Here is an 86,392-nt window from a genome sequence, read left to right as displayed (position 1 = left end):
GCGGCTTGCCGCGCTGGGGTTAGGTAGTCGAAGCGGGGCAAGCCCCGCTCTACGATGGGAACAGGCGCAAGGAGGAGGCCGGGCTGTTGTAGAGCGCGGCTTGCCGCGCTGGGGTTAGGTAGTCGAAGCGGGGCAAGCCCCGCTCTACGAGGGCAGATTGGGATTGCCCCTGCTAGCGATTACTCTGCGGCGGCCGTTTTTTTGGCGGCGCTTTTGCGGGCTTTCTTGGCCGGTGCCTTTGCAGCAGCTTTCGGCTTCGGTGCGGCCTTGGGTGCCGCCTTGGTTGCGGACTTGCGCGGCGCCTTGCTGGCCTTGGCCCGTTTCGAGGCGGACGTCGCGGCGGGCTTGCCATTGGCCTTGCGCAGTTCTGCGGTCAGCCGCTCGACGCGCTCGGTCAGGGTGTTGAGATCCGCGCGGCTGGGAACGCCCAGCTTCACAAGGGCGCGCTGCACGCGATCCTCAAACACGCTTTCCAGCTTGTCCCAGGTGTCGGCAGCGCGTTCCTTGGCTTGGCCAACCCGGTCTTCGACTAGGTCGCGAACAACGTCGGCGCGGTTGCCGGCGAACTTGCGTGCGGTCTGTTCCAGCGACAGGCCGTCGCGGACCAGGCTTTCGAACAGCTTGCCGCCTTCGGCCTGTGCGCGGTTGAACGCACCCATGCCGGCCAGCCAGATCTGTTGAGCGGATTCGGTGATCGACTTGCCTAGGCGCTCGGCCTGGGCTTGGGATTCCTTTGCGGTGGATCCCTTTGCAGTCCCTGTGGCGCTCTTGCGTGCAGTCTTCTTCAGCTTGGCCATGAGTCCCCTTTGTGGCGTCATCGGTGACGCGCGGTGTGTGGATTGAGTAGCAGCATCGCGCCACTGTCTAGAGCATTCACACCATGCCGCGTGCGAGGCCGAGCCGATGTTCGATCTCGTCCAGCGCGCGTCCGAGCCGTGCGGTGGTTTCGGTGCGACGTTGGCTGGGTGGCAGGTGCGCAAGGATCGAACGCGGCTTGTCGGCGATCACATCCGCGCGCAGCTTGATGCCATGCACGGCGAGGATCGGCTCCAGCACGTCGCGGCGCTTGCGCAGGTCGGCCAGCGTGTTCCGGTAGGCCAGTTGTGAGATCCGCCGGCGTGCCGAGAAGCTGAAGACGTTGGTATAGAACAGCTCGCGGTTGTCGGAATTCGGTTCAAATACCAACTGGTCGATATCCGGATACTGCGTCGCGTAGCGCGCCAATCCGACCTGCATGCGCGACTGCAGCATGGTGCGCAAGGTCTGCGAAAGCACGCCCGGCAGGCCGCCGTCGGCGATGCGACGGTGGCTGAAGCGATGCGCCTGGGCGACCTCCTGTGCATCGTTGCCGGGATTGAACGGCACCAGAGGATTGATGCCGAGCATCAGGTCGACGCCGCGGTCGAGCACGATCGAGGCATGCATGGTTCGGCGCAATGCGCCATCGACGAAGTGGCGGACACGCCCGCTCTTGTCGAGCATTTTGACTGGCGGGTAAAGGCCGGGCAGGGCAGCACTTGCCTGCACTGCCTGCGAAATAGGCACGTCGTCCCAATCCTTGTCGCCGAAACGCACAGCTTCGCCACTGTCGAGGTCCACGCTGATCACATACAGCGCGCTATCGAGCTTGCGAAAATTATTCGTGCGGCCACCGTGGGTGAACACGCCGCGCAGGAAGCGTTCTACTTCGGCGTTGTCGAACAGCCCGGTCGGCACCAATCCGCCGAGGCGGTTGACCAGGTCCGACCAGCGCGAATCGCCGTGCCCAAACCAGAAGTCGCGGGTCAGTCGGGCGGTGAGTTTGGGGATGGAGGCGGCGCGGCGCATGTATTCCAGCAAGGCCGGCCGCAGGAAGGTTTCCGGGCGAAAGGTCACATCCTGGCTATCGCCGCTGATGAAGATCCGGCACAACTCGGCGGTATCCATGCGGTTGGCGAGGCCGGCGGCGAAGAACGCCCCGGAACTCACGCCCACGTAGCAATCCAGGCGGGTCAGGTCCAGGCCGTCGCAGGCTTCGTCCAGCGCGCGTAGCGCGCCCAGTTCGTACATCGCGCCGATGGGTCCGCCTCCGGCAATGGCCAGCCCGATCTTGGGGGGCTGGCCACGCTTGCGGCGCGTTTCGGCGGCGTGCAATGAAAGCATCAGGGGTAAGTCCGCTGGAGTCCGCTGGAGTCGGATTGAATCGAGCCCGAGTGTAACGGAGCGTTATCGAGTATTGCGTCGATGCCGAATGCTGCGGACACTGATGCCATGGTTCGCACCATCGAACAAACCAAAGCTGCTGTCACCGATCCCGCTGCCCGCCTGTCGCGTCGGCTTGCATCCCACCAGGCCGTGCACGATCCACAACGGGAGCCGCGCAACCGGTTGCGCTGGCTGAAACCCGTCCAGGCTTGGCAAACCCAACGGCTGGAACGCAGTTTTGCGCGATTCCTGCAGGATCCGGCGCGCCGACCGGCCGCGAATTTCTTCCTCAGCGATGTCTACGGCGACCGTGATTTCAGCCAGCGCGATGCGGACATCGCCAAGGTCATGCCGATGATGCAGCGCCTGCTGCCGTCCGCGCTGGTGGCCACGGTGGCCGATGGCATCGAGCTGGGCGCGTTGACCCATGCACTCGACCTGCGCATGGCACAAGCGCTGCAGCGGCTTGCGCCACGCCGTCGCAGGATCGATGAGGCCCTGTATGCAAAGGCCTACCGTGAGGTGGGGCTGCGGCGGTTGCGCATGCGGCAGATCGAACTGATCGACCATGTCGGACAGGGGCTGGCGTCTGCCTTGCGCATGCCCGGGGTCAGCATGTTGCTCAAGCTGTCGCGGGTGCCGGCCAAAGCGGCGGGCTTGGGCGAATTGCAGGTCTTCCTGGAGCGCGGTTTCGAGGCGTTTGCGGGACTCGACGATGCGCAAGCGTTCCTGGCCGACATCCGCCACAACGAATCGGTGGCCATGGCGCGATTGTTCGCAGGCGAGAAGGATCCGTTCCAGATCGATTGAATTCAGGCTGGTCGGGAAGGTTGGGTCAACGCGTCAACGCGCGCCGAACAGCAACAAACCGGACAGCGCCGCGGCGAGCAGGATCGCGGCGAGCAGCAGCCAGGGCATGCGCACCAGCCAGCTTCGACGCGGAATGTACGGACGTTCTTCGGCATCATCGGCATACCCGGAATGCGAATGCATCGCGGTATTGCCGGCTATGGCATGAGGCGGTGGGCCTTCGACAACAAAGCGATGTTGCACGTCGAAGGCGATCTGGTCGCCGGCCTGCAACACGGCCTGGCGGGTGCGGTGGCCATTGACCATGACATCGGCCTGCGCATCGCGCAGCACGGCCTGGCCATTGACGGCCTCGATCAGCGCATGGCGTTCGACGATGCCTTGTCCTTCGATGCGGATGTCGGCATCGCTGCCACGGCCGATCCGGCGCGGCTGTTCAAGGTTGATGCTGCGACCATGGTGCTGGCCACCGATGCCACGCAGGACCAGGCGCAGGCTGGTCGCGGCCATGTCGCGCTGGCCATTGGCCGTGGGCAAGACCTTGCCCGGGTCGTTGGCGGCCGTCAGCAGCAACTCACCGCCATCGACATGGATGCTGTCGCCGGCGCGCAGCATGGCCACATGCTGGACCGGGCGGCCATTGACGTGCACGCCGCGCAGGTCATCGGCCACGGTCAGCCAGATGCCGCGCCGGTCGTTGCATAACTGCAGCAGCCAGGGCTGCTCGGCATCCACCGGGCCCAACCCGTTCGGTAGCCGACCAAGCGCATGCAGCCCGGCGCCAAGCACCAGGTCAGGTTGTTCGCCATCGCAGAAACGCAGACGCAATTCATTCATCGGCGGAAATCTAGCATGCGCGCGCCGTTTTGATGACTCGCCCGCAAATGGTTATGGCTGGTCGTGGATGGCGCTGCCCGGCACAATGCGGCAACTCCAGCCGCCTCGGCATCGCCCATGTCCCGCATCGATATCCACCATCCCCATTCCATGCCCAAGGCCAAGGCCCGCAAGACGGTAGAGGAAGTGGCGCACAAACTGGCCGAGCGATTCCACATGACGTGCGAGTGGGAGGGCGACGTGCTGAACTTCTCGCGCTCCGGCGTGGATGGACACATCGAGTTGGGGCCCAAGGACCTGCACGTGCATGCCAAGCTCGGTTTCCTGGCCGCGATGTTCAAGGATCCGATCGAAAGCGAGATCCGGCGGGTGCTTGGCGAAAAGTTCTGAAGATATCGCCAGAGCTTCTGCCGGCTGCGAAAGTTTCGACGGAAACCTCCGAGCGCACGATGCTGCGCTGCGGCATACTGCGGGTTCCCATGATTTTCGGAGCCTGACGATGTCGCGTGCGTTCAATTTCAGTGCCGGTCCCGCCACCCTGCCCGAATCCGTCCTGCGCCAGGCGCAAGCACAGATGCTGGAATTCGGCGATGCCGGCGCATCGATCGTCGAGCTCAGCCATCGCGGCCCGGAGTTCATCGGCGTGGCCCAGCAGACCGAGGCCGACCTGCGCAGCTTGCTGTCGATTCCGGACGATTACGCGGTGCTGTTTACCGCTGGCGGCGCGACCACGACCCAGGCCTTGCTGCCGCTCAACTTCGCCAACCCGGGCCAGACCGTCGACTACGTGGTAACTGGTCACTGGGGCAAGACCGCGCTCAAGCAGGCCAGGGCCGGCGTGGTGGTCAACATCGCGGCCAGTGGCGAAGCCGATGGCTACCGCGCGATTCCCGCACGCGGCGGCTGGTCGTTGTCGAAGGACGCGGCTTATGTCCACATCACCGCGAATGAAACCATCCACGGCGTCGAGTTCCGCGATATTCCGGAGACAGGCGACGTGCCGTTGTTCGCTGACTTCAGTTCCTCGATCGCCTCCGAGCCTTTGGACATCTCGAAGTTCGGCGTGATCTATGCCGGTGCGCAGAAAAATCTCGGCCCAGTTGGTATCGGGGTAGTCATCGTGCGCCGCGACCTGCTGGCGCGTGAAGGCCAGCCGCGCGCGGACATCTTCGACTATCGCAAGCAGCTCGAAGCGGAGTCCATGCTCAACACGCCACCCAGCTGGAACTGGTACATGCTCGGGCTGACCGTGAAGTGGATGCTCGACGAAGGCGGTGTGACCGAATTCGCCATCCGCAATGCGCGCAAGGCGGCGGCGTTGTATGACGTAATCGACAACTCGGGTGGCTATTTCCGCAATGAAGTCACGGCAGAAGTGCGCTCGCGCATGAATGTGCCGTTCTTCCTGCACGACGAGGCTCTGGACAAGGAATTCCTGGCCGGAGCCAAGGCCGCCGGCCTGATCGGCCTCAAGGGCCATCGCGCGCTGGGTGGTATGCGCGCCTCGATCTACAACGCGATGCCGGAAGCGGGTGTGCAGGCATTGGCTGATTTCATGCGAGCGTTCCAGTCCGGTCATGGCTAAGAAAAAAGACGAGAAGGCCAGCGAGGCGAAACCCGACCTGGGCCAGGTGCGCGAGCAGATCGACGGTATCGACCGTCAGATCCAGGAGCTCATCGCACAGCGCGCGCAATGGGCCCACCAGGTCGGCAAGGCCAAGGGCAAACTGGCCGCAGCGGTTGATTACTACCGCCCGGAGCGCGAGGCGCAGGTGCTGCGTCGGGTGGTGGATCGCAACGACGGCCCACTCGCCGATGAAGTGCTGGTGCGGCTGTTTCGCGAAGTGATGTCGGCCTGCCTGGCCCAGCAGGAGCCGCTGAAAATCGGGTATCTCGGGCCTGAGGGCACCTTCAGCCAGCAGGCGGTGCACAAGCACTTCGGCCATTCCGCGCACGGGCTACCGCTGTCGAGCATCGAAGAAGTGTTTGAGGCCGTGGCCGCGGGCGATGCCGATTTCGGCGTGGTGCCGGTGGAAAACTCGGGGCAGGGCACGATCCAGATGACCCTGGACCTGTTCCTGACTTCGCCGCTGCGGATCTGTGGCGAGGTCGAGCTGCGGATCAACCAGTTCCTGTTGTCGCGCACGGGCCGCATCGAGGATGTGGACCGGATTTATTCGCATCCGATGTCGTTGGCGCAGTGTGCGGGCTGGCTGCGCGCGAACTTGCCGCACATCGAACGTATTTCCGTCTCCAGCAATGCCGAGGCAGCGCGGCGTACGCGCAAAGCCGATGATGCCGCCGCGATCGCGGGTGAGTCGGCCGCGCATGTCTACGGTTTGAAGAAGATCGCCGGGCCGATCGAGGATCGCAGCGACAACACCACCCGCTTCATGGTGGTGGGCCGTCAATCGTTCCCATCCTCAGGCCATGACCGCACCTCGCTGCTGGTATTCATCCATGACCGCCCTGGCGCACTGTATGGCGTGCTGGAGCCACTGGCGCGACGCGGCATCAGCATGAACCGGATCGAATCGCGTCCCGCGCATGGCCACTTGTGGCAGTACGCATTCTTCATCGATGTTGCCGGGCATTGCGACGAATCGCCGTTGAAGGATGCACTGGCGGAGATCGGCGAAAAGGGCGATGAGGTGCGGGTGTTGGGTTCCTATCCAGTGGCGATCCTGTGAACCTGTATTCGAAGCTGCTGCGCTCACGCACTCGCGCGCCGGCGGTACTCGGAATCCTCATGTATTCGCACATACACTCCGGTTCCTGCGTTCCGGCGTCGCGCGATTGCGCATCGCTCGCGACGCTTCGAACATCAGGTTCTTTTTTTTAAATGGTTGACTTCGAATGCCTTGCGCGGCCAGGTGTGCGTGAACTGCGCGCTTACGATCCCGGCCACGACCTGGTGTCGCTGCGCCGCCGTTTCGCGCAGACCGCGCAGACGCAGTTGGTCGAACTCGGATCCAACGAAAATCCCTACGGCGCCAGTCCGCGCGCGCGGGATGCCATCGTCGATGCGCTGGCCGGCATCCACCTCTATCCGGATCCGCTGGGTGGCGATCTCAAACGCGCGCTAGCGACATTCCACGGCATCGAGACCTCGCGCCTGCTGCTTGGCAATGGCTCGCACGAATTGCTGATGCAGTTAGCGCAGGTGTTTGCTGGCCCCGGTGATGAAGTGGTGGCATCCAGGTTCGGGTTCGCGGTGTATGCGCTGGCTGCTCAGGCGGCGGGTGCCAGTTTCCGCCCAGCACCAGCCTTGCCGCGTGGACATGCGATGCAGCACGGCCACGATCTTGCTGAATTGGGCGCGGCAATCGGGCCACGCACCAAACTTGTGTACCTGGCCAATCCCAACAATCCGACCGGGACATGGTTTGCTGCGAATGCCTTCGCCGCGTTCATGGCCTCGGTGCCGACGAACGTGATCGTGGTGGTGGACGAAGCCTATGCCGAGTTCGTGACCGCGCCGGATTACGCCAGCGCATTGCTGCTGGTCGAACGCTATCCGAATTTGGTGGTCACCCGCACCTTCAGCAAGGCATATGCGCTTGCAGGCCTGCGGGTGGGGTTTGCGATTGCGGATCCGGGGCTGATCACGTTGATGGAACGAGTGCGCGAAAGCTTCAACGTCAATGCACTTGGCTTGGCCGCAGCGGAAGCCGCGCTCGGTGATGGCGCGCACCTGCAGGCATCAATCGCCGGCAATGCTGCGCAACGCGAAGCCCTGTCGAATGGATTGCGCGAACGTGGATTGCATGTATCGCCATCGCAGACAAATTTTTTGCTGGTGGCATTCGGCGAACGGGCAGCGCAGGTCGAGGCCGGCCTTGTTTCGCGTGGCGTGGTGTTGCGTCCGATGGGCGGTTACGGACTGGGCGAGTACCTGCGGATTACCGTGGGCACCGCACCCGAGAACGAACGCCTGCTGGCGACACTGGACGAGGTGCTGGCATGACGCCGGTTGCTGGCTGGATCGCCGGACCGGGCAGCGCATTGCAGGGTGAAGTGATTGTTCCCGGCGACAAGTCGGTCTCCCATCGCGCGATCATGCTGGGCGCGATTGCTGAAGGCGTGACCCGTATTGTCGGCTTCCTCGAAGGCGAGGATACCCGCGCCACTGCTGCAATCTTCCGCCAGCTCGGCGTGCATATCGAGGCGCCCAGCGATGGCGTGCGGATCGTGCATGGCGTTGGCCTGCATGGCTTGCAGGCATCGCAGGAACCGCTTGATTGCGGCAATGCCGGCACCGCGATGCGTTTGTTGACCGGCTTGCTGGCAGGGCAGGCGTTCGACAGCACGTTGGTCGGCGACGCCTCGCTGTCGCAACGGCCGATGCGGCGCGTGATCGATCCGTTGGCAGCGCTGGGCGCACATATTGATTCGAACGATGGACGTGCACCGTTGCGCATACATGGTGACCAACCCCTGCGTGGATCGCACATTGATCTGGTGGTGGCGAGCGCCCAGTTGAAGTCGGCGGTGCTGCTGGCCGGTCTGTATGCCGATGGCGAAACCCGCGTCAGCGAATCGCATCCGACCCGCGACTACACCGAGCGCATGCTCACTGCGTTCGGTGCTCCCTGCGAATTCGCGCCGGGTGTTGCCACGATCCGCGGTGATGCAACCCTGCATGGCACCGAGGTGCATGTGCCTGCAGATTTTTCATCCGCAGCGTTTTTCCTGGCCGCGGCCACGCTAGTGCCGGGCTCGGATCTTGTGCTGCGGCAAGTCGGCATGAATCCGCGCCGGACCGGGCTGCTGCACGTGTTGCGGATGATGGGCGCCAACATCGTCGAAGAAACGGCAAGCGTGCAGGGTGGCGAGCCGGTCTGCGACCTGCGCGTTCGCCATGCGCCATTACACGGGATCGAGGTGCCGGTCGAGCTCGTGCCGGACATGATCGATGAGTTCCCGGTCCTGTTCGTGGCCGCAGCCTGTGCGCAAGGCACGACCAGCGTGCGCGGTGCCGCTGAATTGCGGGTCAAGGAATCTGACCGCATCGCGGTGATGGCGGCTGGCCTGCGCACGCTCGGCATCCGCGTCGATGAAACCCCGGATGGCGCAACGATTCATGGCGGCAAGCTGCATGGCGGCGCCGTTGAGAGCCATGGTGACCACCGCATCGCAATGGCATTCGCGGTGGCGGCGCAGCTGGCCGATGGTGAGGTGTCGATTGGCGATGTCGCCAACGTTGCGACGTCGTTCCCCGGCTTCGATGACCTGGCGCGCGATACGGGATTCGCGCTGCGCGATGCTTGAAAATGGCAATGCGGCGAATCGCTGAATTGCGTTTTATCCCGGCAGGCTGGTTAGCGTGGCTTGGAAGCCTGCCGCGGAAATCCGGGCTTATCAGTTCGGATTGAATTCGAGTGGAATCACCACCGTCGCCGAGACCGGCTGGCCATTGCGCATGGCTGGTTTGAACCGCCAGCGGCGCACGGCTTCCATCGCTGCCCGATCCAGGTAGCGGTTGCCGCTGGATTCGGCCACTTCCATTCGATCCACGCTGCCGTCGGGCGAGACCGTTGCCTGCACGCGTACGGTTCCGCCAATGCCGCGGCGCTGCGCCTCACGCGGATAACTCGGAGGCGGCTGGCTTATCGCCACTGGCATGGCGCTGTTGCCAGCGATGGTTTGCGCACTTGAGGAGGGTGCTACCGACGGTGGCATCGAAGGCGCAGCTGGCGATGCGGGTTCAATGATGCGCGGTTGATCCCCGGCCGGGATGCCTGGCCGCTGGCCTGGCGGCGGCAAGGTCAGGCCACTTGCATTCTGGTCGTCGCTGGCCACGTCAGCAGGCAATGGCGCGGGCAAGCCGGCATCTTCGCCCGAGCTTGCGCCGGTCCCGCTGGCTTTGAAGAAATCGGTGTCGTTGCGCTGGTCCAGCCACAGGAACAGGAACAGCAGCAGGCCGACGCCGAAAGCGACCGCCAGCAGCTTCAGATTACGGGGCGACAACAAGGATTTAATGAGGGGATGCGGTTCGGCCATGGCCGCATTCTGGCATAGCGATGTCAACGCGCCAGCGAATGCGATGCAGGGATCTGCATCAGATGGCGGCACGGGCGATAATGCGCGTTCATTCGCTTCAAGACCCATCCATGCTTGATCCAGCCCTGTTGCGCAACAACCCCGCCGAACTCGCCGAGCGCCTGCGCGTCAGCCGCGGCTTCGAACTCGACGTCTCGCGGATCGAGTCGCTGGAGGCAGAGCGCAAGCACATCCAGGTGCGAACCCAGGAATTGCAGAGTTTGCGTAATTCGAAATCCAAGGAAATTGGTCAGCTGATGGGACGCGCAACGCGCCACATTGCCGAGGAAGATTACGATCAAGCTGATTTCTACGCGGCACAGGTCGAGGGAATCAAGGCAGAAGTCGCCGCCTTCGGCGACGAGTTGAAAGTATCGGAAACTCGATTGGACGAACTCCGCGCCGAGATCGAGTCGATCGCACTCGGCATTCCGAACGTGCCGGATGCATCGGTGCCAGTCGGCAAGGATGAAGCCGACAACATAGAGCAGCACCGCTGGGGTACCCCTCGCGCGTTCGATTTCGAGGTCAAGGACCATGTCGAGCTGGGCGCGCGCAATGGCTGGCTGGATGGCGATACGGCCGCCAAGATCAGCGGCGCACGTTTCACCGTGCTGCGCGGGAAGCTGGCACGTCTGCATCGCGCGCTGGCTCAGTTCATGCTCGATTTGCACACCGACACCCACGGTTACGAAGAAACCAACGTGCCGCTGCTGGTCAATGCCGATTCGATGCGAGGCACAGGTCAATTGCCGAAGTTTGAGGACGACCTGTTCGCGACGGAGGTTGGCGATGGTGAAGCGGCGCACCGGCGCTATCTCATCCCTACCAGCGAAGTCCCGCTGACTAATATCGTCCGTGACGAAATTCTCGATGCCGAACGCCTGCCACTGCGAATGACCGCGCACTCGATGTGCTTCCGCGCCGAAGCCGGCAGCCATGGCCGCGACACCCGCGGCATGATCCGCCAGCACCAGTTCGAGAAGGTCGAACTGGTCAGTATTGCCACGCCCGAGGAATCCGCCGACGAGCACGAGCGCATGACCCGTTGCGCGGAAGTCGTGCTGGAATCGCTGGGCCTGCCGTATCGCAAGGTGCTGCTGTGCACCGGTGACATGGGCTTCGGCGCGATCAAGACCTATGACCTGGAAGTATGGCTGCCCTCGCAGGACAGCTATCGTGAGATCTCATCGTGCTCGAACTGTGGCGATTTCCAGGCGCGTCGCATGCAGGCACGCTGGCGCAATCCGGCCACCGGCAAACCGGAACTCGTGCACACGCTCAACGGTTCCGGCGTTGCAGTCGGCCGCGCATTGATCGCGGTGATGGAGAACTACCAGAACGCTGATGGCAGCATCGATGTGCCGGAGGCGCTGCGCGGGTACATGGGTGGCGTCGAGCGGATTGCCTGAAGCATGAATGACCTCAACGATCTGTATTACTTCGCTGTCGTGGTCGACCACGGCGGATTTGCCGCGGCCGAGCGCGCGCTGGGCATTCCCAAGTCGCGCTTGAGCCGGCGGATCAGTTCTCTGGAAGCCGAACTGGGTGTGCGTCTGCTGCAGCGCTCGACCCGCCGGTTTTCAGTGACCGATGTCGGCAACAGCGTGTACCGGCATGCGCAATCGATGCTTGCCGAGGCGCAGGCCGCGCGCGAAGCGGTGGATCGCCTGAGCGCAGAGCCGCGCGGCAGCGTGCGCGTGAGCGTGCCGGTGTCGATGGCCCAGCAGCAGTTCCCGAAGCTGCTGCCGGAGTTCATGGCCCTGTATCCGAAGGTGCGCCTGCAACTGATCGTCGGTAACCGCCGCGTGGACGTGATCAACGAAGGCATTGATGTGGCCCTGCGCGTGCGCAGCAAGCTGGACGATGATGGCAGCCTGGTGATGCGCAGTTTCGGCCAGATCCAGGAGCTGCTGGTGGCGAGCCCGAGTTATCTGAAACGGGCTGGGCGCCCAACCACGCCGGAAGAACTTGCCGACCACGTCACCCTGAGCATCAGCGAGGACGAGGCCCGCCAGCGTTGGGATCTGCATGGTCCGGATGGAGACGTGCGCAGGGTCGAACTGCAGCCAAGGATTACCGGCTTTGATTTCCCGATGATGCAGGCAATGGCCCGCGACGGCATCGGCATCACCTTGTTGCCGGAAACCGTCTGCGCGGATGCCGTGCGTCGTGGCGAGCTTGAGGTGGTGCTACCGCAATGGCGGCTGCCGCAGGGCATCGCACATGCTGTATTCGCCTCGCGCCGCGGACTGTTGCCGGCGGTGCGGGTTTTCATCGATTTCCTGGCGGAGAAACTGCCGCGGATGCTGGAAGAAGCGAGCCTTGAATGCGCGGAGTGCCCGGGCGGGGTGTATCCGAAGACTGCGAAGCAAGTCGTGGCCAGCGAGGCCTGATGTTCGAAGCAAGAACTTGGCTGAAGCGGTGAGATAGATTCGGGCCATCCATGGCCCTCGCCCGCTACGCGGGCAGCCTAAGGCTGTCCAGATCGGCAATCCTGCCGATCTGTCGAACTCCTGAAATTCGAAGGAGTCATGCGACAATCCGTGCCACGGAAGTGTGGCCGAGTGGTTTAAGGCAGCAGTCTTGAAAACTGCCGTGGGTGTGAGCCCACCGTGAGTTCGAATCTCACCGCTTCCGCCAAATTTTTCCTCGTACCTACTGCCCGTAGGACTTTTCCTACCCGACAGTGCGGCATTCCCGTCTTGGCGTCAGGCATCCTGCGGCGTAGCTTGTCCCCATCACGAACGGGGGGGAGTAGTCATGGGGATCAAGGTTTTTATCGTTGACGATCACGCACTGGTGCGAACCGGGCTGCGTCTCACCCTGCAGCAGGCGGCCGACATCGAGGTGATCGGCGAAGCCGAGACCGGCGAGGATGCCTTGCCGCAGATCCGCAGGTTGAAACCCGACGTTGTCCTGTGCGACCTGCACCTGCCCGGGATCAGTGGGCTGGAGGTGACCGAGCGTGTGGTGCGCGGCGACTTTGGAACCCGGGTAATCGTGGTATCCGTGCTTGAAGATGGACCGATGCCGCGTCGCCTGCTGGAAGCGGGCGCCTCGGGTTATGTGGGTAAGGCCTGCGACGCCGATGAACTGCTGCGGGCCGTCCGCGATGTGTCGCGCGGCAAGAAATACCTGGCCAATGCGATTGCGCAAGGGATGGCCCTGTCTGGCATCAGCGGCAACCAGGCATCGCCGTTCGATGCATTGACGCCGCGTGAGATGGAAGTGGCCTTGCTGCTCAACCAAGGCATGCGCCAGGAAGCTATCGCCAAGCATCTCAGCTTGAGTGCGAAGACAATCAACACGCATAAATCGCGCTTGTTCGAAAAACTCGCGGTGCGCGACAACATCGCCCTGGCCCGCCTGATCAGTCAGTACGGGCTGGTCGATGCCGCATACGCCGTGCACTGACGGCGTACACGGATCAAGCCACTTCAGGCGTTGCGGGTGGCTTCTTCGGTTTCAGGAGCCTGGCTTTCGGTATTCGCCGCAAGCGGTGCATCGGTGCCGTCGCTGCTGACCCGTGCAGTGTCGAACAGGCCACGCAGCTGTTCGGCGCGGCTGTTGGCGGCATCCAGTGTCTGGGCAGTTTCGAGTTCGGCTGGCTTGGACTCGACCAGCGTGACTTCAGCCGCCTGATCCGCGGCAGGTTTCGACACGACTTCGGTGACTGGTTCTGGCACGACGTTCTCTGCAGCATCGGCAACGGACGTTTCCAGCTGGGTAGATGCGTGTGGAGCTTCTTCGATCTTCGCTTCGACCATGACCTGATTGGTGTTGACGGGTGCTTCGACCGCATTCGCAACAGCTGCTGCAGCGGCCTCCGACTCGGCTTCCGGTGCGTGCGTGCTGGCTTCGATGACCGGCTTGGCATCAACAACAGCGGCAGTGGGAGCCACTGAAGGCGAGGGCGCTTCCGCCTTCACTTCCGCGTCGACAGCCTGGGCCGTTGCCAATTCGGCGCTGGCAACCTTCAGTACCCTGGGTGCGGGCGCTTCGATATCGTCGAAATCGAATTCGGGCTGGGAGCCGTCGGCATTCAGCACTTCATCGGCCGGCGCGTCCTGGTCGTGCGTCGTTTCGCTGGCGTTTTCGGCGGCATCACCACCACGACGGCGACGGCGGCCACCACGACGGCCACGACGACGCTTGCTGCCGCCTTCACCGTCGTTGTTGCCATCATCCTGTTGTTTAGCCTCCGCTTGAACCGGCTGGGTCTGCGCCTGGTTGTCGGTTGCAGGAGTCTCTGCCGGCGTCGCTGAGCTTGCCTCGTTGGCGAGCACGGCACTGGTGGCGACAACGTCCTCCACGACGGCGGGAGTTTCGGCCTTCGACTTGTCCTGCCGTTCCTGACGGTCTTGCTTCGTGCGTTCCTGCTTAGGCTGCTTCTGCGATTGCTGCTTGTCTTGTTGCTTGTCTTGCTGCTTGTCCTGCTTGGCAGGCTTTTCGTTGCGCGGCTGCTTCGGCTGGCGGGCTTCCGGCTGGGCCTGCTTCTGCGCCTCGGCCTGCTTGCCACCACGGCCTTCGTCCTGCGCGCCACCACCACGCCGATTGCTGTCACGATCCCGGCCACCACGGCCGCCACGGCCACCGCGGTCGTCACGACCATCACGGCGACTGTTGCTGCTGCGACCCTCACGGCGTCCACCCTTGGAATCATCGCTAGCTGGCGACTCGGTGGTTGCCGGGCTGGCTCCGAACAAGCCGCGCAGCCAGCCGATCACGCCACCGGCCTGGACCGGGGTTGATGCGGCTTCGACAGCAGGTGCCGGACGCGCCTGTTCTTCCGGCATCGGCTTGGGATCGCGCAACGGCGCAGGCTGCGCGGGACTGACCTTGGTCACTGCCGGTAGTGGCGGAATATTCAGCTGGGCCTTGCTGAGTGCAATCGTCGCGACCTTGCGCGGTGTGCCACGCTGGTAGCTCGGACGCGCGGTCTCCTCGCCCATCTCATTCTCTCGAATGCGGGTCACTTCGTAGTGCGGCGTGTGCAGTTGTTCATCAGCCACGATCACGATCGGGGCGTCATGGCGTTGTTCGATCTCGCGCAGCGCACCGCGTTTTTCGTTGAGCAGGAAGTTGGCGATTTCCACCGGGACCTGCACCAGTACCTGGCCGGTGTTGTCCTTCATCGCGTGCTCTTCGGCCACGCGAATGATCGACAGCGACAGCGATTCGATGCTGCGCATGCGGCCATGGCCTTCGCACTGCGGGCAGACAATCTGGCTGGCTTCGCCCAGGCTGTTGCGCAGGCGCTGGCGGCTCATTTCGAGTAGCCCGAAGCGCGAGATGCGGCCGATCTGCACGCGCGCGCGGTCGTACTTCAGCGCGTTCTGCAGCTTGTTCTCGACATCGCGTTGGTGCTTGTTGGACGCCATGTCGATGAAATCGATCACCACCAGCCCGCCGAGGTCGCGCAGGCGCAGCTGGCGAGCGACTTCCTCAGCCGCCTCCAGATTCGTGTTGAACGCGGTTTCCTCGATGTCGCCGCCCTTGGTGGCGCGCGCGGAGTTGACGTCGATCGCGGTCAGCGCTTCGGTCTGGTCTATCACTAGCGCGCCGCCGGAGGGCAGGCGCACGGTGCGCTCATAGGCGCCTTCGATCTGTGATTCGATCTGGAAGCGGTTGAACAGTGGGGTGTCGTCGGTGTAGTGCTTGAGCTTGCGCAGGTTATGCGGCATCACCTGTTCGACGAACTCGCGCGCTTCTTCATACATCTCCGGGGTGTCGACCAGGATCTCGCCGACATCACTACGCATGTAGTCGCGCAGGGCGCGCACGATCAGCCGCGATTCCTGATAGATCAGGAACGGAGCAGGCTTGGTCAGCGCGGCCTCGGCAATTGCACGCCAGATCGACAGCAGGTAGTCGAGGTCCCACTGCAGTTCTTCGGCATCGCGGCCAACACCAGCGGTACGAATAATCACGCCCATCTCGTCCGGGATCGCCAGCGAATCCATCGCTTTCTTCAACTCGGCACGGTCGTCGCCCTCGATCCGGCGGGATACACCACCGGCGGTCGGTGAATTCGGCATCAGCACCATGTAACGGCCGGCCAGCGAAATGAACGTGGTCAGGGCAGCGCCCTTGTTACCGCGTTCTTCCTTGTCGACCTGGACCACGACTTCCTGGCCTTCGCGCAGTAGTTCCTTCAGCGTGGACTTGTTGGCGTCAACGCCGGCCTGGAAGTAGTCGCGGGAGATTTCCTTCAGCGGCAAAAAGCCGTGACGGTCGCCACCGTATTCGACGAAAGCCGCTTCAAGCGACGGCTCCAGCCGGGTGATGCGGCCCTTGTAGATGTTGGACTTCTTGTTTTCCTTCGACGGCTGTTCGATATCGATGTCGTACAGGTTCTGGCCGTCGACCGTCGCCACGCGCAGTTCTTCCGCCTGCGTGGCATTGATGAGCATTCGCTTCATTGTGCGTTCCTCGCGCGCTCCGCCCGCTTGGGCAGGGACGCGGCAACGCCATGGGGCGTATCGCCTCTGGATACCGCAAGCGCCGCAGCCGCGCAGTGCGCCGCCGTGTCGCTTCTAGTCTTCCAGCGCTACGACACCACGGCAGGCCGCGGGAGCGCTTGTGTTCCTTCCGTGTTGCAGGGCCGGTGACAGCAGCCTGGGGCCGGTCACTCGGGACATTGTTCAGCGTAAGCACGAACACCAAAGCGTCCGGCGAAGGCCGGGCTTGCCGTACAGTCGTTAACATGGCCGCCCCGGGGGCGGTGGCAACGAACTGTTCCGGAACGAAGGAAGACCGGCTTTTGGCCGGGGCAACTTCCTGCGGAATCAAACCCTTATCTCGCTCGGCGAGTGTATCAGATCACGATTACTATGACCCATTCAGAAAACGACGATCGAGCCGCCGGCAGCGCCCGCAACTACCGGGTCTCCGAAGACCGCGAAGGGCAGCGTCTGGACAATTTCCTGTTGAACTACCTCAAGGGTGCTCCCCGGTCCCTCGTCTACAAGCTGGTACGCAGCGGGCAGGTACGCATCAATGGCGGGCGGGTCAAGGCGGATCGCCGCCTGGAAGAGGGAGATCAGATCAGGATCCCGCCCGTTCGCATCGAAATAACCGAAGATGGCGACAAGAAGGCGCCACAGGGTCTTCTGGATGCGCTGACCGAAGCCATTGTCTTCGAGGATTTCCGCTTGCTGGCGCTGAACAAGCCTTCGGGGTTGGCCAGCCATGGTGGCAGCGGCATTTCGTGGGGCGCGATCGAAGCGTTACGCGCTTTGCGGCCCAAGGAGTCTCTGGAACTGGTGCACCGACTGGACCGTGACACCTCGGGTCTGCTGATTATCGCGAAGAAGCGTTCGGCGCTGATCGAGTTGCAGGCATTACTACGTGAGGACCATGGTGCCGGCATCCGCAAGCGCTACCTGGCCCTGCTTTCCGGGCGCATGCCGGACGGATTGATGTCGGTGGATGCGCCCTTGCATGTCGGCCTGCGCCAGGGTGGCGAGCGACATGTCCAGGTCAACGCCAACGGCAAGCCATCGAAGAGCCATTTCAAGGTACTGGAGCGGCGCGGCGGGCAAAGCTATTGCGAAGTGCGCATCGAAACCGGGCGCACCCACCAGATCCGCGTGCACGCCCAACATATCGGTCACCCGGTGGCGGGCGATGACAAATACGGCGACGAGGCAGCCAACAAGCGGCTGCGCGAGCAAGTCGGCCTGCGCCGGTTATTCCTGCATGCCTCGACCCTGGAGTTTTCGCTGGATGCCGGCAAGGCGCCGTATCTGCTCAATGCACCGCTGGCGCCGGACCTGATCGAGGCGCTGGATCGACTGGGTTAGGTGTGGGTTGCACCGAAGGCACGGGGCTCAGCCTGCCAATTGGTCCGCCTTCGCCGCACAGATGAAGTCGTTTTCGCTCAGCCCGCCCACGTCGTGGGTGGAAAAGCGCACCACGCAGCGATCGTAGTGGACCGACAGGTCGGGATGATGATCTTCCGCATTGGCGATGTGCGCCAGTGCGTTCACGAACGACATCGTCCTGTAGTAATCCTTGAAGCTGAACGTGCGGGTCACGGCGTGGCTGTTCTCGGCAAGTTCCCAGTCGGGTAGCTGCGACAGCAGCTCGCGGATGCTGGCGTCGGTCAGGCGGTGTTCGCTGCCGCGGCGTGGCATGCAGCGTGCGTGGGCGAGCGGAACGAGGTCGGACATATGGATCTCCTGCAGTGTGGGCGCTGAACCGGAACCCTGGCGAGAGTGTGGACGAAGCACGATGGCTCCGGGCGATGGCGTGGCTGGACTAGAATAGCCGCATGATCCAGATATCAGAATCCGCGCAGGCTCATTTCCGCAAACTGATCGAACGCGAAGCCCTGCCAGGCTTGGGTGTGCGTCTCGCCGCAAACGATCCGGGTACGCCGCGTGCCGACGTGCGCCTGGAGTTCGCCGAACCAAGCGACCTGCAGGGCGACGAATGGGCGATTGACTGCGCAGGTTTCACTCTATGGCTGGATGCGCCGAGTGTGCCGTTCCTGGATGGCGCCGAGATCGACTATGAAGCCAAGGCCACCGGCGGCCAGTTGCAAATACGTGCCCCGAAGATCAAGGGCCAGGTGCCTGGCGCGGAAGCCTCGCTGGTCGAGCGCGTGCGCTGGACCATCGAACATGAGATCAATCCGCAGTTGGCGCAGCACGGGGGCAATGTGAGCTTGCAGGAAATCACCGCCGATGGCGTTGTCGTGCTGAGTTTTGGCGGCGGCTGCCATGGCTGCGGCATGGCCGATGTCACCTTGAAGCAGGGCATCCAGAAAACCTTGCTGGAGAAAGTCCCCGGGGTGACCGCGGTGCGCGATGCAACCGACCATGCCAGCGGTGATGCACCCTACATGACGCGCGATAGCGCGGCAGGTGAGGCGAATACTTCACCTTATGCAGCGGACTGAGCGGATTCCCCACGCGTGACGACATCCGCCGACGTCATCGCTGCGATCAATCAACGACGCGCGCGGCTGACGATTCGACCCGATACAGCAGGCACGACACCAGGCGCGCTGCCAACCGGATGGCAACAGTGGCTGGACGCGATGCCATTGCTGGATGCGCATGCAGAAGGCGCGCCGGCGCCATCGTTGGTGGCTGCGATGGTGCAACGGCCGTTGCGGCCAATCCCACGCCGCCCCGCGCCACTGGGTCGTTGGCAGGCGATCTCCAGCCTGTTGCGCCAGCAATGGCAACCGGATCCGCGTGATGAGCGTGCCATGCGCATCGGTGCGGGCGCTGTCGATATTTTCCTGCACCTGATCCTTGTCAGCCTGCTGCTGTGGCTGATGTACCTGCATTTCATGATGTCGCCGCCACCTCCAGAGGAGGGCGACGAGGCGGTGCAGGTCGAGTTCATCGGACGCGGCAACATTGCCGAAGGTGGTGGTGCGTTGGCCAATGCTGGTGCTGAATCCGCCTCAGCCGCCGCCGCTCCAGCGACCCGCGCGGCGACCCCGGCACCTGCGACTGGCAGGCCGGATGCACCGATCGCATCCGTTCCCGTGCCGCAGCCGCCGCAGGTGAGCGCAAGTAGTGTGGCGCCGCAACGCGTGCGCGAACTGCCACCACCAGCTGCAGCAGAAGCGGCGCAGCCATTGCAGGTCAGCGAAGTGCGCGTGGCCGAGCCGCAGTCCTTCCAGTTGCCACCCCCGAAGCCGCGTGAACTGAAGTTGCCTCAAGTCCAGTTGCGCGAGGCCCAGCCCGTGCAACAAGTGGAAGCCATTGCCACCTTGAAGCCGCAACCGGTACGCACGCTCAAGCCGCGTGAAGTACAGGCCGATCTGCGTGCGCCGCAACTGCAGCAACAGGTCCAGGACATCGAAGTACCGGAACCGCAGCGCATGGCGACATTGCCGGCGCGTGCATTGCCCACTCAGGCCACCAGCAGCGTGCAGGTCCCACAAATGCGCGGGCAGGTCACTGATATCCCGATGCCGCCGGGTGGCGCGCCCACGCCTTCCACGCAATCCGGGAACGGGCTAGCCCAACAGGCCAGCGCGGCGGCTGGAGCAGGTGGTGAGCATGGCAATGCACCTGCGGCAGGAACATTGCCTTCCGGTAACGGGCAGGGTACACAGCCAGCAGTTCAAGGCGGGCGTGGCGTGGCATCGGTTGGCACAGGTGCGGGGCCGGCCAGCAAGCCTGCAGCGGGTGGATGGCCGGGTGCGACGAAAAGCGATGATTGGGGCGCATCCAACCGCAATATCGCTGGTGCCGGTACCAGCAATGGATCAGGCAAGGGCAAGGGCACGGGCAAGGGGCGCAATGGAAAAGGTAATGGCGAACCCGGCTTGTTCAACAGCGACGGCAGTCCGCGACTTTCCGACAAATGGACCGAGCAAAGCGGCATAGACATCGACCGCGAGGGCACCTGGTTGAAACGCCCGGGGCTTGAGTATCGTGGCACGCGCTTCGACCGCTACTGGATTCCCCAAGGCAACTTGCTTGAGGAATGGGTACGCAAGGGCATCAAGCAGGTATCGATTCCGATTCCCGGCACCAGCAAGCGCCTGGAGTGCGTTGTGTCATTGCTGCAGTTTGGTGGCGGTTGCATGCCGGTCGACGATGATGTCAACGAACAGCCGGCGCGTGCACGACCGCCCCCGGACATTCCGTTCAAGCCGGAATTGCAGGAAGACAATGGCAGCGTGAAACTGGCGAATCCTTGAGGTTGCGATGCGACATCCCGAGGGATGTCGCTAGCAGGTTCCGGATTCCGGCTGATGAAGATTTCGCCAGATTTCGCCAATGAAAAGGGGCCTGGCGGCCCCTTTTCATTGCATCGCCGGACTGGCTCAGTTGGCGTTGTGCAGGTCGCGCAATTCCGTATGCACGCTATTGAAATAGGCGGCCAGGTCGGCGATCTGCTGGTCGGTCAATTCCTTGGCCTGGCTGGCCATCAGGTCGGTGGTTGGGCTGCCGCTGCGATCACCCGAGCGATACGCCTGCAGCGAGTGCCCAAGGTAGTCGTGATACTGGCCACCCAGCTTCGGATAACTGGCATCGATCGGTGCATTGCCTTCGGCGCCGTGGCAATCCACGCAGGCCTGGCCGGATGCACGCTTTGTCGAAGCCAGCACCTTGCCGGCAGCAATATCGCCGTTCGGAAGGCCAGCGGAAGACGAGGTGAGCTTGGCTTCGGCGCCATGGCCTTCAGCGGCTTTTTCCTCGCCACCGCAGGCGGACAGCGCCAGCGAACAGGCGATGGCGAGCAGGATCACCTGGGTCTTGGTCTTGGTCGTCATGCTGCGGCTCACTTGATGCTGGACAGGTAGGTGGTGATATCGGCGATGTCCTGCTCCGAGAAACTCTCTGCCTGGGCCTGCATGGTCGGATGTTTGCGCTTGCCCTGGCGGTACTCGTGCAAGGCATTGTTGAGGTAGACCTGCGACTGGCCGCCGAGCTTGGGCACGTGGTAGCTCGGATACGCATTCTTGTATCCAGTCACGCCGTGGCAGCCGCGGCAGGTGAATGTCAGGCTCTTGCCGCGGGAGGCATCGCCGACCAGCGCGGCGGGCCTTACTGGCGCAGGTGCTGCTTCTGCGGCTGGCGCAGACGCGACTGGCGAAGAGACCGCAGGCGCAGCTTCGGTTGCGGGGGGTTGGGCGTCCTGCGCGATGGCGGCGGATGCGGCAATGACCAGGGCAAGTGAAGCGGCGATCGATGACATTCGCATCATGGTGTCGTGGTTCCGGAGTGCACGGTTCAGTGGTATTGCCGCCTGGGCGGCACGCAATCCGGCAAGTATAGCGACATGTCGGGAATGCTCCAGCCCGGATTGAATCCGGTTGCATCTATCGGTTGCTGCGCTGCGTATGGATGCATGACCATGACCTTCGGCGCATGGATTGCGTGCAGGCCGAGGTGACATACTTGACTACAACACCAATCAGGTTCTTCCCGCATGCAAGATACGACCCCGACCACCGCGACGCGCGCTGGCCGCTCTCTTTCACTGACCCGCATCGGGATGCTCACGCTGGTTCTGGCGCTTTCCGCATGCAAGGGAGGCGGGACTGGCATGGACAAGAACGGCAAGAGCGCCGCCGACAAGGGGCCCGAAGCCGTTCCGGTTGAAGTCGCCAAGGCCAGCCGCCGTTCGATTGCTGCCAGCTATAACGGCACTGCTGCGCTGGAAGCGCGTGGCGAGGCGCAGGTCGTGGCCAAGACCTCGGGTATTGCATTGCAGGTGTTCGCCGAAGTTGGCCAGCAGGTGCGCGCCGGCCAGACCCTGGTGCGGATCGATTCCGACCGCGCCACCTTGCAGGTTGCGCAAAGCGACTCTCAGGTACGCAAGCTGCAGGCGAACTTCGCGCGCGCGCAGCAACTGGCCAGCCAGAAGATGGTCAGCGCGAATGATCTTGACACGTTGCGCTACGACCTGGAAAACGCGCGCGCGTCGAATCGCCTTGCACGCCTTGAACTGTCCTACACGACCGTGAAGGCACCAATTTCCGGCGTGATCGCCGAGCGCTCGATCAAGCCGGGTAATCTGGTCCAGATCAACACGCCGCTCATGCGCATCGTTGATGTCTCGCGGCTTGAAGCCACGCTCAACGCGCCGGAACGCGAAATCGAAACGCTGAAGGCCGGGCAATCCGTGCAACTGGTGGTGGATGCACTACCGGGCAAGAGCTTCGAAGGCCGTATCGACCGCGTATCGCCCGTAGTCGATTCAGGCAGCGGCACGTTCCGCGTGGTGTGCGCGTTCGATGGCGGTGGTGTGCTGCAGCCGGGCATGTTCGCGCGCATCCGGATCAACTACGACCAGCGTGCCAATGCGTTGGTGATTCCGCGCAGCGCATTGCTGGAAGATGGCAGCGAGCCGGCGGTGTATACGGTGCGCGCCGACAAGGCGACGCGCATCACGCTCAAGCTCGGCAACATCGATGGCGAGTGGGTGGAAGTGCTCGCTGGGCTGAAGGAAGGCCAACCAGTGGTGATCGCAGGCAAGTCGGCCTTGCGTGAAGGCAGCGTGGTGCAGGTGATCGCCGCGGGCACTGCGCCTGTTCCAGCTGAAGCGGCCGCTGATGCCGATGCGGCGCCGGCGAAGGCTGCGCAATGAGTTCGTCCGGCAAGCATGTGCCGGCCGGCGCGCACGATCCGCTGGCCGCACCGGTCGGTTTCAACCTGGTCGAATTCTCCACCCGCAGGCGCGTCACCATCGCGATGATGACGGTCACCTTGGTGCTGTTCGGATTGATCGCGTTGGGCAGCTTGAAGGTCAACCTGTTGCCGGACCTGAGTTATCCCACGCTGACCGTGCGCACCGATTACACCGGCGCCGCGCCGGCGGAAGTCGAAACCCTGATCAGCCAGCCTGCGGAAGAAGCGCTCGGTGTAGTCAAGGGCCTGCGCAAATTGAAGTCGGTTTCGCGTACGGGCCAGTCCGACGTGGTGCTGGAGTTCGCTTGGGGCACCGACATGGACCAGGCCAGCCTGGACGTGCGCGACAAGATGGAAGCCCTGCAGTTCCCGCTGGAAGCCAAGCCGCCGGTGCTGTTGCGCTTCAACCCGTCGACGCAGCCCATCATGCGGCTGGCGCTGTCGCCGAAAAAAGCTGGCAGCGATGCCGATGCAATCCGCCAGCTGATGGAACTGCGCCGGTTCGCCGACGACGATCTCAAGCGCAAGCTCGAGACCGTCGATGGCGTGGCCGCGGTGAAGGTCGGTGGTGGCCTTGAAGACGAGGTCCAGGTCGATATCGACCAGCACAAACTCGCGCAACTCGGTCTGACACTGGACAACGTGGTGCAGCGTCTGCAGCAGGAGAACATCAATGTCTCCGGCGGACGCCTGGAGGAAGGCTCGCAGCGCTACCTGGTGCGCACGGTCAACCAGTTCGCGACGGTCGACGAAATAGCCAACATGCTGTTGACCACGCGTGCAGCGGCGGCCAGCAACAGCGGGTCCGACCAGGCGATGCGGGTAGCCGCGGCCAGCGGCGATGCAAGCGTGATGGCAGCCTTGTCGCAGCAGAACAGCGGTGGCAGCAGCGCTGCCGCCGGCGGAATGGCCTTGCGCCTGAAGGACGTGGCCGAGGTGCGCCAAGGCTACAAGGAGCGCGAGGCGATCATCCGCCTGGACGGCCGCGAGGCCGTCGAGATGGCGATCTACAAGGAAGGCGATGCCAATACGGTGTCGACCGCGGATGCGCTGGAAGCCAAGCTCAAGGACATCCGCGACAAGCTGCCAGGCGACATCGAACTGACCACGATTGATGATCAGTCGGTGTTCATCCGCAACGCCATCCACGAGGTCAAACGTGATGGCATCATCGGCGGGTTACTGTCGATCCTGATCATCTTCCTGTTCCTGCGCGATGCCTGGAGCACGTTCGTGATCGGCTTGTCGTTGCCGGTCTCGATCATCGCCACGTTCTTCTTCATGGACCGGTTGGGGCTGAGCCTCAATGTGATGTCGCTGGGCGGGTTGGCGCTGGCTACCGGCTTGGTGGTGGACGACTCGATTGTCGTGCTCGAATCGATCGCCAAGGCGCGTGAGCGAGGCTTGGGAATCCTGGATGCCGCAATTACCGGTACACGTGAGGTCAGCATGGCGGTAGTTGCCTCGACCCTGACCACGATTGCGGTGTTCCTGCCGCTGGTGTTCGTGCAGGGGATCGCCGGCCAGCTGTTCCGTGACCAGGCGTTGACCGTGGCGATCGCGATTGCGGTGTCACTGGTGGTGGCGATGACCCTGATCCCGATGCTGAGTGCACTCAAAGGTCGGCCGCCGCTGGGCTTCCCGGAAGAACCGGCGCATGACCGCTGGGTGCCGGGCAACCGCTGGCAAAAACCCGTCGCCCTCGGTGGTCGTGGCATCGGTGCATTCTTCCGCGGGATCTTCTTCGGCATTGCCTGGGCTGTCGTACGCATCTGGCGCGCGATCACGGCGGTTGTCAGCCCAGTGATGCGCAAGGCCAGTGACTTGGCGATGTCGCCCTACCATCGTGCTGAACGCGGCTACATGCGTGTACTGCCAGCCGCATTGGCGCGGCCGGTACCGGTGCTTGCGATCGCCGCGATTGCATTCGCGCTCACCATACTCGCAGTGCCGCTGCTGGGCACCGACCTGATCCCGCAGTTCGCGCAGGATCGTTTCGAGATGACCGCCAAGCTGCCACCAGGCACACCACTTGCACAGACCGATACCGTGATGCGTGCGGTGCAAGCCGCGCATGCCAAGGACGCGGGCGTGCGCGTGCTGTATGGCGTGTCCGGTACTGGCACGCGGCTGGATGCCAGCCCGACAGAAAGCGGCGAGAACATCGGCAAGCTGTCGGTGGTGATGACGAACAACGATGCGGAAGGCCCGCTTACCGAAGCACTCCGCAAGACCATGCAGGCGTATCCGGCTGCGCAGGTCGACTTCGCCCGCCCAGAGCTGTTCAGCCTGTCGCCACCACTGGAAATCGAAGTGGAAGGCAACGACCTGGAGTCCCTGCGCGCCGCCGGTGGTCGCCTGGCGAAGATGCTGCGCGCCAATGCGCACTACGCCGACGTGAAATCGACGGTGGAGCAGGGCTTCCCCGAGATCCAGATCGTGTTCGACCAGGAACGCGCGGCGGCACTAGGGCTGACCACCCGCCAGATCGCTGACGTGGTGGTCAACAAGGTGCGCGGCAACGTGGCCACCCGCTACAGCTTCCGAGATCGCAAGATCGACGTGCTGGTGCGTGCGCAGGAATCAGATCGCGCATCACTCGATGACATCCGCCGCTTGATCGTCAATCCGGGTCGTGGCGCGCCGGTTGAACTGGCGTCGGTCGCCGAAGTGATCTCCACGACAGGCCCCAGTGAGATCCATCGCGCCGACCAGCACCGCGTAGCGATCGTATCGGCTAACCTGCGTGATATCGATCTGGGCAACGCGATCCGTGAAGTCGAATCAATGGTGGCCAAGAATCCGATTGGCACCGATACCAACATGCATATCGGCGGCCAGGGTCAGGAACTCGACGAATCGATCCGCTCATTGCTGTTCGCGTTTGGCCTCGCCATTTTCCTGGTCTACCTGGTGATGGCCTCGCAGTTCGAATCGCTGCTGCATCCGTTCGTGATCCTGTTCACCATCCCGTTGGCCCTGGTTGGCGCGGTGGCGGCCTTGCTGGTGACCCACTCGCCGGCATCGGTGGTGGTGTTCATAGGCCTGATCCTGCTGGTCGGCTTGGTGGTGAAGAATGCGATCATTCTGGTCGACAAGGTCAATCAATTGCGCGAGGAAGGCGTTGCCAAACGCACCGCATTGGTGGAAGGCGCGCGTTCGCGCCTTAGGCCCATCGTCATGACCACGATGACCGCGCTGTTCGGGTTCATGCCGCTGGCGCTGGCGTTCGGGGCAGGCTCGGAAGTGCGTTCGCCCATGGCCATCACCGTCATCGGTGGCCTGCTGGTATCGACCCTGCTGACCTTGCTGGTGATCCCGGTGGTGTATGACCTGCTGGATCGCAAGCCGGACGAGTTCTATGCGGAACGCGGGCGCAGCGCGCACAAGGATGCCGAAGCAGTGGCTGAAGTCTTGTCGCACGAACATGACTCCTTGAGTGATGCGCACGGGGCACACGGACCATCCGGGGCTTGATGCGCCAATGAACATCACCGAACTGAGCATCCGTCGCCCGGTCACCACGATCATGATCTTCGTGTCGTTGGTGGTGATCGGGTTGATTGCCGGGTTCCGGTTGCCGCTTGAAGCGCAGCCGGAATCATCGCCGCCGTTCTTCTTCGTGCAACTGCCCTACCAGGGATCCACGCCAGAGGAAGTGGAGCGCAACCTGGTGCGGCCGGTGGAGGAGGCTATCGCCACCATGCCTGGCATCAAGTCGATGAATGCCAGTGCCAGCGCCGATGGCGGTAGCGTGTTCGTGCAGTTCAGCGACTGGGGCAAGGACGTGGCGATTGCTGCATCGGAAGCGCGTGAACGCATCGATGCAATCCGCGACCAGTTGCCGGATGATTTCCAACGCTATTTCGTGCGCCGCTGGAGTACTGGCGACCAGGAAGCCATCAGCCTGCGCCTGACCAGCCAGACCGACCTCACGACACGCGGCGATCTGATTGAGCGCAGCCTCAAGCAGCGCCTGGAGCGATTGCCAGGTGTGGCGCGGGTAGAGGTGGAGGGTGTGCCGAGCCAGGAGGTATTGATCGCGATCGAGCCGGATCGGCTGACCGCGAATGGTGTTGGTCTGAACGAGCTGGTGTCGCGTTTGCAGGCGTCGAACTTCTCGGTCTCGGCTGGGGAGATCACCGATGCCGGGCGTCGATTGCGAGTCCAGCCGAAGGGCGAGTTGGCCGACTTGCAGTCGCTGCGTGACCTGCCGGTTGCCGCCAATGGCACGCGCTTGTCCGACATTGCCGAGGTGATCCTGCAGCCGCAACGGATGAACTACGTGCGGCAGGTGGATGGCAAGCCTGCGGTGGGCGTGGACATCTACAAGGAGCGCGCGGCCAACCTGGTCGAGTTGTCCGGCAACGTCAAACGCGAAATCGACCTGCTGCAAAAGGATCCTGCGATGCGCGGGATCAAGATCGAAGTGACCGACGACCAGGGCGAACAGGTCGTCAGTTCATTGACGGCGCTAGCCGAAGCCGGCGGCATCGGCCTGCTGCTCTCGCTCGCGGTGTTGTATTTCTTCCTGCGCCATTGGCCATCGACACTGATGGTCAGCACCGCCATCCCGATCTGCTTCGTGATTACCCTGGGCTTCATGTACTTTTTTGGCATTACCCTCAACATCATGTCGATGATGGGCCTGCTGCTGGCAGTCGGCATGCTGGTGGACAACGCGGTGGTGGTGGTCGAAAGCATCTACCAGGAGCGTGAGAAATATCCCACGCAACCGCGCCTGGCCTCGGTGATTGGCACCCGCCACGTGGCGATCGCGCTCAGCGCGGGAACCCTGTGCCATTGCATCGTGTTCCTGCCGATGATGTTCGGCGAGAAGAACATGATCACCGTGTACCTGACCCAGTTGGCGGTCACAATCTCAGTATCGCTGCTGGCGTCATGGCTGGTCGCGATCAGCCTGATTCCGATGCTGTCGGCGCGCATGAAGACGCCGCCTGCAGTGAAGTCTCCCTTCATTTCGCGGCTGCAAGCGCGCTATGCAAAGGGTCTGCGCTGGTCGCTGGATCATCGCGGTTGGAGCGTGGCCGGCATCGTGCTGATCAGCCTGCTCAGCATCATCCCGATGAAGATGACCAAGGGCGATTCCGGCAACCAGCAGGATCCTGCCGAGATTTCGATCTACTACCAGTGGCAGGGCTCGTACTCGAAGGAGGAGATGGGCAAGGAAGTCGCCAAGGTCGAACAGTTCATCAACAGCAACCGCAAGCGATTCCATGTCGAGCAGGTCTACAGTCGCTTCAGCGAACAAGGCTGGGCGCAGACCCGGGTTACAGTGGATGCCAAGAGCACAGAGGCCTCCATGAAGATCCAGGACGATCTGCGCAAGGACTTGCCCAAGTCGGCGCGTGCCAATATCGGCATCGGTCGTCAGGGTGGCATGGGCGGCAATGACCAAGGCATCCAGTTCAGCCTGACCGGCGACTCCACCGAAACCCTGAAGGAGCTGGCCGCCGACATCATCCCGATCCTGTCGCGCAGCAAGAACCTGCGCGACGTGCGCGTGGACACCGGCGACACCAACAGCGAACTGTCGGTGAGGGTCAACCGCGAGCGAGCGGCCTCATTCGGCTTCAATGCGCAACAGGTGGCTCAGTTCGTCGGCATGGCGCTTCGCGGAACCTCATTGCGCGCATTCCATCGCGGCGAGGTCGAGATCCCGGTCAACGTGCGTTTCGCGGGTGCGGAGCATTTCGGTGCGGCCGACCTGGAATCGTTCACGGTACGCGCCGCCGATGGCCGCTCGGTGCCATTGCTTGCGATGGTCGATGTCAGCGTGAAACCGTCGTCGACCACGATCCAGCGCATGAACCGGCAGACCATGCTCAAGGTCGAGGCTGGCCTGGTCGGCGATGCGACCATGCCGGATGCTCGCAAGGAAATCGAAGCCACGCTCAAGTCGGTGCAGTTCCCGCCCGGTTACAGCTACACCTTCGATGGCGGCGGGTTCGGCTTCAACATGGATGCCCAGGCGCAGATGATCGGCAACATCGGCATCGCCCTGATCCTGATGTTCATCGTGATGGCGGCCGTGTTCGAATCACTGTTGTTCCCGTTTGCGATCATGAGCTGCGTGCTGTTTTCGATCTTCGGCGTCTACTGGCTGTTCTGGCTGACCGGCACTGAATTCAATATCATGGCCATCATCGGCATCCTGGTGCTGATGGGCGTGGTGGTGAACAACGGCATCGTGATGGTCGAGCACATCAACAACCTCAGGCGGCGCGGGATGAGCCGGACCGATGCATTGGTCGAAGGAAGCCGCGAGCGCCTGCGCCCGATCATGATGACGATGGGTACCGCGATCCTGGCGATGGTGCCGATTGCGCTGTCCAACACCCAGATCGCCGGCGATGGTCCACCGTATTACCCGATGGCGAGAGCGATCGCGGGTGGCCTGGCGTTCTCCACCGTGGTCAGCCTGCTGTTCCTGCCGACCATCTACGCGCTGCTGGACGACCTGCGTAGTGGCAGTGGCAACCTGGTCCGACGCGCGCTCCTCAGCAGGCAACAGCGGCGCGAATTGCGGGCGCAACCAGTCGCATGATTCCGTTGCATCTTTCGTGGGTCGAACCCATTGGTTCGGCTCATGATTTGTTTGACCTGGATTGGCGATGTGGTTCAGGGGCCCGCGTGGCTTCTACAGCAATTTTCCAAGAATCCGTGCACCCGCCATCCACACGCCGATCGCACTGCCGATGTTGGTAAGGATGAATACCATCACCACCCGGCACACACGGTTCCGGTACCAGCCGCCAAGGGTCTGGGCGTCATCGCGCAATGCAAGGAAATCCGGATAGGCTGGCTTGCGCAGGTGCACTTCGACCAAGGCGCTGAACATGCCCGGTGGCAGGCCGGGGCGGAATGGTTTCAGCGGCGCTGAAATCGCTGCGGCCAGGACGCTGAGGATGTGGCCGCGGGCGAGCAGGGCGCCCAGTCCGGCCAGTCCGCCGGTCCATGCCACCCATTGGATCAGCAGTTCGCGGCCCAGTTCGCTGCCGCCACGCGCATAACCCCAGGCAATGCCAGCTGCGATCAATAGCATCAGGACAATTGTGATCCAGGGAATCTTGCGTTTCCTGGTGATGTGCACCAGTTCGTTGGTGATGTCGTCGGGGGTTCGGGTTTCTTCGGCCAGGTAACGCGCCATGCCTTTCAGATGGCCGGCGCCGACCACCGCCAGCACTTGGCTGGCGCCGTCGGTGCGCTCGCGCAGGCGTGCGGCCATGAACTGGTCGCGTTCGTCGATCAGGGTGGCAAACAGCGACGGCGTATCGCGCGCGAATTCACCGAAGCTTGATTCCAGCATGTCGCCTTCCTTCAGACGCTCGATGTCACTTTCGTCGATTTCGTCGCTTGCAAACAAACCGCCGCCAAGCCCGGCGATCAGTTTCATCCGGTCCCACCAGCGCAGTTTCTGCAGGATCCGGCGGAAGGTGATGCCGACATCGCGATCGATCAGTTGCAAGGGTAGGCCACGTGCACTGGCTTCCAATGCGGCAGTCTTGAGTTCCGCGCCGGGCTCGACGTCGAGCTGCTCAGCCAGCCGGCGCTGGTAAGCAGCCAAGGCCAGGTTGGCGGCGAAAGGCGCGATCTTGCGTTCGCGGATCACCTTGACCAGGTCGAGTTGGGCCAATGCATCCGGTTCGGTCAGCGCCTTGTGCCGTTGTTCGTCCAGTTCAACTGCAATCGCATCGAACCTGCCGCTGGCGATCGCCGAACGCACAGCCTCAATACTCGCCTTGGAGATGTGCGCAGTACCTAGCAGTGTGTAATGCACCCCATCGCGTTCGATCTCGATATGCGGCTGGTCGGTCCAGTCGGCGGCCTCTGCCACGAGCGCGTCAGTCACGATAGCGCTTCAGCAGATCTTGGTATGCATCGATACGGCGATCACGCAGGAATGGCCAGATCCGGCGCACGTGTTCGCTGCGCTGCATGTCGACCTCGGCCATCAGGATGGTTGGTTCGCTGCCGGCTTCGGCGATGAATTCGCCTTGCGGCCCAAGTACATGGCTATTGCCCCAGAAATCGATGCCGGATGCCCCCACGGCTTTTTCAGATGCAAGTGGCGATGCTTCATGGCCGACGCGATTGCAGCTGAGCACCGGCAGGCCATTGGCGACCGCATGCCCGCGATGGCTGAGGATCCATGCGTCGCGCTGGCGGTTTTTTTCGGCTTGGTCGTCGCTCGGGTCCCAGCCGATCGCGGTCGGATATAGCAGCAATTCCGCGCCAGCCAACGCCATCAGGCGCGCAGCTTCCGGATACCACTGGTCCCAGCATACCAACACACCGAGTCGACCCACCGAGGTATCGATCGGGTTGAAGCCCAGGTCACCCGGGGTGAAATAGAACTTCTCGTAGAAGCCTGGATCGTCCGGGATGTGCATCTTCCGGTACTTGCCAGCCATGCTGCCGTCGGCGTCGAACACTACGGCGGTGTTGTGGTACAGCCCGACGGCGCGCTTTTCGAATAGTGAACTGACCAGCACCACGCCATGTTGTTTCGCAAGCTTGCCCACGCGTACGGTCGATGGGCCGGGTATTGTTTCTGCCAAGTCGAACTCATCCACCGATTCATGCTGGCAGAAGTACGCGCCGTTGTGCAGTTCCTGCAGCAGCACGAGTTTCGCGCCGCTGGCTGCCGCTTCGGCCACGCGCGTTTCGATGACGGCCAGGTTGGCCTCGGCATTGCCGAAGCCTTGGTCAATGATCGCGTGCTCCTGGATCAGGGCGACGGGAAGTTTGTCGTGTTTGGCCATCAGACCAGTCCTTCGGGTAACTGCATGGTGATGCAGTGCAGGCTGCCGTTCTGCCAGATCAGGGGACGACACGGCACCGGCACGATCTCGCGGTCGGGGAATGCGCGTGCCAGCACTGCAGCAGCATCTGCATCGGCCGGATCGCCGTAAGCGGGCATCAACACCGCGCCATTGATGATCAGGAAATTGGCATAACTGGCGGCAAGCCGGCGGCTTTCACCGTGCTTATCGATGTCGATGATGGGTTTCGCCCATGGCAGCGGAAACAATCGATACGGCAGGCCATCGCGAGTGCGCAGCATCGAGATTTCATCGGCCATCGCCTGCAGGTCGGCATGGTGCGAATCGCTCGGGTCGTCGCAGGCTTGGAACACGATGGAGTCAGCCGAGGCGAAGCGGGCGAGTGTGTCGATGTGTGCGTCGGTATCGTCGCCTTCCAGTGCGCCATGCTCGAGCCAAAGCAACCGGTCCTGATGCAACCAGCCAGCCAGTTTTGCGGTCAGCTGCTCACGGCTACAATCCGGATGACGCTCATGCAGGCAGTGCCAGGTGGTCAGCAGAGTGCCTTCGCCATCGGTTTCGATGGCACCACCTTCCAAAGCAAAATCAATTGCTTGCCGAGTATTTGTAATAAATAACTTCTGCTTGTCGAGGCGCTCGATCAGCTGATCGTCATTGCTCGCATCGAACTTGCCGCCCCAGCCGGTGAAGCGGAAGTCGAGCAGCCTGAAGCCTTCGTTATCGCGCAACCCGCTTTCAATCAATGTAATCGGGCCACTGTCGCGCAGCCAGGTGTCGTCATAGGCCACGGTCACGAAGCGCACGTGATCCATGTCGATCCGGTTCGAGCGCAGGCGTGCATCGGCGTAGGCCTCCACGTCATGGTCGGCCACGCAAATCACTACTGGCTGGAAGCGGGTGATCGCCGCGACCAGCGCGATATAGGTGTCTTCGACGCCGGCCAGATGCTCGACCCAGTCGGTGTCGTCGTTCGGCCAGGCGATCAGCACCGCCGATTGGGGTTCCCACTCGGCGGGGAAACGCACGGATGAATCGGTCATCTTTTTCAGGGCTTGGCGCTCAGGGCGTGCGGCTCATGGCGTGTAGTTCAGTTCGGAGATTTCAGGTCACAGGCGGCTTCGGGCCGATCTCGTTCGGGTCGGCCTTGTTCATCACCACATTGAGGACCTTGGTGCGTTCGAAATACACGACGAAGGCCGGATATACCCAACGGTTGATGGTCGGCCAGACGCGTTTCTGGCCACCGCGCGGGTCCATGCGCTCGGTCGGCGCGCCATAGCGGGCTTCGACCTGGGCCATGCTCATGCCGCGACTTGGCAGTTTGGCTGGTTTTTCCTGCACACGTTCGATCAGCAAGGTGTCGCCGACGACTTGCCGGTCCTGGGCAGATGCGGTAACGCTGATGCCCGGTAGGGCGACGGCGAGCAATATGAAGACTAGCGGTTTTACGGCAATAGCGATGCTGCGGGACAGGCGGTTCATGGCAACACTCCCAAGGCAAGAAGGCGGGTCTTGGATTCTAAGCCGATTCCGTGAACGCACTGCGAGCGCAGCGGCGGCGAGGGCGTGGTTCGAGAATCCCAGAAACAACGAAGGCCGCACATGGCGGCCTTCGCATGCACAACCGGCGAAGGACTCAGCGCTGGCGTGCCTTGGTCATACGCTTTTCGTTTCTCAGCGCTGACGCGCTTTGAAACGCGGATTTGACTTGCAGATGACGAAGATCTTGCCACGACGGCGAACCACCTTGCAGTCGCGGTGACGGGTCTTCGCCGACTTCAGGGAGGACAGAACCTTCATGACAGAACCTCGGCAAAAAATTGAGTGATGGGTGCGCATGCGTGAGCACGACAGCTGCAAACGCGAAGCCGCGCATTCTAACGGGTTATGTGTCGCCGAATCAATAGCTTGTGGCCGGAAGTTTCAGTGAGGCGGACATTGAGCCTTCGAAATGGCATCTGATGCCAGCAAGTTCGCCATAATCACCCGATGCAGACTCCAGCGAACCAGTCCTCGGTGCCCGTCCTCACGATCGATGGGCCCTCCGGCTCCGGCAAGGGCACCATCAGTCGCATCGTGGCCCAGCGACTGGGTTGGCACTACCTGGATTCCGGAGCGCTGTATCGGGCCGTGGGTATCGCTGCCAGTTGGGCGGACCTGGACCTCTCCGACCCTTCCGCGCTGGTGCGCTGCACCTTTGATACCAACATTGGATTTCGCGACGACCCAAGCGGTGAGCCACGGGTGATCGTGAACGGGCAGGATGCCACCGACGAATTGCGTACCGAGACTGCCGGCGGTGCAGCCTCCGCGATTGCCGCGATTCCCGAAGTGCGGGCGGCGCTCAAGGATCGCCAGCGTGCGTTTCGCCAATTGCCGGGGCTGGTGGCCGATGGCCGCGACATGGGCACCGTGATCTTCCCGGATGCCGGGCACAAGGTATTCCTTACGGCCAGCGCCGACGAGCGGGCCGAAAGACGCCATAAGCAGTTGAAGGACAAAGGGGTTTCGGTTACATTGGACGGTCTGCTACGCGAGATTCTCGCGCGTGACGCCCGCGACGCCAATCGCGCGGTGGCGCCTTTGCGGCCGGCCGATGGCGCCGTCCGCATCGACACCACCGGTCTTGGCATCGAGGACGTGGTCGCGCAGGTGCTGGACGTGATGTCCCGCCCTGCCGGCTGATCCGCACGAACCAACCGTCGCAGAACCGTTCCGTGGTCGCATCACCTGCCAGCTATTTGCTGCCAGGACGAGGCGCGCCACGGTTTTCCTTCAACCATCACACATGGCCACGCACTGCACGCAGCATCCGGGCGCAGCGCTTATGCCACACCCAAGGTGGGCCGATGTACGCAGCATGGTGCTGCGACGCGACCCGTGTATCCACTGAGATGTCCAATGAATTCCGTAATGACCGAATCTTTCGCTGAACTGTTCGAACAGAGCCAGGCCTACATCGCCAAGCTCAAGCCTGGCTCCATCGTCAAGGGCATCGTTGTCGAAGTCCGCAACGATGTCGTGGTGATCAATGCCGGCCTGAAGTCCGAGGGCATCGTGCCGATCGAACAGTTCCGCAACGATGCTGGCGAGATCGACGTAGGCGTTGGTGACGAAGTCAAAGTCGCGCTCGACTCCCTCGAGAACGGCTTCGGCGAGACCGTGCTGTCGCGCGAGAAGGCCAAGCGCGCCATGGTGTGGGACGAGCTCGAGGAAGCGCTCGAAGCCAACGCGACCATTGTTGGACGCATCAGCGGCAAGGTAAAGGGCGGTTTCACCGTCGACATCAAGGACGTCCGCGCGTTCCTGCCGGGTTCACTGGTCGATGTGCGCCCCGTGCGCGACCCGGTGTACCTGGAAGGCAAGGAGCTGGAATTCAAGCTCATCAAGCTGGACCGCAAGCGTAACAACGTGGTCGTCTCCCGCCGTGCGGTGGTCGAGAGCGAGCATTCGGAAGAGCGCGAGCAGTTGCTCGAGAAGCTGGTCGAGGGCGCAGTGCTGAAGGGCGTGGTCAAGAACCTCACCGATTACGGCGCATTCGTCGACCTTGGCGGCATCGACGGCCTGCTGCACATCACCGACATGGCCTGGAAGCGAGTGCGCCATCCGTCCGAAGTCGTTGAAGTCGGCCAGGAACTCGATGTGCGCGTGCTCAAGTACGACAAGGAGCGCAACCGCGTCAGCCTGGGCCTGAAGCAGATGGGCGAGGATCCGTGGGACAACATCGCCCGCCGTTATCCCTCCAACACCCGCGTGTTCGGCAAGGTCAGTAACGTCACCGATTACGGCGCATTCGTCGAGATCGAGCCCGGCGTCGAAGGCCTGGTCCACGTGTCCGAAATGGACTGGACCAACAAGAACGTCAACCCGGCCAAGATCGTGCAGGTCGGTGACGACATCCAGGTCATGGTGCTGGACGTCGATGAAGAGCGTCGCCGCATCTCGCTGGGCATCAAGCAGGTCACCAGCAATCCGTGGGAAACCTTCGCTGCGATCCACAAGAAGGGCGACAAGGTTGAAGGCCAGATCAAGTCGATCACCGACTTCGGCATCTTCATCGGCCTGGACGGCGGCATCGATGGCCTGATCCACCTGTCGGACATCACTTGGAACTCCACCGGTGAAGACGTGGCCCGCAACTACAAGAAGGGCGACACCCTGGAAGCAGTGGTGCTGGCGGTTGATCCGGAGCGCGAGCGCATCAGCCTTGGCGTCAAGCAGATGGAACAGGATCCGCTTGGCCAGTTCATGGCAACCAACCCGAAGGGCACCAAGGTCACCGGTACCGTCAAGGAAGTGGACGCCAAGGGCGCGATGATCGACCTGGGCGACGGCGTTGAAGGCTACATCTTCGCGCGCGACGTCGCCGAAGAGCGTGTCGAGGACGCCAGCCAGTTCCTCAAGGTTGGCCAGGAAGTCGAAGCCAAGTTCGTGGGCATGGACCGCAAGGGCCGCAGCCTGCAGCTATCGATCAAGGGCAAGGACGATGCCGAGACTGCCGATGCGATGGTCGAGTACCAGAAGGCCTCCGCCGACGCTGCCAGTGGCACCACCAAGCTGGGCGCGCTACTGCGCGAGCAGCTGAACAGCAAGGCCGAGTGATCCAGTTGGCCTAGTGCATCGTGGCGGCCCGGCTCCAGCCGGGTCGTCGTCTTGTCATGGCCGCAAAAAATTTCATGACCAAGTCCGAACTCATCGAATTGCTGGCCCGGCGCCAGCCGCATCTGAAGGCCGACGACGTCGACCTGTCGGTGAAGGCGTTGTTGCAGATGATGGGCACCGCGCTCGCCAGTGGCGACCGCATCGAGGTGCGCGGGTTTGGCAGTTTTTCCCTGCATTACCGGCCACCGCGTACAGGCCGCAACCCGAAGACGGGTGACGCGGTGGCACTGCCGGGCAAGCATGTCCCGCATTTCAAGCCTGGCAAGGAGCTGCGCGAACGGGTCACCAATGTCGTGCCACTGCCGGCCGACGACTGAGTTGCTGCCAGTCCGTTAAGCTTGCAGGCGAACTTCGGAGTTGCCTATGCGCCTGATTCGCCTCATTGCCGCCATTGCCTGCATCCTGTTGGGTGCGATTATTGGTGCGCTCAATACGCAACCCATTGCACTCGACCTCGGAATGGCCACGATTCGTGCCAGCCTGGGGTTGAGCGTGCTGGTCGCCCTGCTGCTGGGTGTTTTGGTAGGCGGCGGCATTCTCGCGATTGCCGTGGTCGCGCCTTTGCGTCGGCGTTTGCGCCGCGCCGAAAGCGCCATGCGTGCGCCGCGTAGCAAGCCCTGAGCATGGAGTTCCTGGACCAGTGGCTGTGGTACCTGATCTTCATCCCGATGGCCGCGTTGGTGGGTTGGATCATTGGCCGGCGTGGCGGCGAACGGCATAGCAACCATCAGGTCAGCAAACTCTCCACCACCTATTTCCGCGGCCTGAATTACCTGCTCAACGAACAGCCGGACAAGGCAATCGAGTTGTTCCTGCATATCGCCGAGCTGGACAAGGACACCTTCGAGACCCAGGTCGCGCTGGGCCATCTGTTCCGTCGCCGCGGCGAAGTCGACCGCGCGATCCGCCTGCACCAGGCACTGGTGCAGCGTTCGGACCTGAGCGATCCGCAGAAGGTGCAAGCGCTGTTGGCGTTGGGTGAGGACTACATGCGTTCTGGACTGCTGGATCGCGCCGAAACCGTGTTTTCTGACTTGGCCCAAATCGACCAGCGCGCGCCGCAGGCGCTGCGCCACCTGATCGGCATCTACCAGGCCGAGCGCGACTGGGAAAAAGCCATCGAGAACGCCAGCCGTTTCGAAGCAGCCACCGGCGAACCAATGGGCAAGCTGATCGCGCAGTTCGAATGCGAATTGTCGGATCGGCAACGCTCGGCGGGTGACCTGGATGCGGCGCGCGCTGCCATTGTTCGGGCGTATGCGGCGGATTCCACTTCGGTTCGCGCGGGCATCAGCGAGGGTCGAATCGAGACCGATTCAGGCAATCCAGTCGCTGCGATCCGCGCATTCGAGCGCGCGGCGCGCCATGATCCGGATTTCCTGCCGGTGATCCTGCCGGCACTGCTGGCCAATTACGAAGCTATCGGCGAGCGCACTGGCGCCCGCGCGTTCCTTGCCGAGATGTGCGAACACTACCGCGGGATTTCGCCAGTATTGGCGCTCGCACGCATGCTCGAAGCAGAGGAGGGCGTTGGCGTTGCGCGGCAATATCTGGCGCAGCAATTGAAGGATCGACCTTCGGTGCGTGGCGAAGCCGCATTGATCGAGCTCAGCCTGGCCGACGATGCCGACGCCACTGCCACCCTGCACGATCTCAAGCACATTACCGACCAACTGCTGGTTCGCAACCCGAGCTACCGCTGCACCCGCTGCGGTTTTGGCGCACGCAGCCATCATTGGCAATGCCCCAGTTGCAAAGAATGGGGCACGGTGAAGCCGCTGCTGAACTATGCCGTGGTCTGAACCGGCGGTTCTGCTTGCGGCCGGATTGGCGGCAGCGGCTGTGTCCGCGGTGGGAGCAGCATGGGCATTGGGCCATGCGCATCGCCATGGGTTGATCGACGTGCCGGGCGAACGCCGCAGTCATCATGTGGAAACCCCGCGTGGCGGCGGCATCGGCATTGTCATCGCCGGCCTGGGGTGCTTGGTCGCGATGGCTTTGCACGGCACTGGCCATGGTTGGTGGTGGCTGGTCGCAACAGGCTTGGCGCTGGTTGCCGGCATCGGCTGGCTGGACGACCACCGCCCTTTGCCGGTCTGGCCCAGACTGGGCGTGCATGTGTTTTCGGCGTTTCTGCTCGCCGCAGCGCTGCATCTGGGTGGAGCTGGCACGGTGGCATCCCTGGCGGGCTTCGTGCTGGCCCTCGGGCTGGTCAATGCCTGGAATTTCATGGATGGCATCAACGGGCTGGCCACTAGCCAAGCGCTGCTGTGCGGCCTGGCTTTCGCGCTACTACCCGGATTCGCGGCACCCATCCTTGGTATTGCGGTTGCCGGGGCATGCCTGGGATTCCTGCCATTCAATTTTCCACGCGCCAAGCTATTTCTGGGTGACGTGGGGAGTGGCGCGCTGGGTTATCTGGTTGCTGCCCTGGTCGCGCTCGGATTCGTTTCCAGTCCCGCCCGCGACTGGCCGCTGTTGCTGTTGGCGCCACTGGCAATGCTGGTGGACAGTGGCTTGACCTTGTTGTGGCGGATGCATCGTGGCGATCGCTGGTGGCAGGCGCATGTCGAGCACGCCTTCCAGCGCTGGAGCCGAAACAAGGGGCATGTCGTCGTGACGTTGGCATATGGCCTCTGGACGATGATGGCGATTGGGGTCATGCTTTCAGTGTGGGGCAGGCTGGGCAACACGGGTTTGTTGGTGTTCCTGGCTTGCGTGACGGCAGCTGCGCTCGGATGGTGGTGGCTGCATCGGCAGTACGCCAGGCAAACCGAAGGACTCGGGTCATGAGCACATGGAAGGAGCGCTTCAAGTACGGCCTGCCGCGGCTGGCGGTAATCCTGCACGACCTGGTCATGGTCTGGGTATGCTGGCAGGGATTGCACTACATCCGTTACGCGCTGCAACCGCAGCCGCTGCCGCTGGAACCATTTTCCAGCACAGTCCTGATCGTGTTGGTGGCGCAGGGCCTGGTGTCCTGGCAGGTTGGCCTGTATCGCGGACTGTGGCGCTTCGCAAGCGTTCCCGACCTGCTCAACATCTTCAAGGCCAGCCTGATCGGTCTTTTGGCCGTTGTCGTGGGGCTCTTCTTCTATAGCCGGCTAGACCTGGTTTCGCGGGCAGCGTTGTTGTTGTATCCGTTCGTCCTGACTTTGTTGTTGGGCGCCCCGCGCCTGATTTTCCGGGCCTGGAAGGACCAGCGCCTGCTGCGCCTGGACGACTCTGCGGAGCGCGTGTTGATCCTTGGCGCTGGCCAAGCCGGTGAAGCCCTGGTGCGCGACCTGCGCCGCACCGGACGTTACCAGCCGGTGGGCTTCCTGGACGACGCAGTCGCGTTACGCGGTACCCGCCTGCAGGGGCTGCCGGTACTGGGCAAGATCGACGACGTCAGTCGGATCGCACGCGAAACGGCCGTGCAATTACTGGTGATCGCGATGCCGTCGCTGGATGCCACCGCGGTGCGGCGCGTGGTCGGCATCTGTGAGGACAGCGGCGTCCCGTTCCGCACGGTGCCACGGCTGGCCGACCTGCTTGAAGGTCGCTCAATGCCGTGGCAACTGAAGGAAGTCGTGATCGAGGACCTGCTGGGCCGACAGCCAGTGAGCCCCGACTGGAAGGCCATCCGTGGCTGGTTGGGCGGGCGTTCGGTGTTGGTCACCGGCGCAGGTGGTTCAATCGGTTCCGAACTGTGCCGGCAGTGTGCACGGCATGGTGCGCGGCGGATCGCCCTGCTGGAAATGGACGAACTTGCGCTACTGACCGTTGAAGCCAATCTGCGGCGCGACTTTCCCGATATCGAATACGTGTCGGTACTGGGCGATTGCGGCGATCCCGCAGTGATGCGGCACGCGCTCGGCCTGGCCGAGCCCGATGCGGTGTTCCATGCCGCTGCCTACAAACAGGTACCGCTGCTGCAGCGGCAACTGCGTGAGGCTGTCCGCAACAATGTGCTGACCACGGATGTGGTGGCACGCACCAGTCGTGATGCCGGGGTCGGGACCTTTGTATTGATTTCAACAGACAAGGCGGTCGACCCGGTGAATGTGCTGGGCGCCACCAAGCGTTTGGCGGAAATGCTGTGCCAGGCGCAGGTCGACCACCGTTCGACCCGGTTCGTGACCGTCCGCTTCGGCAACGTGCTGGATTCGGCCGGTAGCGTGGTGCCGCTGTTCCGCGAACAGATCAGCCGCGGTGGCCCGGTGACCGTTACCGATCCAGAAGTGACGCGCTATTTCATGACCATTCCCGAGGCTTGCCAATTGATCCTGCAGGCATCGGCAATCGGCGCCCAGCAGGCGGTGTACACCCTGGACATGGGCGAGCCGGTCTCGATTCGCATGCTGGCCGAACAGATGATCCGGCTGGCAGGCAAGCAGCCCGGGCGTGATGTCGCGATCGAATATATCGGTCTGCGGGTGGGCGAGAAGCTGCATGAAACCTTGTTCCACGTCGATGAGCGCTACAGCGCGACCAGTCATCCGAAGATCCTGCAGGCGATGCCTCGCGGGGTGAGCTCCGAGCGCATCGAGCTGGCTGTGAAGGCCTTGCGCGAGGCTTCCGATGCCTACGACCTCGAACGACTTGCGGCAGCCCTGCGCGATGCCGTCCCCGAATTCAATCCCGCCAGCGAAGATGAGCCGGCCCGCAATGCGACCGTGGTGGCATTCCCGGCCCGGCGCAGCCGACTGAATTCATAGAAAACCTGATAGAGCCTGCATGACTGCACAAACCACGAAACGTATCCGCAAGGCCGTCTTCCCGGTTGCCGGCCTCGGCACGCGCTTCCTGCCGGCAACCAAGACGGTGCCGAAGGAGATGCTGCCGATCGTCGACAAGCCGCTGATCCAGTATGCGGTGGACGAGGCTGTGGAAGCAGGCTGCGACACCCTGGTGTTCGTCACCAATCGCTACAAGCATTCGGTGGCCGATTATTTCGACAAGGCATACGAGCTGGAACAGAAGCTCGAACGTGCCGGCAAGCATGAGCAGCTGGAGCTGATCCGCAATGTGTTGCCGCCAGGCGTGCGTGCGATATTCGTGACCCAGTCCGAAGCCTTGGGCCTGGGCCATGCGGTGCTGTGCGCGAAGCCTGTCATCGGCGACGAGCCCTTTGCCGTGCTGTTGCCGGACGATCTGATCTGGAGCCGTGGCGATGGCGCGCTGAAGCAGATGGCCGACCACGCGCAGGCCACCGGCGGCAGCGTGATCGCGGTGCAGGACGTGCCACCCGAGCAGACCGGCAGTTATGGCATCGTTGCCACCAATACCTTCGATGGCCAGGCCGGCCGCATCACCCGCATTGTCGAGAAGCCGAAACCAGCGGATGCCCCCAGCAATCTTGCCGTGGTCGGCCGCTACATCCTGGATCCTTCGATCTTCGACCTGCTGGAAACCACTGGGCAGGGCAGCGGTGGCGAAATTCAGTTGACCGATGCCATCTCATCGCTGCTGTTGCACAAACCGGTCGAGGCATTCCGTTTCCACGGCACCCGCTTTGACTGCGGCACCCACCTCGGTTTGATCGAGGCAACCGTGCGCTACGCGCTGGATCACGAGCTGTTCAGCGAAGCGGCACGCACGTTGATGCAAAACGCTTTGGCTGAGATGGGCGTGCTGGAAACCTGAGCGCGTTTGCTCGGGCGCCGCAAGAAAAACGGGGCCAATGGCCCCATTTTTTTTGACGGCTTTGTCGCGGGCTATAGCGCCTCGAAAATTCCCGCTGCGCCCATGCCAGTACCGATGCACATCGTGACCATGCCGTACTTCTGCTGGCGGCGGCGCATGCCATGCAGGATGGTGGCGGTACGCACCGCACCGGTCGCGCCCAGCGGATGTCCGAGCGCAATCGCACCACCGAGTGGGTTGACCTTCGAGGGGTCCAGCCCGCAGGTGCGGATCACTGCCAACGCTTGTGCGGCGAATGCTTCATTGAGCTCGATCCAGTCCAACTGGTCCTGGGTGAGGCCTGCTTGCCTGAGCGCCTTCGGGATCGCTTCGATCGGTCCGATGCCCATCACTTCCGGACGCACGCCGGCGACGGAGAAGCTGACGAAGCGCGCCAACGGTGTCAGCCCGTAATCCTTGATTGCCTGTTCCGATGCCAGCAGCACCGCGCCTGCACCATCGCTCATCTGCGAACTGTTGCCCGCCGTCACACTGCCGCCGAACTGGCCATTGCGGAACACCGGGCGAAGTTTGGCGAGTCCTTCAAGCGAGGTATCAGGACGCGGCCCTTCGTCGGTATCGACCAGCTTCTCCCTCAAGCGCACGACATTGCCCGCCAGGTCCGGTATGTGCGAGATCACATCGTAGGGGCTGATCTCGTCGCGGAATTCACCCCCGGCAATCGCTGCAAGTGCTTTCTGATGCGAGGCAAAGGCGAACGCATCCTGGTCTTCGCGACTGACCTTCCATTCTGCGGCGACTTTTTCCGCGGTGATTCCCATGCCGTAAGCAATCGCGATGTGGTCGTTGTTGAACACCGACGGCGCCAGCGCGACCTTGTTGCCCATCATCGGCACCATGCTCATCGACTCGGTGCCACCGGCCAGCATCAGGTCTGAATTGCCGAGGCGAATCTGGTCGGCGGCCAGCGCGACCGCCTGCAGGCCGGACGAACAGAAGCGGTTGATGGTCTGCGCCGCGATCGTATTCGGCAGGCCGGCCAGCAGCACACCGATGCGCGCCACGTTCATGCCTTGCTCGCCTTCTGGCATGGCGCAGCCGATGATCGCGTCGTCGATGCGGTTGACGTCGATGCCCGGCGCCTGCGCAATCACGCTACGCAGCACATGCGCCAGCATGTCGTCGGGACGGGTGTTGTGGAACACGCCGCGTGGCGCCTTGCCGACCGGAGTACGGGTGGCGGCGACGATGTAGGCGTCCTGGATTTGTTTGGTCATGTCTGTATGTCCTGTGTCGTCGCTCAGTTACGCAAGGGCTTGCCGGTCTTGAGCATGTGCGCGATGCGCTCCTGGGTCTTGGGCATCTGTGCCAGTGCGACGAAGTGCTCGCGCTCCAGCCGCAGTAGCCACTCCTCGTCTACCAGTGCGTTGCGGTCGATCTCGCCGCCGCACATGACGGTCGCGATGCGGGTCGAAACTTCATAGTCGTGCGGCGAAATGAAGCGTCCTTCCAGCATGTTCACCAGCATCATTTTGAAAGTCGCGATGCCGACATCGCCGGCCACGCGAACCCTGCGTGCCGGTAGCGGCGGGCGATAGCCGCTTTCGGCCAAGGCAGAGGCGCATGCCTTGGCGACATGCAGCAACTCAAAGGCATTGAAAACAATCGTGTCCGATTCGCGTGCCAGCTTCAGTTCGCGCGCTTCCATGGCGGAGGTGCTGACTTTGCCCATCGCCGCGCCTTCAAATGCGGTCTTGAGCTCGGCGAACACGTCGCCGCTCGCGCCGGCGGCCTCGGAGGCGCGCACCGCGAATTCCTTCAAGCCACCACCGGCCGGCAGCAGGCCGACGCCGGCTTCGACCAGACCGAGATAACTCTCCAGCCCGAACACGGTATGCGCCGAATGCATCTGGAACTCGCAGCCGCCGCCAAGTGCCAGGCCGCGGACCGCGGAGACCACTGGAACCAGCGAATACTTGATGCGCTGGCTGGTGGCCTGGAAGTTCGCGACCATCGCCTCGAAGCCCGTGACGTCGCCAGCCTGCAGCAGGCCCAGCGCGCCGGACAGGTCGGCACCGGCCGAGAACGGCTCCTTCGGTTGCCAGATCACCATCCCGCGGAAGTCGCGCTCGGCCATCGTGATTGCTTCCTGCACACCGTTGAGCACATGGTCGTTGACCGTGTGCATCTTGGTCTTGAAGCTGAGCACGGCGATGCCGTCGCCGTCATGCCAGAGTCGGACACCATCGTTCTCGAACACGGTCTCGCCAGGTGCAGCACGCTCGCCCAGCAATGGATCCTGGAAGCGCTGGCGCTTGTAGACGGGCAGGGCAGAACGCGGCAACTTTGCATCCTTGCCCGGGTTGTAACTGCCTTCGGCGCCATGCACACCTTCGCGGCCATCGAACACCCAGTCCGGCAGCGGTGCATTGCTCATCGCCTTGCCGGCGACGATGTCCTCGGCCACCCAGTCGGCAACCTGTTTCCAGCCAGCGGCTTGCCAGGTCTCGAACGGACCCAGGCTCCAGCCGTAGCCCCAGCGGATCGCAAGGTCAACGTCGCGCGCGGTTTCGGCAATGTCCTTCAGGTGGAAGGCGCTGTAGTGGAACAGGTCACGGAATACCGCCCACAGGAACTGGGCCTGCGGATGCGCGCTGGCACGCAGCGCGGCGAACTTGGCCGCAGGATCGCGTTCCTTCAGGATTGCGGCGACTTCGGGGGCGACCTCGGCTGCGGTTGGGCGGTAATCCTGCGTTTCCAGGTCCAGGACCAAGATATCCTTGCCGCGCTTGGTATAGATGCCGGCGCCGGTCTTCTGGCCCAGCGCGCCTTTATCGATCAGCGCGAGCAGCCATTTCGGCGCCTTGAAATGGGCATGCCAGGGATCGTCCGGCAGGGTGTCGGCCATGGTCTTGATGACATGTGCCATCGTGTCCAGGCCAACCACGTCGGCGGTGCGGAATGTGGCGGACTTCGGTCGGCCGATGGCTGGGCCGGTCAGTGCATCGGCGACATCAAAGCCCAGCTTGAACGCCCGGGTGTGGTGCATGGTTGCCAGCATCGAGAACACACCGATGCGGTTGCCGATGAAGTTCGGAGTGTCCTTGGCGATCACCACGCCCTTGCCGAGCTGGGTGACCAGGAAGCTTTCCAGACCCGCGATGACAGAAGGGTCGGTGGTCTTGGCCGGAATCAGTTCGGCCAGGTGCATATAGCGCGGCGGGTTGAAGAAGTGCACGCCGCAGAAGCGGTGGCGCAGTTGTTCCGGAAGAACATCGGCCAAGGCATTGATTCCCAAACCAGATGTGTTGCTGGCGAGCACAGCATTCGCGGACACATGCGGCGCGATGCGGCGATACAGGTCCTGCTTCCAGTCCATCCGTTCGGCAATCGCCTCGATGATCAGGTCGCAGCCTTCCAGCAATGACAGGCCAGTCTCGTAGTTGGCAGGCATGATCGCGGCCGCCAGCGACTTGCTGGCCAGCGGGGCAGGCGACAGCTTGCCGAGATTGGCGATGGCCTTGAGCACGACGCCGTTGGGGTCGCCTTCCTTTGCAGCCAGATCGAAAAGCACGGTGTCGACACCGGCATTGGTCAGGTGCGCCGCAATCTGTGCGCCCATCACGCCGGCACCGAGCACGGCGGCACGGCGTACAAGTAATTTCTCAGACATGTTTCATAACTCCTTGAAAATTCATATTGCTTCCGCTTGGAAGCCGGCACTCGCAAACCGGATCAAGGCCTTGGCGGCGCGTTGGCGATGGGTCGCTTCGGAGACCGATGCGGGTCGCTTGATCAGGCCGAAATCGGCCATCGCATAGGTCAGTGCGCCCGACAGGAAGTCCAGCCGCCAATACAGTTCTTCCTTGCCCAGCGCGGGAACGCAAACGCCAATCGCCTTGGCGAATTCGCGCAGCACGTGGCCGTACTGGTCGGACAGGAATTTGCGCAGGGTGTCGTTGTTTTCGGCGTACGCACGGGCGATCACCCTGATGAAGGCACCACCGCCATGGCGATCCTGGGCCATCGCCAAGGCAGGTTCGACGAAGGCAGCCAGGATCGGTTCCAGTTCGCCAGGATGCTTGGCTGTTGCAGCCTGCAGTGCCTGCAGGCGGTCGCGGCTCATGTCGTCCATGCGCCGACGGAACACTTCGTTGACCAGATTGTCCTTGCTGCCGAAGTGGTAATTGACCGCGGCGATATTGACGTCGGCGCGGCTGGTGACCTGGCGCAACGAGGTGGCGCCGAAGCCCTGCTGGGCAAACAGTTCCTCGGCTGCGTGCAGGATCCGATCCTTGGTCGAGAAATGCTGCAGGCTCATCGGCAGTTACCTGAATCAAACGCTTGTTTGATATTAGGACGGGGTCGCCATCACGTCAATAGCGTGGGGCGTGCCAGCCGACAAAAAACGTGCCACGCAGGGGGAATTGGATTAGAATCGTCGGTAGCCATGTCGGCCAAACCCGCGCCAGTACGCGGGTTTTCTGTTATCTTTGGGCGTGCGACGCTGTTCGCCGCCCGCCACACCGGAGTATTCCAATGGCGCTGGAGCGCACCCTTTCGATCATCAAGCCCGATGCCGTCGCCAAGAATGTCATCGGCCAGATCTACACCCGTTTCGAGCAGGCCGGCCTCAAGGTCGTGGCCTCGAAGATGAAGCACCTGTCCAAGCAGGAGGCCGAAGGCTTCTATGCTGTGCATCGCGAGCGCCCATTCTACAGCGCGCTGGTCAACTTCATGAGTTCCGGCCCGGTGATGATCCAGGCACTGGAAGGTGATAATGCCGTACTCAAGCATCGCGACCTGATGGGCGCCACCAATCCGAAGGACGCCGCGCCGGGCACGATCCGTGCCGACTTTGCCGACAGCATCGATGCCAACGCGGTGCACGGCTCGGACTCGCTGGAGAACGCGGCGATCGAAATCGCGTACTTCTTCCCGTCCACCGACGTGTACACGCGTTGAGTTGATGTGATGAGCGACACCAGCACTCCGGCCATCGACATCACTCTGCTAGGCGAGCCCCAGGCTGGCGATGGCATGGCCGTGGGCGCATCCGCGCAGGTGGCCAAGGCCGCCTCGCGGATTCCAGCAGGTGATTCGCGTACCAATATCTTCGACTTGGACCGGGCCTCGCTCGAGCGTTTCTTCGAAGAGGATCTCGGCGAGAAGAGATTCCGCGCGCAGCAGGTGATGAAGTGGATTCATCATCGCTACGCCACGGATTTCGCCGACATGACCGACCTCGGCAAGGCACTTCGCGCCAAGCTTGAGGAACGTGCGGTGGTGCGTGCGCCGCAAATGATCTTCGACAAGGCCTCCGAAGACGGCACCCACAAGTGGCTGCTCGGGATGGATCCCAAGAACGCCATCGAAGCGGTGTTCATTCCCGACAAGGGGCGCGGCACCCTGTGCGTGTCCTCCCAGGTCGGCTGTGCGTTGAACTGCCAGTTCTGTTCCACCGCAACCCAGGGCTTCAACCGCAACCTGACCACCGCCGAGATCATCGGCCAGGTCTGGATCGCTGCCCGCCACTTGGGCAACGTGCCTCACCAGCGGCGCAAGCTCACCAACGTGGTGATGATGGGCATGGGCGAGCCGCTCATGAACTTCGACAACGTGGTGCGCGCGATGAGCATCATGCGCGACGACCTCGGTTACGGGCTGGCCAACAAACGGGTGACCCTGTCCACCGCCGGCGTGGTGCCGATGATTGATCGTTTGGGCGAGGAGAGCGACGTCTCGCTGGCGGTTTCGTTGCATGCGCCCACCGACGAGCTGCGCACCAGCCTGGTACCGCTGAACAAGAAATATCCAATTGCCGTGCTGATGGACGCCTGCGTGCGCTATGCGCAACGCAAACGCGGTAGCTCGGTGACCTTCGAATACACATTGATGAAAGACGTCAACGACCAGCCTGAGCAGGCGCGTGGCCTGGTCAAGCTGATGCAGGAATTCGACCGTCGCGTCCAGATGAAAGACGCAGCCAAGGTCAACCTGATTCCCTTCAATCCATACCCCGGCACGCGCTTTGCGCGTCCGACCGACGAGGCCATTCGCGCCTTCCAGAAGCAGCTCAACAGCGCCGGCATGATCGCGCCGGTTCGGCGCACCCGTGGCGACGACATTGATGCCGCCTGCGGCCAGCTGAAAGGGCAGGTGATGGATCGCACGCGGCGTTCGGCCGAGCATCGCAAGCATCTACAGGCATCTGGTGTATCCGATGCCGCATAAATTGTCATCATTGCGTTTGGCCGCTGCCCTGCTGCTGGCGGGATCAGTGCTTGCAACCACGGCATGCAGCAAGTTCGAGCGCCTCACCATCGTGCGTCCCTCTGCCGAGCGTGGCAACTGGGAGCAGATCGCTCCAACTTATGATGTGAGCGGCAAGGGCAAGGGCAAGAAAGCCGAGCCGTTTACAGCCGCACAATTGGTGGCTTCTGCCAGTGCCTACTATGAGGCGGGTCGTTTCGACCAAGCCAAGCAGCAGGCGCAGCAAGCAATCAAGGCTGACCCCGCCTCCGGTGATGCGCATACCCTGCTGGCAGCGATCGCCAGCAGGTCAGGGGATAGCGCCGCAGCTGGCGATCATTATCGGAAGGCCCTGGAACTCTCGCCGACCAATGGTGCCTATGCGAATAATTACGGCATCTGGCTGTGTGGCACTGGACATGCCCAGGAATCGTTGGCCTGGTTCGACAAGGCACTGGCCGACTCATCCTATCCAACTCCTGCGACTGCGCTGACCAATGCTGGAATCTGTGCCCGGCAAGTGGGCCAACTGGATCGAGCCGAAGCCAGTTGGCGCCAGGCCCTTGTGCTGGACCCGAATCTGACGCCGGCACTATCCGGCTTGGCAAACCTGCAATTTGCGGGTGGCCAGTACTTCGATGCGCGTGCCTTCGTCCAGCGTTGGCTGGCAATCGCCCCCAAGGATACGAGCGCATTGCAACTGGCGATGCAGATCGAGCAGAAACAGGGCGACAACGTGGCCGCACAGCGTTATCTTCTACGTTTGCAGGCGATCCCCCCGGGCGCCTCCACTGTTCCCCCGACGCCATGACCACTTTTCCAGACCCGACTCACCACGCAATGGCTGGCTGCGGCGAGCGCTTGAAGCATGCGCGCGAAGCCTCGGGCCTCAGCATCGACGATGTCGCCGCGCGCTTGCACATGCCGGCGCGAGTGGTGCGCTCGCTTGAGGCCGAGGACTGGTCGCGGCTTGGGGCCCCGGTGTTCGTGCGCGGCCAGGTTCGCAGTTATTCCCGGCTGGTCGGTTTGACCACCGCACCGATGATGGCGGCACTGGACGTGGGTCCGGTCGAGCCATCCCACCTGGTTAGCCGCACGCATACCCCGCGCGCGCAGTGGTGGGCAGAGCAGATCGGTCGTCGGCTGGTCTACATCGTGCTGACCCTGTCCCTGGCCGTGCCGGCGTGGGTCGCTACCCGCCAGCACCTGTCGGGCAATGTGAATGATGCGGCGCCGCTGGATGTGCCCGCCAAGATCGGTGTGATCGTGCAACCGGCCCCCGTTTCCAGCCGTACAGTGTTGGCGTCGATGGGGCCGGTGGCAGTCCCTCCGATTGAGGCACTGGCCGCCGGGATCGTCATCCGCACGCATGCCGAAACCTGGGTGGATGCCGTCGCAGCCGATGGCAGCAGTATCGAGAAAGGATTGCTGCCCTCCGGTAGCGAACGCCGTTTTGCCCCGGCTCAGCTGGCACGCCTGACCATTGGCAACGCATCTGCCGTGGATATGCAGCACAACGGGCAGCAGGTCGACTTGGCGCCGTTCACCCGAACGAACGTGGCCCGCTTTACGGTATCCTCCGATGGTTCGCTGGTCGTGGTCGACTGATCCACGCAAGCGGGTACACCTCTCCTAACAACACCAGCGACCTGCGTGTCGAACGCGGGCAAGAGACAGCATGGCGATTGATGACCTGCTCGATGAGCATGAACAAAGCGAACTAGTCCGATCCTGGGTACGCAACAACGCCCTCGGCTTGGTTGGTGGTATTGCCTTGGGGCTTGCCGCCATCGCGGGCTGGCAGTGGTGGCAGGGCCAGCAACAGCAAAACCGAATGTCGGTCAATGGCCGTTATGCCGAAGCCGTGACCCGTTTCGAGAGCGGCAACTTGCCGGCAGACAAGGGGCGCCCCGCGATCGATAGCATCAGCAAGGGCAATCCGACCCTGGGTGCATTGGCTGCGCTGCAGTTGGCGAAGTCGCAGGTCGATTCGGGCAAGCCAGAGGAAGCCATCGCGACCCTGAGCAATCTCCACGACCTTGACCCGGACATGCGCACGGTCGTGCACCAGCGCCTGGCCAGGCTGCTTGTCGACGCCGGCAAGGGCAAGGATGCGCTCGCCCTGCTGGATGACGAACGCAATCCGGCGATGCTCGATGTGCAGGGTGATGCGCAGATGGCGTTGGGTGATCGCGCCAAGGCGCAACAGGCGTACCTGAAGGCGCTAGGCTTGGTGGACGTGGGCGACCCACAGCATCGCCTGCTGCGGTTGAAGCTGATCGAAGCTGGCGGTACGCCGCCGCATACCGAGGACAACACCTGATGACCCAGGTCATGCCACGAAATTCGTTCCAAAAGATCGCTGTCGCGCTGCTGTCGTTGGCGATCTTGTCTGGTTGCTCGACGGTGAAAAACCTGTTCGACGGCCGCGGCAAGGACAAATCGGAAGACCCCACGCCACTTGTCCAGATTACTCCAAGCCTCAAGGTCAGCCAATTGTGGAGCGCTTCGCTCGGCAAGGGCGGCAAGGATCTCGGCATCGGCATGCGCCCTGCAATCGTCGATGGGCATGTCTATGCCATGGCGGTTGAAGGCGGCGTCTCGGCATTCGACCTGAAAACGGGCCAAGCACTTTGGCACTATGCCTCCGACTTGCCATTGACCGGTGGTCCTGGGGCTGGGGATGGATTGGTGGTAGTCGGCAGCCTGGAGGGCGATGTGGTGGCCCTGGACGCGGCCACGGGTACCGAGAAGTGGACCGTCAAGGTTGCCAATGAAGTCCTGGTTGCACCGGCGGTTGGCGGTGGCATGGTGTTCGTGCATTCCAACGATGGTCGGTTGACGGCGCTGGATAAGGGCACCGGCGAACGTCGCTGGTTCTACAGTCCTGACGTACCTGCACTGACCGTGCGTGGCAGTGGTGCGATCACCCTTGGTCCAGACATCCTGTTCGTCGGCAATGACAATGGTACTTTGACCGCCCTGTCGATGAGCGATGGCAGCGTGCGCTGGAGTGCCCCGGTTGCCGAGCCGGATGGTCGTAGTGAACTGGAGCGCATGGCGGACGTGGACGGCCCGGCCATCCTCGACAACACCACGTTGTACGCCACCAGCTACAAGAATCATACGGTCGCCATCGACGGGCCGAGTGGCCAGCTGATGTGGGATCGCGAAAACGGCGGCCCGCGTGGACTGGGCCTGAGCAATTCGGCGGTGGTCGTGACCGATCCTGCCGGACATGTCTGGGGGCTGGACCGAAACACTGGCGGTAGCCTCTGGCAGCAGAATGGTCTGGCCTATCGCAAGGTCTCAGCACCGGCTGTGCAGGGCGACTATGCGGTGGTCGGCGACTTCGAAGGCAACCTGCACTGGCTGCAACTGAGCAATGGCGCGTTCGCCGCGCGCGCCAAGCTGGGCGGCGCGATCAGCGGGCAACCGGCAGTCGCCGATGGCATCCTGGTTGTGCAAACCGAGGAAGGCCAGCTGGCTGCGTTCGCACTGCAGTAAGCGTTTGGCCGGCTTCTGGCTGGCGTACATCCGCGGCCCCGGCTAGTCTGCCGGGGCCGTTGTGTTTCAAGTATTTGATTCGCGTATCACGCGCCGCGTGCGCAAAGGTTGACCCATGCTTCCCCTCGTCGCCCTGGTTGGGCGCCCCAATGTCGGCAAGTCCACATTGTTCAATGCGCTGACGCGCACGCGCGATGCGTTGGTGCATGACCAGCCGGGCGTGACCCGCGACCGCAACTATGGCGTGTGCCGTTTGCTGGAGGCTGCGCCATTCGTGGTGGTTGATACCGGCGGTATTGCGGGCGAGGACGAGGGCCTGGCTGGAGCCACCGCGCGTCAATCGCGTGCTGCAGCGGAAGAAGCAGACCTGATCCTGTTCATCGTCGATGGTCGCGAAGGCAGTTCCGCATTGGACGATGACATCCTGCGGTGGCTGCGCAAGCTGTCGAAACCAACACTACTGGTGGTCAACAAGAGCGACGGCATCGACCTGCAGTCGGCGATGTCCGAATTCGCTCGTTACGGCTTTGGCGATGCATTGCCGGTGTCATCCGCACATCGCACCGGCATCGATGAATTGCTGGCCCGGGTTGAAACTGATTTGCCTGCATTGGGCAACACGGAAACCCTGGACAATGATCCGACCCGCATCCGCATCGCCTTCGTCGGGCGCCCGAATGTCGGCAAGTCGACTTTGGTCAACCGCATCCTGGGCGAGGAACGCATGATCGCCTCGGAAGTACCGGGCACAACTCGCGATTCGATCGCGGTGGACCTGGAGCGCGATGGTCGCAAGTATCGGTTGATCGATACCGCTGGTCTGCGCCGCCGGGCCAAAGTCGAAGAGGCGGTCGAGAAGTTCTCGGTGTTCAAGACCCTGCAGGCGATCGAGCAGTGCCAGGTCGCGGTGCTGATGCTGGATGCAACCGAAGGCGTGACAGACCAGGACGCAACTGTGCTGGGCGCGATCCTCGATGCCGGCCGCGCGCTGGTGATCGCTGTCAACAAATGGGATGGTCGCACCGACTACGAGCGCCAGCAGACCGAGGCCTTGGTCTCGCGCAAGCTGAGCTTCGTCGAATGGTCGGAGAACGTGCGCATCTCGGCCTTGCATGGCTCGGGCCTGCGTGAACTGTTCCGCGCCATCCATCGTGCGCACGCATCAGCCACCCACGTGTTCAGCACCGCTGATGTCACCCGTGCGGTGGAAGCTGCCTATGCGGCCAACCCACCACCAGTTGTGCGTGGGCATGTGGCCAAGATGCGCTTCGCGCATCCGGGCGCCGAGAGCCCACCGACGTTCATCGTCCACGGCACGCGCCTGAAAACCCTGTCCCAGACCTACCAGCGCTACCTGGAGAATTTCTTCCGCAAGCGCTTCAAGCTGGTCGGCACGCCGATTCGCTTCATTTTCAGGGAAGGCGAGAACCCCTACAAGGACAAGAAAAACGTGCTGACCGAGAAGCAGGTTGCCAAGAAGCGGCGCCTGATCCGACACGTCAAGCGCGGTAAATAATTCTTCGACGTGCAGCGGGAATTGTGGAAGGTGGAACAGATTTTGGATCGCTCGCAGGTGACCCTTGGAATCCTGGCCGGTGGCCGCGCCAGCCGTCTGGGTGGACGCGACAAGGCCTGGCTGCAGCGCGCAGGTGTTCCACAAGTGATCCGGCTGGCGCGGCGTTTCGATGTCGAATGCGGCACGGTGCTTGTCAGCGCCAATGTCGGCCTGGAGCGCTATGCGGAGCAGGGCCTGTCCGTGGTTTCCGACCATGTTTCCGGGGTTGGTCCGATTGCCGGATTGCAAGCCTTGGCCAATGCTTGCGACACGCCATGGCTGTTGACGCTGCCAGTCGATGTCATTGGCACCAACGAATGCCTGTTGCGCACGTTGGCCATGGCGGGCGATGCCGGCGCGGTCGCAGAGGACGACGACGGTCTGCAACCGCTGGTTGCCTTATATCGGGTGGAACTCATTCGCGCAGCGATCAATGCTGCACTGGCCGCAGGCGAGCACGCGGTACAGGCCATGCAGGAGCGACTCGATTTGCCACGGGTCCGTTTCAGCGGCCTGCGCTTCGGCAATCTCAATACGCCCGAAGACCTGATTGCAGCCGGCATTGATGATGCTTGATGGCGGCTCGGCCTGATCCTCTCGTGGGCTTTATGCAGCTGGACTGCGTGATAATCAACGCATGCCGATTCGACACCTGACTCCCGACGAAGCTCTTGCGTGTCTGCGTGCAGGTGCGGTGCTGATCGATGTGCGCGGCGACCACGAACGTGCGCTGGGCATGGCCGATGGTGCGCGCGGCATCGACCGCGATGTGCTGGAAGGCGATCCGGGCGTGGCCCTGCCCGATCTGGATGCCGAGATCCTGTTGTTGTGCCAGCGTGGCCAGCGTTCGCAACAGTGTGCGCTGGTGCTGCAAGAACGCGGCTATCGCAACCTCGCCTCGGTCGTCGGTGGCACCGAGGCCTGGGACGCGGCGGGATTGCCGATGCAGCGAGCAGACATCGACGCCGATTTCAGCGAACGCTACTCGCGCCACCTACGCCTGCCGGAAGTGGGCCTGGATGGCCAAAAGCGCCTGCAGGCAGCACGAATCCTGCTGGTCGGTGCGGGTGGGTTGGGCTCACCTGCGGCGTTCTACCTGGCGGCAGCCGGCATCGGCAGCTTGCGCATTGCCGATGACGACGTGGTGGACCGCAGCAACCTGCAACGCCAGATCCTGCATACCGATGCACGCATCGGAATGCCGAAGGTTGATTCCGCGGCGATGGCCTTGTCCGCACTCAATCCGCGCACCGTGATCGAGGCCGTCAACGAACGGATCACCTCGTCCAACGTCGAACGCATCCTCGAAGGCGTGGACGTGGTGATCGATGGCGCCGACAATTTCCCCGCGCGTTACCTGCTGAACGATGCTTGCGTGAAACTTGGCAAGCCGCTGGTGTACGGCGCGGTACATCGGTTCGAAGGGCAGGTGAGCGTATTCGATGCCGGCCGACAGCGTGGCGTGGCGCCGTGCTATCGCTGCCTGTTCCCACAGCCGCCGCCGCCCGAAGCCGCACCGAATTGCTCGGAAGCTGGGGTTTTGGGCGTGTTACCGGGTGTGATTGGCATGCTGCAGGCTACCGAGGCGATCAAACTGGTGCTGGGCATCGGCGAACCCTTGCGCGGGCGCTTGCTGCAGTTTGATGCGCTGACCATGCGATTTCGCGAAACCCGTCTTGCTGCCGATCCGGCGTGTCCGGTTTGCGCGCCGGATTGCGCATTTCCCGGGTATATGGATTACGCCGCGTTCTGCTCGGGCGCCTGATCCATGCCAATCCGAAACATGGGGGCCGGATGCATCTGAAATTTGTTGTTGGTTTGTTACTGCTGGCGCTGGCAGGTAGTGCGAGCGCTTCGGATCAATGTCCGCTGCTGCGCAGCCGCCAGGCCGATTCGGAGATCGCGACCCGGATCGCTGCGGTGGCTTGCGATGAGCACATGGACTGGTACCGTCCGTTCATCGACAGCGATGGGCGCCTGGCCAGCAGCACCGTGGTCGAAGCGGAAAGCACCGACCTGCAGAGCGGTGCAGGCCCGGCCTGGTTGCGAGTGGCGGCATATTGGCGCGATGCTGGCCTTTTGCAGCAGATGGGTGGCCATCAAGGCGCGAACGAGTGCACCTATGCCAGTCCGACTGGCGGGATGCCGGCACAGGCTTGCCGTGGATTCGTGGTCGACCAGCCATGGTCGGCGGCATTCATCTCCTGGACGATGCAACGCGCCGGTGTTCCCGGATTCCTGTCATCGCCCAGCCACTTCGACTATGTGCGTGCGGCGCGCAGCAATCCGCAGGGCAGTCCTTACTTGTTCCTGGATCCGCAAACCACGGTGCCCGTGGCGGGCGACATGCTGTGTTACGTGCGCACCGGGCGCGTGTATGGCCATGCCGGACTGGCCGAGGCAATCGACGCCGGCGCGAAAGGCCTGAAGATGCATTGCGACATCGTGGTCGCCGCCAATCCTGGCGGTGACAGCAAGGCCTATCTGGTCGGCGGCAATGTGCAGCAGGCCGTGACCATGCGCGTGCTCAACCTCAATGCGACGGGGCGCTTCTGGAACCTGCCGATGCGTTCGCAGGGCGACGTTGCTTGTTCGCCGGACGCACCTGCCGCCTGCAATTTCAACCGCCAGGATTGGGCGGTATTGCTGAAGCTGAAAACGCAGGCTCAACTCGCCTTGATGCCACCAGCCCGGATGCTGCCGCCACCACGCGCACCTTCATCACAGTCGACATGTTGCGTGCGTTGCGTGCTGGGTGCCGTGCCCGAAATCCCGCGTTGCCCGGTGGACGGCACGCAAGTTGCGCCCATCACACAGGACCCGGTGCAGGGCTCCGACTGACCCGAGTCATTCGGTGGGGGCCGGCTTGTTCTTCGAGCGTGGCTTGGCCCGATGGTCGATCTGAACGCCCAGCACCACGTGGCAATGAATACAGCTATGGCTGATGCAGCGCGACTTGCTCACGCCATCCACCATGCCAACGACGGTTGCTACATTCACATGCAATACCCGCTTGCCGCATTTCGGGCAGATGCCCTGGATCGTCATCATGATGGAGCCCCTGGTGGTTTCGATGCCGGCCGACTAACGTTTGGCCGCTTCAAAGGCGGCCAGCTGTTCGGGCGTGGCTTCGGCCTGATGCCGCGCCTTGAACTGGCTGAAGGGCATACCGTACACCGCTTCGGGTGCCTCGTCGCGGCTCATGTTCGGTCATGACGAGCCTGCTGGGCGATAATGCAGCTTCCGAATGTAACGCATCGCCCAGAATGACTGCAGACGTCCCGCAACCCGCACGCATTCTCGATGGCAAGCGCATCGCCGACGACCTCCTGGGTGGTCTCAAGGCCCAGGTCGACGTGCGCCTGGCCGCCGGCAAGCCACGTCCGGGACTCGCCGTGGTGCTGGTGGGACACGACCCGGCATCGCAGTCGTATGTGCGCAACAAACGCCGTGCAGCCGAGAAAGTCGGCATCGAGGCCTTCGACTTCGACATGCCGTCAGGCACCACCGAAGCCGAACTGCTGGCATTGATCGACAAGCTCAATGCCGACCCGGCCGTCCACGGCATCCTGGTGCAACTGCCATTGCCGGGGATTGCCGATGCCAGTCGCCTGATCCATCGCATCGATCCGCGCAAGGACGTCGATGGCTTTCATCCGGAAAACGTTGGCCATCTCGCATTGCGCGAATTCGGCTTGCGCCCGTGCACGCCGCGCGGCATCACCACCTTGCTGGCCTACACCGACCGCCCTGTGCGCGGGCAGAGCGCGACGATTGTCGGTGTGTCCAACCATGTTGGCCGGCCGATGGCGTTGGAGCTGTTGATCGCCGGTTGCACGGTGACCAGCTGCCATAAATTCACCCCACCAGATGTGCTGCGCAGGCATGTGGGCGAGGCCGATATCCTGGTAGTCGCGGTCGGCCGTCCTGGTCTGATTCCTGGTGACTGGATCAAACCCGGCGCGGTGGTGATCGATGTCGGCATCAACCGCCTGGATGATGGTCGGCTGGTGGGCGATGTCGGCTTTGATGCTGCCGCCAAGCGCGCCAGCTGGATTACCCCGGTGCCGGGTGGAGTGGGGCCGATGACGGTCGCCACACTCATGCAGAACACCCTGGAAGCGGCGGAGCTGGCTGACACATGATGGAGTAGCGGCAGCGAGACCAGCGGGTGGATCGCGAAGCGGCATTTCGAGCCGCGTCGCGACCACCCACCGGTAGGCACCGTCGCGGCGCGGGCACTGGCCGAAGCTGCGCCGCATCCAGCAAACCCGGTACAATGGCGCGCTTCACCTCCACCGGACTAGCCATGCTCCGTATCCAGGCTGAAGCACTGACCTACGACGACGTTTCGCTCGTCCCCGCACATTCCACGGTCCTGCCCAAGGACGTTTCGCTTGAGACGCGTATCACCCGCGGCCTCGATATCCGCCTGCCATTCCTGTCCGCGGCAATGGACACGGTCAGCGAAGCGCGCCTGGCCATTGCAATGGCGCAACTTGGCGGCATCAGCATCCTGCACAAGAACATGTCGGTAGAACGCCAGGCCGCGGAAGTGGCGAGGGTGAAGAATTTCGAAGCAGGCGTGATCCGCGAGCCATTCACGGTCGGTCCGGACACGACCATCGGCGAGGTCCTGCGCCTGACCCGTGCACGCAACATCTCCGGGGTGCCCGTGGTGGACGACGGCGGGCAGCTGGTGGGCCTTGTCACCGGCCGTGACATGCGCTTCGAAAAGAAGCTCGATGATCCAGTTCGGTACATCATGACCAAGAAGGAAAAACTGGTCACGGTGCGCGAGGGCGCCAGCGATGAGGAAGTACTCGACCTGCTGCACCGCTACCGGATCGAAAAAGTGCTGGTGGTCAACGACGAGTTCGCCCTGCGCGGACTGATCACGGTCAAGGACATCCAGAAGAAATCCGACAACCCGAATGCGGCCTATGACAGTCGCGATCGCCTGCTGGTTGGCGCTGCGGTCGGTGTCGGCGGCGATACCGAGCAGCGCATCGAGGCCCTTGTGGCAGCCGGCGTGGACGTGCTCATCGTCGATACCGCGCACGGCCATTCGCAGGGTGTGATCGATCGCGTGGCCTGGACCAAGAAGCGATTCCCCATGCTGCAGGTAGTCGGCGGCAACATCGTCACTGGTGATGCCGCGCTTGCGCTGATGGATGCCGGTGCGGATGCAGTCAAGGTTGGCGTGGGTCCGGGTTCGATCTGCACCACGCGGATTGTCGCGGGCGTTGGCGTGCCGCAAATCACCGCAGTGTCCATGGTGGCTGATGCATTGCAGGATCGCATTCCGCTGATCGCCGATGGCGGCATCCGCTATTCGGGCGACATCGGCAAGGCCTTGGTGGCCGGGGCATCCAGCGTGATGATTGGCGGCCTGTTCGCAGGCACCGAGGAAAGCCCGGGCGAGACCGAATTGTTCCAGGGCCGCAGTTACAAGAGCTATCGCGGCATGGGCTCGCTGGGTGCGATGGAGAAGGGATCGAAGGATCGCTATTTCCAGGATTCCACAGACGCCGACAAGCTCGTGCCGGAAGGTATCGAAGGACGCGTGCCATATCGCGGCCCGCTCAGTGGTGTAGTCCATCAGCTGGCTGGCGGCCTGCGCGCGACGATGGGGTATGTCGGCTGCGCGACCATCGAGGAGATGCGCACCAAGCCGACCTTCGTGAAGGTGAGCGGCGCCGGCCAGCGCGAGAGCCATGTGCATGACGTGCAGATCACCAAGGAACCGCCGAATTACCGGGCGGGGTGAGGTAGGCCGCTTGTACAGCCGCGAGGCCTGCCGAACGTCCGACCATGGATGGTCGGGCAGGACCTTCCGCAGCCCGGGTGCTGCGCCATGGATGGCGACGATCATTTCCTGAATGCGAACCCGATGACCAACATCCATAACGACAAGATCCTCATCCTCGACTTCGGCGCGCAGTACACGCAGCTGATCGCGCGGCGCATTCGCGAGATCGGCGTGTATTGCGAAATCTGGGCGTGGGACCATGATCCGACCGAGATCGCCGCTTTCGGCGCCAGCGGCATCATCCTGTCGGGCGGGCCTGAGTCAACTACCGAAGCCGGTTGCCCAGCCGCGCCGCAGCAGGTGTTTGATTCTGGCCTGCCAATCCTGGGCATCTGCTACGGCATGCAGACCATGGCCAAGCAGCTCGGCGGCCAGACCGAAGCAGCCGACCAACGCGAATTCGGTCACGCAGAAGTCTCGCTGGTCGCACAAGACCGGTTGTTCGATGGCTTGAAGGATCATCCGGGTTCGCCGCCGAGGCTGGACGTGTGGATGAGTCATGGCGACCATGTTTCGGTCGCGCCGCAAGGCTTCGTGGTCACTGCGAAAACCGATCGCATTCCGGTCGCCGCCTTCGCCGACGATGCGCGCCGCTGGTACGGCGTGCAGTTCCACCCGGAAGTCACCCACACCAAGCAGGGGCAAGCGCTGCTGCGCCGCTTCGTGGTGGACATCTGCGGCTGCCGCACGCTGTGGACCGCAGCCAACATCGTGGAAGACCAAATCGCGCGGGTACGAGAGCTGGTTGGTTCCGACGAGGTCATTCTTGGCTTGTCCGGCGGTGTGGATTCTTCTGTCGTTGCCGCGCTGCTGCATCGTGCGATTGGCGACCAGCTCACTTGCGTGTTCGTTGATACCGGCCTGCTGCGCTGGCAGGAAGGCGACCAGGTGATGGCGATGTTCGCCACTGAGGCCGACAACGGCGGCATGGGCATCAAGGTCATCCGCGTGAATGCCGCGGATCGGTATTTCGACAAGCTCGCAGGCATCAGCGACCCGGAAGCCAAGCGCAAGATCATCGGCGGCCTGTTCATCGACATCTTCGACGAGGAATCTTCGAAGCTCGCCAACGCCAGGTGGCTCGCACAGGGCACGATCTACCCCGACGTGATCGAGTCGGCCGGCAGCAAGACCGGCAAAGCGCATGTGATCAAGAGCCACCATAACGTCGGCGGCTTGCCGGCGGACATGAAGCTGGGCCTGGTCGAGCCATTGCGCGAACTGTTCAAGGACGAGGTGCGCCGGCTCGGCGTCGAGCTCGGCTTGCCGCGCGAGATGGTCTACCGGCATCCATTCCCCGGTCCGGGACTGGGCGTGCGCATCCTGGGCGAGGTCAAGCGCGAATACGCCGAACTGCTGGCGCGCGCCGATGCGATCTACATCGAGGAATTGCGCAAGGCTGACCTGTACGACAAGACCAGCCAGGCATTCGCGGTGTTCCTGCCGATCAAGTCGGTGGGTGTTGTGGGCGACGCGCGCGCCTACGAATGGGTGATCGCGTTGCGCGCGGTGGAGACCATCGACTTCATGACTGCACACTGGGCGCACCTGCCGTACGACTTCCTTGGAACGGTCTCGAATAGAATTATCAATGAGATACGTGGTGTATCTCGTGTCGTTTATGACATATCAGGAAAACCGCCGGCGACGATCGAGTGGGAATAATCCGCTTGTTAGCGCGCCATGGCGCGCAAGCGGATTATTGACCGGCCATGGATGGCCGGGCCGGGAGCACCGAAGCCATTGATGCCGCGCCATGGACGGCAGCCACGAAGATGACGAGGGCGGAGGTTTTTTGCGCGTGACACACCCCGATGCGACAACAAATAGTGACCACCACTGGATGCATCAAGCCTTGGCTCTCGCCGAGCGCGCGCAACGCGAAGACAACGAGATTCCGGTCGGTGCGCTTGTCGTCGATGCCGATGGCGAGCTCATCGGCGAGGGCTGGAACCGCAATATCGCCGACCACGATCCCAGTGCACATGCCGAAATCGTGGCGATGCGCAGGGCGGGGCACTCTTTAGGCAATCACCGGTTGGTCGGTTGCACGCTGTATGTGACGCTGGAGCCCTGCGCGATGTGCGCGATGGCCGCCGTGCATGCGCGCATCGCAAGGGTGGTGTTTGGTGCGTTTGATCCGAAGACGGGCGCGGCCGGCAGCGTATTCGACCTGCTTTCCGACGCACGTCACAACCATCGTGTCGAGGTCGTGGGGGGCGTGCTGGGCGACCAGGCCGGCGCGATGTTGACCGCCTATTTCAGGGCAAAGCGCGGAAAGGTCGCGGGCTAGCCCCTGCGCCGCAACATTTCCTGATCAAGTTCCAGGTCGAAGCTTTTCACGGCCAGGCTGACTTCGCGCCACATCGAAAAGCTGGCGGCAAGCAGGAACAGCACGCCGAGCACGGCCATGATCGTAGGCACTGCGCCCAGCCGGAAACCCAGAAACGCATCCATCGCCAGCGCCAGGCTGGTGCCGACGAAGCTTGCGAGCGCGCCATGCAGCAGGCGGCAGGCACGCAACACGATATGGGCACGTTGGCGATGGCGACGGATCTGGTCCTCGCGTTCCGCACGATCAGGTGCGTCGTTGTCCCATGACACGATCAACGCCCTTAGCCGATCCACGACCCTGGCCAGTCGGCTGTTGGCCGACATCAACAGAGAGGCGGTCGCAGTCAGGAAGAACGCCGGCGCCAGCATTGCGGTCAGGATGGCGTAGTGGCTCATTGCGGTGGTCGTGGTCTGCAGCATGCAAGTTTCCGTGGATGAGCCGGTATCATGCCCTGACCTAATAAGGGAGCGCGACTACATGGCTGCCGACAACGCAACAGACACCGCCAACGAGCGTCTGGTCTGGATCGATCTGGAAATGACCGGGTTGGATACCGACCGCGATGGCATCCTCGAAATCGCTACCGTCGTCACCGATGGCCAGCTGAATTTCCTGGCGGAAGGTCCGGACCTGGCCATCGCCCATCCGTTGGCGACGCTGGAGGCGATGGACGACTGGAACCGCAACCAGCATGGCAAGTCCGGCTTGTGGACGCGGGTGCTGGAGCAGGGCGTGCCGCTGGCGGAAGCCGAAGCGCGCACGCTGGCGTTCCTGCGCGAATGGGTGCCGGCGAATGCGTCGCCGATGTGCGGCAATTCGATCTGCCAGGACCGGCGTTTCATGGCTCGCCTGATGCCTGCATTGGAAGCGTATTACCACTATCGCAACCTGGATGTCAGCACCGTCAAGGAACTTGCGCGGCGCTGGTCGCCTCAGACGATGGTGGGGTTCAACAAACAGTCCGCGCATACCGCATTGAGCGATGTGCGCGACTCGATCGAGGAGCTGCGGCATTACCGGCAGTTCATGGGTACTTTGGCCGGATTACCGGCGAGCTGAGGCGAAGCAGACAGGCATGAACCGGATGCAGGGGGCATCTCAGGGTCGAATGCGCAGCCGATCACCATGCCAATGGCATGCGTGGTTATGTCTGTTACTGCTGTGTGTCTTGCTGCCGGCAGGCCATGCGGTTGCGCAGGACAAGCCGCTGTCCGCCTACTTCCGCGAAACATGGACGACCCGGCAAGGCCTGCCGCACAACCAGGTCAATTCGATTGCGCAGTCGCCGGATGGCTATTTGTGGCTGGGTACCTGGGAAGGCCTGGTGCGCTACAACGGGCTCGAGTTCCGGGTGTTCGACCGCAGCAATACGCCTGCGCTGAAAGACAATGGCGTGCGTTCGGTGCGCGCGACTGCGGATGGTGCGGTCGTCATCGGCACGTCGCGTGGCGGTGTCAGCGTCATGCGCGGCGACAGCTGGCGCACATGGCTGATGAAGGACGGGCTGTCCCAGGAAGAGATCATGGACGCCCTGATCGACAAGCAGGGACGCTTGTGGGTGGCCACCGAGAGTGCAGGCATTACCCGCATTGATATTGGCAACAGTAAAAAGAAGCCAACTTATTTCACTAGCCACAATGGCCTGCCGTCCGACATCAACTACGGTCTGCTGCTGGACCGCGATGGCAGCGTCTGGGTGGCGACAGCCGCCGGGCTGGTGCACTTCGTGGAAGATCGCCCGGTGGTTTACGCGACCGCAGCGGGGCTCCCGGATGCACCGATCTTCCGGGTGATCCAGGATGCTGGAGGCACCCTGTTCGTCGGCACCGAGCGAGGCGTGTATCGCAGGCAAGGTGATCGCTTCGTCCTGCAATCCCCTGAATTGCCCGTGGATGGGGTGCCCAGCCTGGCAACGGATTCCTCTGGATATCTGTGGGTGGGCACGGTCAACAATGGCCTGCTGCGACAACGGGCGTCCAGCCTGGAGCGTTTCACCAGCCTGCGCGGCTTGCCAAACAATCGCGTTGCGGCCTTGCTGGTCGACCGCGAAGGCAGTATCTGGGCGGGAACCAATGCCGGCCTGATGCGGCTCAGCGATGCGCCCTTCAGCACGTTCAATCGCGACCAGGGGCTAAGCGACGACTATGTGCGCGCCCTTGCAGAATCTCGCGATGGTTCAATCTGGATCGGCACCAGCCGTGGGCTAAACCAGTGGCGCAACGGCAAGCTGCAGGCGAGTTACACCAGTGCCGATGGCCTGCCCAGCGATTCTGTGCTGAGCCTGCTCGAGGATCGCGATGGCAGCCTGCTGGTAGGCAGCTATACCGCCGGCGTGTTGCGCTTGCGCAATGGCAAGGTGATTGCCCAATACGACCGCGCGCATGGCATGCCGGGCAGCAACCAGATCCGTGCGCTTGCGCAGCAATCCGATGGCACGGTCTGGATCGGCACCAACCGCGGTCTGGTCCGCATGCGTGATGGCAAATTCGAATACTTCGGTGTCGAGCAGGGGCTGCCGCGGGATTTCATCATCACCCTGGAAGTAGCGCGCGATGACAGCCTGTGGGTCGGCACCGCCAACGGCGTGGCGCATATCGTCGGCGACAAGGTGTCGACGGTGGACTTGCGTGGCATGAACGGTGCGCAGGACGTGTTCGATTTCCTCGAAGATGCCGATGGCACGTTGTGGATCGCCACCGATCGCGGACTGGTGCGCTATCGAGACGGCCAGCTTAAGGTGCTGGGATTGAAGCAGGGATTACCCATCGACACCCTGTTCGAGGTCATCGACGATGGCCGCGGCAGTCTGTGGCTGACGTCCAACCGAGGTGTGTTGCGGATACGCCGGGCCGATGCGGAGGCCGTGCTGTCCGACAGCAAGGACGTATTGACGGTCGACCATTTCGGCGAGGCCGACGGCCTCGCCAGCAGCCAGTGCAATGGCGGTTCCGGGCCTGCTGCCTTGCTCGATGCGCGTGGGCGGATCTGGGTGGCCACTGCCGGTGGCGCCGCTGTTGTCGATCCCACAAAGCTGGACGAATATCGGCGCGGGCTGCCGCCGGTAGTGATCGAGGATGTGTCCGCCAACGACCAGCAGGTAACGATGCAGTCGCCGTTACGCTTGCCGGCCGGCAAGCGCAAGCTCGAGTTCCATTACGCCAGCCTGACTTTCAAATTCCCGCGCTTCATCCGCTATCGCTACCGGCTGGACGGCCTGGAGCATGAGTGGAATGAACGTGGCAACCAGCGCGTGGCGCAATACACCAACCTGCGCCCGGGGCATTACCGGTTCCTGGTCAATGCCTCGCTGCCTGGGCTCGGCATGGGCTGGAGCAAGGACATCACTGCACTGGATATCGAAATCAAGCCACTGCTCTGGCAGCAGCCGTGGTTCATCCCGCTGCTGGTGTTGCTGGCTGGCCTGCTGGTTGCTGGCATGTATCGCTGGCGGCTGGGTCATTTACGGCAACGCTCGGTGCAACTGGAAGACCTGATTGAACAGCGCACCAGTGACCTGCGCGACCGCACTGACCGCCTGATGGAATCGGACAAGGAAAAGACCTTCCTGCTGGAAAAATTGAAGGATCAGGCCGAGGCATTCGAACGCCAGGCACGCGAGGACGCGCTGACCGGTTTGGCCAACCGGCGCAGCATGGACGAACAACTCACGCGTGCATTCGCTGAAGCAATTGCGAGCGGTCGCCGACTCAGTGTCGGGCTATTCGACATCGACGAATTCAAACGGATCAACGACGGTTATTCGCATGCGGCAGGCGACCAGGCACTGATCGCAGTGGCTGACACCATGCGCGAGGAACTTGGCGCGCTGGGAATTCTTGCGCGCTGGGGAGGTGAGGAATTCGCCGTGCTGTTCGAAGGCCTGCCGCTGGAAGAGGCGCGGAACCGTTGCGAACGGCTGCGCTGGGCGGTGGAACGGTTGGACTGCAGCGCGTTCGCGCCGGGCTGGAAAATGACCATCAGTGGGGGCGTGGCCGAACGCACCGGTTTGTCGCATTACGAAAAACTGCTCAGCCGCGCAGATACATTGCTATACGAAGCCAAGCGCGCTGGCCGCAATCGCATCCACGGCTGAAGCCGGTCTCAGTTGCTGGCGGCAGTAGCGGCCTTGGCGATGTCGTCGCCATCACCATCACCATTAATATCGGCATTTACATCGCCATCGCTCCGATTCATGTCCGCATCCTTGCCAGCGTGCTGATAGACGTGCACATCGCGCTGCGGGTACGGAATATTGATGCCGGCATCGGTGAACTCGCGATGCACCGCTTCGGTCAGTTCGCTGCGGGTCTGCACGAATACCTCGGTCTTGATCCACGCACGCAGCACCAGGTCCACGCTGCTCTCGCCAAGGCCAGTCACCAGCACCTCGGTGGCGGGCTTGCGCAGGACCTCGGGATTGGCCTTGGCGACGGCAAGCAGTACTTCGCGGGCACGATCCACGCGTTCGCCATAGCCAATCCCCACCGTGATATCGGCGCGACGCAAAGGCTTATAGGTGAAGTTGATTATTGGCTTGGTGGTGATCTCGCTGTTGGGGAGCACGACCAACTCGTTCTGGTAGGTGCGCAAGCGGGTGGTGAAGATACGGACCTGCTCCACCACGCCTTCCACTCCGCCAACCTGCACCGCATCGCCGGCTTTGAACGGACGCTGCACGATCAGCATCAGACCCGATGCAATGTTGGACAGCGAGTCCTTCAGCGCAAGGCCAATTGCCAAGCCTGCCGCGCCAACCATCGCAAGCAGCGAGGTCGTCGGCACACCGACCTTCTGCAATGCGGCGATCAGCACTACCACCATCAGCGCCGCAAAGGCGATGTTGCGCAGGAAGCTGCGCAGGATCTCGTCTGCCTCCATCTTGACCAGCGACTTGTCGAGCAGGCGCGAGATCCAGCGCGCCAGCCACCATCCGACCAGCACGATCAGCAGTGCCGCAACGAAATCAATCGCCTTGTCAGCCAACCCGGCGGTCAGCCAAGCGCGTGGATCGAAGCCTGCCGCGGACTTGGCGATCGGATTGGTCATGCCTTCGACCGTGCCAGCGCCAGCCAGGTATCGACCACGGTGTCGGGATTGAGCGAGACCGATTCTATGCCTTGCTCCATCAGCCACACTGCAAGATCCGGATGGTCGCTTGGGCCCTGGCCGCAGATGCCGATGTACTTGCCCTTGGCGCGTGCGGACTTGATCGCCATCGACAGCAACTTCTTCACCGCCGGATCGCGCTCATCGAACAGGTTCGCCACGATCGCCGAATCACGATCAAGCCCCAATGTGAGCTGGGTCATGTCATTGGAACCGATCGAGAAGCCGTCGAAGATCTCCAGGAACTCGTCGGCCATCAGTGCGTTCGATGGCAGTTCGCACATCATGATGATCTTCAGGCCGCCGCCCTCACCGGATACGTCGCCCTGGACCAGGCCATTCTCGCGCAGCACCTCGATCACCTTGCGGCCTTCGTCGAGCGTGCGCACGAACGGGATCATCACCCACAGGTTATCCAGCCCCATGTCTTCGCGCACGCGTTTGACTGCTTGGCATTCCAGCGCAAACGCATCGCGGAAGGACGGGTCGATGTAGCGGCTGGCGCCGCGGAAACCGATCATCGGGTTTTCTTCATGCGGCTCGTAGCGCGCGCCACCAATCAGGTTGGCGTATTCGTTGGACTTGAAGTCGCTCAATCGCACGATCACGGGTTTCGGCGCGACCGACGCAGTAATCGTGGCGATGCCCTCGGCCAGGCGGTCCACGTAGAACTCGACCGGCCCGGCATAACCGGCGATGCGTTCGTCGATCTTCGCCTTGGTCGCCGAATCCTGCAGGGCATAGTCCAACAGTGCCTTGGGATGCACGCCGATATGGCTGGCAATGATCATCTCGAGCCGGGCCAAACCAATCCCCGCATTCGGCAACATGCCGAAGTCGAACGCACGGTCCGGGTTGCCCACGTTCATCATGATCTTCAGCGGCGCCGGCGGCATGTTGCCGAGGTCGGTGGTGGTGCGCTCAAAGGGCAGGGCACCCGCATAGATGAAGCCGGTGTCGCCTTCGGCACAACTGACGGTGATCTCGTCGCCGTCCTTGATCCGGTCCAGCGCATCGCCGGTGCCGACCACGGCCGGCACGCCCAATTCGCGCGCGATGATCGCGGCATGGCAGGTGCGGCCGCCACGGTTGGTGACGATGGCGGCGGAGCGCTTCATCACCGGCTCCCAGTCGGGATCGGTCATGTCGGCCACCAGCACGTCGCCAGGCTGCACGCGAGCCATGTCTTCCAGCGAACGCACGACACGAGCGATGCCACTGCCGATCTTGCTGCCGATCGCGCGGCCCTCGACCAGCACGTCGCCGCGCTCGCCCAAGGTGTAGCGCTCGAGCTGGGTCGCATGCGCACGTGACTTCACCGTTTCAGGCCTGGCCTGCAGAATGAAGAGCTTGCCGCTGACGCCGTCCTTGCCCCATTCGATGTCCATCGGGCGGTCATAGTGCCGTTCGATGGTCAACGCCTGCCGCGACAATTCCTGCACGTCGGCATCGCTGATCGAGAATTGTTTTTGCAATTCCGCAGGAGTGGCTTCGGTGCGCACGCGTTCGCCGGGCACATCGGAATAAACCATCCGCAATTGCTTGCTGCCCAGCGAGCGGCGCAGGATCGCGGGCTTGCCGGCGGTGAGCGTGCGCTTGTAGACGTAGAATTCGTCCGGATTCACCGCACCTTGCACAACCATTTCACCCAGGCCATAACTGGCGGTAACGAAGACCACGTCGCGGAAACCGGATTCAGTGTCGAGGGTGAACAGCACGCCGGAAGACCCGCAGTCCGAACGCACCATCAGCTGCACGCCGGCGGACAGGAACACATCTTCGTGGGCAAAACCATGATGCACGCGATAGGCGATCGCACGGTCATTGTAGAGGCTGGTGAAGACTTCCTTGACCTTGCGCACCACATCATCGGCGCCAGTGACGTTGAGGAAGGTCTCCTGCTGGCCGGCAAAGCTGGCATCCGGCAGGTCTTCGGCGGTTGCCGAGGAGCGCACAGCCACAGCAACATCGCCTCCCCCATTGTCCGCGCACAACTTCGCATACGCGTTGCGGATGTCGTTGTCGAGTTCAGGTTGCAGCGGCGCATCCATCACCCAGCCACGCACCAGTGCACCAGCAGCCGTCAATGCAGGCACATCCTCGACATCAACCGTGGCCAGCTTGTCGTAGATCCGCGCGTGCAGGTCGTTGTGGGCGATGAATGCCTGGAAGGCGTCAGCGGTGGTGGCAAAACCGCCGGGCACCGACACGCCAAGGCCGGACAGCTCGCCGATCATTTCACCGAGCGAGGAATTCTTGCCGCCGACCTGGGCCAGGTCGGACAGGCGCAGGTCTTGCAGCCACAGGACGTTCTTGATCAAGGCGGGGGCGTTCAAGGCAGGCTCCGTGTATGGGGAGGGCGACGCGAACTCGCCGAAACCGCTATTTTACAACGGCTACCCTCCAAGACTGACTGCGATTTCACGATGACCGACATACGCCCCGTGTTTTACGTCTCCGATGGCACCGGCATTACCGCTGAAACCATTGGACACAGCCTGCTGACCCAGTTCAGTGGGACTCGCTTCAAGACCGATCGCCTGCCGTTCGTGGACACCCCGGACAAGGCGCGCGAGGCGGCCCGCAAGATCCGCGCGGCCGGTGAGGCCGCCGGAATCCGCCCGATCGTGGTGAATTCCGGAGTGGACGCCGAATTGAACACCTTGCTGGCCAGCAGTGGGGCCTTGATGCTGGACGTGTTCGCGCCCTTCATCGCTCCACTTGAGCAGGAGCTTGGCGCCATTAGCCAGTCAACCGTCGGGCAGGCACATGGGATCGTGGATTTCGATGCTTACCATCGCCGCATCAATGCGATGAACTATGCCTTGACCCACGACGATGGCATGAACATCGACTATGCCGAGGCCGACCTGATCCTGGTCGCGGTCTCGCGTGCGGGCAAGACGCCCACCTGCGTGTATTTGGCCTTGCACCATGGCGTGCGCGCGGCCAATTATCCATTGACCGAAGAAGACCTGGAGGTCGAGCGCTTGCCGGCCAAACTGCGTGCCTATCGCAACAAGCTGTTCGGCCTGACCATCGACCCGATCCGCTTGCAGCAGATCCGCCAGGAACGCCGGCCGAATTCACGCTATTCGCAGCTCGACACCTGCAAGCGCGAAGTCGCGCAGGCCGAAGCAATGATGCGACGTGAAGGCATTGAATTGTTGAGCACGACGAATGCCTCGATCGAAGAGATTTCAAGCCGCGTGCTGGAGCACCTGGGCATCAGTCGAGGAATGTTCTGAGCCAGATGTCCTGAGCAATCGCGCGAGCATTGGCGGACGTGATGCCTGGAGTAAGATCGCTGTTGGCCTGATCAGGCTTGTTCGCGCCTCGCGATTCCGGCGAGACGGGCAGTGGATTCACTCACACCATTACCGGGAGACACGGATGCAGCGTCGCAAGTTGGCTTGGTTGATCTCCGTGGCAATCGCCTGCAGCAGTCTGGCGCAGGCCGCGACGCCGTCATCCGGCAAGAACGATGCGGCACTGGCGGCGCGCGTCGCCAAGGTGCTGGCGGACACCCCATTGATCGACGGTCACAACGACCTGCCGTGGGAATTGCGTGCACGTGGCGCTGTCGATCTGCGCGTCGACCATTCGAAGCACGACAAGGCCAAGGCTGGCCAAACGCCGCTCATGACAGATATACCGCGCATGCGTGCAGGCGGCATGGGCGGTCAGTTCTGGTCGGTCTGGATTCCCGCATCGATAACCGGCCCGGCTGCAGTGCAGATGACGCTGGAAGAAATCGACATCGTGCGCACGATGGTGGCGCGCTATCCCGAAGCGTTCGAGATGGCGTATACCGCCGCCGACATCGAGCGCATCCATCTTGAAGGCCGCATCGCCTCGCTGATCGGTATTGAAGGTGGCCACCAGATCAACGATTCGATGGCAGTGCTGCGCCAGATGTACGTGCTTGGTGCGCGCTACATGACCCTGACGCATACCAGCAATACCGACTGGGCGGACTCGGCGACTGCAGATCCCGAGCACCATGGACTGACGCCATTCGGCAAGGCAATCGTTGGCGAGATGAACCGGCTCGGCATGCTGGTCGACCTCAGTCATGTCTCGCCCGACACCATGCGCCAGGCGATTGCCGCCAGCGCCGCCCCAGTAATGTTCTCGCATTCCGGTGCACGTGCACTGATCGATCATCCGCGTGATGTGCCGGATGATGTGTTGCGGTTGGTTGCGAAAAACCACGGTATCGTGATGGTGAATTTTTATCCAGGCTATGTCTCCGCTGCGAGCGCACGCTGGGATGCAGGCCGTGCCGCGGAAAAAGCCCGTTTCAATGCGCCGCCCTACGGCGGTCTGTATATCGGCCAGCCGGAACGTGCCAATGCGGCGCTGGCCGAATGGGAAAAACAGCATCCCGCGCCGGTGGTGACGCTGGGCATGGTGGCCGACCATTTCGAACACATCCGCAAAGTGGCGGGCGTGGAGAGCGTCGGGATTGGTTCGGATTTCGATGGCATCCCGACTACACCCGAAGGGCTGAATGCGGTCGACAAATATCCGGCGTTGCTGATCGAGCTTGCTCGCCGTGGCTGGACCGATGCAGAACTTGCCGCGGTGGCTGGTGGCAACATGCTGCGGGTGATGCGCGAAGCGGAAGCTGTCGCCAAGCGCTTGCAGGTCACCGAACAGCCGTCCACGCTCACGATTGATGGCAAGCCGCTGGTGGCCGAGTAGGGCAAGCCAAAGCACGCAACAAGCTCCCCAACCTAGGCCTCGCAAACGTATCCGTCAATCCTGCCGCTATTGCCATCGCGCGTGTAGGATCAAGCCATGAGTGCAGCGCTTGCCCGCAGAGTTCCACTGCCACACATCAGCCGTTTCGGTTGGTTGATGGGCCTGTATGCGGAAAACCATGTGCGCCTGCAGCGGTTGTTCGAACCTGCGGATCTGGCCTGCGGTGCATACGTCTCCAGCATCGGCGATAGGCTCGACCTGCAGCTCGAAATAATCGAGCGACATGCTTATACGGTCGAACTGCGGATGAGCTATGGCCTGATCGATCCGCAGACCGGCCTGCGCGACCCCTCGGCGAGCCTGCGGCTGTATCGCGATGCGCGCCAGGTCGAGGCGACCCATTGCTATGCCGGTCGTCGCTGGCAGGACGTGATCGGTATGTATCCGCCGCCTCAACGCATACTCGACCACCGGCTGCGCATGAACACGTTCCTCGGCAAGTGGCTGGAATACCTGGCCGAGCAGGGGCATGGTGTCGCTACGCTGCAGTCGTGCCCGCCGGAAGCCGTCATTGCCTGATGCAAGAATTGGTAGTCCCCCACTTTTAACGGACATCAAAAGTGGAGCTAAGCCAGCGAATGCCAATCCTAAAGACCGTAACCATTGGTACTTAGCGGGCTACGCGGTCTTACTTCCAGAACACCGAGACGCCTAGCCCGGCCTGATAATCCGGGCTGCGGGACGTCAGGCCGAAGTTGGCACCAAGGTCGACTTGCACGCAGTCGTGCAGCAGCCAGGTGATGCCGCCGCCGGCTAGCGACCTCGACGTGCCGCCGCCGTTGAATCGCCCGACCTGCACGAAGCCGCCGAAGCCACCCTGAATCGGGAAGTTGAAATTCGCCGATTCCGTCCAGGTGTTCTGTCCGGCGCCGTGATCGACGTTCGCATACAGGCCCAGCGAGTGGTTGTCACCGAAGTCGCGTCCGGCCGCGACACCCAGGGACGTTACAGTGTGGCCATTGCTGAACGCAGACGACCCAGTGTCGACACTGATCAGCCCGAGTACCGCCAGCGTCCACACCTTGCTGTCCAGCAACGGCGCCCACTTGATCCCGAGTGCGCTATCACCCGTGCCTTCGACATCCGCATGCAGATTTTCAACGCGTGTAGTCATCCGGTTCCACGGCGAAGTGTGTAACTGCACTTCGATGTTCGATGTGAGTCCGAAGCGCAACACTGTGTCTGCGGCGTATGTGGTCATCCGCGCGCCGCCGTCACTGTCGCGTTCCATATCGGGCAGGCCTTGCTCCCATGCGAACGAGCCTGCTGGCAGCACCGCCGGTGCGAAGCTGAAGCTGGGACGATCGAACGGCGGAGTATCAGCCAGCGCAGCCCCGGGAAGCAGCAGGATAAGCACACCGAGGGCTGGGAAATTCATTGGTCAATTTTCCACTTATCTTCTTAGCACGCCACAAAAGAAAACGGGCCGCATCGCTGCGACCCGTAAACTATTGATCTACCAGTGATTTTGCTGGCGTCCCCAGGGGGATTCGAACCCCCGTGTCCACCGTGAAAGGGTGGTGTCCTAGGCCTCTAGACGATGGGGACGAGGCGCAAAATCCTTGAAGCTTTCCAGCGATGTGGTGGAGCCAGACGGGATCGAACCGTCGACCTCCTGCATGCCATGCAGGCGCTCTCCCATCTGAGCTATGGCCCCAAGATCTGGAGCCGCGCATGATAACGGCTGGCCCAAATGAGCGTCAAGCATTGATTGCATCGAATCTTGCCGATGCCTAGACGGCGAACCGACAAGGGATTCACCTACCTGGCAACACGTCTTGCGCCCATAGCTAGCAATGACGGTCGATGGAATCCTGCGGGGAATCCATTACAGGCCGGACATGATGAGATCCTTGCGACGTTTGCTGGCCTTGCTGCTATTGCTCGCCGGAAATGCCAATGCACAGACCGTCTACAAATGCGTTTCAGGCAGCGGCGCAGTGTCCTGGCAATCGTTGCCTTGCGCGCAGGGCATGCGCACGATGCGAAGCCTTGCCTACACACCCGAAGCGCCGATCACTTTGCCTGCATCCTCACACGCACCAGTCAAAACAGTAGGGAGGTCACACCCCAAGTCGGGCTACCACCGGGTATCGGCGCGTGCACAACGCCCTAAACCGGACGCCTGCGCCCGTGCACGCGAACGTCGCCAGGCAACGCTCGAGCGTGTGGGCCTGAAGCGCAACTTTGACCTGCTCAGCAAGCTCGACGCCGATGTCCGAAGCGTTTGTCGCTAGATGTTCAAGACGCGGCTTCGGGCCACTGCTGCGGGACCTTGCGCAGCTTGTCCAGCGAGTAACCCAGCACCTTCAGCTTGGACAGCGCCGCCTGGTAATCCTGTTCGCTGATGGTCGGCGTACGCGCCATCACCCAAGCGTAGTCACGCTTGCTGCGCCCGATGATGGTCTGCGAATAATCGTCGTTGAGCCCCACGATCACGTATTCGGCCTTGATGGGCCAGAACACCTGCATGTCCCAGACGGCGTTGTTGGTGCCGGCGACTACGCGCCCGACCGGATGCATGATTTTCACTGGGGCATCGAAGCCGCCCTTGCGAAAACGGAACGTCGTCTCGATGCGGCCGTCCGGCTGCAGCACGTAGGACTCCACCGCGTTGTAGGCCTCACGCTCGGGATAGGACGGGATGTTTGCGATCACGTACCAGTCGCCCATGAATTTTTGCAGGTCGACGTTCGCAACCGGGGAAATCGTTGGTGGCGTGTGCGCGCAACCTGCGCCAAACAGGAGGGCCACGATCGAAGCCAGTACGCGCATGTGTGTGTTCTTCATTTTATTGCTCCTTGCGGAAACGGTAGTGGCTGACCATCCATTCCCGGCCTTGGTCGTAGCCGAACAACTCTGCACAGGCCATCCAGAACATCCGCCAGCGATGGAACCACAGGCCTGCGGCATCGCCATAGGCTTCGCGCAACACCGGCATCACCACGTCGCGATGCTTGTCCTGTTCGGCCAGCCAATGGTCGGCGGTTCGCTGGTAGTGGCGGCCATCGACCAGCCATCGTTGCTCGATGCGCAGCTGCTGCTGGAACCACAACAAGGTATCTGCCGAAGGCATCAAGCCACCCGTGAAGAAGTGGTGACCCATCCAGTTGTCCTCGCCCTCGGTCTCGAACGGGTAGAGCAGGGTCTTGTGGCAGAAGATGTGCACGAACAGCGCGCCACCGGGGCGCAACCATCGGTTGATGCGCCTGAGCAAGGTCTCGTAGTTGCGCATGTGCTCGAACATCTCGATCGACACGCAGCGGTCGAACTGGTCGGCCTGCAATTCAAGCTGGTTGACGTCACAGGTGACGATGCGCACATTGTCCAACCCACGTTCGCGGCAGCGTGCTTCGATGAACTCGCGCTGCGGGCGTGAGTTCGACACTGCGGTTATATTCGAATTCGGATAGCGCTGCGCCATCCACAAGGTCAGTGAACCCCAGCCGCAGCCAAGTTCCAACACGTCCTGCCCGTCGGCGAGTTCGGCGCGCTCGCCATACAGCTTGAGCATGGCCTCTTCGGCCTCGGCGAGGGACTCGTTACCGGTCGGGTAATAGCAAGACGAATACTTCAGGCGCGGCCCGAGGCAGTGCTGGAAGAACGCGGGCGGCAACTCGTAATGCTGGCGGTTTGCGGCATCGGTGTGGATGGCGACCGGGCTGTCGCGCAGGATCTTTATTTGTTGCCGGAAGCGCTGACTGACCGCTTCCGGGCCGCCTGCCGATTCCTCATTCAAGCGCAGGGCGCACATCCGGCGGATGCCAGCACGCAACAGTGCATCCGGCACCAGCCCGCGTTCTGCCAAGCCAAGCAGGCCGGGCGCGGCGGTGTCACTGTCAAGTTGCAGGGTTTCGGCGAGGGTATTCATGGCGCATTCCTTACAGGTTTTTTTGATGACGGTTCGGCGGGTGTCTTGGGAAACCACGGGAACAACATGGGCGTGGTCTGCTGGTAGTCGCGGTAGTCATCGCCGCGCGTGCGCAGGGCCTGTGCTTCGGTGTACGGGATGCCGCTGACCCATCGCAGGAACACGAACATCACCAACGGCCCGGCCCAGGCCAGCCACCAAAGCGGCGAGCCAACAGCCAGGCAGACGTAGGCAAACCAGTGCAGCCACTCGAAAAAATAATTGGGGTGACGCGAATAGCGCCAGAGACCATCCCGACAGGTGTACCCCTTGTTCGCCGGGTTGGCGCGGAAACGAGCCAGTTGCCGATCCGCCGCGGCTTCGCCGAACACGCTCAGCAACCAGAAGGCGACGCCAACCAGTATCCACATGGTGACGCTCGGCTTTGGATTGCGGGCGACCGCAACGAAGGGCAGGGCGAACAGCACTACCAGCAAGGCCTGGAACTGAAAGAACGCGAACCACTTGCGTTGGTCTTGTCCAAAACTCTTTCGCATGTGTGCGTAACGCCCGTCTTCGGGTTCGCCCAGCACGCGATGCAGCAGGTGGCCAGCAAGCCGCAGCCCCCAGAGGCCGCCCAGCACTGCCAGCAGGACGCGGGGGAGCAGTGCGCCATCCCCCAGCACCGCCGCAACAACGGCGGCTCCGCCAACACCTGCCGACCACACCACATCGACCATGCCGGCATTGCGATGGCGTTTCTGCCATAGCCAACCAACTGTCTGGGCGGCTACGGCCAGTAGCCAGATCACCAGTAAACTCATGCCTGCACTCATCGGGCCAATCGTCATTGCATATGCTCCGGTTGCAATGTGGATTCTGTGCTTTCAACAGCCCAGCGCTGGGTGAGGACCGCAAGCGCGGCCAATGCGATGGCCCAACCGATGGCCAGCAGGGCGATGGCATGCCATGCAGGTGCTACGAAGATGACGGCATTAAAACCACGCGCTGCGCCCAGATATGCCAGTGGCCCACCGATCCCGCCCAGCAATGCCGCCATCACGGTCTTGCCGCGCAGGAACGCCATCGAATGATTAAGCGTCATCGCAAACGCCATCCATAGCGCGAGGATCCAGACCGGTGCGGGTAGGGACAGCAAGGGTGATGCGTAGTGCAACCAGCCGACGGCCACCAAGGCGCCATCCAGCAGAAATCCGCAGATGAAAGTCGCGAGCAGTGCGCGCATATCTGATTTGCGGGTTGTTGAGGTGAAGGTCTGCAGCACGATGAAGACCAGCGACGCCGCAATTCCCAACCATGGCTGCCCGCGCGACGCACTGATCACGATCACGAACCAGACCAGCTGATAGCCGACGAGGTTGGCCCAGAAGCGCATGTCAGGCTGTGATCCAGTCGCTGCGGCTGGTATTGAGACCGGACACGAATTCGGCATCGCGATTGCCGGGCTTGGCCATCAGCAATTGCGCCACGCCGATCGAGCGCTCCATGAACCCACCTTCGCAATAAGCCAGGTAGAACTCCCACATACGGATGAAGCGTTCGTCGAAGCCCTGTGCGCGCACCTCCGGCAAGCGCGCCATGAAGCGCTGCCGCCACGCATGCAAGGTGCACGCATACGAGGACCCAAAGTCCTCCAGATGGGTCAGGGCCAGGTCGCTGCTGCGGGTCTTGGCATCGAGCATTACTGCTATCGATGGTATGAACGAGCCGGGGAACACATAGCGCTTGATGAAGTCGACTGAATGCAGCGCCTGCTTGTAGCGGTGGTCTTCAATGGTGATCGCCTGCACCAGCGCCAGGCCATCCGGCTTGAGCAGCGATGCAAGTTTGCCGAAGTAGGTGTCGAGGTACTGCGCACCGATCGCCTCGATCATTTCGATCGAGACCAGCTTGTCGTAGGTACCCTTCAAATCACGGTAATCCTCAAGCAGCAGGGTCACGCGATCCTGCAGGCCGGCTTCGGCGACACGCGAGGCGGCCAATGCATGTTGCTCGCGCGAGATGGTGGTCGTGGTGACGTGGCAACCATAGTGGCGCGCGGCATGCACCGCGAAGCCGCCCCAGCCGGTGCCGATCTCGATCACGCGATCGCTGGGCTGCAATCGTAGTTTCTGACAGATGCGGTCCAGTTTGCGTGTGGATGCTGTTTCCAGATCATCATCGTCGCCTGCATACAACGCCGAGGAATACATCAGGTCGTCGGACAGGAACAAACCGAAGAACTCGTTGCCGAGGTCATAATGCGCGGCGATATTGCGTCGGGCTCCATCGCGGGTGTTCTTGCGCAGCGCATGCCAGCCACGCATCGCGATGCCACCAAGGCGGGCCATGCCGGTTTCCATGCCGTCCAGCAGCGCGCGGTTTTGTACCAACAGGCGAATCAGTCCGACCAGATCATCGCAGCGCCAGTGGCCATCCATCCATGCTTCACCGGCACCGACGCTGCCATTTGCAGCGACGGCACGATAGAACGCCGGGTCCAGGACCTCGATCATGATCTCAGGCGATGCCTCATTGCCAGCGAATTCCTGTGTACCCAGTGCATCGGTCACCCTCAGGCCGCGCCCACGCAACGCGGCCATCGTGGCGTGCAGGCGGTTGCGCAGCATGCGGTCGAGCGCGCCGTAGCGGTCGGCAGGAAGTTGCAGCGCTTCAATGGATCGGTTCATCAGTCGGCCCTGTGGTGTCGGGGGTGGTCGTGTACGGGAGTGCGCTTGAGCCACAGGCGCAGCGCCTGCCAGTGGATGGCACCGACGACCTGGGCGGTCATCAGTGGATACCGCCACAGCACGCGGGCCAGCGACTTGCCATCGAGCGGACTGCGTTGCAAGGACACGGTGGCATCGAATTCACGCTCGCCTGCGTTCATGACATCCATGTGGACATGTAGATCCTTGCCTGGCGCAGTGAAGCTCCAGTGATAGTCGCGTTGCATCGCCATGAATGGCGAAACGTGGAAGGCCTTCGCGAAGTCCCAATGCCACGCGCGCCCATGCGGCTGCGCATCGGCAATCGGCAGCACATAGGCGTGGCGTTCCTTCCACGGTGTGTTGGTGATCTCGGCGACCACATATTCCAGGCGCAGGCCGTCCGGCGCGTAGCAGTAGTAGAAGCTGACCGGATTGAAGACGAAGCCGGCATAGCGCAGGTGGGTGAGCAGGCGGATCGGGCCAACGTGACGCAAACCGGTGGTGGCGTGGATGCGATCACGCACGGCTTCGGCAAGCGGGACATCAGTCGCGCCGAGGTAATCCGCGCGGCGAAATTCGGCGAGGTTGCGGTTCCCTGACGACCACAACCAGCGTTTGTCGAAGAGCGTATCGACCTCGTCGAGGTCGAGATATATCTGGGCCATGCGGTAGCTGAATTCATGCGGCCGTGGGTAATGGCGACGATGCCGCACCGTGCCTTCATAGACGGCACTGGCCAAGCCAGAGTTGGCCAGAATCGCCATCCGGTCGCCGCCATCGCTCATGCCGGCACCAGCTCCGGATCGAACGAAGCAGCTGGCGATGACGAAGGGACAGGTTCCCATGCAACGCCAAGCGCGCGGGCAACGTCGACTGCACTGCGCATGCCGTCCTCATGGAAACCCCAACCCCAATAGGCGCCGGCGAACCAGGTATTGCGCCGGCCCTGGATTTCCGCTTTGCGCGATTGCGCCGCCACTGAAGCCTGGGTATAGACCGGATGCTGGTACTGCATCCGGCGCAGCACCTTCGCAGGATCAATCGCATCGGTGCGGTTCAAGGTCACGATCAATGGTTTAGGTGCGTCGATGCCCTGCAACAAATTCATGCAGTAGCTGACGGTGCAGGCATCGGCAGGATTCGACGGGATGTGTACATTCCACGCCGCCCATGCCCTGCGATTGCGCGGAAGCAGATGCGTGTCGGTGTGCAGCACGACGTCGTTATCCTGGTAGGGTATGGCGCCTAGGATCTCTGTTTCGGCTTGTCCTGCATCGGCCAGCAGGCGCAACGCCTGGTCACTGTGGCAGGCCATCACGACCTGGTCGAAACGCTCCCTGCGGTCTGTGGTCTCGATTTCTACACTCTCGGCGTCGCGGCGCACGCCAGTCACAGCGGTTCTCAGGCGCACATTTACACGCCAGTCCGCCACCATCGCCTTGACATAGCCTGCCGAGCCACCTTCCACCACGCGCCATGGCGGGCGTCCGCTGACCTGCAACATGTGGTGGTTGTCCATGAACTGCACCAGGTAACGCGCCGGGAATGACAGGATCTGCGCTGATGGCGATGACCATAGTGCGGAGGCCATCGGCACCAGGTGATGGTCGCGGAACATCGCGCCGAAGCCATTGGCATCAAGGTAGTCGCCCAATGCCGGACCGGGGCCATCGCCTTCGAGCAGGGCCGGAGCGATCCGGTAGAAACGGCGCAGGTCGCGCAACATGCCCCAGAAACGCGGCGAAACCAGGTTGCGACGCTGGCAGAACAGCCCATCCAGCGAGGTGGCGTTGTATTCCAGTGGATCGCGTCCTTTCTCGGGGTCGCCATGCACGGAGAAACTCATCGTGGTCGGCTTCATGCGCACGCCTAGCTCATTGAACATGCCTGTCAGCAGCGGGTAGTGCGCTGGGCTGTGCACGATGAACCCGGTGTCCACGCGGAAATGCTGGCCATCTAACTCGATGTCGTGGGTATGCGTATGCCCGCCGAGATAGTCGCCGGCCTCGAACAGCACGACCTCGTGCCTGCGCGAGAGCAACCATGCCGATGCCAGGCCGGAGATGCCTGAACCAATGACGGCGATACGCATGTCAGCCTCGCACCTTTGCCGTGACCCACGCCGGGATCGGCTTGAGGTCACGTACCAGCCCGAACATCGCCATCAGTCGCAGCACGTACCAGGTGACATCCACTTCCCACCAGCGGAAGCCCTGGCGCACCGTGCCGGGGAAGAAATGGTGGTTGTTGTGCCAGCCTTCGCCAAAAGTGATGAGCGCCAGCCAGACGTTGTTGCGGCTGTCGTCCCTGGTGTCGAAACGCCGCTTGCCAAAGCGATGCGCGAATGAATTGATGGTCACGGTCGCGTGGAACAGCACGATGGTCGAAACGAAGAAGCCCCAGACCAGCATCTGTCCGCCACTGGTTCCCAACTGCGGCTGGGTGTGTTCCAGCAAGACGCCAAGCCCGTAAAGCAATGCGGCAAGCACCACCGGCACTAGCGTGTCGTAGCGGTCAAGCCAACGCAGTTCGGGGTATTTGGCCAGATCGGGAATGCGTGACCAGTCGGTGCGGAATGCATGCGGGGTCAGGAACCAGCCGGCATGGCTCCACAGGAATCCACGCAGGCCGGGGGAGTGCGGATCCAGCGCGGTATCGGCATGGCGATGGTGATTGCGATGGTGCGCCGCCCACCACAGCGGCCCGCGCTGCACGCATGCAGCGCCGACAAGCGCAAACAGGAATTGGACCGCGCGGGACGTTCGAAAGGTCTTGTGCGAGAAATATCGGTGATAAAAGCCGGTAAGCGCGAACATCCGCACTGCGTACAGTGCGGCTGCTACCCAAAGCGCAACCGACGACACGCCAACCCACAGGACTGCGATGCAAGCCAGGTGCATCGCGATGAAAGGCACGGCGCGCAACCAGTCGATGCGGTACTCGTCGATATTGGCGCTGGCAGCATCATTGGCCTGCGTATCGAACCAGCGACGAGTGGATGCCGCCAAGCCTGTCCGTGGCCGCTGGCCTTCATGGACGGTATCGCCTTGCCCGGAGTTGGCAAGGCTCGGGCTTTCGCCGGGATCCAGCATCTGGTGCATCCTGCAAGGGTGATGCGGTATGTACGGTCACCAGCCTTGCTCGGATGCACCTGGATCAGATCGTGACGATGGCGCCCTTGGCGACGATCGGACCGGCAGGCGCGGAATGTGGCATGCCTTCCTGCGCTTCCAGGGTCACTGCCAAGGTGGAGCCTGCAATCAGGGCTGTACGCACCGAAGCGGGCACGTCGATGCTGTGCGCCTTTTCGTTGGAGACGAAGCCCAGCGATATGGGTGCCTGGCCCGCGGGGATGACCCAAAGCTCGTCGACTTTGCCACTGGGATCTGCAGGCCTGGGCACCGGCACCATCAGGACCTTGCCGCCGCTGGCATCGATCCTGGCGATCCAGCCTGTGGCGCCGTCATCCGTGGCAAGAACCGTGACCGGACGAGCAACCGCTTCTTCGGTTTGTGGCGGAACTTGTGGTGTTGGCAGCTGGACCACGACCTGCGGTGGCAGGGGTACCGGCGCAGCGCCGCGCAGGCCGAAGACGATCGCGGCCACGCTTGCCGCTGCCGCAAGAGCGGTGGCGCCACGCCAGAATCCGACGCTGTTCCAGAGACCCGTCGGGCTGCTGGCAACCGCGTTCCAGCCCAGTTCACTGCGGATCCGGGGCCAGACATGGGCTGATGGCGCGACCGGCTCGGCGCGGGTCATCCATGCGGAGAAGCGATCCTCCCACTGCGCAACCAAGGCGGCAAAGCTGTGGTCTGAGGCTATCCTGGCTTGCGCCTGCACGCGCGATTGCGCATCCAGCACGCCAAGCACGTACTCGCCTGCGCGCAAGTCATCGCTGGGCGGCAGGTCGTTGTCGTCTTCGATGCGGTCGATGGGCGAACTCATGATTCAAGGCACGCGCGAAGTTGCAGCAGGCCGCGGCGGATCCAGCTCTTCACCGAGCCGAGCGGCGAACCCGAACGGGCCGAGAGTTCCTCGTACGTGGCACCTTCGAAGAACGCCGTGCGGATCAGGACCTTGCGCTTGGGCTCCAGTTGCTCAATGCAGTCGTCCAATTGCGCGCGCTCCATGCCGGATTCGGCATGCGCAACCGGACTAGGGGAGGGATCTTCCGCAAAATCAAGTACTTCAATGGGGGCGCGCAGCGCCGAAGCCGGCTGGCTGCGCAGGCGGTCGATGCAGCGATTGCGCGCGATCGTACCCATCCAGGTGCTGGCGCGGGCACGGGCGCTGTCGAACTGGACCGCCTTGCGCCACACGGTGACGTAAACCTCTTGCAGCACGTCTTCGGCCTCGCTGCGATCACCCAGCACGCGCATGCAGACGCCAAGCAACATGCTGGAGGTGGCCTGGTAGAGCGAATCGAATGCACGCTGGTCGCCGCGACCGGCAGCGCTCAGCCAAGCATCCACCTGTATGGCCTGCTCATCCCGATCAAGCAACGTTGAAGCGGTCATCCATTCCCCTCGCAGGACTGACTGGCATCCCCGGATGGGGCTGCGGTATTGCGAGTGGATGTTATGCCATGGGTTGATGTGCCGCGACAACCTGCGTTGTCGCCATGGGCCTGGTGATGCTGAATGGGCTGTTGCGATGGTGGTTGGATGGAAGGCCATGATTATGTCCCGCATTGGCCGATCAGGGGCAAGCTGCGCACGGTTTCGATATCGCCTGCACTGGCGCGTTGGCCCTGCAGACCACCCGGGAATTCGATGCGCACGGCCTGGTTGCGCCCGCGTGCATCATGGATACTGCCGATGCCCTTGAAGCGCAGCAGGCGTCGATCGCTGCTGCGATAGTCGAGGTCGGTATCGGGCGCAGCAAAGCCGTACCAGGTATTCAGCTTCATTCGCAGATGGGTAACTCCAACCACTGGCTTCAGCTTCACTCGCTCGATGCTGACCTTGAGGAAGCGCAATGCGCTGGGCAGCAGGAATTTCGCGCTGATGCCACCTTCGGTCGAAAGAAGCGGCCATTGAGCGCGGACCATCGCATCGAAGCCAGAATCGATGATGGCGTTCGCGGGGATTTCCAGCGTCTTCCTTTTCTCTGCAGTCGAGCTCGACTTCTGCCAATAGACGTCGCGATCGTCGGCACTGGTACGCACGCCTTCACGGTAGCCGGTACGCCCGTCAATGAAGTCGAAGTCCGGTGTTGCGGCACCAGTGCGCTCCACCACGATCTTCCGTGCAAAAGCCGACCCATCCATGCAGCGGTACAGAACCAGTCTTGCTGGTTTGCCGCCTATCTCGTACAGCATGTGGGTTTCACGATATATAGCCGTACCATCCTCCAGCCTGTAAGCCGTGCCTTCGTTTGTCGTAGCCGTTTGGCCCGAAGCAGGCAATGACACCAGTGCAAGCAGCAGGCCGCCGAATGTGAGATGCGCGCGTTGGATATGCGAGTAAGGCATTGGCGTGGCCGATGGAGGTCCGTTGCGGTGGTGTCACGGTCTATACGCGGCTTTTACGCGTTCGGATGCAAGCACGGTGCTGGCAGCGTCAGCTGTTCACTATGCATCCGCACCCTCGATTGATCCGTATCCGAATGGTTGAAACAAGATAGGAGGGGACCTTGCAACAAACAGGCTTGATCAGGTTCATTGCGGTATCGATGCTGGCGCTTTGGCTGTCGGGGTGCGAAGCAACGGTCTTCCGCTTCGTCAATCGCGGCCTTCCGCCACCCGACCTGACGGTGACCTTCGCGCCCGACATCGGCTTGTCGATGGACGTCTACAGGCCTCGGATGGTGACCGCAAAACCGGCGCCGGTGGTGGTGTTCTTCTATGGGGGCTCGTGGCAGCGCGGAAATCGCGCGCAATACAAGTTCGTCGGTGAGCGGCTCGCGGACAACGGTATTCTGGCTGTTGTGGCGGACTACAGGACGTATCCCAAGGCGATGTTCCCGGCTTTCATGGATGACGCGGCGCGTGCGGTGCGCCGTGTCCATGACGATGTCGCAGGGTGGGGCGGTGACCCGAACCGTATCTTCATTGCCGGACATTCGGCTGGCGCACAGATCGCGGCATTGTTGGCCACCGACCCGCGCTACCTGCTTGCGCATGGCATGGAACCAGGCCAGCTGGCGGGCGTGATTGGCCTGTCAGGGCCCTATGACTTCAACGTCACCGGCGACCTGGTGGATGTGTTCGGGCCGCCATCGCTATGGCCACGTGCGCAGGCGGTCAACTTCGTCGATGGCAACGAACCGCCTTTCCTGCTGCTGCATGGAACCGGGGACCGGGTGGTGGAATATGTGGATAGCGTGGAACTTGCAGAAAAGCTGCGCAGCCATGGCGTCCCCGCGACATTGAAGTTGCTGCCGGATGCCGGGCATCTCACGCCGCTGGCGGGCCTTTATGATCCGAGGCGAGCGCCGGATGTACTTACCGACATGCTGGCTTTCATCAAGGGCGACGACACTACGCAAAGCGTACGCGCCACCCACTGACTTCCATGGACTCATCGCCCCGTGCCGAATGCCATCGTCTGGTTCCGCAACGACCTGAGACTCAACGACCAGCCTGCCTTGCAGGCTGCGCTACGTCAGGGTTTCGATCCAATTCCGTTGTATATCCATGCGCCAGGGGAGGAGGGTGCATGGCCACCAGGTGCTGCCTCGAATGCATGGCGCCGTCGTTCATTGCTGGCACTGGATGCATCACTGCGCGAGCGTGGTTCGCGCCTCAATATCATGCGGGGCCCGAGTCTCGAATCTTTGCAGCGCGCAGCTGCCGACTGCAATGCCGAAGCCGTTTTCTGGAATCGGCGCTATGAACCCGCCATCGAGCAACGCGACGCCGGCATCAAGCGCGCCTTGCGTAGCACCGGACTGCGTGTCGAGAGTTTCAACGACAGCCTGCTGTTCGAACCATGGCAGGTAGAGAACAAGCAGGGCGATCCGTACCGCGTTTTCACGCCGTTCTGGCGCACTGCACTGGGGCAACTCCGGCTGCCAGTGCCCATGGCCGCTCCTGTACGGTTACCAGGAGTCACGCCTCTCGCAGGCGGGTTATCCGTCGGCGACCTGGAGCTTGCGCCCAGCCTGCATTGGGATCAGAGGTTCTGGATGCAGTGGACGCCGGGCGAGGTGGGTGCACAGGGATCACTATCCATGTTCATCGAACAGGCGCTGGCTGATTACGGCCTAACGCGGGATTTCCCGGGCCAGGCTGGCACCTCACGCCTGTCGCCGCATCTGCATTTCGGCGAAATTTCACCTTGGCAGGTTTCCCGCAGCATCCAGCAACTTCCGGAAGCCGGCAGCATCTACCTGCGCCAACTTGGTTGGCGTGACTTCGCCCACCACGTCCTGCATCACTTCCCTGACACGCCCGAGAGCAACTTCAACCATCACTTCGACGACTTTCCCTGGGCCGATGTGCCTGAAGCGAAACTGGATGCGTGGCGGCAAGGGCGTACTGGAATTCCAATCGTCGATGCCGGCATGCGCGAGCTGTGGGAAACCGGCTGGATGCACAACCGGGTGCGGATGATCGTGGCCAGCTTCCTGACCAAGAACCTGCGCGCCCACTGGCAACACGGTGCAGCATGGTTCTGGGACACATTGGTCGATGCAGACCTGGCCAATAACACCTTGGGCTGGCAATGGGTCGCGGGAACCGGCGTCGATGCAGCGCCGTACATCCGGGTGTTCAATCCGGTCCTGCAATCACAACGGTTCGACCCGGATGGCGATTACATCGCACATTGGATTCCCGAACTTGCAGGCCTCGCCGCTATTGATCGTCATGCGCCATGGCTCTCAAGCAATGGCGTCGGAGGCTATCCGCGGGTACCCATCGTGGATCTGGCCGCAAGTCGGTTGGATGCACTCAGGGCTTTCGAGCAGGTCAGAGCTGGTAGGTCAGCTATCTAGCCATGTCGGCTACGTCTTTGTCTGGACATAATAGACATTATGCGAAGTCAAAGAGGGTCAAGCGACCCCACCGCAAGGCAGCCAAACGGCAGCATTTTCCGGTCACAGCCTGCCGGTTCCGGGAAGCCCGCCTCAGCTGCATGTTGAGCGTGGAATCCTGTGCCGACCTGCTGCAAGTCAGCGAACGAACGATCCGGAATTGGGAATCAGCCTCGGCCCGAGTTCCCTACGCCGCCTATCGCCTGATGAGGGTCATGCGCGCTGGCAAGGTGCTCGGCCCGGACTGGGCAGGCTTCCACGTGTGGCGTGGCGTCCTGTGCACGCCTGAGGGCCACCGCTTCGAACCGTCCGACCTCGTGTGGCAATCGCTGCTGGTCCAGCAGGCCCGAGCCTTCCGGGAGTTCATGCGGGAGCGCAGAACAGCGGAAAACAGCGCATTCAGCTCTGCGCCGGGCGTAGCCCGGCGTGGGCTTGTCT

Annotated in this window: 78 protein-coding genes, 3 tRNA genes and 1 pseudogene; 47 read left to right on the top strand and 35 right to left on the bottom strand. The window is 62.5% G+C overall.

All coding sequences use genetic code 11. The features are described from left to right. Positions 1-179: 179 nt before the first annotated feature. Together PSV05_RS09930 and PSV05_RS09925 are read right to left on the bottom strand one after the other, a co-directional pair. On the bottom strand, positions 180-797 hold the full coding sequence (locus PSV05_RS09930; RefSeq protein ID WP_300064596.1) for a phasin family protein: 618 nt from the start codon (positions 795-797) through the stop codon (positions 180-182). 76 nt (positions 798-873) lie between these two features. After that, positions 874-2,142 (bottom strand): patatin-like phospholipase family protein, encoded by a 1,269-nt coding sequence (locus tag PSV05_RS09925; RefSeq protein WP_300064593.1) that lies wholly within the window; start codon positions 2,140-2,142, stop codon positions 874-876. Positions 2,143-2,250: 108 nt separating this feature from the next. Between PSV05_RS09925 and PSV05_RS09920 the strand changes: the two genes are divergently transcribed. Then, a complete protein-coding gene (locus PSV05_RS09920; protein ID WP_300064590.1) occupies positions 2,251-2,994 on the top strand; it encodes a hypothetical protein in 744 nt (247 codons plus the stop codon). A gap of 33 nt (positions 2,995-3,027) precedes the next feature. Here PSV05_RS09920 and PSV05_RS09915 read toward each other — a convergent pair whose 3' ends face one another. Further along, complete coding sequence (locus tag PSV05_RS09915) at positions 3,028-3,831, bottom strand: FHA domain-containing protein (protein ID WP_300064587.1); 804 nt, start codon at positions 3,829-3,831, stop codon at positions 3,028-3,030. 117 nt (positions 3,832-3,948) lie between these two features. Here PSV05_RS09915 and PSV05_RS09910 point away from each other — a divergent pair, with 117 nt between their 5' ends. From PSV05_RS09910 to aroA, 5 genes are all read left to right on the top strand, one after another. Continuing rightward, on the top strand, positions 3,949-4,221 hold the full coding sequence (locus PSV05_RS09910) for a polyhydroxyalkanoic acid system family protein (RefSeq protein WP_300064584.1): 273 nt from the start codon (positions 3,949-3,951) through the stop codon (positions 4,219-4,221). Positions 4,222-4,330: 109 nt separating this feature from the next. After that, positions 4,331-5,416, top strand: a complete 1,086-nt coding sequence (gene serC, locus PSV05_RS09905; RefSeq protein ID WP_300064582.1) for a 3-phosphoserine/phosphohydroxythreonine transaminase — start codon at positions 4,331-4,333, stop codon at positions 5,414-5,416. Further along, positions 5,409-6,521 (top strand): prephenate dehydratase, encoded by a 1,113-nt coding sequence (gene pheA, locus PSV05_RS09900; RefSeq protein ID WP_300064580.1) that lies wholly within the window; start codon positions 5,409-5,411, stop codon positions 6,519-6,521. The genes serC and pheA overlap by 8 nt, the downstream gene beginning before the upstream one ends. 152 nt (positions 6,522-6,673) lie before the next feature. Next, positions 6,674-7,798 carry a histidinol-phosphate transaminase gene (gene hisC, locus PSV05_RS09895; protein ID WP_300064578.1) on the top strand — a complete coding sequence of 375 codons (1,125 nt, stop codon included), beginning with the start codon at positions 6,674-6,676 and terminating at the stop codon, positions 7,796-7,798. Further along, positions 7,795-9,102 (top strand): 3-phosphoshikimate 1-carboxyvinyltransferase, encoded by a 1,308-nt coding sequence (gene aroA, locus PSV05_RS09890; RefSeq protein ID WP_300064575.1) that lies wholly within the window; start codon positions 7,795-7,797, stop codon positions 9,100-9,102. Before hisC ends, aroA begins: the two co-directional genes overlap by 4 nt. A 90-nt stretch (positions 9,103-9,192) precedes the next feature. Here aroA and PSV05_RS09885 read toward each other — a convergent pair whose 3' ends face one another. Further along, positions 9,193-9,834, bottom strand: a complete 642-nt coding sequence (locus PSV05_RS09885; RefSeq protein WP_300064572.1) for an energy transducer TonB — start codon at positions 9,832-9,834, stop codon at positions 9,193-9,195. 110 nt (positions 9,835-9,944) lie between these two features. On the opposite strand from PSV05_RS09885, the gene serS reads away from it, so the two are divergent. The 4 genes from serS (at position 9,945) to PSV05_RS09865 (ending at position 13,290) form a co-directional block, all read left to right on the top strand. Beyond that, positions 9,945-11,285 (top strand): serine--tRNA ligase, encoded by a 1,341-nt coding sequence (serS, locus tag PSV05_RS09880; RefSeq protein WP_300064569.1) that lies wholly within the window; start codon positions 9,945-9,947, stop codon positions 11,283-11,285. Between the two features lie 3 nt (positions 11,286-11,288). Continuing rightward, the gene (locus PSV05_RS09875; RefSeq protein ID WP_300064566.1) at positions 11,289-12,269 is read left to right on the top strand and encodes a LysR family transcriptional regulator; all 981 of its coding nucleotides are present in this window, start codon (positions 11,289-11,291) and stop codon (positions 12,267-12,269) included. Positions 12,270-12,426: 157 nt separating this feature from the next. After that, positions 12,427-12,516: transfer RNA gene (locus PSV05_RS09870), tRNA-Ser, on the top strand. A 120-nt stretch (positions 12,517-12,636) separates the two neighbouring features. Next, positions 12,637-13,290 (top strand): response regulator, encoded by a 654-nt coding sequence (locus tag PSV05_RS09865; protein ID WP_300064563.1) that lies wholly within the window; start codon positions 12,637-12,639, stop codon positions 13,288-13,290. Positions 13,291-13,313: 23 nt separating this feature from the next. Here the strand turns inward: PSV05_RS09865 and rne are convergent, their stop codons facing one another. Beyond that, positions 13,314-16,298: a ribonuclease E gene (rne, locus tag PSV05_RS09860; protein WP_300064560.1), complete on the bottom strand. Its 2,985-nt coding sequence runs from the start codon at positions 16,296-16,298 to the stop codon at positions 13,314-13,316. Between the two features lie 411 nt (positions 16,299-16,709). Between rne and PSV05_RS09855 the strand changes: the two genes are divergently transcribed. Further along, positions 16,710-17,681: an RluA family pseudouridine synthase gene (locus PSV05_RS09855; RefSeq protein ID WP_300064557.1), complete on the top strand. Its 972-nt coding sequence runs from the start codon at positions 16,710-16,712 to the stop codon at positions 17,679-17,681. A 27-nt stretch (positions 17,682-17,708) separates the two neighbouring features. Here the strand turns inward: PSV05_RS09855 and PSV05_RS09850 are convergent, their stop codons facing one another. Beyond that, positions 17,709-18,050, bottom strand: a complete 342-nt coding sequence (locus tag PSV05_RS09850; protein WP_300064554.1) for a 4a-hydroxytetrahydrobiopterin dehydratase — start codon at positions 18,048-18,050, stop codon at positions 17,709-17,711. A gap of 101 nt (positions 18,051-18,151) precedes the next feature. On the opposite strand from PSV05_RS09850, the gene PSV05_RS09845 reads away from it, so the two are divergent. After that, positions 18,152-18,781, top strand: a complete 630-nt coding sequence (locus PSV05_RS09845; RefSeq protein ID WP_300064551.1) for an NfuA family Fe-S biogenesis protein — start codon at positions 18,152-18,154, stop codon at positions 18,779-18,781. Positions 18,782-18,796: 15 nt separating this feature from the next. Further along, on the top strand, positions 18,797-20,548 hold the full coding sequence (locus PSV05_RS09840; RefSeq protein WP_300064548.1) for a hypothetical protein: 1,752 nt from the start codon (positions 18,797-18,799) through the stop codon (positions 20,546-20,548). A 126-nt stretch (positions 20,549-20,674) separates the two neighbouring features. Here the strand turns inward: PSV05_RS09840 and PSV05_RS09835 are convergent, their stop codons facing one another. Together PSV05_RS09835 and PSV05_RS09830 are read right to left on the bottom strand one after the other, a co-directional pair. Next, positions 20,675-21,124 carry a c-type cytochrome gene (locus PSV05_RS09835; protein ID WP_345782251.1) on the bottom strand — a complete coding sequence of 150 codons (450 nt, stop codon included), beginning with the start codon at positions 21,122-21,124 and terminating at the stop codon, positions 20,675-20,677. Positions 21,125-21,132: 8 nt separating this feature from the next. Then, a complete protein-coding gene (locus tag PSV05_RS09830) occupies positions 21,133-21,555 on the bottom strand; it encodes a cytochrome c (protein WP_300065462.1) in 423 nt (140 codons plus the stop codon). A gap of 228 nt (positions 21,556-21,783) precedes the next feature. Here PSV05_RS09830 and PSV05_RS09825 point away from each other — a divergent pair, with 228 nt between their 5' ends. Genes PSV05_RS09825 through PSV05_RS09815 form a run of 3 tightly spaced genes read left to right on the top strand, consistent with a single transcriptional unit; the run spans position 21,784 to position 29,553 of the window. Then, on the top strand, positions 21,784-22,944 hold the full coding sequence (locus PSV05_RS09825) for an efflux RND transporter periplasmic adaptor subunit (RefSeq protein WP_300064545.1): 1,161 nt from the start codon (positions 21,784-21,786) through the stop codon (positions 22,942-22,944). Then, positions 22,941-26,462: an efflux RND transporter permease subunit gene (locus tag PSV05_RS09820; protein ID WP_300064541.1), complete on the top strand. Its 3,522-nt coding sequence runs from the start codon at positions 22,941-22,943 to the stop codon at positions 26,460-26,462. The genes PSV05_RS09825 and PSV05_RS09820 overlap by 4 nt, the downstream gene beginning before the upstream one ends. A gap of 7 nt (positions 26,463-26,469) precedes the next feature. Next, entirely contained in the window at positions 26,470-29,553 is a 3,084-nt protein-coding gene (locus tag PSV05_RS09815) for an efflux RND transporter permease subunit (protein WP_300064539.1), read from the top strand. A 93-nt stretch (positions 29,554-29,646) separates the two neighbouring features. Here the strand turns inward: PSV05_RS09815 and PSV05_RS09810 are convergent, their stop codons facing one another. The 5 genes from PSV05_RS09810 to ykgO form a co-directional block, all read right to left on the bottom strand. Next, positions 29,647-30,858, bottom strand: a complete 1,212-nt coding sequence (locus tag PSV05_RS09810; protein ID WP_300064536.1) for a TraB/GumN family protein — start codon at positions 30,856-30,858, stop codon at positions 29,647-29,649. After that, on the bottom strand, positions 30,851-31,771 hold the full coding sequence (locus PSV05_RS09805) for a carbon-nitrogen hydrolase (protein WP_300064534.1): 921 nt from the start codon (positions 31,769-31,771) through the stop codon (positions 30,851-30,853). Before PSV05_RS09805 ends, PSV05_RS09810 begins: the two co-directional genes overlap by 8 nt. After that, complete coding sequence (locus tag PSV05_RS09800) at positions 31,771-32,832, bottom strand: agmatine deiminase family protein (RefSeq protein ID WP_300064532.1); 1,062 nt, start codon at positions 32,830-32,832, stop codon at positions 31,771-31,773. Before PSV05_RS09800 ends, PSV05_RS09805 begins: the two co-directional genes overlap by 1 nt. A 61-nt stretch (positions 32,833-32,893) precedes the next feature. Then, positions 32,894-33,274 (bottom strand): hypothetical protein, encoded by a 381-nt coding sequence (locus PSV05_RS09795; protein ID WP_300064530.1) that lies wholly within the window; start codon positions 33,272-33,274, stop codon positions 32,894-32,896. Positions 33,275-33,466: 192 nt separating this feature from the next. Further along, positions 33,467-33,592, bottom strand: coding sequence for a type B 50S ribosomal protein L36 (gene ykgO, locus PSV05_RS09790; protein ID WP_057628212.1), 126 nt, complete (start codon positions 33,590-33,592; stop codon positions 33,467-33,469). Between the two features lie 189 nt (positions 33,593-33,781). On the opposite strand from ykgO, the gene cmk reads away from it, so the two are divergent. From cmk to galU, 8 genes are all read left to right on the top strand, one after another. Next, complete coding sequence (gene cmk, locus PSV05_RS09785; RefSeq protein WP_300064525.1) at positions 33,782-34,477, top strand: (d)CMP kinase; 696 nt, start codon at positions 33,782-33,784, stop codon at positions 34,475-34,477. 228 nt (positions 34,478-34,705) lie between these two features. Then, positions 34,706-36,394, top strand: a complete 1,689-nt coding sequence (gene rpsA / locus PSV05_RS09780) for a 30S ribosomal protein S1 (RefSeq protein ID WP_300064523.1) — start codon at positions 34,706-34,708, stop codon at positions 36,392-36,394. 74 nt (positions 36,395-36,468) lie between these two features. Next, a complete protein-coding gene (locus tag PSV05_RS09775; protein ID WP_300064521.1) occupies positions 36,469-36,771 on the top strand; it encodes an integration host factor subunit beta in 303 nt (100 codons plus the stop codon). A gap of 46 nt (positions 36,772-36,817) precedes the next feature. Continuing rightward, a complete protein-coding gene (locus PSV05_RS09770; protein WP_300064519.1) occupies positions 36,818-37,075 on the top strand; it encodes a lipopolysaccharide assembly protein LapA domain-containing protein in 258 nt (85 codons plus the stop codon). A gap of 2 nt (positions 37,076-37,077) precedes the next feature. Then, a complete protein-coding gene (lapB, locus tag PSV05_RS09765; protein ID WP_300064517.1) occupies positions 37,078-38,256 on the top strand; it encodes a lipopolysaccharide assembly protein LapB in 1,179 nt (392 codons plus the stop codon). Then, entirely contained in the window at positions 38,243-39,247 is a 1,005-nt protein-coding gene (locus PSV05_RS09760; protein ID WP_300064515.1) for a hypothetical protein, read from the top strand. Before lapB ends, PSV05_RS09760 begins: the two co-directional genes overlap by 14 nt. Further along, the gene (locus tag PSV05_RS09755) at positions 39,244-41,154 is read left to right on the top strand and encodes a nucleoside-diphosphate sugar epimerase/dehydratase (RefSeq protein WP_300064513.1); all 1,911 of its coding nucleotides are present in this window, start codon (positions 39,244-39,246) and stop codon (positions 41,152-41,154) included. The genes PSV05_RS09760 and PSV05_RS09755 overlap by 4 nt, the downstream gene beginning before the upstream one ends. Before the next feature lie 19 nt (positions 41,155-41,173). Continuing rightward, the gene (gene galU, locus PSV05_RS09750) at positions 41,174-42,082 is read left to right on the top strand and encodes a UTP--glucose-1-phosphate uridylyltransferase GalU (RefSeq protein ID WP_300064511.1); all 909 of its coding nucleotides are present in this window, start codon (positions 41,174-41,176) and stop codon (positions 42,080-42,082) included. A 71-nt stretch (positions 42,083-42,153) separates the two neighbouring features. Here galU and PSV05_RS09745 read toward each other — a convergent pair whose 3' ends face one another. From PSV05_RS09745 to PSV05_RS09735, 3 genes are read right to left on the bottom strand one after another with little or no spacing between them, the layout of a single operon-like run. Continuing rightward, positions 42,154-43,359, bottom strand: coding sequence for an acetyl-CoA C-acyltransferase (locus tag PSV05_RS09745; protein WP_300064509.1), 1,206 nt, complete (start codon positions 43,357-43,359; stop codon positions 42,154-42,156). Positions 43,360-43,382: 23 nt separating this feature from the next. After that, positions 43,383-45,755, bottom strand: coding sequence for a 3-hydroxyacyl-CoA dehydrogenase/enoyl-CoA hydratase family protein (locus tag PSV05_RS09740; RefSeq protein WP_300064507.1), 2,373 nt, complete (start codon positions 45,753-45,755; stop codon positions 43,383-43,385). A gap of 21 nt (positions 45,756-45,776) precedes the next feature. Further along, positions 45,777-46,403: a TetR/AcrR family transcriptional regulator gene (locus PSV05_RS09735; protein ID WP_300064505.1), complete on the bottom strand. Its 627-nt coding sequence runs from the start codon at positions 46,401-46,403 to the stop codon at positions 45,777-45,779. A 218-nt stretch (positions 46,404-46,621) separates the two neighbouring features. On the opposite strand from PSV05_RS09735, the gene ndk reads away from it, so the two are divergent. The 10 genes from ndk (at position 46,622) to PSV05_RS09685 (ending at position 56,237) form a co-directional block, all read left to right on the top strand. Then, a complete protein-coding gene (gene ndk / locus PSV05_RS09730) occupies positions 46,622-47,047 on the top strand; it encodes a nucleoside-diphosphate kinase (protein WP_300064503.1) in 426 nt (141 codons plus the stop codon). A 9-nt stretch (positions 47,048-47,056) separates the two neighbouring features. Continuing rightward, the gene (gene rlmN, locus PSV05_RS09725) at positions 47,057-48,316 is read left to right on the top strand and encodes a 23S rRNA (adenine(2503)-C(2))-methyltransferase RlmN (RefSeq protein ID WP_300064501.1); all 1,260 of its coding nucleotides are present in this window, start codon (positions 47,057-47,059) and stop codon (positions 48,314-48,316) included. After that, on the top strand, positions 48,306-49,145 hold the full coding sequence (pilW, locus tag PSV05_RS09720; RefSeq protein ID WP_300064499.1) for a type IV pilus biogenesis/stability protein PilW: 840 nt from the start codon (positions 48,306-48,308) through the stop codon (positions 49,143-49,145). Before rlmN ends, pilW begins: the two co-directional genes overlap by 11 nt. Continuing rightward, positions 49,142-49,942 carry a RodZ domain-containing protein gene (locus tag PSV05_RS09715; protein WP_300064497.1) on the top strand — a complete coding sequence of 267 codons (801 nt, stop codon included), beginning with the start codon at positions 49,142-49,144 and terminating at the stop codon, positions 49,940-49,942. The genes pilW and PSV05_RS09715 overlap by 4 nt, the downstream gene beginning before the upstream one ends. Before the next feature lie 70 nt (positions 49,943-50,012). Then, complete coding sequence (locus PSV05_RS09710) at positions 50,013-50,657, top strand: tetratricopeptide repeat protein (RefSeq protein ID WP_300064495.1); 645 nt, start codon at positions 50,013-50,015, stop codon at positions 50,655-50,657. Beyond that, a complete protein-coding gene (bamB, locus tag PSV05_RS09705; protein WP_300064493.1) occupies positions 50,657-51,841 on the top strand; it encodes an outer membrane protein assembly factor BamB in 1,185 nt (394 codons plus the stop codon). Before PSV05_RS09710 ends, bamB begins: the two co-directional genes overlap by 1 nt. A gap of 115 nt (positions 51,842-51,956) precedes the next feature. Continuing rightward, entirely contained in the window at positions 51,957-53,357 is a 1,401-nt protein-coding gene (gene der / locus PSV05_RS09700) for a ribosome biogenesis GTPase Der (RefSeq protein WP_300064491.1), read from the top strand. A 30-nt stretch (positions 53,358-53,387) separates the two neighbouring features. Then, positions 53,388-53,972, top strand: coding sequence for a molybdenum cofactor guanylyltransferase (locus tag PSV05_RS09695; RefSeq protein WP_300064490.1), 585 nt, complete (start codon positions 53,388-53,390; stop codon positions 53,970-53,972). Positions 53,973-54,033: 61 nt separating this feature from the next. Then, positions 54,034-55,161, top strand: a complete 1,128-nt coding sequence (gene moeB, locus PSV05_RS09690) for a molybdopterin-synthase adenylyltransferase MoeB (protein WP_300064488.1) — start codon at positions 54,034-54,036, stop codon at positions 55,159-55,161. 29 nt (positions 55,162-55,190) lie between these two features. Next, entirely contained in the window at positions 55,191-56,237 is a 1,047-nt protein-coding gene (locus PSV05_RS09685) for a DUF2272 domain-containing protein (RefSeq protein ID WP_300064486.1), read from the top strand. Between the two features lie 6 nt (positions 56,238-56,243). Here the strand turns inward: PSV05_RS09685 and PSV05_RS09680 are convergent, their stop codons facing one another. Further along, entirely contained in the window at positions 56,244-56,447 is a 204-nt protein-coding gene (locus PSV05_RS09680; RefSeq protein ID WP_300064485.1) for a hypothetical protein, read from the bottom strand. A gap of 33 nt (positions 56,448-56,480) precedes the next feature. After that, positions 56,481-56,603: pseudogene (locus tag PSV05_RS09675) on the bottom strand (DUF1244 domain-containing protein); the annotation flags it as partial. A gap of 59 nt (positions 56,604-56,662) precedes the next feature. Between PSV05_RS09675 and folD the strand changes: the two are divergent. The 4 genes from folD to tadA all read left to right on the top strand — a co-directional run bounded on the left by folD (position 56,663) and on the right by tadA (position 61,501). Beyond that, complete coding sequence (folD, locus tag PSV05_RS09670; RefSeq protein WP_300064483.1) at positions 56,663-57,541, top strand: bifunctional methylenetetrahydrofolate dehydrogenase/methenyltetrahydrofolate cyclohydrolase FolD; 879 nt, start codon at positions 56,663-56,665, stop codon at positions 57,539-57,541. Positions 57,542-57,705: 164 nt separating this feature from the next. Further along, positions 57,706-59,166: an IMP dehydrogenase gene (guaB, locus tag PSV05_RS09665; RefSeq protein ID WP_300064481.1), complete on the top strand. Its 1,461-nt coding sequence runs from the start codon at positions 57,706-57,708 to the stop codon at positions 59,164-59,166. Positions 59,167-59,289: 123 nt separating this feature from the next. After that, on the top strand, positions 59,290-60,873 hold the full coding sequence (gene guaA, locus PSV05_RS09660) for a glutamine-hydrolyzing GMP synthase (protein WP_300065461.1): 1,584 nt from the start codon (positions 59,290-59,292) through the stop codon (positions 60,871-60,873). A gap of 136 nt (positions 60,874-61,009) precedes the next feature. Then, complete coding sequence (tadA, locus tag PSV05_RS09655; protein ID WP_300064479.1) at positions 61,010-61,501, top strand: tRNA adenosine(34) deaminase TadA; 492 nt, start codon at positions 61,010-61,012, stop codon at positions 61,499-61,501. Here the strand turns inward: tadA and PSV05_RS09650 are convergent. Next, positions 61,498-61,962, bottom strand: coding sequence for a DUF2721 domain-containing protein (locus tag PSV05_RS09650; protein WP_300064477.1), 465 nt, complete (start codon positions 61,960-61,962; stop codon positions 61,498-61,500). The two genes, tadA and PSV05_RS09650, sit on opposite strands and share 4 nt — an antisense overlap. A gap of 58 nt (positions 61,963-62,020) precedes the next feature. Here PSV05_RS09650 and orn point away from each other — a divergent pair, with 58 nt between their 5' ends. Together orn and PSV05_RS09640 are read left to right on the top strand one after the other, a co-directional pair. Next, positions 62,021-62,602, top strand: coding sequence for an oligoribonuclease (gene orn, locus PSV05_RS09645; protein WP_300064475.1), 582 nt, complete (start codon positions 62,021-62,023; stop codon positions 62,600-62,602). A 109-nt stretch (positions 62,603-62,711) separates the two neighbouring features. Then, positions 62,712-65,636 carry a ligand-binding sensor domain-containing diguanylate cyclase gene (locus tag PSV05_RS09640; protein ID WP_300064473.1) on the top strand — a complete coding sequence of 975 codons (2,925 nt, stop codon included), beginning with the start codon at positions 62,712-62,714 and terminating at the stop codon, positions 65,634-65,636. An 8-nt stretch (positions 65,637-65,644) separates the two neighbouring features. Here PSV05_RS09640 and PSV05_RS09635 read toward each other — a convergent pair whose 3' ends face one another. Further along, a complete protein-coding gene (locus tag PSV05_RS09635; RefSeq protein ID WP_300064471.1) occupies positions 65,645-66,589 on the bottom strand; it encodes a mechanosensitive ion channel domain-containing protein in 945 nt (314 codons plus the stop codon). Continuing rightward, the gene (gene ppsA / locus PSV05_RS09630) at positions 66,586-68,970 is read right to left on the bottom strand and encodes a phosphoenolpyruvate synthase (RefSeq protein WP_300065460.1); all 2,385 of its coding nucleotides are present in this window, start codon (positions 68,968-68,970) and stop codon (positions 66,586-66,588) included. The genes PSV05_RS09635 and ppsA overlap by 4 nt, the downstream gene beginning before the upstream one ends. A 105-nt stretch (positions 68,971-69,075) precedes the next feature. Between ppsA and PSV05_RS09625 the strand changes: the two genes are divergently transcribed. The 3 genes from PSV05_RS09625 (at position 69,076) to PSV05_RS09615 (ending at position 71,935) form a co-directional block, all read left to right on the top strand. Next, complete coding sequence (locus PSV05_RS09625; RefSeq protein ID WP_300064469.1) at positions 69,076-69,897, top strand: pyruvate, water dikinase regulatory protein; 822 nt, start codon at positions 69,076-69,078, stop codon at positions 69,895-69,897. A gap of 145 nt (positions 69,898-70,042) precedes the next feature. After that, complete coding sequence (locus PSV05_RS09620) at positions 70,043-71,356, top strand: dipeptidase (protein ID WP_300064467.1); 1,314 nt, start codon at positions 70,043-70,045, stop codon at positions 71,354-71,356. 96 nt (positions 71,357-71,452) lie between these two features. Then, positions 71,453-71,935, top strand: a complete 483-nt coding sequence (locus PSV05_RS09615; RefSeq protein WP_300064465.1) for a DUF1249 domain-containing protein — start codon at positions 71,453-71,455, stop codon at positions 71,933-71,935. 109 nt (positions 71,936-72,044) lie between these two features. Here PSV05_RS09615 and PSV05_RS09610 read toward each other — a convergent pair whose 3' ends face one another. From PSV05_RS09610 to PSV05_RS09600, 3 genes are all read right to left on the bottom strand, one after another. Next, entirely contained in the window at positions 72,045-72,794 is a 750-nt protein-coding gene (locus PSV05_RS09610; RefSeq protein ID WP_300064463.1) for a transporter, read from the bottom strand. Between the two features lie 94 nt (positions 72,795-72,888). Further along, positions 72,889-72,964 (bottom strand) — tRNA-Glu (locus PSV05_RS09605). A 33-nt stretch (positions 72,965-72,997) separates the two neighbouring features. Then, a tRNA-Ala gene (locus tag PSV05_RS09600) sits at positions 72,998-73,073 on the bottom strand. Between the two features lie 196 nt (positions 73,074-73,269). Here PSV05_RS09600 and PSV05_RS09595 point away from each other — a divergent pair. Then, positions 73,270-73,653 carry a hypothetical protein gene (locus PSV05_RS09595; protein WP_300064461.1) on the top strand — a complete coding sequence of 128 codons (384 nt, stop codon included), beginning with the start codon at positions 73,270-73,272 and terminating at the stop codon, positions 73,651-73,653. A gap of 4 nt (positions 73,654-73,657) precedes the next feature. Here PSV05_RS09595 and PSV05_RS09590 read toward each other — a convergent pair whose 3' ends face one another. The 11 genes from PSV05_RS09590 to PSV05_RS09540 form a co-directional block, all read right to left on the bottom strand. Next, positions 73,658-74,206: a lipocalin family protein gene (locus PSV05_RS09590; protein ID WP_300064459.1), complete on the bottom strand. Its 549-nt coding sequence runs from the start codon at positions 74,204-74,206 to the stop codon at positions 73,658-73,660. A 1-nt stretch (position 74,207) separates the two neighbouring features. After that, entirely contained in the window at positions 74,208-75,287 is a 1,080-nt protein-coding gene (locus PSV05_RS09585) for a cyclopropane-fatty-acyl-phospholipid synthase family protein (RefSeq protein ID WP_300064457.1), read from the bottom strand. Further along, a complete protein-coding gene (locus PSV05_RS09580) occupies positions 75,284-76,090 on the bottom strand; it encodes a DUF1295 domain-containing protein (RefSeq protein ID WP_300064455.1) in 807 nt (268 codons plus the stop codon). The genes PSV05_RS09585 and PSV05_RS09580 overlap by 4 nt, the downstream gene beginning before the upstream one ends. Before the next feature lie 23 nt (positions 76,091-76,113). After that, complete coding sequence (locus PSV05_RS09575; protein ID WP_300064453.1) at positions 76,114-76,662, bottom strand: DUF2878 domain-containing protein; 549 nt, start codon at positions 76,660-76,662, stop codon at positions 76,114-76,116. A 1-nt stretch (position 76,663) separates the two neighbouring features. Beyond that, a complete protein-coding gene (locus PSV05_RS09570) occupies positions 76,664-77,956 on the bottom strand; it encodes a cyclopropane-fatty-acyl-phospholipid synthase family protein (RefSeq protein ID WP_300064451.1) in 1,293 nt (430 codons plus the stop codon). Next, the gene (locus PSV05_RS09565) at positions 77,956-78,762 is read right to left on the bottom strand and encodes a DUF1365 domain-containing protein (protein WP_300064449.1); all 807 of its coding nucleotides are present in this window, start codon (positions 78,760-78,762) and stop codon (positions 77,956-77,958) included. The genes PSV05_RS09570 and PSV05_RS09565 overlap by 1 nt, the downstream gene beginning before the upstream one ends. Beyond that, positions 78,759-80,069: an FAD-dependent oxidoreductase gene (locus PSV05_RS09560; RefSeq protein WP_300064447.1), complete on the bottom strand. Its 1,311-nt coding sequence runs from the start codon at positions 80,067-80,069 to the stop codon at positions 78,759-78,761. The genes PSV05_RS09565 and PSV05_RS09560 overlap by 4 nt, the downstream gene beginning before the upstream one ends. A 1-nt stretch (position 80,070) precedes the next feature. Continuing rightward, the gene (locus tag PSV05_RS09555; protein ID WP_300064445.1) at positions 80,071-81,078 is read right to left on the bottom strand and encodes a fatty acid desaturase; all 1,008 of its coding nucleotides are present in this window, start codon (positions 81,076-81,078) and stop codon (positions 80,071-80,073) included. Between the two features lie 55 nt (positions 81,079-81,133). Continuing rightward, positions 81,134-81,922, bottom strand: coding sequence for an anti-sigma factor (locus PSV05_RS09550; protein WP_300064443.1), 789 nt, complete (start codon positions 81,920-81,922; stop codon positions 81,134-81,136). After that, positions 81,919-82,494, bottom strand: coding sequence for a sigma-70 family RNA polymerase sigma factor (locus PSV05_RS09545; RefSeq protein ID WP_300064441.1), 576 nt, complete (start codon positions 82,492-82,494; stop codon positions 81,919-81,921). The genes PSV05_RS09550 and PSV05_RS09545 overlap by 4 nt, the downstream gene beginning before the upstream one ends. 161 nt (positions 82,495-82,655) lie before the next feature. Continuing rightward, positions 82,656-83,297 (bottom strand): hypothetical protein, encoded by a 642-nt coding sequence (locus PSV05_RS09540; RefSeq protein WP_300064439.1) that lies wholly within the window; start codon positions 83,295-83,297, stop codon positions 82,656-82,658. Positions 83,298-83,611: 314 nt separating this feature from the next. On the opposite strand from PSV05_RS09540, the gene PSV05_RS09535 reads away from it, so the two are divergent. The 3 genes from PSV05_RS09535 to PSV05_RS09525 form a co-directional block, all read left to right on the top strand. Further along, the gene (locus PSV05_RS09535) at positions 83,612-84,487 is read left to right on the top strand and encodes an alpha/beta hydrolase (protein WP_300064437.1); all 876 of its coding nucleotides are present in this window, start codon (positions 83,612-83,614) and stop codon (positions 84,485-84,487) included. A gap of 21 nt (positions 84,488-84,508) precedes the next feature. Beyond that, on the top strand, positions 84,509-85,915 hold the full coding sequence (locus PSV05_RS09530; RefSeq protein ID WP_300064435.1) for a deoxyribodipyrimidine photo-lyase: 1,407 nt from the start codon (positions 84,509-84,511) through the stop codon (positions 85,913-85,915). 2 nt (positions 85,916-85,917) lie between these two features. Beyond that, positions 85,918-86,392: VC1465 family Xer recombination activation factor (locus PSV05_RS09525; RefSeq protein WP_345782250.1), on the top strand; the 475-nt coding region annotated here is incomplete at its 3' end.

It is taken from the genome of Thermomonas sp., assembly GCF_029945965.1.
In the GTDB taxonomy this organism is placed as follows: domain Bacteria; phylum Pseudomonadota; class Gammaproteobacteria; order Xanthomonadales; family Xanthomonadaceae; genus Thermomonas.
The sequence above is the reverse complement of the archived record's forward strand: the minus strand, read 5'-3'. Positions and strand labels throughout refer to the sequence as shown.

Coding starts and splice junctions, on each gene's coding strand:
- PSV05_RS09930 (WP_300064596.1), bottom strand. CDS start 797: ATGGCCAAGCTGAAGAAGACTGCACGCAAGAGCGCCACAGGGACTGCA.
- PSV05_RS09925 (WP_300064593.1), bottom strand. CDS start 2,142: ATGCTTTCATTGCACGCCGCCGAAACGCGCCGCAAGCGTGGCCAGCCC.
- PSV05_RS09920 (WP_300064590.1), top strand. CDS start 2,251: ATGGTTCGCACCATCGAACAAACCAAAGCTGCTGTCACCGATCCCGCT.
- PSV05_RS09915 (WP_300064587.1), bottom strand. CDS start 3,831: ATGAATGAATTGCGTCTGCGTTTCTGCGATGGCGAACAACCTGACCTG.
- PSV05_RS09910 (WP_300064584.1), top strand. CDS start 3,949: ATGTCCCGCATCGATATCCACCATCCCCATTCCATGCCCAAGGCCAAG.
- serC (WP_300064582.1), top strand. CDS start 4,331: ATGTCGCGTGCGTTCAATTTCAGTGCCGGTCCCGCCACCCTGCCCGAA.
- pheA (WP_300064580.1), top strand. CDS start 5,409: ATGGCTAAGAAAAAAGACGAGAAGGCCAGCGAGGCGAAACCCGACCTG.
- hisC (WP_300064578.1), top strand. CDS start 6,674: ATGGTTGACTTCGAATGCCTTGCGCGGCCAGGTGTGCGTGAACTGCGC.
- aroA (WP_300064575.1), top strand. CDS start 7,795: ATGACGCCGGTTGCTGGCTGGATCGCCGGACCGGGCAGCGCATTGCAG.
- PSV05_RS09885 (WP_300064572.1), bottom strand. CDS start 9,834: ATGGCCGAACCGCATCCCCTCATTAAATCCTTGTTGTCGCCCCGTAAT.
- serS (WP_300064569.1), top strand. CDS start 9,945: ATGCTTGATCCAGCCCTGTTGCGCAACAACCCCGCCGAACTCGCCGAG.
- PSV05_RS09875 (WP_300064566.1), top strand. CDS start 11,289: ATGAATGACCTCAACGATCTGTATTACTTCGCTGTCGTGGTCGACCAC.
- PSV05_RS09865 (WP_300064563.1), top strand. CDS start 12,637: ATGGGGATCAAGGTTTTTATCGTTGACGATCACGCACTGGTGCGAACC.
- rne (WP_300064560.1), bottom strand. CDS start 16,298: ATGAAGCGAATGCTCATCAATGCCACGCAGGCGGAAGAACTGCGCGTG.
- PSV05_RS09855 (WP_300064557.1), top strand. CDS start 16,710: ATGACCCATTCAGAAAACGACGATCGAGCCGCCGGCAGCGCCCGCAAC.
- PSV05_RS09850 (WP_300064554.1), bottom strand. CDS start 18,050: ATGTCCGACCTCGTTCCGCTCGCCCACGCACGCTGCATGCCACGCCGC.
- PSV05_RS09845 (WP_300064551.1), top strand. CDS start 18,152: ATGATCCAGATATCAGAATCCGCGCAGGCTCATTTCCGCAAACTGATC.
- PSV05_RS09835 (WP_345782251.1), bottom strand. CDS start 21,124: ATGACGACCAAGACCAAGACCCAGGTGATCCTGCTCGCCATCGCCTGT.
- PSV05_RS09830 (WP_300065462.1), bottom strand. CDS start 21,555: ATGCGAATGTCATCGATCGCCGCTTCACTTGCCCTGGTCATTGCCGCA.
- PSV05_RS09825 (WP_300064545.1), top strand. CDS start 21,784: ATGCAAGATACGACCCCGACCACCGCGACGCGCGCTGGCCGCTCTCTT.
- PSV05_RS09820 (WP_300064541.1), top strand. CDS start 22,941: ATGAGTTCGTCCGGCAAGCATGTGCCGGCCGGCGCGCACGATCCGCTG.
- PSV05_RS09815 (WP_300064539.1), top strand. CDS start 26,470: ATGAACATCACCGAACTGAGCATCCGTCGCCCGGTCACCACGATCATG.
- PSV05_RS09805 (WP_300064534.1), bottom strand. CDS start 31,771: ATGGCCAAACACGACAAACTTCCCGTCGCCCTGATCCAGGAGCACGCG.
- PSV05_RS09800 (WP_300064532.1), bottom strand. CDS start 32,832: ATGACCGATTCATCCGTGCGTTTCCCCGCCGAGTGGGAACCCCAATCG.
- PSV05_RS09795 (WP_300064530.1), bottom strand. CDS start 33,274: ATGAACCGCCTGTCCCGCAGCATCGCTATTGCCGTAAAACCGCTAGTC.
- ykgO (WP_057628212.1), bottom strand. CDS start 33,592: ATGAAGGTTCTGTCCTCCCTGAAGTCGGCGAAGACCCGTCACCGCGAC.
- cmk (WP_300064525.1), top strand. CDS start 33,782: ATGCAGACTCCAGCGAACCAGTCCTCGGTGCCCGTCCTCACGATCGAT.
- rpsA (WP_300064523.1), top strand. CDS start 34,706: ATGACCGAATCTTTCGCTGAACTGTTCGAACAGAGCCAGGCCTACATC.
- PSV05_RS09775 (WP_300064521.1), top strand. CDS start 36,469: ATGACCAAGTCCGAACTCATCGAATTGCTGGCCCGGCGCCAGCCGCAT.
- PSV05_RS09770 (WP_300064519.1), top strand. CDS start 36,818: ATGCGCCTGATTCGCCTCATTGCCGCCATTGCCTGCATCCTGTTGGGT.
- lapB (WP_300064517.1), top strand. CDS start 37,078: ATGGAGTTCCTGGACCAGTGGCTGTGGTACCTGATCTTCATCCCGATG.
- PSV05_RS09760 (WP_300064515.1), top strand. CDS start 38,243: ATGCCGTGGTCTGAACCGGCGGTTCTGCTTGCGGCCGGATTGGCGGCA.
- PSV05_RS09755 (WP_300064513.1), top strand. CDS start 39,244: ATGAGCACATGGAAGGAGCGCTTCAAGTACGGCCTGCCGCGGCTGGCG.
- galU (WP_300064511.1), top strand. CDS start 41,174: ATGACTGCACAAACCACGAAACGTATCCGCAAGGCCGTCTTCCCGGTT.
- PSV05_RS09745 (WP_300064509.1), bottom strand. CDS start 43,359: ATGACCAAACAAATCCAGGACGCCTACATCGTCGCCGCCACCCGTACT.
- PSV05_RS09740 (WP_300064507.1), bottom strand. CDS start 45,755: ATGTCTGAGAAATTACTTGTACGCCGTGCCGCCGTGCTCGGTGCCGGC.
- PSV05_RS09735 (WP_300064505.1), bottom strand. CDS start 46,403: ATGAGCCTGCAGCATTTCTCGACCAAGGATCGGATCCTGCACGCAGCC.
- ndk (WP_300064503.1), top strand. CDS start 46,622: ATGGCGCTGGAGCGCACCCTTTCGATCATCAAGCCCGATGCCGTCGCC.
- rlmN (WP_300064501.1), top strand. CDS start 47,057: ATGAGCGACACCAGCACTCCGGCCATCGACATCACTCTGCTAGGCGAG.
- pilW (WP_300064499.1), top strand. CDS start 48,306: ATGCCGCATAAATTGTCATCATTGCGTTTGGCCGCTGCCCTGCTGCTG.
- PSV05_RS09715 (WP_300064497.1), top strand. CDS start 49,142: ATGACCACTTTTCCAGACCCGACTCACCACGCAATGGCTGGCTGCGGC.
- PSV05_RS09710 (WP_300064495.1), top strand. CDS start 50,013: ATGGCGATTGATGACCTGCTCGATGAGCATGAACAAAGCGAACTAGTC.
- bamB (WP_300064493.1), top strand. CDS start 50,657: ATGACCCAGGTCATGCCACGAAATTCGTTCCAAAAGATCGCTGTCGCG.
- der (WP_300064491.1), top strand. CDS start 51,957: ATGCTTCCCCTCGTCGCCCTGGTTGGGCGCCCCAATGTCGGCAAGTCC.
- moeB (WP_300064488.1), top strand. CDS start 54,034: ATGCCGATTCGACACCTGACTCCCGACGAAGCTCTTGCGTGTCTGCGT.
- PSV05_RS09685 (WP_300064486.1), top strand. CDS start 55,191: ATGCATCTGAAATTTGTTGTTGGTTTGTTACTGCTGGCGCTGGCAGGT.
- PSV05_RS09680 (WP_300064485.1), bottom strand. CDS start 56,447: ATGATGACGATCCAGGGCATCTGCCCGAAATGCGGCAAGCGGGTATTG.
- folD (WP_300064483.1), top strand. CDS start 56,663: ATGACTGCAGACGTCCCGCAACCCGCACGCATTCTCGATGGCAAGCGC.
- guaB (WP_300064481.1), top strand. CDS start 57,706: ATGCTCCGTATCCAGGCTGAAGCACTGACCTACGACGACGTTTCGCTC.
- guaA (WP_300065461.1), top strand. CDS start 59,290: ATGACCAACATCCATAACGACAAGATCCTCATCCTCGACTTCGGCGCG.
- PSV05_RS09650 (WP_300064477.1), bottom strand. CDS start 61,962: ATGCTGCAGACCACGACCACCGCAATGAGCCACTACGCCATCCTGACC.
- orn (WP_300064475.1), top strand. CDS start 62,021: ATGGCTGCCGACAACGCAACAGACACCGCCAACGAGCGTCTGGTCTGG.
- PSV05_RS09635 (WP_300064471.1), bottom strand. CDS start 66,589: ATGACCAATCCGATCGCCAAGTCCGCGGCAGGCTTCGATCCACGCGCT.
- PSV05_RS09625 (WP_300064469.1), top strand. CDS start 69,076: ATGACCGACATACGCCCCGTGTTTTACGTCTCCGATGGCACCGGCATT.
- PSV05_RS09620 (WP_300064467.1), top strand. CDS start 70,043: ATGCAGCGTCGCAAGTTGGCTTGGTTGATCTCCGTGGCAATCGCCTGC.
- PSV05_RS09615 (WP_300064465.1), top strand. CDS start 71,453: ATGAGTGCAGCGCTTGCCCGCAGAGTTCCACTGCCACACATCAGCCGT.
- PSV05_RS09610 (WP_300064463.1), bottom strand. CDS start 72,794: ATGAATTTCCCAGCCCTCGGTGTGCTTATCCTGCTGCTTCCCGGGGCT.
- PSV05_RS09590 (WP_300064459.1), bottom strand. CDS start 74,206: ATGAAGAACACACACATGCGCGTACTGGCTTCGATCGTGGCCCTCCTG.
- PSV05_RS09585 (WP_300064457.1), bottom strand. CDS start 75,287: ATGAATACCCTCGCCGAAACCCTGCAACTTGACAGTGACACCGCCGCG.
- PSV05_RS09580 (WP_300064455.1), bottom strand. CDS start 76,090: ATGAGTTTACTGGTGATCTGGCTACTGGCCGTAGCCGCCCAGACAGTT.
- PSV05_RS09575 (WP_300064453.1), bottom strand. CDS start 76,662: ATGCGCTTCTGGGCCAACCTCGTCGGCTATCAGCTGGTCTGGTTCGTG.
- PSV05_RS09570 (WP_300064451.1), bottom strand. CDS start 77,956: ATGAACCGATCCATTGAAGCGCTGCAACTTCCTGCCGACCGCTACGGC.
- PSV05_RS09565 (WP_300064449.1), bottom strand. CDS start 78,762: ATGAGCGATGGCGGCGACCGGATGGCGATTCTGGCCAACTCTGGCTTG.
- PSV05_RS09560 (WP_300064447.1), bottom strand. CDS start 80,069: ATGCGTATCGCCGTCATTGGTTCAGGCATCTCCGGCCTGGCATCGGCA.
- PSV05_RS09555 (WP_300064445.1), bottom strand. CDS start 81,078: ATGCACCAGATGCTGGATCCCGGCGAAAGCCCGAGCCTTGCCAACTCC.
- PSV05_RS09550 (WP_300064443.1), bottom strand. CDS start 81,922: ATGAGTTCGCCCATCGACCGCATCGAAGACGACAACGACCTGCCGCCC.
- PSV05_RS09545 (WP_300064441.1), bottom strand. CDS start 82,494: ATGACCGCTTCAACGTTGCTTGATCGGGATGAGCAGGCCATACAGGTG.
- PSV05_RS09540 (WP_300064439.1), bottom strand. CDS start 83,297: ATGCTGTACGAGATAGGCGGCAAACCAGCAAGACTGGTTCTGTACCGC.